The sequence below is a fragment of the Streptomyces sp. SAJ15 genome (assembly GCF_007595705.1).
GTDB lineage: Bacteria > Actinomycetota > Actinomycetes > Streptomycetales > Streptomycetaceae > Streptomyces.
The window spans coordinates 57,225-144,421 of sequence record NZ_NISY01000014.1 but is presented as its reverse complement, the minus strand read 5'-3'; the positions used below and the strand labels follow the sequence as shown (position 1 = coordinate 144,421).

At 72.5% G+C, this 87,197-nt stretch carries 76 protein-coding genes, 1 pseudogene and 1 riboswitch (1 of these 78 only partly in view); of the genes and pseudogenes, 33 read left to right on the top strand and 44 right to left on the bottom strand.

The genetic code is table 11. The features are described from left to right. The 6 genes from CD790_RS28480 to CD790_RS28450 all read right to left on the bottom strand — a co-directional run. The coding region (locus CD790_RS28480; protein ID WP_144386229.1) for a putative PEP-binding protein at nucleotides 1–972 on the bottom strand (972 nt) is incomplete at its 3' end. 62 nt (nucleotides 973–1,034) lie between these two features. Beyond that, a complete protein-coding gene (locus CD790_RS28475; RefSeq protein ID WP_144386228.1) occupies nucleotides 1,035–1,484 on the bottom strand; it encodes a PTS glucose transporter subunit IIA in 450 nt (149 codons plus the stop codon). A gap of 514 nt (nucleotides 1,485–1,998) precedes the next feature. Then, nucleotides 1,999–2,979 (bottom strand): SMP-30/gluconolactonase/LRE family protein, encoded by a 981-nt coding sequence (locus CD790_RS28470; protein ID WP_144386227.1) that lies wholly within the window; start codon nucleotides 2,977–2,979, stop codon nucleotides 1,999–2,001. A 78-nt stretch (nucleotides 2,980–3,057) separates the two neighbouring features. Continuing rightward, a complete protein-coding gene (locus CD790_RS34930) occupies nucleotides 3,058–3,660 on the bottom strand; it encodes a hypothetical protein (RefSeq protein ID WP_186319281.1) in 603 nt (200 codons plus the stop codon). After that, nucleotides 3,661–4,236: a SigE family RNA polymerase sigma factor gene (locus CD790_RS28460; protein ID WP_260867955.1), complete on the bottom strand. Its 576-nt coding sequence runs from the start codon at nucleotides 4,234–4,236 to the stop codon at nucleotides 3,661–3,663. Next, entirely contained in the window at nucleotides 4,223–7,012 is a 2,790-nt protein-coding gene (locus CD790_RS28450) for a dolichyl-phosphate beta-glucosyltransferase (RefSeq protein ID WP_260867956.1), read from the bottom strand. Before CD790_RS28450 ends, CD790_RS28460 begins: the two co-directional genes overlap by 14 nt. 237 nt (nucleotides 7,013–7,249) lie before the next feature. On the opposite strand from CD790_RS28450, the gene CD790_RS28445 reads away from it, so the two are divergent. Continuing rightward, complete coding sequence (locus CD790_RS28445) at nucleotides 7,250–8,479, top strand: cytochrome P450 (RefSeq protein ID WP_144386248.1); 1,230 nt, start codon at nucleotides 7,250–7,252, stop codon at nucleotides 8,477–8,479. 89 nt (nucleotides 8,480–8,568) lie between these two features. On the opposite strand, the gene CD790_RS28440 is transcribed toward CD790_RS28445, so the two are convergent. From CD790_RS28440 to CD790_RS28430, 3 genes are read right to left on the bottom strand one after another with little or no spacing between them, the layout of a single operon-like run. Then, nucleotides 8,569–10,881 (bottom strand): ABC transporter permease, encoded by a 2,313-nt coding sequence (locus CD790_RS28440; RefSeq protein ID WP_144386226.1) that lies wholly within the window; start codon nucleotides 10,879–10,881, stop codon nucleotides 8,569–8,571. 7 nt (nucleotides 10,882–10,888) lie between these two features. After that, nucleotides 10,889–11,650, bottom strand: a complete 762-nt coding sequence (locus CD790_RS28435) for an ABC transporter ATP-binding protein (protein WP_144386225.1) — start codon at nucleotides 11,648–11,650, stop codon at nucleotides 10,889–10,891. Then, on the bottom strand, nucleotides 11,647–12,153 hold the full coding sequence (locus tag CD790_RS28430) for a PadR family transcriptional regulator (protein ID WP_144386224.1): 507 nt from the start codon (nucleotides 12,151–12,153) through the stop codon (nucleotides 11,647–11,649). The genes CD790_RS28435 and CD790_RS28430 overlap by 4 nt, the downstream gene beginning before the upstream one ends. A 168-nt stretch (nucleotides 12,154–12,321) precedes the next feature. On the opposite strand from CD790_RS28430, the gene CD790_RS28425 reads away from it, so the two are divergent. The 5 genes from CD790_RS28425 to CD790_RS28405 all read left to right on the top strand — a co-directional run bounded on the left by CD790_RS28425 (nucleotide 12,322) and on the right by CD790_RS28405 (nucleotide 19,198). Continuing rightward, nucleotides 12,322–13,599: an ABC transporter substrate-binding protein gene (locus tag CD790_RS28425; RefSeq protein WP_144386223.1), complete on the top strand. Its 1,278-nt coding sequence runs from the start codon at nucleotides 12,322–12,324 to the stop codon at nucleotides 13,597–13,599. Nucleotides 13,600–13,816: 217 nt separating this feature from the next. After that, nucleotides 13,817–15,550, top strand: a complete 1,734-nt coding sequence (locus tag CD790_RS28420; protein WP_144386222.1) for a glycoside hydrolase family 13 protein — start codon at nucleotides 13,817–13,819, stop codon at nucleotides 15,548–15,550. Between the two features lie 20 nt (nucleotides 15,551–15,570). Continuing rightward, nucleotides 15,571–16,905, top strand: coding sequence for an ABC transporter substrate-binding protein (locus tag CD790_RS28415; protein ID WP_144386221.1), 1,335 nt, complete (start codon nucleotides 15,571–15,573; stop codon nucleotides 16,903–16,905). Between the two features lie 17 nt (nucleotides 16,906–16,922). Then, nucleotides 16,923–18,317, top strand: a complete 1,395-nt coding sequence (locus tag CD790_RS28410; RefSeq protein WP_144386220.1) for an ABC transporter permease subunit — start codon at nucleotides 16,923–16,925, stop codon at nucleotides 18,315–18,317. Next, nucleotides 18,314–19,198 carry a carbohydrate ABC transporter permease gene (locus CD790_RS28405; RefSeq protein WP_144386219.1) on the top strand — a complete coding sequence of 295 codons (885 nt, stop codon included), beginning with the start codon at nucleotides 18,314–18,316 and terminating at the stop codon, nucleotides 19,196–19,198. The genes CD790_RS28410 and CD790_RS28405 overlap by 4 nt, the downstream gene beginning before the upstream one ends. Nucleotides 19,199–19,359: 161 nt before the next feature. Here the strand turns inward: CD790_RS28405 and CD790_RS28400 are convergent, their stop codons facing one another. The 5 genes from CD790_RS28400 to CD790_RS28380 form a co-directional block, all read right to left on the bottom strand. After that, nucleotides 19,360–20,058: a DUF5825 family protein gene (locus CD790_RS28400; RefSeq protein ID WP_144386218.1), complete on the bottom strand. Its 699-nt coding sequence runs from the start codon at nucleotides 20,056–20,058 to the stop codon at nucleotides 19,360–19,362. 87 nt (nucleotides 20,059–20,145) lie between these two features. Next, nucleotides 20,146–22,065 carry a RiPP maturation radical SAM C-methyltransferase gene (locus tag CD790_RS28395; RefSeq protein ID WP_144386217.1) on the bottom strand — a complete coding sequence of 640 codons (1,920 nt, stop codon included), beginning with the start codon at nucleotides 22,063–22,065 and terminating at the stop codon, nucleotides 20,146–20,148. A gap of 221 nt (nucleotides 22,066–22,286) precedes the next feature. Next, nucleotides 22,287–24,317: an alpha/beta fold hydrolase gene (locus CD790_RS28390; RefSeq protein WP_222108313.1), complete on the bottom strand. Its 2,031-nt coding sequence runs from the start codon at nucleotides 24,315–24,317 to the stop codon at nucleotides 22,287–22,289. Beyond that, nucleotides 24,314–25,681 carry an MFS transporter gene (locus tag CD790_RS28385; RefSeq protein ID WP_144386216.1) on the bottom strand — a complete coding sequence of 456 codons (1,368 nt, stop codon included), beginning with the start codon at nucleotides 25,679–25,681 and terminating at the stop codon, nucleotides 24,314–24,316. Before CD790_RS28385 ends, CD790_RS28390 begins: the two co-directional genes overlap by 4 nt. Before the next feature lie 434 nt (nucleotides 25,682–26,115). Next, complete coding sequence (locus tag CD790_RS28380; protein ID WP_260867954.1) at nucleotides 26,116–26,838, bottom strand: NADPH-dependent F420 reductase; 723 nt, start codon at nucleotides 26,836–26,838, stop codon at nucleotides 26,116–26,118. A 311-nt stretch (nucleotides 26,839–27,149) separates the two neighbouring features. On the opposite strand from CD790_RS28380, the gene CD790_RS28375 reads away from it, so the two are divergent. Next, nucleotides 27,150–27,623 carry a Crp/Fnr family transcriptional regulator gene (locus tag CD790_RS28375; RefSeq protein WP_399218369.1) on the top strand — a complete coding sequence of 158 codons (474 nt, stop codon included), beginning with the start codon at nucleotides 27,150–27,152 and terminating at the stop codon, nucleotides 27,621–27,623. A 136-nt stretch (nucleotides 27,624–27,759) separates the two neighbouring features. Here CD790_RS28375 and CD790_RS28370 read toward each other — a convergent pair whose 3' ends face one another. Then, nucleotides 27,760–28,902: a PP2C family protein-serine/threonine phosphatase gene (locus tag CD790_RS28370; protein WP_144386214.1), complete on the bottom strand. Its 1,143-nt coding sequence runs from the start codon at nucleotides 28,900–28,902 to the stop codon at nucleotides 27,760–27,762. A 248-nt stretch (nucleotides 28,903–29,150) separates the two neighbouring features. Here CD790_RS28370 and CD790_RS28365 point away from each other — a divergent pair, with 248 nt between their 5' ends. The 3 genes from CD790_RS28365 to CD790_RS28355 all read left to right on the top strand — a co-directional run bounded on the left by CD790_RS28365 (nucleotide 29,151) and on the right by CD790_RS28355 (nucleotide 30,609). Further along, entirely contained in the window at nucleotides 29,151–29,330 is a 180-nt protein-coding gene (locus CD790_RS28365) for a CopG family transcriptional regulator (RefSeq protein ID WP_144386213.1), read from the top strand. A gap of 1 nt (nucleotide 29,331) precedes the next feature. Then, entirely contained in the window at nucleotides 29,332–29,676 is a 345-nt protein-coding gene (locus tag CD790_RS28360; protein WP_144386212.1) for a glyoxalase/bleomycin resistance/extradiol dioxygenase family protein, read from the top strand. 75 nt (nucleotides 29,677–29,751) lie between these two features. Next, the gene (locus CD790_RS28355) at nucleotides 29,752–30,609 is read left to right on the top strand and encodes a class I SAM-dependent methyltransferase (protein WP_144386211.1); all 858 of its coding nucleotides are present in this window, start codon (nucleotides 29,752–29,754) and stop codon (nucleotides 30,607–30,609) included. 70 nt (nucleotides 30,610–30,679) lie between these two features. Here CD790_RS28355 and CD790_RS28350 read toward each other — a convergent pair whose 3' ends face one another. Together CD790_RS28350 and CD790_RS28345 are read right to left on the bottom strand one after the other, a co-directional pair. Beyond that, nucleotides 30,680–31,198, bottom strand: a complete 519-nt coding sequence (locus tag CD790_RS28350) for an SMI1/KNR4 family protein (protein WP_144386210.1) — start codon at nucleotides 31,196–31,198, stop codon at nucleotides 30,680–30,682. A gap of 62 nt (nucleotides 31,199–31,260) precedes the next feature. Next, entirely contained in the window at nucleotides 31,261–31,677 is a 417-nt protein-coding gene (locus tag CD790_RS28345) for a helix-turn-helix transcriptional regulator (protein ID WP_144386209.1), read from the bottom strand. A gap of 99 nt (nucleotides 31,678–31,776) precedes the next feature. On the opposite strand from CD790_RS28345, the gene CD790_RS28340 reads away from it, so the two are divergent. Continuing rightward, nucleotides 31,777–33,753, top strand: a complete 1,977-nt coding sequence (locus tag CD790_RS28340; RefSeq protein WP_144386208.1) for a heavy metal translocating P-type ATPase — start codon at nucleotides 31,777–31,779, stop codon at nucleotides 33,751–33,753. A gap of 80 nt (nucleotides 33,754–33,833) precedes the next feature. Here the strand turns inward: CD790_RS28340 and CD790_RS28335 are convergent, their stop codons facing one another. Further along, on the bottom strand, nucleotides 33,834–35,498 hold the full coding sequence (locus CD790_RS28335; protein ID WP_260867953.1) for a glycosyltransferase family 39 protein: 1,665 nt from the start codon (nucleotides 35,496–35,498) through the stop codon (nucleotides 33,834–33,836). 72 nt (nucleotides 35,499–35,570) lie between these two features. On the opposite strand from CD790_RS28335, the gene CD790_RS37020 reads away from it, so the two are divergent. From CD790_RS37020 to CD790_RS28320, 3 genes are read left to right on the top strand one after another with little or no spacing between them, the layout of a single operon-like run. Then, on the top strand, nucleotides 35,571–35,786 hold the full coding sequence (locus CD790_RS37020; RefSeq protein WP_399218360.1) for a hypothetical protein: 216 nt from the start codon (nucleotides 35,571–35,573) through the stop codon (nucleotides 35,784–35,786). Then, the gene (locus CD790_RS28325; RefSeq protein ID WP_222108312.1) at nucleotides 35,783–36,340 is read left to right on the top strand and encodes a DUF6314 family protein; all 558 of its coding nucleotides are present in this window, start codon (nucleotides 35,783–35,785) and stop codon (nucleotides 36,338–36,340) included. Before CD790_RS37020 ends, CD790_RS28325 begins: the two co-directional genes overlap by 4 nt. Nucleotides 36,341–36,370: 30 nt before the next feature. Continuing rightward, nucleotides 36,371–37,405 carry an NAD-dependent epimerase/dehydratase family protein gene (locus CD790_RS28320; protein WP_260867952.1) on the top strand — a complete coding sequence of 345 codons (1,035 nt, stop codon included), beginning with the start codon at nucleotides 36,371–36,373 and terminating at the stop codon, nucleotides 37,403–37,405. Nucleotides 37,406–37,483: 78 nt separating this feature from the next. On the opposite strand, the gene CD790_RS28315 is transcribed toward CD790_RS28320, so the two are convergent. Together CD790_RS28315 and CD790_RS28310 are read right to left on the bottom strand one after the other, a co-directional pair. Further along, nucleotides 37,484–37,921, bottom strand: a complete 438-nt coding sequence (locus tag CD790_RS28315) for a hypothetical protein (RefSeq protein ID WP_144386207.1) — start codon at nucleotides 37,919–37,921, stop codon at nucleotides 37,484–37,486. Between the two features lie 102 nt (nucleotides 37,922–38,023). Beyond that, entirely contained in the window at nucleotides 38,024–38,497 is a 474-nt protein-coding gene (locus CD790_RS28310; protein ID WP_144386206.1) for an HIT family protein, read from the bottom strand. 159 nt (nucleotides 38,498–38,656) lie between these two features. Further along, nucleotides 38,657–38,877, top strand: a riboswitch (cobalamin riboswitch). Nucleotides 38,878–39,040: 163 nt separating this feature from the next. On the opposite strand from CD790_RS28310, the gene metE reads away from it, so the two are divergent. Further along, the gene (gene metE, locus CD790_RS28305) at nucleotides 39,041–41,359 is read left to right on the top strand and encodes a 5-methyltetrahydropteroyltriglutamate--homocysteine S-methyltransferase (RefSeq protein WP_144386205.1); all 2,319 of its coding nucleotides are present in this window, start codon (nucleotides 39,041–39,043) and stop codon (nucleotides 41,357–41,359) included. Nucleotides 41,360–41,578: 219 nt separating this feature from the next. Here the strand turns inward: metE and CD790_RS28300 are convergent, their stop codons facing one another. After that, complete coding sequence (locus CD790_RS28300) at nucleotides 41,579–42,163, bottom strand: TetR/AcrR family transcriptional regulator (protein ID WP_144386204.1); 585 nt, start codon at nucleotides 42,161–42,163, stop codon at nucleotides 41,579–41,581. Nucleotides 42,164–42,226: 63 nt separating this feature from the next. Here CD790_RS28300 and CD790_RS28295 point away from each other — a divergent pair, with 63 nt between their 5' ends. From CD790_RS28295 to CD790_RS28285, 3 genes are all read left to right on the top strand, one after another. Next, nucleotides 42,227–42,793, top strand: a complete 567-nt coding sequence (locus CD790_RS28295) for a DUF3995 domain-containing protein (RefSeq protein WP_186319280.1) — start codon at nucleotides 42,227–42,229, stop codon at nucleotides 42,791–42,793. Between the two features lie 128 nt (nucleotides 42,794–42,921). Then, nucleotides 42,922–43,707 (top strand): cyclopropane-fatty-acyl-phospholipid synthase family protein, encoded by a 786-nt coding sequence (locus CD790_RS28290; RefSeq protein ID WP_144386202.1) that lies wholly within the window; start codon nucleotides 42,922–42,924, stop codon nucleotides 43,705–43,707. 75 nt (nucleotides 43,708–43,782) lie between these two features. Then, nucleotides 43,783–44,397, top strand: a complete 615-nt coding sequence (locus tag CD790_RS28285; protein WP_260867951.1) for a toll/interleukin-1 receptor domain-containing protein — start codon at nucleotides 43,783–43,785, stop codon at nucleotides 44,395–44,397. A gap of 83 nt (nucleotides 44,398–44,480) precedes the next feature. Here CD790_RS28285 and CD790_RS28280 read toward each other — a convergent pair whose 3' ends face one another. The 4 genes from CD790_RS28280 to CD790_RS28260 form a co-directional block, all read right to left on the bottom strand. Continuing rightward, entirely contained in the window at nucleotides 44,481–46,367 is a 1,887-nt protein-coding gene (locus CD790_RS28280; protein WP_260867950.1) for an SPFH domain-containing protein, read from the bottom strand. Beyond that, on the bottom strand, nucleotides 46,364–47,794 hold the full coding sequence (locus CD790_RS28275; RefSeq protein WP_144386200.1) for a TIR domain-containing protein: 1,431 nt from the start codon (nucleotides 47,792–47,794) through the stop codon (nucleotides 46,364–46,366). Before CD790_RS28275 ends, CD790_RS28280 begins: the two co-directional genes overlap by 4 nt. A 228-nt stretch (nucleotides 47,795–48,022) precedes the next feature. Beyond that, nucleotides 48,023–49,036, bottom strand: a complete 1,014-nt coding sequence (locus CD790_RS36280) for a LuxR family transcriptional regulator (RefSeq protein ID WP_260867949.1) — start codon at nucleotides 49,034–49,036, stop codon at nucleotides 48,023–48,025. Between the two features lie 78 nt (nucleotides 49,037–49,114). Continuing rightward, nucleotides 49,115–49,588: a GNAT family N-acetyltransferase gene (locus tag CD790_RS28260; RefSeq protein ID WP_144386199.1), complete on the bottom strand. Its 474-nt coding sequence runs from the start codon at nucleotides 49,586–49,588 to the stop codon at nucleotides 49,115–49,117. 295 nt (nucleotides 49,589–49,883) lie between these two features. Here CD790_RS28260 and CD790_RS28255 point away from each other — a divergent pair, with 295 nt between their 5' ends. Both CD790_RS28255 and CD790_RS28250 read left to right on the top strand, forming a co-directional pair. Further along, nucleotides 49,884–50,891, top strand: coding sequence for an NAD(P)H-dependent glycerol-3-phosphate dehydrogenase (locus CD790_RS28255; protein ID WP_144386198.1), 1,008 nt, complete (start codon nucleotides 49,884–49,886; stop codon nucleotides 50,889–50,891). Nucleotides 50,892–51,354: 463 nt separating this feature from the next. After that, the gene (locus CD790_RS28250) at nucleotides 51,355–51,822 is read left to right on the top strand and encodes a hypothetical protein (protein WP_144386197.1); all 468 of its coding nucleotides are present in this window, start codon (nucleotides 51,355–51,357) and stop codon (nucleotides 51,820–51,822) included. 49 nt (nucleotides 51,823–51,871) lie between these two features. Here the strand turns inward: CD790_RS28250 and CD790_RS36275 are convergent, their stop codons facing one another. The 3 genes from CD790_RS36275 to CD790_RS28235 all read right to left on the bottom strand — a co-directional run bounded on the left by CD790_RS36275 (nucleotide 51,872) and on the right by CD790_RS28235 (nucleotide 56,453). Further along, the gene (locus tag CD790_RS36275; protein ID WP_260867948.1) at nucleotides 51,872–53,131 is read right to left on the bottom strand and encodes a hypothetical protein; all 1,260 of its coding nucleotides are present in this window, start codon (nucleotides 53,129–53,131) and stop codon (nucleotides 51,872–51,874) included. A gap of 495 nt (nucleotides 53,132–53,626) precedes the next feature. Beyond that, complete coding sequence (locus CD790_RS28240; protein ID WP_260867947.1) at nucleotides 53,627–55,333, bottom strand: amidohydrolase; 1,707 nt, start codon at nucleotides 55,331–55,333, stop codon at nucleotides 53,627–53,629. Nucleotides 55,334–55,604: 271 nt separating this feature from the next. Then, nucleotides 55,605–56,453: a helix-turn-helix domain-containing protein gene (locus CD790_RS28235; protein WP_144386195.1), complete on the bottom strand. Its 849-nt coding sequence runs from the start codon at nucleotides 56,451–56,453 to the stop codon at nucleotides 55,605–55,607. Nucleotides 56,454–56,607: 154 nt separating this feature from the next. Here CD790_RS28235 and CD790_RS28230 point away from each other — a divergent pair, with 154 nt between their 5' ends. Next, nucleotides 56,608–57,213 (top strand): NADPH-dependent FMN reductase, encoded by a 606-nt coding sequence (locus tag CD790_RS28230; protein ID WP_144386194.1) that lies wholly within the window; start codon nucleotides 56,608–56,610, stop codon nucleotides 57,211–57,213. A 73-nt stretch (nucleotides 57,214–57,286) separates the two neighbouring features. On the opposite strand, the gene CD790_RS28225 is transcribed toward CD790_RS28230, so the two are convergent. Together CD790_RS28225 and CD790_RS28220 are read right to left on the bottom strand one after the other, a co-directional pair. Continuing rightward, nucleotides 57,287–58,171 (bottom strand): M28 family metallopeptidase, encoded by an 885-nt coding sequence (locus CD790_RS28225; RefSeq protein ID WP_186319279.1) that lies wholly within the window; start codon nucleotides 58,169–58,171, stop codon nucleotides 57,287–57,289. Between the two features lie 151 nt (nucleotides 58,172–58,322). Next, nucleotides 58,323–58,853, bottom strand: a complete 531-nt coding sequence (locus CD790_RS28220; protein ID WP_144386192.1) for a hypothetical protein — start codon at nucleotides 58,851–58,853, stop codon at nucleotides 58,323–58,325. Between the two features lie 399 nt (nucleotides 58,854–59,252). Here CD790_RS28220 and CD790_RS28215 point away from each other — a divergent pair, with 399 nt between their 5' ends. The 4 genes and pseudogenes from CD790_RS28215 (at nucleotide 59,253) to CD790_RS28200 (ending at nucleotide 62,304) form a co-directional block, all read left to right on the top strand. Beyond that, a complete protein-coding gene (locus CD790_RS28215) occupies nucleotides 59,253–60,023 on the top strand; it encodes a DUF998 domain-containing protein (protein ID WP_260867946.1) in 771 nt (256 codons plus the stop codon). A gap of 72 nt (nucleotides 60,024–60,095) precedes the next feature. Further along, nucleotides 60,096–60,953, top strand: a complete 858-nt coding sequence (locus tag CD790_RS28210; RefSeq protein WP_260867945.1) for a DMT family transporter — start codon at nucleotides 60,096–60,098, stop codon at nucleotides 60,951–60,953. 94 nt (nucleotides 60,954–61,047) lie between these two features. Beyond that, nucleotides 61,048–62,024: pseudogene (locus CD790_RS28205) on the top strand (TIGR03557 family F420-dependent LLM class oxidoreductase). 85 nt (nucleotides 62,025–62,109) lie between these two features. Beyond that, the gene (locus CD790_RS28200) at nucleotides 62,110–62,304 is read left to right on the top strand and encodes a CsbD family protein (RefSeq protein ID WP_144386191.1); all 195 of its coding nucleotides are present in this window, start codon (nucleotides 62,110–62,112) and stop codon (nucleotides 62,302–62,304) included. A gap of 293 nt (nucleotides 62,305–62,597) precedes the next feature. Here CD790_RS28200 and CD790_RS28195 read toward each other — a convergent pair whose 3' ends face one another. Then, nucleotides 62,598–63,014 (bottom strand): CBS domain-containing protein, encoded by a 417-nt coding sequence (locus CD790_RS28195; RefSeq protein WP_144386190.1) that lies wholly within the window; start codon nucleotides 63,012–63,014, stop codon nucleotides 62,598–62,600. Nucleotides 63,015–63,294: 280 nt separating this feature from the next. Here CD790_RS28195 and CD790_RS28190 point away from each other — a divergent pair, with 280 nt between their 5' ends. Then, on the top strand, nucleotides 63,295–64,479 hold the full coding sequence (locus CD790_RS28190; RefSeq protein WP_144386189.1) for a zinc-dependent alcohol dehydrogenase: 1,185 nt from the start codon (nucleotides 63,295–63,297) through the stop codon (nucleotides 64,477–64,479). A gap of 303 nt (nucleotides 64,480–64,782) precedes the next feature. Here CD790_RS28190 and CD790_RS28185 read toward each other — a convergent pair whose 3' ends face one another. Beyond that, nucleotides 64,783–65,628, bottom strand: coding sequence for an NAD(P)H-binding protein (locus CD790_RS28185; RefSeq protein ID WP_144386188.1), 846 nt, complete (start codon nucleotides 65,626–65,628; stop codon nucleotides 64,783–64,785). An 84-nt stretch (nucleotides 65,629–65,712) separates the two neighbouring features. On the opposite strand from CD790_RS28185, the gene CD790_RS28180 reads away from it, so the two are divergent. After that, nucleotides 65,713–66,315 carry a TetR/AcrR family transcriptional regulator gene (locus CD790_RS28180; RefSeq protein ID WP_144386187.1) on the top strand — a complete coding sequence of 201 codons (603 nt, stop codon included), beginning with the start codon at nucleotides 65,713–65,715 and terminating at the stop codon, nucleotides 66,313–66,315. A 271-nt stretch (nucleotides 66,316–66,586) separates the two neighbouring features. Beyond that, entirely contained in the window at nucleotides 66,587–67,732 is a 1,146-nt protein-coding gene (locus CD790_RS28175; protein WP_144386186.1) for a mechanosensitive ion channel family protein, read from the top strand. A gap of 37 nt (nucleotides 67,733–67,769) precedes the next feature. On the opposite strand, the gene CD790_RS36270 is transcribed toward CD790_RS28175, so the two are convergent. The 3 genes from CD790_RS36270 to CD790_RS28165 all read right to left on the bottom strand — a co-directional run bounded on the left by CD790_RS36270 (nucleotide 67,770) and on the right by CD790_RS28165 (nucleotide 70,889). Beyond that, nucleotides 67,770–68,642: a peroxidase family protein gene (locus CD790_RS36270; RefSeq protein WP_260867943.1), complete on the bottom strand. Its 873-nt coding sequence runs from the start codon at nucleotides 68,640–68,642 to the stop codon at nucleotides 67,770–67,772. Continuing rightward, on the bottom strand, nucleotides 68,639–69,625 hold the full coding sequence (locus CD790_RS36265; protein ID WP_260867942.1) for a peroxidase family protein: 987 nt from the start codon (nucleotides 69,623–69,625) through the stop codon (nucleotides 68,639–68,641). Before CD790_RS36265 ends, CD790_RS36270 begins: the two co-directional genes overlap by 4 nt. A 298-nt stretch (nucleotides 69,626–69,923) precedes the next feature. Next, nucleotides 69,924–70,889, bottom strand: coding sequence for a DMT family transporter (locus CD790_RS28165; RefSeq protein WP_144386185.1), 966 nt, complete (start codon nucleotides 70,887–70,889; stop codon nucleotides 69,924–69,926). A gap of 68 nt (nucleotides 70,890–70,957) precedes the next feature. On the opposite strand from CD790_RS28165, the gene CD790_RS28160 reads away from it, so the two are divergent. Together CD790_RS28160 and CD790_RS28155 are read left to right on the top strand one after the other, a co-directional pair. Continuing rightward, nucleotides 70,958–71,818, top strand: a complete 861-nt coding sequence (locus tag CD790_RS28160; protein ID WP_144386184.1) for a LysR family transcriptional regulator — start codon at nucleotides 70,958–70,960, stop codon at nucleotides 71,816–71,818. 155 nt (nucleotides 71,819–71,973) lie between these two features. Then, nucleotides 71,974–72,291, top strand: coding sequence for a hypothetical protein (locus CD790_RS28155; protein WP_144386183.1), 318 nt, complete (start codon nucleotides 71,974–71,976; stop codon nucleotides 72,289–72,291). A gap of 55 nt (nucleotides 72,292–72,346) precedes the next feature. Here CD790_RS28155 and CD790_RS28150 read toward each other — a convergent pair whose 3' ends face one another. From CD790_RS28150 to CD790_RS28115, 8 genes are all read right to left on the bottom strand, one after another. Further along, a complete protein-coding gene (locus CD790_RS28150; RefSeq protein ID WP_144386182.1) occupies nucleotides 72,347–72,817 on the bottom strand; it encodes a flavin reductase family protein in 471 nt (156 codons plus the stop codon). A gap of 2 nt (nucleotides 72,818–72,819) precedes the next feature. Next, on the bottom strand, nucleotides 72,820–73,695 hold the full coding sequence (locus CD790_RS28145) for a catechol 1,2-dioxygenase (protein WP_144386181.1): 876 nt from the start codon (nucleotides 73,693–73,695) through the stop codon (nucleotides 72,820–72,822). 38 nt (nucleotides 73,696–73,733) lie between these two features. Continuing rightward, nucleotides 73,734–74,708, bottom strand: coding sequence for a quinone oxidoreductase (locus tag CD790_RS28140; RefSeq protein WP_144386180.1), 975 nt, complete (start codon nucleotides 74,706–74,708; stop codon nucleotides 73,734–73,736). Continuing rightward, entirely contained in the window at nucleotides 74,708–76,585 is a 1,878-nt protein-coding gene (gene asnB / locus CD790_RS28135) for an asparagine synthase (glutamine-hydrolyzing) (protein ID WP_144386179.1), read from the bottom strand. The genes CD790_RS28140 and asnB overlap by 1 nt, the downstream gene beginning before the upstream one ends. 44 nt (nucleotides 76,586–76,629) lie before the next feature. Then, nucleotides 76,630–78,150 (bottom strand): 4-hydroxyphenylacetate 3-hydroxylase family protein, encoded by a 1,521-nt coding sequence (locus CD790_RS28130; protein ID WP_144386178.1) that lies wholly within the window; start codon nucleotides 78,148–78,150, stop codon nucleotides 76,630–76,632. Next, nucleotides 78,147–78,992 (bottom strand): TauD/TfdA family dioxygenase, encoded by an 846-nt coding sequence (locus CD790_RS28125; RefSeq protein ID WP_144386177.1) that lies wholly within the window; start codon nucleotides 78,990–78,992, stop codon nucleotides 78,147–78,149. The genes CD790_RS28130 and CD790_RS28125 overlap by 4 nt, the downstream gene beginning before the upstream one ends. A gap of 77 nt (nucleotides 78,993–79,069) precedes the next feature. After that, nucleotides 79,070–80,065: an L-tyrosine/L-tryptophan isonitrile synthase family protein gene (locus tag CD790_RS28120; protein WP_222108311.1), complete on the bottom strand. Its 996-nt coding sequence runs from the start codon at nucleotides 80,063–80,065 to the stop codon at nucleotides 79,070–79,072. 102 nt (nucleotides 80,066–80,167) lie between these two features. Further along, complete coding sequence (locus CD790_RS28115; protein ID WP_144386176.1) at nucleotides 80,168–83,155, bottom strand: BTAD domain-containing putative transcriptional regulator; 2,988 nt, start codon at nucleotides 83,153–83,155, stop codon at nucleotides 80,168–80,170. Nucleotides 83,156–83,294: 139 nt separating this feature from the next. Here CD790_RS28115 and CD790_RS28110 point away from each other — a divergent pair, with 139 nt between their 5' ends. Continuing rightward, nucleotides 83,295–84,116 carry an NmrA family NAD(P)-binding protein gene (locus CD790_RS28110; RefSeq protein WP_144386175.1) on the top strand — a complete coding sequence of 274 codons (822 nt, stop codon included), beginning with the start codon at nucleotides 83,295–83,297 and terminating at the stop codon, nucleotides 84,114–84,116. Nucleotides 84,117–84,442: 326 nt separating this feature from the next. Here CD790_RS28110 and CD790_RS28105 read toward each other — a convergent pair whose 3' ends face one another. After that, nucleotides 84,443–85,840 (bottom strand): PLP-dependent aminotransferase family protein, encoded by a 1,398-nt coding sequence (locus CD790_RS28105; protein ID WP_144386174.1) that lies wholly within the window; start codon nucleotides 85,838–85,840, stop codon nucleotides 84,443–84,445. On the opposite strand from CD790_RS28105, the gene CD790_RS28100 reads away from it, so the two are divergent. Both CD790_RS28100 and CD790_RS28095 read left to right on the top strand, forming a co-directional pair. Further along, nucleotides 85,839–87,095 carry an aminotransferase class V-fold PLP-dependent enzyme gene (locus tag CD790_RS28100; protein ID WP_144386173.1) on the top strand — a complete coding sequence of 419 codons (1,257 nt, stop codon included), beginning with the start codon at nucleotides 85,839–85,841 and terminating at the stop codon, nucleotides 87,093–87,095. The two genes, CD790_RS28105 and CD790_RS28100, sit on opposite strands and share 2 nt — an antisense overlap. Continuing rightward, nucleotides 87,092–87,197, top strand: the 5' portion of a protein-coding gene (locus CD790_RS28095; RefSeq protein WP_144386172.1) for an MFS transporter. It continues 1,277 nt past the right edge of the window; 106 of the gene's 1,383 nt are visible here — the first part of the coding sequence; the start codon lies at nucleotides 87,092–87,094; the stop codon falls past the right edge of the window. Before CD790_RS28100 ends, CD790_RS28095 begins: the two co-directional genes overlap by 4 nt.

Here is an 87,197-nt window from a genome sequence, read left to right as displayed (position 1 = left end):
GGCCAGGATGTCGGGGTGGTCCAGGAGGGTGCGCAGGCCGCGGACGCCGAGGGCGGGGTTGGGTTCGTCGGCGGGGGTGAGGAAGTCCAGTGGTTTGTCGGCGCCGGCGTCCAGGACGCGTACCACCACGCGGCCCTCGGGGAAGGCTTCCAGGACGCTGCGGTAGGCGTGGATCTGCTTGGCCTCGGAGGGGGCGTTGCGGCTGTCGTCGAGGAAGAGGAACTCGGTGCGGAACAGGCCCACGCCCTCCGCCCCGGCCTCCACGGCGGCCGGCACGTCCCCCGGGCCGCCGATGTTGGCCAGCAACGGCACCTTGTGCCCGTCGGACGTGGCACCGGGACCACTGGAGGCCGCCAACGCCGCCTTACGCTCGGCCTCGGCACGGGCGAGCTGCTCCTGCCGCTCCCGGCTCGGGTCGACGAAGATCTCACCGGTGCCGCCGTCGACCGCGACCACGGTGCCCTCGGTCAACTCCCCGGCCCGCGCGGGCGCCAGATCCCGCGCGATCAGCACATACGGCTCGTCGCTGTCCGGCACACCCGGCATCGGCACACCCAGCAGCCGCGCCACGATTCGGTTCCGCACATCGTCCAGGTCGGCCACGCGCTGCGCCATGTACTCGCCGGCTCCCGCGAGGAGTTCCCGGTATCGCGAGAACGCGTCGTAGACGCTCCGCTCGGCGGTGCCGCCGGCCGCGATCCGACGGTCCACGTCGGCCATCAGCTCGGGGTCCTGCGCGATCAGCGCCTGGGCCTCCAGGACCGCCTGGGCCTCGCCCCCGGCGAGGTTGCCACGGGCGATGAGGTCGGCCGCGACCGCTTCGACGGCCTTACGCGCCCGCCCCTGCTCGCGCGGCGCCTCATCCGCCGGAATCTCCTTGACCGGCGGCTCCAGGACGGCCGTTCCCATGTGCCGTACCTGACCGATCGCCACACCGTGGCTCACGCCGACGCCCCGCAGCGTTGTCTCCATGTCACCTGTCTCCGTGAGAAGCGACGGCACCGGCCGCCGCGATGTGTCGACCGCCGCCGCGGTCATCCCCATGCGAACAGCTTGTCGCCGGCGTGTACGTCGCCGTCCTCGGCCATGTCGCGCAGGGCCTCCGCGGTCGCCTCCAGGGCGATGACCGGGCTGATCGGGGACTTGCCCGCCGCCTCGACCGCGGCCGGGTTCCAGCGGATCACGGGCTGGCCGCGCTCGACGGTGTCGCCCTTCTCCACCAGGACCTCGAACCCCTCGCCCTTGAGCTGGACGGTGTCGATGCCCAGGTGGGTGAGCACGCCGTGCCCCGCGGAGTCGAGGACCACGAAGGCGTGCGGGTGGACGGAGACGATGACGCCGTCCAGGGGTGCGACGGCCTCCGAGGGCTCGCGCAGCGGGTCGACGGCGGTGCCCGGGCCGACCATGGCCCCCGAGAACACGGGGTCGGGCACCGCGGCAAGGCCGACGGCGCGTCCGGTGAGCGGCGACGTCACGGTTGTCATGTGGGGGGCCTTCCTGTGTGAGGCAGGTCAGAGCGAAGGCAGCGTGTCTCGATGACCTTCGCCAGCGCGCGCAGCGCGTCCGGAATCCGCCGTGGGCGTTGTCACCGGGGCATGCCGGAGTGGCAGCGGATCGACTTCTCGACCATCGGAGCTCTCCGACGGGCCGCGTGCGCCGGCCGTCGGATCACCCCTGGGTCACCGGCCGTCGCTGCCGTCGACCGGTGAGGACGTTTGTAGCCGATCGACCGGCAAGAGGTCTACTCCAATCGGTCGGGTACCCCCACCGACCCCCGGCGCCCGCCGCGCGCACCAACCGGCCATCCCACCGTGGAAACCGCTCTGACCTGCGACTTCTCTCGTCTGCGCGGCGCGCCGGGGCGGGCCGCGCAGACGAGCTCATTCTGAAGATTTCTTTCATAAGTCGACCGTGCTACTGTCGGCACACCGCAGGTGGTTTAGACCATTGGTGGCCTCATCGCGGCGTTCCCGGACACCGCGGCGGATGCCATCGGCGTCACCGCGCCGCGCCCCCGGAGTGGATCGTCACCTTGACGATGCGGCCGGACGCCTCGGCGACGAACAGCTCGCGCCGTGGCTCGTGGTCGCCGAAGCCCAGCGGCACGCGCACGCTGCTGGGCATACGCAGGCCGGAGACCAGGACACAGGAACGACCGGTGGCCGGGTCCACCCGGATGAGTTCGCCGTCGCGGAACGACGCGACGACCAGGTCGCCGTCGACATGGGCGAGGTCGTCGAGGAGCTTCGCGTCCAGGGGGTTGGGGCTGAGCTCGGTGACCGTGGTGTGCGCCGCCGGGTCGTTCAACGGGATGCGGACGACCGGTGAGGCGGTGCTGGTGATGACGCTCGCGTACAGGTCGTCGCCGACGATCTCCAGCCCGTTGGCCCCGAAGACGTTCGCCGCCCGCGTCCACCGCTCGTCCTTCGTGCCATCAGGGCGGATCTTCAGCACGCCGGTGCTCAACTCGCGGCTCAGATAGAAGTTTCCGTCGACGTCGATCGCCAGGCCGTTGATGCCGGACAGCCCCGTGACGACCCTCACCGGCTCGGGCCGGGCGGACGTCGGGTCGAAGCGCATGATGCCGGCGCCGAGGCCCGAGGTCAGCGGGTTCACACCGTAGTTGACGTACATCATGCCGTCCGGTCCGCGCCGCAGCCCTCCGGGGCCGTTCACCGGGAACGACGCCCTCAGGGTCCCGTCGGGTGCGTACCCCTCGACCCGGTGTCGGGTGATGTGCGAGACCCAGAGCGTGCCGCGCCCGTCGAACTCCAGGTTCTCGCGCCAGTCCAGGAGCGGCACGCCCCCCTTCCGGAACACCTCGACGCTCGCACGCTCCGCGCACGGTCGCGGCTCCGTGGTCGCGGAGGGATTCGAGCTCCGCGCCTCTGACGCCGCCACCGGCGCGTGCGCGCCGCCTGCCAGCAGCACCGATAACAGCCCCACCGCCGTGGCCGCCGCACGTCTGCGCCTCGTCATGTCACTGCCTCCCCGTCTCTCACTCCTGTCGCGCGCCAAGTATGCGCACGCGACGGGCGGTTGGGGAAAGGGCGACTTCTACGCAGCGTCGGTGGCCGTGGCCTCGGCGAAGGGCGTCGCCGTCTCGGAGGGACCCGTCGTGGGCGGTTTCACCGTGCCGGAGGGTTCACCCCTGTCCGAGGGTTCGACCGTGTCGGAGGGCTCCACCGTGTCGGAGGGTTCCACCGTCCACGAGGGTCGCGCCGCGGTGGAGGGGGTCCACGTCCCCGAGGGTGTCCACGTCCCGGACGGGGCTCCGGAAGGAGTCCAGGTGGTCGGATCGATGCCCGGGGTGGTCGACGACGGGTTCGGCGTGTCGGTGGGTCCCTCGTCCTCCGTGGAGCTCGGACCCGGGGTCTGGGTCACGGCGGGCGGCGGCGCGGGCGTGGGCGGTCCGGCGGGCGGCGTGTCCCGGTCGCCGGGCATCACCTGGACGACCAGGGCCACGGCCCCTCCGACCATCGCGAGGACCGCCGCCGCGGCCGCCGGCACCGCCGCCCGGCGCACCCGGGCCTGCCGCCGCCCCCGCCGCACGGCGTCCGCCACATCCACCCCCGGCGTCCCGGCGCCCGGCTCCAGGCCGCGCAGCGGGGAGAGCAGCCGGAGCGCTTCCTGTTCCAGTTCCTCGTCGTGCACGTCCACTTACCCCTCCCCCAGCGCCGACGCGGATGCCGGCAGCTGGTCGCCGAGCTGCGCGCGCAGCCGTGTGAGACCGCGGGCGGACTGGCTCTTCACGTTTCCCTCCGAACAACCGAGGATCCCGGCCACCTCTGCCACCGGGAGATCGCACAGGAAGCGCAGCACGAGCACGGCGCGCTGTCGCGCCGGGATGCGGGACAGCGCCGTGTGCACGACGGCGCGCGTTTCGATGTCGGGCCCGCCGGCCGCCGGTGGCAGGCCCGGTGTCTCGGACGGGGCCCCCGACAGCCGCACCCGCGCCCAGCCGAGCCGCTGCTCGTTGAGGAAGCACCGGACGAGCATGGTGTGCACATAGCGGTCCAGGTCGTCGGCCGCGCGGGCGCGCCGCCAGTGGACGTACAGCCGGGTGAGCGTGGTCTGCACGATGTCGTCGGCACGATGGGGGTCCTTGCAGAGGAGATGTGCGATGCGACGGAGCGCGGGCAGCCGCGCGGAGACGTACTCCGTGTACGCCCGTTCGTCCTCGGTCCGGTCCGCCGATCCGGTGCCGATCATGTTCCCGCCCTCACGTTCCCCCATGCCCGCCGTTCTCGTCCACATCCGTGTGCACCCCGGGCACCTGCCATATCCACATGCCTCCGATCCACCGCCCCGGCGCCCCCAACAGCCGCTCTACGGTGACACGCAACACCTGGTCACCGGGTTGCGGAGCGAGCACCACCACTCCGGCCCGCCAGAAGCGGAGGTCCTCCCACAGGGCGTGCCGCTGAGCGGGGCCGATCTCCGGGACCTGTCCGGTGCGGAGGGCCTCTTCCAGGAGGTCGGCGGTGGGCCGGTTCACCGGACCGTAGATGCCGATGCGGTCGGGGCCGTACGGACCGTTGAAGTAGCCGCCGGGGATCGGGAAGCCGAGGTCGGCCTCGGCCTGCCAGTGCAGGGCCTCGGCGCGACCGGGGCCGGGCAGCGGGACCGGGACGAGGCTGTAGCCCTTCGGCAGGAAGTCGCGCCAGGTGCCGTCGGCGACGAAGGAGGGGACGGCGCGTCGGTCGACGGTCGTCATCGGCGTGGGCGCGATCGGAAGGAGCGCGGCGACGACCGCCACCCATCCCACGGCCCGCCACACCCGCACACCGGCGATCGTGCGCCCGGTGCCGGTGGGACGTTCGCCGTCGCCGGTGTGTTCCAGGTCGGCGGTGGCATGTTCCGCTTCGCCGGTGTACTCCGCTTCGCCGGTGGGACGTTTCGCGTCGCCGGTGTGTTCCGGGTCGGCGGTGGCACGTCCCGCGGCGGCGGGCTCCGGTGCGGCGGATCCCACCGGCACCGGTACGGCGGATCCCACCGGCGCGGGTCGACGGTCCGGCCCGGTGAGGCGGTCGCAGGCGAGGGCCAGGAGGATGCCCGCCGCGGGCACGGCCACCATCGCCATCCGCGATTCGATCACCGACTCGAACAGCGGCAGGTCGGCCAACAGTCGCCACGGGCCCGGCAGTTCACCCTCGGTTCCCGGCATGGGGATGGTGCGCCCCAGCGACAGCACCGACGCCCCGACGGCGACCACGGCCAGGCCCCGCACCCGCGGGTCCCGCCACAGCCGGACCACCACCACGAGGACGAAGACCACCAGCGGCCAGCCGAAGAAGGCGTTCTGCTCGGTGCGGTTGAGGGCGAGGGCGTCGGCGGTCGCCTCGTCGCCCGCCAGGGAGCGGCCCGCGAACTCCACCAGCGCGCGCGGCGGGTTGCCGTTCGGACCGTGCAACACGCTGGTGTAGCTCTGTTCGCCGAAGAACTGCCAGCCGAGGGGGTAGCAGAGCAGCAGGAGGGCGACGCCCATGGCGAGGGCGAGCCCGCGCGCCAGCGGTCGCAGGACCGCGAGCGCGACGGCCGGGCGCGCGGCCGCGTAGCCCACCGCGAAGAGCGACAGGCCCATGGCGGCCAGCAGCAGCGCCTCCTCGCCGAGGAAGACCTGGTACGTCAGGAGCAGCCCGAGGATCACGCCGTCCCGAAGGGTGCCACGGCGCCCCGCCAGCTCCCGGCCCGCCGCGCCGGGGCGCGGGCCGCACAGCCGGAGCAGCCGGTCGACGATCAGCGGCATCACGAACAGCACCGCGAAGTTCGGGTGTGCGTTGGCGTGCGAGATCATCGGGGGCGCGAAGGCGCAGAGCGCCCCGCCGAGCGCGGCGGCGCGACGTGACCGAACGAACCACTTGACCAACAGCCAGTACCAGGCGGCCGCGGTACCGGCCAGGCCGCCGGTGAGCACCAGCGCCCAGGTGACGCCCGGGCCGAGGAGCGCGGTGACGGGAGCCAGCGGAACCGACAGCCCCAACATGGTGGTGTTCGCCATCAGGTTCACGCCGAGCGGCATGTTCTGCAGCGTGGTGAAGAACGGGTCGTTCAGCTCGAAGACGTTCTTCGCGGTCACCGCGAAGAACCACTCCCACTGGTTCTGGTCGTGCCCGCTGTCGGCGAGGTAGCCGCGGTCGAGGTCCGCCCACAGCCCCTTGTAGAGCCATACGGAGAGCAGCAGGTAGCCGAGCAGCACGGCCCGGTCGGCGGGCCGCACCCGCCGCAGGGCGCCCCCGGCCCGCAGCCGCAGGACCTCGACCAGCACGCGGCCGTAGTCCAACGGCCGCACCTTGGACCCCGTCTGGTGCGCCCAGCGCACCGGCACTTCGGCCACCGGCCACCCGGCCTCGTGGAACATCCGCAGGATCTCCACGTCGATGCTCCAGCCGTCGACCCGGGAACGCCCCAGGGCCGCGCGCGCACGGTCGCCGTCGAAGAGCTTGAAGCCGCACTGCGTGTCCCGTATCCCGGGGACGGCGACGGCCCGGATGACCCGGTTGCCGGCCCGGCCCAGGAGCTGTCGCAGCGGGTGCTGGCGCACCTCGATGTCGGCGCCCGGATGGGCCCGGGAGCCGATGGCGGCGGCCCAGCCGGCGTCGAGCCGGTCGTGCAGCGACGCCAACTCCTCAATGGGGGTGGCCAGGTCGGCGTCGGTCACCAGGACCCGGCGGCCACGGGAGGCGAGCACTCCCATGCGCACCGCGTGCCCCTTGCCGTGGTTGCCCGCGAAGGAGGCCGGCGGCGCGGCGGTCGACGGGGGCCCCAGCAGTCGGATGCGCGGCTCGGACGCGGCCGCCTCGCGGACGGCGGCCGCGGTGGCGTCCGTGGATCCGTCGTCGACGACGACGACCTCCCAGTCGGCGTGGCGACCGGGCGAGGCGCGCAGATAGCGGCAGATCGCGTCGAGGGTCCGGGGCAGCCGGTGCTCCTCGTTGTACGCGGGCACCACGACCGTCAGGTCGACGGTGCCGGACGTCGGCGGACCGTGGCCGGCGGGGGCGGAAGACATGTGCAACACGCATCGGTGACCACCTCGGACCGACGAAGCGTTGCGTGTTCTACGTCACACCCGAGTGACCGGCGTCGGCGGGCCCGGCGGACCGGTGGCCGCACCCGCCGGCTCGGCGGTCGGCGGGGCGGTCTCCTCCGTTCGACGGGAGGGGAGATTTCCCCATACTGAGAGATATGTCAGTAAGTACGGGTGGCGGCACCGACCGTCGTCGCGGCCCGTGCTGTGGGAGGCATGATGAGTCAGCAGCCGGTCCTGCTGCCGTACGCCGACCCGGCCTTCGTGGCGGATCCGTTCCCGTTCTACCGACAGCTGCGTGAGGAGGGCCCCGTTCGGCGCGCCGTCATCGCGGGCGGGCTGGACGCCTGGCTGGTCACGCGCTACGCGGACGGCATCGCGGCCCTCTCCGACCCGAGGCTGAGCAGCGACGTCCGCGACGCCGCGGACCCGCGCCTCATGGAGCGGCTGCCCACGACCGAGCTTCCGTCGCTCATGAGCAACATGTTGCGCTCCGACCCGCCCGACCACACCCGGCTGCGACGCCTGGTCTCGAAGGCGTTCACCGTGCGTCGGATCGCCGATCTGCGGCCTCGCGTCCAGGAGATCGCCGACCGGTTGCTCGACGCGGTGGTGCCGGCCGGCCGGGCCGATCTCGTGGCCGACTTCGCGCTGCCGCTCCCGGTGACCGTGATCAGCGGACTGCTCGGCGTGCCCGTGGAGGACCGGCACGACTTCCAGCGGTGGACCGACGACATGCTGCTGCGCGGGCCGGAGGTACCGGATCCGGCGACGGTGGACGCGGCGTGGCGGCAGATGCGGGGCTATCTGACCGGGCTCCTGGCGGCCAAGCGCGCCCGCCCCCGAGACGACCTGCTCAGCGCGTTGATCGCGGCCCGGGACGAGGAGCAGCGGCTGACCGAGGACGAGCTGATCGCCACGGCGCTGCTGTTGCTGGTGGCCGGATACGTCACCACGGTCGGCCTGATCGGCGGCGGCATCGCCGCGCTGCTGGCCGATCCCCGCCAGCTGGCGCTGTTGCGCGACGATCCGGAGCTGTTGCCGGGGGCCGTCGAGGAGTTGCTCCGCTATGACGGGCCGATCAGTCCGGGCATCGCCCGGTTCGCCCGTGAGGACGTCGAGATCGCGGGCGTGACCATCCCTCGCGGCGCCACCGTGCTGGTGGCCTCCGCGATCGCGGACCGCGACCCGGACCGCTTCTCCGACCCGGAACACCTGGACGTGACGCGGCAGGACTACGGCCACCTCGCCTTCGGGCACGGTGTGCACTACTGCCTGGGGGCGCCGCTGGCCCGACTGGAGGGCCAGATCGCCATCGGGACGGCGCTGCGGCGCCTCCCCGGCCTGGCCCTGGCCGTGCCGCCGAGCGAGCTGCGGTGGCGGGCCGGCGGTCTGCGCAATCCCCTCCGGCTGCCCGTCACCTTCGTCCCGGGCGGGCGCGTCCCCTGACGGCCGCCGGGCCCGGGGCGGAACGGCGAGCCGACGGCCGCCGGCCCGGGGCGTGCGACGGCCACGGTCACACCGCGGCCGGCGGCGACCTACAGCACGTCGCTGGCCGAGTCGGCGATCTTGCGGCGCGCCGTGCGGGCCGCGGGCAGGACCGAGACGGCGCCGGCGGCCACCAGCGCGGCGGCACCGACCAGGAGCAGGGTGCCGAGGGCGGGCGGTTCGGCGATCCCGGCGCCCATGCCGCTGGAACGGCCCTGGAGGTCGATGAGCCACTCGGCGGCGAAGACCCCGAGGACCGTGCCGGTCACGGCGGCGGCCAGGGCGACGAAGACGGTGGCCGCGGCGATCACCGCGGTGATCTGACGCGGGGTCAGCCCGATGGCCTTGAGCGCCAGCAGGTCGCGCCCGTACTCCCGGGCCCCGGCGCTGATCGTCGTCGACAGCTCGGCCAGCCCGATCAGCACCAGGACCGCGATCAGGCCGATGATGACGCCGCGCACGCCGTGCAGCTGGTCGGCGGGGTTGGCGATCTCCCGTAGCTCCAGCCGCCCGTCGGAGGCGTCGGCCAGGGCGTCGCGCACAACCGCCGGGTCGGTGCCGTGGTCCAGGACCAGGTGGTAGAAGTCCGGGCGGAGCGCGTCGCCGCCCTCGCGCAGGGTGTCCAGGCCGGTGGAGATCACCCGGCCGCCCTCGGCCGGCTCGATGGTCCGGCCGACGATGTGGAGGACGTGCGGCTTCCCGGCGACCGTCATCCGGACCCAGTCGCCGACGCGGGCGTCCAGCAGGTCGAACAGCCCCTGACCGGCCACCGCCTCGTTCGGTCCCCGGGCGGTCCGCCCCTCGACCACCGAGAACGGGTAGGGCTGCCGGTCCGTGCCCAGTCCGCGCAGGGTGATCGTCCCGGTCTGGCCGGGGACCAGCGCCTGGACCTCGGACCCCGGGAAGGCGGTGACGTCCTCGCGGGTGGCGAGGACGTCGCGCAGCCGCGCGTCGTCGAGACTGTCGGAGCGCGCGGTCAGCGCGGCGGGCAGGCCCACCGTCTCGGGGTGGGCGGTGAAGCGGTCCAGGGTCGACCAGGTGCCGAGGGCGACCGTGATCAGCAGCAGCGGCACGGCGAGCCGGCCCACCGCGGCGACGGAGCGCAGCGGACGGTGGAAGGCCCCGCGCCAGCCCAGCACCAGCGCGGGCGGGACCCGGAGGCCGAGCGCCCGGCGGGCCGTGCCGGACATCCGACGGCTGCGCGCGACGGCCGCGCGGGCGATCGGCACCGGTGGGACCCGGCCCGCCCGCCAGGCGGCGAGACAGGTCGCCGTGGCGATGAAGACCACCGCGCCGCCGGAGATGGCGAGCGGCGCCCAGGTGTGCGCGGGGTGGTGCTGCCACACGGCCATCGCCTCCCCGATCCGGCCGGGGAGGCGGGCGCCGAGGGCCTCGATGAGCACCGCCCCGGTGGCCACCCCCACGAGCGCGAGGCCGAGGTGCTGGGCCAGGAACATGCGGACCACCTGGCCCGGGGTGAACCCGATGGCCTTGAGCACCGAGATGTCCCGCAGGTGCCCGCGGACGCGGCTGCTGATGGCGCCGCCCACGGCCAGCGCGGCGGCGAGCAGCGCGCCGAGGCCGAACAGGGCGAGCAGCCGGGCCAGCAGCTGGTTGTCTCCGCCGGCCTCGCTCCGGGCCTGCCGCCAGGTGGAGACCCCGGTGATCCGGTCGGCGCCCAGTCCGGTGACCGCCCGTTGCACCACGTAGTCGGTGTCGCCGGCGTCGGCGAGGCGCAGACCGATGGTCTGGCCGCGTTGCTCCTCCGCGGCGTCGGCGGCGGCGAGGGTGGCGGGCAGCACCCAGGCCACCCCCGGTCGGTCGCCCGCGCGGTACTGCACCTCGGCGGTGTTCGCGACGCCCACCACGCGCAGCGGCCGGTCGAAGCCGCGCAGCCGGACCAGGTCCCCGGGGTCGGCCCACAGCGCGCGGGCCGCGGAGCCCTCCAGGACGACCCCGCCGCCACGGCCCGCGTCGCGGCCCGGCTCCAGCCAGCGGCCGGAGCCGAGCTGCGGTCCGGCCGTGGCGGGCCGATCGGCCGTGGCGCGCAGCTCCAGGGCCACCCCGGAGCCGCCACGCTCGGGGCCGGCGACGGTGCGCAGGGTACGGAACGGGCCGGAGGCGCCGCTCACCTCGTCCAGGTCGGCCAGCGTGCCGGCGGGGGCGTCGGACCGCGCGTGGATCCACACGTGCGCTCCGGAGGACTGGGTGAAGACCCGCTGCCAGGGGTCCGCCGCATAGCTGAACAGCGCGCTGGCCAGCAGCAGCGAGACGGCGATCCCGACGTTGGCCAGCACGATGAAGACGGCCGCGCCGCGATGTGCCCTGAGGTCGGCCTGCACCCACCGTGCCGATGCCCGCACGGTCCGGTCAGCCCTTGAGTCGCAGGACGTCGGCCACACCGGCCGGGCGGCGGCCGGCGTCGTCGGCGAGCGCGGCGTCGTCGGCGACCCGGCCGTCGAAGAAGCTGATCACCCGGTCCGCGGCGCTGGCGACCCGGGCGTCGTGCGTGACCAGCAGGATGGTCTGGCCGCGCTGGTGGAAGCGGGAGAGCAGCCGGAGCACCTCCCGGGTGCCCTTGCTGTCGAGGCTGCCGGCCGGCTCGTCGGCCAGCAGCAGGCTGGGGCTGTTGACCAGGGCGCGGGCCAGGGCGACGCGCTGCTGCTCGCCGCCGGAGAGCTCGCCCGGGGTGCTGTGTTCCCTGCCCTCCAGGCCGAGCTCCGCGAGCAGCTCCTCGCGATGCGCCCGGGCCTGCTTCGGGGAGCTCCCGGCCAGCAGCGCGGGCAGCTCGACGTTGTCGGCGACGGTGAGGTTGGAGACCAGGTTGAAGAACTGGAAGACGATGCCGATGTGCCTGCGGCGCAGCATGGCCCAGCGCGCCTCGCTGAAGGAGTCGACCTGGCGGCCGTCGAGCCGGATGGATCCGCTGTCGGGCCGGTCGAGGCCGCCGAGCAGGTGGAGCAGGGTGGACTTGCCCGCGCCGGAGGGGCCGGTGACGGCGACGAACTCGCCGCGCTCGACGCTCAGGTCGACGCCGCGCACCGCATGGACCGGGGCGGCGCCCTCCGGACGGTAGGTCTTGACCAGACCCGTCGCCCGCACTATGGCGCCGGACTGCTCGTCCCGGCTCATTCCAGCTCCTCCTGACAGCGCTCCAACCAGTCGAGGTCCGCCTGCAGGTGCAGCATGGCTCCCTCGATCAGCAGTTGAGCGATCCGGTTGTCCCGGTCCTCGGTCGTCGCGAGCTTCGACAGCTCGCGCATGGTGTTGAGGTAGTGGCGCCGCTGTTTGTTGATCAGAGTGATCGGGTTGGCGGCCCCGGTGTGCGGGGCGAGGGCGAGTTTCATGAAGAACTCGTCCCGTACCCGCGGCTCGGCGGTCGACTCCTCGAACCACGCGTCCACCGCCTCGCGTCCCGCCGCGGTGATCCGGTAGATGCGCTTGTTCGGTCGGTCCGACTGCTCGACGTCCTCGCCCGCGATCAGGCCCGACTTCTCCAGCCTGGAGAGGGTGACATAGATCTGGCCGACGTTCGGCTGAGGGTACGCGGAGCCCAGGAGCTTCTCAAGAGCCTGCTTGAGTTCGTAGCCATGTGCGGGACCGCTCACCAACAGTGCCAGGAGTGGCAGCCGCACGCTCTCCCTCTTCCCCGCCGCGATACTTGTCCGTTATATGAGCTCGTCCGGGTGTGAACCAGATCGCCCTCGTATCTTCCTGCACCATCTAGTATCCCGCATGCCTAACAGGTATACAGGGACAGGACGCCGGGCCAGTCCCGTCTGCGCCGGTGCAAGGAGGAACCTATGCGGTGGAAGCGTGCCGCGGGTGCAGCCCTCCTTGTCTGCCTCCTGTTGTTGGCGGGACATGCGAGCGCGGGCCTGAGGGCCGGAGGCGAGCCGGGCGCCGCCGACGGCCGCGGACCGCTCACCCTGGTGACCGGCGGCGACCTCACCGGCTATCTCCGCGGTGTGCTCGACGGCTGGAACAAGCGGCACCCGCGGGAGAAGGTGACGCTGGTCGAACTGCCGGACGCCGCCGACGAGGTGCGGGCGCAGCTCGTGACCGAACTGCGATCGGGCAGTGACCGCTTCGATGTGCTCAACATCGACGTGGCGTGGACCTCGGAGTTCGCGGCCGCGGGCTGGATCGCCCCGGTGGACGGTCGGCGGTTCCCGCTGGACCGGCTGCTGCCCCCGGTGGTGGACACCGCCACGTTCAAGGGGCGGTTGTACGCGGTCCCCTATGTGACCAACGCCGGGCTGCTCTACTACCGCAAGGACGTCCTCGATCGGGAGGGCGAGCGGCCGCCGCAGACCTGGGCCGAGTTGGAGCGACTGGCGAAGACCGTCGCCCCCCGGTACGGCCTGGACGGCTACGCGGGACAGTTCCTGCCCTACGAGGGGTTGACCGCGAACGTCGTCGAGGCCGTGCAGTCGGCGGGCGGCACGATGCTCGGCGACGAGGGGGCTCGGGTCACCGTCGACTCCCCCGCCGCCCGTGAGGGCCTGGGCTTCCTGCTCGACGGGGTGCGCGAGGGGTGGATCCCCCGACGGGCGCTGACCTTCAAGGAGGAGGAGTCCCGCCGGGCGTTCCAGAACGGCGAGCTGCTGTTCCTGCGGAACTGGCCGTACGCGTACCCGATGGCCAACGCCGACTCGTCGGCGGTGGCGGGGAAGTTCGGCGCGGTGCCGCTACCCGGGCCCGACGGGCCCGGCTCCAGCGTGCTGGGCGGCTCCAATCTGGCGGTGAACGCGCACTCGCGGCACCAGAGGTCGGCCACCGAGCTGATGGCCTACCTGACCAGTGAGCAGGTTCAGCGCCAGGTGCTGACCAAGGGGTCACTTCCGCCTGTTTGGGCGGATTTGTACAACGATCGACATCTCATGCGGACGTTCCCGTACCTGCCGACGCTCAAGCGGAGCCTGTTGACGGCCAAGCCGCGCCCCAAGAGCGCCCGCTACGACCAGGTGAGCCTGGCCACCCAGGCCGTGGTCCATCAGGCGCTGATCGGGCGCCAGGGCCCGCGTGAGGCCGTCGCCCGCCTGACGCGGGAGCTCCAGGCCGTCGTCCGCCGCGGCTGATCGACCGACACCCACCCCCCTCGCTACTTACTTGTTAAGTAGCCCCTGGCGACCTTCAAGCCGCTTTGCGCACCCATAAATCCGTCAAATTCGGACAGCCTGCCGTGATTTTCGGCAGTTTCGTTGACACTCAAATGACACGCCTACTTAACATGCATGCATAACAGCGAACTGCATGCCCCGCAGGTGTGCTCAAGCAAGAACAGGTTCAGGGCAGATGCTCACAGCCACGGTGGGGAACGGCTCTTCCGCCGACCCCTCGCCGGTCGCCACGACCGGTGTCCCGCACAGCACGGCGCAGCGCTGGTGGCGCGATGCGGTGATCTACCAGGTGTACGTCCGCAGCTTCCTCGACAGCACGGGCGACGGCATCGGCGATCTGGCCGGGGTCCGCACCGGACTCCCGTATCTGAAGAAGCTCGGGGTCGACGGCGTCTGGCTCAGCCCCTTCTACCCGTCCCCGCAGCACGACCACGGCTACGACGTCGCCGACTACTGCGACGTGGACCCGGTCTACGGAGACCTCGCCGAGTTCGACGGGCTGGTGGTCGACGCCCACCGGCTGGGGCTGAAGGTCCTCCTGGACATCGTCCCCAACCACTGCTCCAGCGAGCACCCGTGGTTCCGGGCCGCGCTGGCGGAGGGGTCGGGCGGCACGTCCCGGTCGCTCTTCCACTTCGCCGACGGCCGCGGGACCGACGGCGAACTGCCCCCGAACAACTGGCGGGCCATGTTCGGCGGCCCGGCGTGGAGTCGGGTCACCGAGCCGGACGGCACCCCGGGCCAGTGGTACCTGCACATGTTCACCCCGGAACAGCCCGACCTGAACTGGCGCAACCCGGTCGTGGGCGACATGTTCGAGAAGGTCCTGCGGTTCTGGCTGGACCGCGGCGTGGACGGCTTCCGGATCGACGTGGCCGCGGGGCTGTACAAGCACCCCGAGCTGCCGGACTCCCCCGACCCGGAGGCCGACGAGCGCACCCGCGACTCCGTCAACCCGCTCGCCTGGAACCAGCCCGAGGTCCACCAGGTGTGGCGCGACTGGCGCGCGCTGTGCGAGGAGTACACCGCCCGGGACGGCCACGACCGGCTGCTGGTCGGCGAGGTGTCCGTGCGCACCCCGCGCGAGCAGGCCGCCTACGTCCGGCCCGACGAGCTCCACCAGGCGTTCTTCTTCCACCTGCTGACCGCCCGCTGGGACATCGAGGTCTTCCGCACGGTCATCTCCGAGGCGCTGACCGACATCGCGGAGACCGGCTCCACCGTCACCTGGGTGCTCAACAACCACGACCAGGTGCGGACCGTCACCCGGTACGCGACCGAGCCGGGCGGCGGGCCCGGGGCCGTCTCCGAGGCGACGTCCGGGGGAGAGCACGGCCCGGCCCGCGCCCGCGCCGCCGCCCTGCTGATGCTGGCCCTCCCCGGTGCCGCCTATGTCTACCAGGGCGAGGAGCTGGGCCTGCCCGAGGTGGTGGACCTGCCGGACGACGTCCTCACCGATCCGATCTTCCACCGGACGGGCAGCCGCCGGGGCGTCCGGGACGGCTGCCGGGTGCCGCTGCCCTGGTCCGGCCACGCCTCCCCGTTCGGTTTCACCAAGGACGCCGAGGCCGCCAGGCCGTGGCTGCCGCAGCCCGAGTGGTTCGCCGAGCACTCGACCGAGCGCGCCGTCGCGGACACCCGCTCCTTCTGGCATCTGTACCGCGAGGGGCTGCACCTGCGCCGCAGCCTCCCGCAGCTCGGCGAGGGCACCCTGCGCTGGTTGGACTCCCCGCCGCAGGTCCTGGCCTTCGTCCGCGGCGACGGGCTGGTGTGCGCGATCAACTTCGGCACCGACCCGGTCCCGGCCCCCGTCCCCGGCGCCCCGCTGCTGGCCAGCGGCGACTGTCCGGAAGGCACCCTCCCCGGCTCCACCGCCGCCTGGTGGATCACCGCCTCCGACCCCCGATAGCCCCACCGAAGGGAACCACCATGAGACACACCGCGGCACGACGCATACGCATCGCCACCTCCGGCGCGGCCGTCCTGGGCCTGGCCCTCACCGCGACCGCCTGCGGCGGCGGGGACTCCTCGGGGGGCGGCAAGAAGGCGCTGTCCGGACAGTCGGTCACCGTCGCCGGCGTCTGGACCGGCGTGGAGCAGGAGAACTTCAAGAAGGTCCTGGCGGGCTTCACCGAGAAGACCGGCGCGAAGGTCACCTTCGTCTCCACCGGCGACAACGTCTCCACCGTCATCGGCAGCAAGATCGAGGGTGGCAACGCCCCCGACGTGGTGATGGTGCCGCAGGTCGGCGTGCTCCAGCAGTTCGCCGAGAAGGACTGGCTGGTCCCGCTCTCCAAGGAGATCGCCACCGACGCCGGCGTCAACTTCGCACCGGTCTGGAAGGAGTACGGCACGGTCGACGACACCTACTACGGCCTGTACTTCAAGGCTTCGCACAAGTCGACGGTCTGGTACAACCCGGAGGCGTTCGCCCAGGCCGGGGTCGAGCCCGCCAAGAGCTACGACGCGATGCTGAAGGCGGGCCGGACCCTGTCCGACTCCGGCGTGCCCGCGTTCTCCGTCGCGGGCGAGGCCGGCTGGCCGCTCACCGACTGGTTCGAGAACGTCTACCTCTCCCAGGCGGGCCCCGAGAACTACGACAAGCTCGCCGCCCACAAGATCCCGTGGACCGACCCCACCGTCGTCAAGGCGCTCACCACGCTCGGCGAGCTCTTCGGTGACAAGGACCTGGTCGCCGGGGGCGGAGCGGGGGCGCTGCGCACCGACTTCCCCGAGTCCGTGGAGCAGGTCTTCGGACCGGACCCCAAGGCGGGCATGGTCTACGAGGGCGACTTCGTCGGCGGCCTGGTCAAGGACCAGCTGAAGAAGAAGGTCGGCGAGGACGCCAAGTTCTTCCCCTTCCCGGCGGTCGACGGGGGCAAGCCGCCGGTCGTCAGCGGTGGTGACGCCGCCGTGGTACTCAAGGCCGGAAAGCACCAGAAGGCCGCGATGGAGCTGGTGAAGTACCTGGCCTCCGCGGAGGCGGCCGGGATCTGGGCCAAGGCGGGCGGCTTCATCTCCCCCAACATGAGCGTCCACATGGGCAACTACCAGGACGAGACCACCCGGGCCACCGCCCAGTCGCTGGTCGACGCCGGTGACTCCGTGCGGTTCGACATGTCCGACCAGGCCCCCGCGGCCTTCGGCGGCACCCAGGGTGCGGGCGAGTGGAAGCTGCTGCAGGACTTCCTGCGCGACCCGTCCGACCCCGAGGCCACGGCCCGCAAGCTCGAGGCCGCCGCGGCCAAGGCGTACCGGAAGTAAGGCCGAGGTCCCTAGCCATGTCTGTGACGACCTCTGAGGTGCGGCCCGTGAAGGCGGGCCGCACCCCGCCCGACCCCCCGCCGGCCTCCCGCCGCACCACCCCCGCCCGGCGCGCCGTCCGGCGGCGGCGGCTCATCGCCGGGGTCTTCCTGCTCCCGGCGCTGCTGCTGCTGGGCGCGCTGGTCCTCTACCCGATCGTCTTCTCGGTCATCCGCAGCCTGTTCGACGCGTCCGGCGACACCTTCGTCGGCACCGACAACTACCGCGAGATCTTCCAGGATCCGGCGACGCTGCGGGCCATCCGCAACAGCGCCATCTGGGTCGTCTTCGCCCCCGCGCTGCTGACCGGCCTGGGCCTGATCCTCGCCGTGCTCACCGAGAAGGTGCGCTGGAAGACCGCCTTCAAGCTGCTGATGTTCATGCCGATGGCGATCTCCTTCCTCGCCGCGGGCATCATCTTCCGGCTCGCCTACGAGCAGGACCCGGAGCGCGGTGTGCTCAACGCCGTGGCCGTCGGCATCCACGACAGCTTCGAGGACGTGTCCGGCTATCCGACCGCCAAGGCCCGCCTCGGCGACAAGGCTCTGGACAAGAGCGAGGACGGCGGGTACCGCACGGCCGACCGCACCAACCCCGGCCACACGGTCAACCTCGGCCTGGTGGGCGTCCCGCCGAAGGAGCTGCCCGGCGACGCCGTACCCGCCGCCAAGGCGGCCGCGGCCCGCGTCGGCGCCGACCAGCTGGGGGGCGTGGTCTACCTCGACTTCACCCTCGGCGGCGGCGGCAAGCCCGGCACGGTGGACGCGACCGAGCGCGGGCTGCCGAAGATGGCGGTCGAGGCGGTCGACTCCCGGGGCGAGGTGGTGGCCACGACCACCACCGGCCCGGACGGTTCCTACCGCTTCGACGGTCTGGAGTCCGGCTCCTACGCCGTGCACCTGCCCGCGAAGAACTTCGCGCCGCCGTACGAGGGCATCGCCTGGCTGGGGCCCGCGCTGATCACCCCCGCCATCATCGGCGCCTACACCTGGATCTGGACCGGCTTCGCCATGGTCCTCATCGGGGCAGGGCTCGCGGCCATGCCCCGGGACGTCCTGGAGGCGGCCCGGATGGACGGCGCCAACGAGTGGCAGATCTTCCGGAAGATCACCGTGCCCCTGCTCGCCCCCGTCCTCGGTGTGGTCTTCGTGACCATGGTGATCAACGTGATGAAGGTCTTCGACCTCGTCTACATCATCGCCCCGGGGCCGGTGCAGCAGGACGCCAACGTCCTGGCCATGCAGATGTGGCTGGTCTCCTTCGGCGGCGGCAACAACCAGGGCCTCGGCAGCGCCCTCGGCGTCCTGCTGCTGCTCCTGGTGGTCCCCGCCATGGCCCTCAACATCCGACGTTTCCGCAGGAGCCAGTCATGACGAGCACCACCCAGGGCGCCGCCCCGCGGCGCGGCCGGCCCGGGAGCCGGCTGGTGCGGCGACTCAACAACAGTCTGGTGCAGGCGTTTCTGCTCCTCATCGGACTGATCTGGGTCACCCCGGTCGCCGGACTGTTCCTCTCCTCGCTGCGCTCCGAGGAGGCGAACGCCGGCAGCGGCTGGTGGAAGGCGCTCAGCGCGCCGAGCCAGCTGTCGTTCGACAACTACACGGCGCTCCTGGAGAACTCGGGCATCACCGCGGCCTTCTGGAACACCGTGCTGATCTCGGTCCCCACCACGGTGGCGGTGGTGGCGATCGCGGCGCTGGCCGGATACGCCTTCGCCTGGCTGGAGTTCCCCGGCCGCGACTGGATCTTCCTGCTGGTGGTCGCCATGCTGGTGGTGCCCATCCAGATCGGTCTGCTGCCGGTGGCGAAGATGTTCGGCGCCCTCGGGCTCTTCGGCTCCATCCCCGGAGTGGTGCTCTTCCACGTCGCCTACGGACTGCCGTTCGCCATCTTCCTGCTCCGCAACTACTTCGCGGAGATCCCCAAGGAGATGCTGGAGGCGGCCCGGATGGACGGCGGCGGGGAGTGGCGGATCTTCTCGCGACTGGTCCTTCCGCTCGGCAAGCCCGCCATCGCCAGCCTGGCCATCTTCCAGTTCCTGTGGGTGTGGAACGACATGCTGGTCGCGCTGATCTTCGCGGACAGCGAGTCGCAGCCGCTGACGGTGGCCCTCCAGTCGGAGATGCGGCAGTTCGGCAGCAACATCGGGGTGCTCGCGCCGGGCGCGTTCCTCTCGCTGGTGGTGCCGCTGGTCGTGTTCTTCGCCTTCCAGCGCCACTTCGTCCAGGGTGTGATGGCCGGCTCGGTGAAGTGACACGCCGATCCGATGACGAGACATCGGGAGTGAGATCGGCAGACGGGTGTGCCGGCAGGCGCCGCCGAGGCGGTGTGTGCCGGCACACCCGTCGGTGTGCCGTGCGCTCATCGCGCTCGCTCCGGCTCCACCACGGCGCGTGCCGCGCGTCGCGCCGGGGCTCAGACCGTCATGGCCTCCTGGATCCAGCGCCGCACCCGGTACGGCAGCCACCAGACCAGCTCGCCGACCTCGCCGACCAGGCGCTCCGAGCGCAGGTCGGCGAGGATCTCCGGGTCCACCCGGCGGGCGGGCACGCCGTCCTCCAGGAGGGCGATCGCCTCCTGGTACTCGGGTTCCGCGACCGTGAACCGGCGGAGGTCGCCCCAGCGGCGGTCGCGGATCTGGACGAAGCCCGGCCCCTGACGCCACAGGCACTTGCACAGGTAGTGGCGGTGGCGCCACTCCGCGAGGGCCTCGGTCGCGCCGGTCGGACCGGCCAGGTCCTGGGGTGGTTGCAGATGGTTCAGCGCCCGCCACCCGTCCGGGTCCGCGTCGGCGAGCGTCAGCCGCCACTCGACCAGCACCGCCCGGGCCGTCAGGTCGCGGACCAGACACAGGGCGCGCACCGCACGGGCGGCGGCGACCGGGTCGGCCGCGGCGACCGCCAGATCCACGGTCTTCGGGAGCCGCACCCTGCGGGCGCCCAGCTCCCACAGCCGGGTGACCTCCTCGGCGGACCGACCGCCGATCGCGAGCTCGCCCAGGTCCATGCCCGGCAGGCGGCAGGCGTCGATGTCGTAGTCGCGCCAGGCGAGTACCGACACGGGACGGTCCGGGGCGTCGGCCTCCGCCGTCGGCGGGGTGGTGGTGCTGCTCATCCGGGGTCGCTCCTCCTGCTTCCGACGGGGTGACGATCAGGGTGGCCTTCCGGCCGTCACGAACGGGGGAAGACGGCGGTCGGGCGGTCAGGCCCGGCCGGCCGGCTCGGGTGTCCGGGGCGCGGGGTCGGCGTGCGCATGGCGCATGAAGTAGAGCCGCAGCAGGTCCTCGTTGACCGCGGCGGGCGCGATGTGCACGTACTGACCGGCGTCGGTGAACACCAGCCCGAGGGCCAGCCACTCCTCCAACAGGGCGGCCACCTCCGGCTCCTCGACGTCCCGTCCGGGCAGCCGGTCGCGCAGCTTGCGGGTCAGCGGGGTGAGCGCGTGCGGCTGGTCCAGCAGCCGGAACGCCGCCAGGTGCAGCGGCTCGGTCAGCTCCCGCACCCCCCAGTCGAACTTCCGCCGGCGGCTCACCAGGACGACCCGGTCGCCGAGGTCGGAGTGGGTGAGCCGGCTGTCGACGTTGTGCTTCTTCCACTCCGTCAGCGCGTCGCTGAGCGCGTTCGCGGTGCCCTCGCCGATGCCGCGATCCGGCGCCTCGAAGACGTACGCGAGGTCGTACAGCTCCTCCTCCGGCAGGTCGTAGGTGAAGCGGTAGTGCTTCTCGGGCCGCAGGTCGGAGAAGCCGAGTTCGGGCCGGTCGAAGTACGGGCTGAAGCGTTCGATGGCGATCCGCGCGGACCGGTCGACCGGTGGGTTCAGATGCTCCAGGGCGGGGATCTGGGCGATGACCGGCTCGTAGTCGGCGTCCGTCTCTCCCGGGAAGCCGTGCAGGTAGTTCCAGGCGACGGACAGGCCCGTCTCCGCGCCGTCGCGCAGCATCCGCACGTTCTGGCAGCCGCTGACGCCCTTGTCCATCAGGCCCAGGACACGGCTGTTGAGGCTCTCGATGCCGGGCTGGACGTAGATCAGGCCGGCCTCGGCGAGGGTGCGCAGTTGGGCGCGGCGCATGTTCGCCTTGATCTCGATGTGCAGCCGCAGGTCGTGGCCGCTGTCGATGATCCGCGGCAGGACCGTGGTCAGGTAGCCCATGTCGAGGATGTTGTCGACGACGTACATGTCCAGGACCCGGTGTCGCCGGGAGAGCTCCATGATCTCTTCGTAGAAGGTGTCCGGGCTCTTGCTGCGGAACTGCATGAACGAGCCGTTGAGACCGCAGAAGGTGCAGTGGTGCTTCTCCCCCCACCAGCAGCCGCGGGCGCCCTCCACCACCAGCTTCGGCTCCACCCAGGCGCGGGCCGTGGAGGCGGCGAGCCGCTCGAAGTAGCCGGTGTAGTCGGGCGGCAGGATGGCGGCGGGCGGCAGCGGTCTGGTGCTCATCGGGTTGACGACGCTGGCGCCGTCGGGGCCGCGGTGGCACAGCCCCGGCACGGCGTCGAGCGCGCCGCCGTCGCGGAGCGCGGTGAGCAGCGCGGGGAACGCGGCCTCGCCCTCGCCGCGGATCACATGGTCCACGAAGGGGAAGTTGCGGTGTGCGGCGGCCCCCTGCTCCGCGTCGCAGTTGGCACCGCCGAAGACCGTCACGATGTGCGGGGCCAGCCGCTTGATCTCCTTGGCCGCGGCCAACGCGGCGGTGTTCTGCTGGAAGGTGGAGGTGAACCCGACGACGTCCGGGGCGGCGGCGACGATCCGTTCGGCCGCCTCCCGCACGAAGCGCGGCACCGTCCGATGCAGTTGGAGTGTCTTCTCCAGCCGTGACGGGCGCAGCTTGTCCGACATCGCCGCCGTGAACTCCGCCACCCGCCACTCCGGGTCGTCGTACAGCGCGGAGGAGAAGACCCAGTCCCCGCAGCCCAGGAAGTAGGAGGAGAGCGCGTAGTACTCGTAGTCCGCGCTGGTGAAGGGGGTACGGGCGGTGATCCAGTCGGTGAACTCCAGATTGGCGTGCAGCACGTCGGCGTGCGCGCCGGGCACGCGTTCGTCGACGCTGCGCTTGAGGATGCCGAGCGCCAGGGACGGCAGATCGATGGGAGACCAGGGCATGTTGACCAGCAGGACGCGCATGACGGCTCCTCGGCGGGAGGTACGGAGAGGGCGGGAGGGCGGCGCGGGGTGGAGACCGGTCGGCCCGGTGGTCGGACCGGGCCGACCGGAGAGGAGTCACTCCTCCTCGCTGTCCTCCGCGTTACGGAACGGGACGGTGACGCTGATCATCACGCCCGGCTTCCGGTTCTCCTCGTCACCCATCAGCGGGTCGTTCTGGATGATGTCCTTCTGCACGGCTGCTACCCCCTCTCCACAGGTCGGCCGGCGGTGCCGGCGTCGGTGGTGCGTTCGTCGGGAGGGCCGTCGGTGCGGCCACCGGGCTCGCCGGTGGCACGGTCACCGGTGACGCCGGTGGCATGGCCGCTCCCGTCGCCCCCGCGCCCTCGGCCGCGGGTGGTCGGGTGCTCCTCTCGCCGTGGGCCGCGCAGCCCTCGGCCGAGGAAGGTCATCGCGCGGCGCAGCACCGCGATGTGCTCGCCGCCGAGGTAGCCGTCGTGGCCGGTGTCCAGCCACATCGCCTCGTGCGGGACGCCGGCCGCGGTGAGCGCCGACAGATAGCTCCGGATCTGTCCGGGTGGGCACTTGGCGTCCCGGGTGCCCGCCACCACCAGCAGGGGCGCGCGGACGCGGGCCGCGTACCGGAGGGGCGAGCTGCGGGCGTAGCGCTCGGGCACCTCCTCGGGCGTGCCCCCGAACAGCGCCTCGTCCAGGGCGCGCAGGGCGGGGGTGCCGAGGCGGTGGGCCAGCGCGCAGTCGGCCACCGGCTTGACCGCCACCCCGGCCTGCCAGAGCTCCGGGCGGGTGCCCAGGGCGAGCAGCACCAGGTAGCCGCCCCAGGAGGTGCCCCACAGTCCCACCGCGTCGGGTCGGACCAGCCCGCGGCGGAGCAGCTCGGCGCGGACCGCGGCGAGGTCGGCGACCTGGGTGAGCCCCACGCCTTCCCGGTAGGCGTCGCGCCAGCGCGGCCCGTAGCCGGTGGACCCCCGGTAGTTGACGCGCGCGACCGCGTATCCGGACGCGACCAGCGAGTGCGCCATCGGGTCGTAGGCGTCCCGGTCGTGGTCGGCGGGCCCGCCGTGCACCAGGAAGACCAGGGGCGGCCGCGTCCCGTCGGTGTCGGGCAGACCGAGCAGGGTGTGCATCGGCCCGTCGGCGCCCTCGGTCCACAGCTCGGTGTGCCGGCCCGGCACCCGGCCGGCCGGGGTGCCGACGGTCGGCAGCCGGGTCCGGCCCGTGGAGCGGAGCCGGGGCGGGGTGGCCGAGTCGGTCCAGAGGTAGTGGACCTCGTCATCGCCGCGCGGTGCGGCGTCCAGCACGGTGCCGGCCGGCACCGGGATCGGCACCCGGGTACGCCGTAGGAGGTCGACGGCGAACAGGCGGCTGCGGCCCCATCGGTCCTGCCGGACCAGCACCCGTCCGCCGCCCGGGTACCAGCGGGCGGTGATCTCGGTGTCGAACGCGCACCACGCGTGTGTCTCCGGGCCGGCGCCGGGACTCCAGGTGGCGAGGGCGTAACCGTCGCCGTGCTCACGGACGAGCAGCAGTTCGGACGTGGCCCGGCGGGTCGGCGGGGAGGTGGCGTGGTGGGGCGAGGACGCGGAGACGGGACGGCCATCGGGGGGCGGGTCGCCCGACGGCCGAGCGTCGGCCGGGGCGAAGCCGAGTGACCAGATCCGGCCGCGCCGGCCGGAGAGCCGCGCCAGCGGGGTGCCGTCGGTCCGGTACACCGTGACCGCCCGCGGTCCGGCCGCGGTGGTGGTGACGGCGATCAGCTCGCCGTTCGCGGAGAGACCGGCGAGGACGGCGGGGCCGGCGACCCGCAGCACCCGGCGGGCGGAGCGGCCCGGTACGCCCAGGTACACGCTCAGGCCCTCGGCGTCGCCCAGGCCGACGGCGACCGTGCCGTCGGCGGCCGAGGCCAGGCCGCGCGGGGTGCCCGGGGGTACGCCCGGCAGGGCCGGCCGGTCCGGTCCGCCCAGGAACGGCTGGCGGCGCCAGCCGCCGACGCCGTCGCGGTCCTCGTCGAACCACCAGATGGCGGCGTCGGCTCCGATGGCGCAGTGCAGCGTGCCGTACGGCCGGTCGGTGACCTGGCGGGCGCGGCCGGTCCGGCCGTTCCAGGCGAAGATCTCGCACCGTCCGCCCGCGTCGCCGGTAAGGGCCATGAGCGCCGGATCGGTGGGACAGACCTCGGGGAGCTCGGCCCGGTAGATCGCGAACCGGGGCCCGTCGCCGCCGGTCGGCTCCGCGGTGGAGGCCGGGGCGCTCATGCGGCCCTGCCCGGTAGGGAGCCGGCGAGGGCCGCCCGGGTGGTCCGCGCGGCGACCGCGGCCAGCAGCACCGCGCAGCCGGCGCTGGTCGCGGCCGGGCCGAAGCCGTCGGCGCACGCCCCGGCCACGATGGGCGCGAGCGCCGCCGCGGCACCGGCGGCGGTGGCGAGGGCCGTGCCGGTGCGGGCCTGAAGGTGCGGCGGTGTCACCGCCACGGCGTGCGCCTGGAGCACCACGGTGACGACCGCGGTCAGCAGCGACAGCGCGCCGAACAGCACCCCGTACGCCCAGAGTCGGTCGGTCAGGGCGAGGCCCGCCGCGATCGGCACCATGAGCCAGGACACCGTCACCAGGCCGGCGGCCGGGGAGAGTCCGCGCGCCAGCCGGGGAGCGGCCAGCGACCCGACCAGCCCGGCGCCGCCCGCGCAGGAGAGCGCCAGTCCCAGGGCCGAGGCGTGTGTCCCGTCGCCGCCGACGCGGAAGACGACGCTGTAGTAGAGGCCGCCCAGGGCGCCGCCCACGGCCGTGGTCCACAGCAACACCAGCCGGAGGAACGGGGTGTCGAGGGCCAGCCGCAGCCCCGCGCCGACCTCGGTCGCGGTGGCGCGCCAGGCGGTCCGGGGTGGCCCCGCCGACGCCTCCGTCCCGCCGTCCGGACTCGGGTCGGGGCTCGGGTCGGGGCCGGAGACGGGGGCGGGTGCGGGGGTCAGCTTGGATCGCATGCGGCGTACGCACACCGCGGCGACGAGATACGAGACGGCGTCCGCCAGGAACGGCAGCCAGCGGAACCACTGGTAGAGCCAGCCGCCGAGGACCGGGCCGGCCACCAGGGCACCCTGTTCGCCGGCCTGGAGTCGGGAGACCACCCGGGGGTAGTCGGCCCGGGGGGCGACGGCCGCCACCGTCCCACTGGCGGCGGCCTCCTGACAGGAGGTCGCGAAGCGCTCCACCACGAGCGCGGTGAGCACATGGGCCCAGACGACGTGCCCCAACGCTGCCGCCGCGGCGACCGATCCCATCGCCATGGCGGACACGGTGGCCGACCAGACCATCACCCGCTTGCGGGCGCCGCGGTCCGCCAGCACCGCGGCGTAGGGGGCCAGGAGGAGTCCGGCCCCCAGGGAGGCGCCGGTGATCAGTCCGATCGCGGCCGGTGACTGCCCGAGCGACAGCAGGAAGACGGGCAGCACCAGCCCGGAGATCTGCGTGCCCAGGGCGTCGGTGGTGTTCGCCCACCAGTACAGCCGCACGTCCCCGCCGGAGGCGGGCCGCGACGGCGTCGCCGCGGCGGAACCGTCCTCGCCCACCGTGGAGAGGGCCGCGGAGTCGCCGGACTCCCCCTGCCCTCCCGCAGCGGCCGCCATCACCGGCCCCGGCGCGACACCCGCTTCTCAGGACGTGTGGGTGGTGGACCAGCCGCCGTACTCCGCGGCGGGCACATCGGGGATAAGGCTCCGCGTCTGCGTGCGTCGCTTCTTCGTTCCACTCCGGCCCCCTGTCGAGCGCATCCCCTGTGAGAGTCCCGAAGATCGGCGATCGTCGGTGATACAGCAGTGAAGGAAATGTGCGTCAAGTGAAACTCCGGCGGAGTCTAGCCAGGGGGTAACCCGCCGACAAGACTCCGCGCACACGCCGCGCGGAGACCGTGCGCAGCCGACCGCACACGCCGCGGCGGGGACCGCGCACAGCCGGCCGCACACACCGCGCGGGGACCGTGCGCAGCCGACCGCCACCCGCACCCGTCACCTCCGTGCCCCCGACCCATCAGCGGCTCGGGGGCGCGGCCGGTGCTCCTCCGCTAGGCCCGGAACGCCTCCGGGCGCTCCGGCGACGCGGCGGCCAGGGCCTCGGTGACGCCCTCGACTCCGGCCCGCAGGCCGTAGACGGGGGTGTCGGGCTGCTGGCGCCAGGACTCGTCGATGCCGCCGGAGTCCACCGAGTCGAAGCCGAGTTCGTCGATGAGGTCGCGGACCGCCTGCTTGGCCGTCTCGTCGTCTCCGGCGACCGGCAGCGCGATGCGCTCCGGGTCCCCCTTGGGGCGCGGCCTCTCCAGGATGTCCTGGGCGTAGGTCCCGTTGAACGCCTTGACGACGGGGTGGCCGAGGTGCCGCTCGGTCCAGCGACTCTCCGTCAGCCCCTCCTCGATCGCGGCGATCCTGCCGTCGCGCTCCTTGGGGTAGTAGTTGCCGGTGTCGATGACGGCGACGCCGTCCGCGGCCCCGTCGAGCAGGCCCTTCGGAAGGTCGGGGATGTTCTTCAGCGGGATCGTGACCACCACGATCCGCGCCCCGCGCGCCGCCTCGGCCACGGTGACGGGGGTGGCGCCGGTCTCCTCGGCGAGCGCGCTCAGGGTCTGCGGGCCCCGCGAGTTGGCCACGGACACGTCGTGGCCGAGCGCGGTGAGTCGCCGGGTCAGATTGCCGCCGATGTTGCCTGCGCCGATGATGCCGATCTTCATGAGGTGTCGGTCCTTCCCGAGCTCTCGGTGATGTCGCGTCCGGGGGCGCGCCGTCCCGGCCACGTGATCGACAACCCCCCGGTCCGGCTCCTTGTTCCCGCCGCTGCCCTCTTCCTTCGGCCGCCCTCGGGCAGGCAACGGGCAGACCGGCTCGTCGCCGGCGACCGGTCGGCCCGGAGGGCCTGGCGACACCCGGGCCGGTCGGCCCCTCTCGATGCCCCTTCCGGCCCTGGGGCCGGGACGCCCCGGGGTGGATGCTGAGGGAGAGGCGGATCGGGAACCCCCCGACCACGGCGGGCGATCGCCCCGGACGGCTGCCGTCCGGCGCGGTCCACGACCTGCCGGGCGGGCCCAGACCGAGGAGGCGACGCGTGATCACAAGGTCCGGAGTCTTCGGCGCGATGTCGGAGGAGTACTACGGGCGGCTGACGGCTCTGGCCCACGAGGTGTCGTTCCCCGGGGGAGAGCGGATCTTCGAGGAGGGCGGCGACGCCGACCGCTTCTGGATCGTCCGCACCGGAACGGTCGCGCTCGACCTGCGCATCCCCGGCCGACGCGCCGCGGTCGTCGAGACCGTCGGGCCGGGCGAGCTGCTGGGCTGGTCCTGGCTGATCCCGCCCCGCCGCTGGCATCTCGGGGCGGAGGCGGGCACGCCGGTACGCGCCTACGCGTTCGACGCGGCGGAGGTCCGCGCCCTGTGTGCGAAGGATCCCGGATTGGACCACGCGGTGTGCACCCACGCGGCCGCGGTGGTCGCGCGCCGACTCAGGGCCTCCCGGACCCGGCTGCTGGACCTGCTCACCGAGCACGGCGGTCCGGGCGGGATGCCGCGATGGGTGGTGCCGTGAGCCGCGCCGCGGCACCGCCGTGGTCTCCGGCCGACCGATGAGCGGTCTCGCCCCTCGATGAGGGGTTCTTCGATACCAATGGGGGGAAGCAGGTCCGCCTGACCACCCATCAGCCCTTGCCGGCCCTGACCACGCGTCAGCCCTTGTGGTCGGAGCCCGGGGTGTCCCCTTCCGGATCCCCTTGCGGGCCGGCTGGGCCGTCGGCGCACCGGGTGATCGCCAGAACGGCCATGTCGTCGTCGCGCGGCCCGCCGGTCCAGTGCTCCACGTCGCTCACCAGGGTCCCGATCAGCTCCTCCGGCCGCTGGAACGGGCCCCGGCCGGAGAGCCGGGACGCCGGATCGTAGAAGTTCCCGGTGCGGTCACGGGCCTCCGTCACGCCGTCGGTGACCAGGAGGAGCGTGGCCTCGACCGGGAACGGCCAGGTCTGGGGGGCCGCCTGCGGCACGCCCAGGACGCTCATGCCCAGCGGAAGGCCCGGCTCGTGCGGCTCCAGGGTCGACAGGGCGCGCCCCGCCAGGAGATAGGGCGAGGGATGGCCGCAGTTCAGCAGGGACACCCGATCGGCGCCGGCTGGGATCTCACCGAGCAGCGCCGTGACGAAGCCCTCCATCTGGATGAGGTGCTCGCTCCGTGCGGCCTCCCGTACGAGTGCGCGCTCCAGGTGTTCCGCCAGCACCGTCAGTTCGGGCGCCCGCTCCGCGGCCTCCCGGAAGGTGCCGAGCAGCACCGAGACCACGCTGACCGCGCCCAGGCCCTTCCCCCGCACGTCCGCGATCATCAACCGGGTGCCGTACGGCGTGTCGTGCACGGCGTACGCGTCGCCACCGATCAACGCCTCGATCTGCGCGGCCTTGTAGACGGCCGCGACGGCCAGCGGGCCGACCCGCGCCGGCGGCACCGGCAGCAGCGCCCGCTGGGCGGCCTCCGCGACGGAGCGCACCACCTCCAGGCGGCGCCCATGGCGGGCGATCACCCGGTTCACGCCGATGCCCACGAGTGCGGTGAACACCGCGTTGGCCAGGGTGAGCGTGCCGACGATGTGGCCGACGTAGCCGTCCTTGACCGCGAGGGCCAGCTCGATGAGGACGACGGCGACTCCCGTCAGGATCGTGTGTCGGAGCGAGAGCAGCGCCCCCGCCAGCACGACGGCGGCGGCCAGCATCGGGTCGCCCCAGTACTCCCGCGGCGACAGCGCGTTCCAGACGGTCCCGCACACGATCAGCGCGGCGGGCGCGAACGAGACGTATCGGGGCCACCGCGTGACGAGTGGATCCATCCGCACCCCGCTCTACCGTGTGGGCCGTCGTCTGCGACCGATGCCGAATCCGCCGAACAGCGATCATATGCACCCATACCGGGGAGCTCGGGGAGCGCACCGCCCGACCCCGACATCCACCCTGAATCGCACGAGGCAGCACCGCCACGACCGCCCGTCCGGACCTCACTCCCGAATTCCTACGACCGGTTTTCACGAAACACTGGCGCCGTCAGCGATCTAGCTTGCTAGGATGCTAGCATCGCCTCATGGGCGATGAGGAAGTCAAACAGTTCAACGTGTACCTGCCGATCGGGCTGATCAAGCAGGTCAAGTACCGCGCCATCGAGTCGGGCATGTCGTTGTCGGCGTTGGTCGCCGAAGCACTGCGGGCCTACCTCGACGACGCCCATGGCGAAGAGCAGCAGTCGACCGAGAAGGAGAACTGACATGGCAACCGCGGGGATCGAGGCCGTATTCCTGACCACCCACAACTGGGGCAAGGCGGCGAAGTTCTTCCAGACGCTGGGCTACGAGTTGGAGTTCTCGACCGACCACAACTCCGGCCAGCTCCGCAACGGCGACGGGCCGTACGTCTTCATCGCCGAGGTCCCCGAGGACCAGGAGCCCCAGACGCGGCTCGTGATGAAGGTGCCGGACGCGGAGGTGTTCGGTCCCGACCCGGCCGTCGAGGTGGTCACGCCGTTCGAGGAGACGCATTACGGGACCAGGGAGATGACCGTCCGCGACCCCGACGGGCGACTGTGGAGCCTTCAGGCGCCCGCCGGAAACTGACCACGACACACAAAGACGCAACAGACAACACAGCACGACACATAAGACGCAACAGACCACACAGGGGGAAACACCATGGCACACGAGCAGACCGAGGCGCCGGACAACACCGCGGTGCGGACCGCCCTCTGGCGGGCCACGCACGTCCAGGTCGACTCGCCGCCGCATGTGCTCGAAGACGAGATCGGCCTGCGGCTGGCGGCTCCCGAGGGGGACTGGCGCCGCCGCCCCGACACGGACCCGCGAACCACCGGGGGATTCCGGGCGGCCATCGTGGCCCGCGCCCGTCTCATCGAGGACCTGATCGCCGAGCAGGCGGACCGCGGCGTCACCCAGTACGTCATCCTCGGGGCCGGCCTGGACACCTTCGCCCAGCGCAGGCCGGAGATCGCCTCCCGCCTCCGGGTCTTCGAGATCGACCAGCCCGGCCCGCAGGCGTGGAAGCGCAGGCGTCTGGTCGAACTCGGCTACGGCGTCCCCGACTGGCTGCACCTGGTGCCGGTCGACTTCGAGGCGAGCGAGGACTGGCTGAAGCAGTTGACCGCCGCCGGCTTCGACGCCGACCAGCCGGCGGTCATCGTCTCCACCGGCGTCACCATGTACCTCACCAAGGACGCCACCGCGGCCACCCTGCGCCAGATCGCCGGGCTGGCGCCCGGCTCGACGCTCGCCATGACCTATCTGCTGCCGATCGAACTCGTCGACGAGGCCGATCGCCCCGGCCTTCGGGCGAGCGCGGCCGGCGCGCGGGCCTCCGGAACGCCGTTCATCAGCTTCTACACCCCGCCCGAGATGCTGGCACTGGCCCGCGAAGCCGGCTTCGACGACGTTCGACATGTGTCGGGGACGTCGCTCGCCGACCGCTACTTCGCCGACCGCACCGACGGCCTCCGTCCCTCAAGCGGAGAGGACCTGCTGCTCGCCACCACCTGACCGCTCCCCCGCCGGCACGGCGATGCCGGCGGGTCCGGTCGACGGGGGGGGCGACACGACCGGCGTGGCCTCAGCCGATGGACCGGTAGAAGGGGCCGTCGGGCGCGAAGTTGCGTGAGCACACCGTGACGTCACGGCCCTGGAGATAGGCCAGCATCCAGGCGCCGAACGTCATGTCGTGTTCCTCGTAGGTCCCTTCGTCATGCTCGACGACACCCACGCGCCAGTCCCCACCCTCGGTGGCGGGTATCCGGAAGAACACCGTCTCACCCGAGGAACCGCTCCCCCACGGGAGCAGTTCCCCCGGGGCGGATCCCACCGGGTGCGGCGGCGCGAGCTCTTCGGGGACGTCGGCCCATGCCTCGATGTCCGCCTTGATGGCGCGTCCGAGGTCGCCGTGCTGGGCGCCCGGATGCCCGAACCACAGCTGGTCGTTGACGAGGACGGGCCCGTAGGCGTCCACGAAGGCGCGGTAGTCCGCGGGGAACCGCACGCCGAGCTCGGCCTCCAGCGCGCGCCACGGCTCGGGGTCCGACCAGTGGAACCGGGGCTCGCCGAGCAGTGCGGTGATCTCGGCCAAGACGGTCATACGCCCCCCATGATCGTTGGTGTGGTCCGCGCCGAGGGTACAGGCCGACACGCCGCAGGCGATCACCGTGGCCCGGTGGTTCGGTCCCCCGGGACCGCCGCGGGCCGACCCGCCTCCGCCGGTGCGTCCGCGAGGCCGAGGCGGAGGTGCTCGACGTGGTGGACGGCCTGGTCGAGCAGTTCCGCGACGTGGTCGTCGTAGAGGGCGTAGATCACCGAGCGGCCCTGGCGGGTGCCGGTGACCAGCCCCAGGTTGCGCAGCAGCCGCAGTTGGTGGGAGCAGGCGGACTGCTCCATGCCGACCTCGGCGGCCAGCTCGGTGGCGGCGAGGGGCCCCTCGCGCAGGCGCGCCAGGATCAGCAGCCGGGACGGGGTGGACAGGGCCTGGAGCGTGGTGGCGACCTGTTGCGCGGTGTGCGGCGTCAGGTGGGTGCGCGGCGTTGCGCTGTCCGCGGTCTTGGGTTTCGCTCCATGGCCCATGCCGCCATCCTACGGAGCCCTAATACATGAATAGATGTTCATGTGGTCCTGTATGGTGCCGTCATCGGATCCCGCCGTGCGCGAAGGGCTGCTCTCACCATGGCCACCACCCCGTTCACCCGCACCCGGCCGACGGTCGCGCGGCGCGTCGCCCTCCGTCGGCGGACGCGGGTCTTCGACCTGCCGGAGGCCAGATGGGCCGCGGCGGCGACCGCCCTGTTCCTGACCGCCCTACCGCCGCACCTGCTCGGCGCGCCCGCCTGGGTATGGGCCCCGCTCTACGCGCTCACCTACCTCGCGGGCGGCTGGGAGCCAGGCTGGGAGGGCCTGAAGGCCCTCCGGGACAGGACCCTCGACGTGGACCTGTTGATGGTCGTGGCCGCCCTGGGCGCGGCGGCGATCGGGCAGGTGCTGGACGGCGCCCTGCTGATCGTCATCTTCGCCACCTCCGGCGCGCTGGAGGCGGTCGCCACCGCCCGCACCGCGGACTCCGTCCGCGGGCTGCTCGATCTGGCGCCCGCCACCGCGACCCGGCTGGCGGACGACGGCAGCGAGGAGGTGGTCCCCACCGGGCGGCTACGGATCGGCGACACGGTGCTCGTGCGGCCGGGCGAGCGGATCGGTGCCGACGGCCGCGTCCTGGACGGCGGCAGCGACGTCGACCAGGCGACCATCACCGGCGAACCGCTGCCGGTGGCCAAGCGGTCCGGGGACGAGGTCTTCGCCGGAACCGTGAACGGCGCCGGAGCCCTGTGGATCAAGGTGGAGCGCGACCCCGCCGACTCGGTGCTCGCCCGGATCGTGGCCTTGGTCGAGGAGGCGTCCGCGACCAAGGCCCCCACGCAGTTGTTCATCGAGAAGGTCGAACAGCGCTACAGCCTCGGCATGGTGGCCGCGACCCTCGCCCTGTTCATCGTGCCCCTGCTGTACGGCGCCGACCTCCACTCCACGCTGCTGCGGGCGATGACCTTCATGATCGTCGCCTCGCCGTGCGCGGTGGTGCTCGCCACCATGCCCCCGCTGCTGTCGGCGATGGCGAACGCCGGCCGCCACGGCGTGCTGGTCAAGTCCGCCGTGGTCATGGAGCGCCTCGCGCAGGTGAACCATGTGGCCCTGGACAAGACCGGCACGCTCACCGAGGGCGCCCCGCAGGTCACCGAGGTCCGCCCGCTGACCGTCCCCGGCCTCTCGGAGGACGAGCTGCTGGCGCTGGCCGCGGCCGCCGAGCACCCCAGCGAACACCCGCTCGCCCGGGCCGTGGTGGACGCCGCCCGCGCCCGCGGCCTGGACGTCCCGGTCGCCTCCGACTTCGTCTCGACCCCCGGCAGCGGGGTGACCGCCACCGTCATGGGCCGCACGGTGGCGGTCGGCAGCCCCGCCACGCTGCTGCCGGACCGCGCCGACCACCGCGCCGCCGCCCGGGCGGTGGCCCGCCTGGAGGACGAGGGTCGCACCGCCGTCCTGGTCACGGTGGACGGTGCCCCGGCCGGCGTGGTCGGCGTCGCCGACCGGCTGCGGGGCGAGGCCGCCGCCGCGGTCGGCGCCCTGACCGAACTGACCGGTGCCAGCCCGCTGCTGGTCACCGGCGACAATCCGCGGGCGGCCTCCCGCCTCGCCGGCGAGGTCGGCATCACGGAGGTGCGCGCCGGACTGCTGCCCCAGGACAAGGTCGCCGCCGTACGCGAACTGGAGGCTGACGGCCGCAGGGTCCTCATGGTCGGCGACGGCGTCAACGACGCCCCCGCGCTGGCCGCCGCGCACACCGGCATCGCCATGGGCCGCGTCGGGTCCGACCTCGCCCTGGAGACCGCCGACGCCGTGGTGGTGCGCGACGAACTCGCCGCCATCCCCGCCGTCGTCCGACTGTCCCGCCGCGCCCGCACGCTGGTGGTGCAGAACCTCGTCATCGCCGGCGCGTTCATCACCGGTCTGGTCGTCTGGGACCTGGCCGGCACCCTGCCGCTGCCGCTCGGCGTCGCCGGGCACGAGGGCTCCACCGTCATCGTGGGACTCAACGGACTGCGCCTGCTCACCGAGTCCGCGTGGCGCGGCTCCGGACCCCGCTCGGAGCCGTAGACCCCGAGGGCCTTCGCGGCCGAGGACGCGGACGCGGGCTCACGCCCCGGCCTTCTGCGTCGGCTTCGCCAGGGGTCGTGTCAGGCCCCGGACTCCCGTTCCGCGCAGCGGCCCGGGCGGGCGTAGACGATCACCGTGATGCCGTGCGCCCGTCCGCTGGCGCACTCCTCGTAGTGCGCCGCCAGCACCGCGCGCTTCGCCCGGCCCTCGGCCGTGTCGTCCGTGGACCGGTAGCGGACGTCGCGCAGCACGACGATCCGGTCGGCGGACAGCATCCGGGCGGGTAGGCGCGCGGCGGTGAGCTCGATCCCGTGCAGGGTGCCGGAGGCGGTCGGGGTCTGATCGAGCGCCAGGTCGTTCAGTCCCCGGTAGTGGTCGGGGTGGGACAGCAGCGACTCGCGGCGGTCGGCCGGCATGAAGAGCACGCCGTCGCCGGGCGCGGCCAGTTCCCGTACGACGCGGGCGGCGCCGGCCGGGTCGTCGAGATGGCCCTGTGGGCCGCGCAGTTGCGACCAGGTGGGCAGCAGCGCGGCGAGCACCGCCACGGCCACGGCGCACGCGCAGACCACGGCCGGCCGGCCGCGGCGCCTCGCGGTACGGGCCAGCCAGTCGACGCCGGCGCCCAGCGCCAGGGCGAGCCCGAGGTAGGAGTAGACGACGTAGCGGTGCGCGTAGAGCGGGTGGACCACCGCCGAGAGCATCAGCAGGGTCGACGGCAGGACCAGCAGCGGCAGCGCCACGGTCCACAGTCGGACCGGGCCGCGGCGGGCGGGTCCGGGCGCGGCGGCACATCCGGCGGCCACCACCGTCAGGACGGCCAACCGCACCATCTCGAACGGCTCCGCGGGCTTGATCCACGACACCGCGTCGGACTGGTGCTCGCTGATGACCACCAGCGGGACCAACGGGACCAGCACGCAGCCGGCCGCCACCGCCCACGCCCGCCGGACCGCGCCCGGCACCCGGGCCAGCGACAGCGTGACGCCATGGGCGACGACGGCGAGCACCGCGAACTCGTGCAGCAGACAGGCGACCACGGCGACCGCCGCGTAGCCCGCCCAGGCCCGCTTGTCCCGCCGGTCGACCGCGCGGAGCAGCAGGTACGTGGACCAGGCGACGGTCGCGCAGACCAGCGCGTACGACCGCCCCTCCTGCGCGAACTGCTGTGTGGTGGGGATCAGCGGGAAGACCAGCCCGGCCGCCAGGCCGACCCCCGGGCCGGCCAGCCGCCGGCCGATCAGCGCGACCGCTCCGGCCGCCGCCGTCATCGCCAGCACCGAGGGCAGCCGCAGGGCCGCGAGCCCGCCGTCCCAGACCGCGTACACGGCGTGCATCAGCAGGTAGTACAGGCCGTGCACCGCGTCGATGTTTCCCAGCACCTGCCAGATCTCGGCCAGGTCGCGATGGGCCATCTGGTAGGTCGTCGACTCGTCGCGCCCCATGCTCCCCTGGTGGCGGACGCCCCACAGCCCGAGGGCGAGCATCAGCGCCATGGGGGCCAGGACGACGGCCGCCGCGCGGATCGACCGGCCGGGTGGGCGCGCGGCCGACCGGAACGGGAGCGGTCCCGGGGTGCGGGTCGCGGCGGCGGGGCCGGCCGGGGGCTCGCCGGTCGTGGTGCGGGCGGCCGTCACTCGACGGGCCGTGACGGCAGCCGTGGCCGAGTGGCCCCTGTCGTCGCGCGGCGCCCAGCCGCCCCGGTAGGTGGCGTCACCGCCGCGGCGGTCGATGCGGTACTCGACCACCACATCACCCTTTCACTAATTAGATAGTGGAATGATGATCTGAGCCAACAAGGCGCTATGTCAAGGAGAATGATGTTTCGCCAGTTAGCGGACTGGATCACCACCGCCATCGAGCCCTGGATCCTGCGCGGCGCACTCGACCTGGAGCGCACCGCGCACGGCGTGCTGCCGCACCGACTGCCGGCAGCGGCCCGCGAACAGATCCCCGACCCGTCCCTCGGTACGGCGAACGGGCGCGGCGACGGAGCCGCGGGACGGTGCGCGCGGTACCGGATACTGGAGGCATGAACCGCACCACCTCCGCTCCACCACCGGCCGCGGCCTCGTCCGCGTATCCGGTGTCCGACGTCGCCGCCTATCTGAGCGGGTGGTGGACGGTGGAGCGCGCCGTGGTCGATCTGGCCTCGGGCGCGAGCGGTCGCTTCCACGGCACGGCGGAGTTCCGCCCGGCCGACGACGGCTCGTGTGTGCTGCACATCGAGGAGGGCGAGCTGACGTGGGCGGGGACGACGCGCCGGGCGAGCCGGACCCTCCGACTGATCCCCCACCCGGACGGCACCGCGGAGGTGGCCTTCGCCGACGGTCGCCCCTTCCACGTGCTCGACCTGCGGGGCGGCCACTGGGCCGCCCGGCACCTGTGCTCGGCCGATCGGTACGACGGCGACTTCACCGCCGTCTCGCCCGACGAGTGGCGTCTGCGCTGGCATGCCGTCGGCCCCTCCAAGGACCAGCGGATGGAGTCCACCTACCGCCGCGGAGGCCCGGGGTGCCCGCCCGACCGCGCCGCCGACGGGGCGCGCGGTTGCGACGCCCGCGGTTCGGTCACAGGGTGGAACGTGTAGCCTCCGACCGAGGAAAGCGAGGCGACGACCGTGCCTCGATCGTCAGACGGGCTCCGGGTGGTGGTCGTCGGGGCCACGGGCAACGTGGGTACCAGCGTCGTCCGCGAGCTGGGCCGGGACCCGGCCGTCGGGTCGATCGTGGGCATCGCCCGCCGGCGACCCCGCTGGCACCCGCCGAAGACCACCTGGGTGAGCGCGGACATCGGGTCCGACCCCGGCGTCGACTTCGTCGCCCACTTCCGCGGCGCCGACGCCGTCGTCCACCTCGCCTGGCTGCTCCAGCCCAGCCGCGACCCCCTGGTGACCTGGCGAACCAATGTGCTCGGCAGCTACGAGGTGTTCGCGGCCGTCGCCGCGGCCGGGGTGAGCACCCTCGTCTACGCCTCCTCCGTGGGCGCCTACTCCCCGGGACCCAAGAGCCGTACGGTCGACGAGTCGTGGCCCACCCACGGCTGGCCCGAGGCGTCCTACTGCCGGGAGAAGTCCTATCTGGAGCGGGCCCTGGACACCTACGAGTTGCACCACCCCGGGATCCGCGTCGTACGGATGCGTCCCGCGTTCCTGTTCAAGAAGGAGTCCGCGACCGAACAGTGCCGGCTCTTCGCGGGCCCCCTGGTGCCCGGACGTCTGGTCCGTCCCGGCCTGCTGCCCGTCGTCCCGGACCTGCCCGGACTCGTCTTCCAGGCCCTGCACACGGACGACGCCGCCCGCGCCTACCGGCTCGCCGTCACCCGCCCCGTCCAGGGCGCGTTCAACCTGGCCGCCGACCCTCCCGTGACCGCGGACGTCCTGGCCGAGGTGCTCGCGGCGCGTCCGGTACGGCTGCCGGCCCGACCGGTGCGCGCCGCGCTCTCCGCGGCCTGGCGGCTCCGCGCCGTCCCCACCTCGCCGTACCTCTTCGACGCCGTGCTGCGGCTGCCTCTCATGGACACCCGGCGGGCCCGGGACGAGCTGGGCTGGCAGCCCGAACACTCCTCCGTGGAAGCCCTCCAGGATCTGCTGGCCGGTCTGCGGGAGAGTGCCGCCGTCGACACCCCACCGCTGGTCGCCGGCCCCCGGTACTGACGACGATCCGCGGCGGCCCAGCCCGGCCAGGGCCGCCGACGCGCTCCCCCGTCTGGAGGGGTTCGCGGCGCGGCCGGCTCACCCGGCGGCTCCGCCGCCGCCTCCCTGGCCGGGGAGGGCCTGGTGCACGATGACGTTCCCGCCCTGGACCGCGAAGACCTGTCCGCCGTCCTTGGCCACGTTGTTCTGCACCCAGGTGCGCTCCGCGGCGGGCAGTCGCTCCCGGATCTCCTCGACCAGCTCGCGTAGTTCGTCGGCGGCGTCCGGGTGCTGGTCCAGCAGCGACTCCAGCTCCAGCAACCACAGCGGGAGCAGGGTCTGGCGTACCCGCTCGGCGTCGTCCGCCCGTGCGACCAGTGCCGCGTTGTTGTCCAACTGGGCCTCGATGGCGGACTGTCCGTCCTCGCCCCGGCGGCGGAACAGCCGCGTCACCCCACCGCGCGCGGCCAGCCAGGAGTCGGTGGCCATGGCCCCGACCACCGTGGTGCCGCCGGCCAGTATCAGTTCCTCCAGCATCGTCTCCCCCGCCCTACGCTCTCTCGACGCTCTCCGGTACGGACATGGTCCCTCGCAAGATCGAATTCTTTCACCAACGGCCCTCGGTGCGGCGCGATCGGGTCAGGGCGCGAGGCGGTCCAGCTCCTCGCCGATCGCCTCGCGCACGGCGCGGTGCCGGGGGCCGAACGCATACCGCTCGTCGGTCCAGTTCTCGCGCGGATAGAGCCACACCGGCCGGCCGACGAGTTCGGCCGGCTCCCAGGCGAACCGCGGCCACACGTGCGCGTGCAGGAACGGGTCGGTGTTGCCCAGGATCTCCAGGTTGACCCGCCGGAAGTCGGGGTCCAGCCGGGTGCAGGCACGCTCGACGGCCTCGCCCAGCCGGTCCATGTCGGCGAGGAAGGCCAGCCGCTTCCGTCGGGGAAGCTCCGACAGTCGGTGGACGGTGGGGTCGTCGACCAGCAGCACCGAGTATCCGGGGAGGAACTGGACGTCCCCGATCACCGCGAATCCCGCTTCCAACCTCCGCAGCACCGAGGGGTTCTCACCCCGGAGCGCGCTGCCGATCCGGTCCTTCCGCCAGTCTTCCGTCATGGTGGGGGACTGTACACACCGACGTGAGACGACTTCCCTTCGCACGCGTCGGGCCCACCGAGGAGGGGCGGCTCCGCCGCACCGCGCGTTCGGTCGTCGCGTGTCCCAACTCACCATCGCAATGGTGAACTCGGCTCTCCGCGGCCCGCGTCGCCCTCTACGCTGATCCCTGCAGCTGGTTCGCCCCGTCCGCCAGGCGGGACGCGTCGTAAGAGGGAACCCGGTGGAAGTCCGGGACTGCCCCGCAGCGGTGAGCGGGAACGACCGCCGTCATACGCACTGGGCCCGGCCGGGCCTGGGAAGCGACGGCCAGTAGGAGCCTCGTACGACACGAGGCGCGCCCGCGAGTCCGAAGACCTGCCACTGCCCGCGCGCGAACGGTCGTGCGTGGACACCCCGGTGACCTCGAGGGCGGGTCGGCGTACACACCAGGCGGATGATCGCGCCGCGCCGCGCGGGGTCGATCCGTCCGGTTCCGTCACCCCTTCGCGTCCTCGTCCCGTCGCCGGGATCTCAGGGAAGCATCTCGCGAAGGAGATTTCCGTGACAGCGAAGCCCGCAGCCGCGGCAGCACGGGCCACCGTGTACGGCTACCCCCGGCAGGGCCGGAACCGGGAGCTGAAGAGGGCCGTCGAGGGCTACTGGAAGGGTCGCGTCACCGCCGACGCCCTCCGGGCCACCGCCGCCGAACTGCGCCGCTCCCACTGGCGGGAGCTGGCCGCGACCGGCATCCACGAGGTTCCGACCGGCGACTTCTCGTACTACGACCACGTCCTGGACACCAGCGTCATGGTCGGCGCCATCCCCGACCGCCACCGCGCCGCCGTGGCGGCGGACCACCTGGACGGCTACTTCGCCATGGCTCGCGGCACCCAGAACGTGGCGCCGCTGGAGATGACCAAGTGGTTCGACACCAACTACCACTATCTGGTCCCGGAGTTGGGCCCCGACACGGTGTTCGCGGCGGACGCCTCCCGGCAGGTCGCCGAGCTTCGGGAGGCGCTCGCCCTGGGCCTCACCCCCCGGCCCGTGCTCGTCGGTCCGGTGACCTATCTGCTGCTCGCCAAGCCGGCGCCGGGCGTGGCCGCGGACTTCGAGCCGCTGACGCTCCTCGACCGACTGCTCCCGGTCTACGCCGAGGTCCTCGCCGAACTGCGGGCGGCGGGAGCCGAGTGGGCGCAGCTCGACGAGCCCGCCCTGGTCCAGGACCGCACACCGGCCGAGCTGAACGCCGCCGCACGCGCCTACCGCGACCTCGGTGCGCTCCCCGACCGACCGAAGCTGCTGGTCGCCTCGTACTTCGACCGGCTCGGGGAGGCGCTGCCGGTGCTGGCCAAGGCCCCCGTGGAGGGGCTCGCCCTCGACTTCACGGAGGCCGCGGCCGGCAACCTGGACGCGCTCGCCGCCGTCGGCGGGCTGCCCGGGAAGCGGCTGGTCGCCGGCGTCGTCAACGGCCGCAACGTCTGGGTCGACGACCTGGGGAAGTCGCTCGCCACCCTCGGCACCCTGCTCGGCCTGGCCGACCGGGTCGACGTGGCCGCCTCCTGCTCGCTGCTCCATGTGCCCCTGGACGCGGCCGTGGAACGGGACATCGATCCGCAGATCCTGCGCTGGCTCGCCTTCGCCCGTCAGAAGAGCGCCGAGGTCGTCACCCTGGCCAAGGGCCTGGCACACGGCGTGGGCGCCGTCTCCGCCGAACTGGCCGCCAACCGGGCGGACCTGGCGTCGCGCGCCGGCTCGCCCATCACCCGGGACCCCGTCGTCCGGGCCCGCACCGGCGCCGTCGAGGACGCCGACGCCCGCCGGTCCCAGCCGTACGCCGAGCGGGCGGCCGCACAGCGCGCCCACCTCCGGCTGCCGCTGCTGCCGACCACCACCATCGGCTCCTTCCCGCAGACGGACGACGTGCGCACCGCGCGGGCGGCCCTGCGGGCGGCCCGGATCGACACGGCCGAGTACGAGGAGCGCGTCAAGGCCGAGATCCGGGAGGTGATCTCCTTCCAGGAGAAGGCGGGCCTGGACGTCCTGGTGCACGGCGAGACCGAACGCAACGACATGGTGCAGTACTTCGCCGAGCGGCTCACCGGCTACCTCGCCACGCAGCACGGCTGGGTCCAGTCCTACGGCACCCGGTACGTCCGCCCGCCGATCCTCGCCGGTGACATCTCGCGGCCCGAACCGATGACGGTGCGCTGGACGACGTACGCCCAGTCCCTCACCGACCGGCCGGTCAAGGGCATGCTGACCGGCCCGGTGACCATGCTCGCCTGGTCCTTCGTCCGCGACGACCAGCCACGCGCCGAGACCGCGCGGCAGGTCGCCCTCGCCCTGCGCGACGAGGTCGACGCCCTGGAGGCCGCCGGGACGTCGGTGATCCAGGTGGACGAACCGGCGCTGCGCGAGACCCTGCCGCTGCGCGCCGCCGACCGCCCGGCGTACCTGGCGTGGGCGACGGAGGCGTTCCGGCTGACGACCGGCGGGGTGCGCCCGGACACCCAGATCCACACCCATATGTGCTACGCCGAGTTCGGCGACATCGTCCAGGCCATCGACGACCTCGACGCGGACGTCATCAGCCTGGAGGCCGCCCGTTCCCGTATGCAGGTCGCCCGCGAGCTGGCCGCCCACGGCTACCCGCGCGAGGCCGGACCCGGCGTGTACGACATCCACTCGCCACGCGTGCCGAGCGCGGAGGAGGCCGCGGCCCTGCTGCGCACCGGGCTGCGGGCCATCCCGGCCGAGCGGCTGTGGGTGAACCCCGACTGCGGCCTGAAGACCCGCGGCTGGTCGGAGACCCGTACGTCCCTGGAGAACCTGGTCGCCGCGGCCCGCACGGTCCGTACGGAGCTGTCCGGGACCTGACGGCACCGCGCGGAACGGGACCGGCGGCCGCGGAGAAGCCGGGAGGTTCGTAGCCGCCGGGGCACCGTGGGGGTCGGGAGGTTCGTCGCCGCCCGGGGCACCGTGGGGGTCGGGAGGGCGCGCCGCGCGCCCTCCCGGCTCACCTCCGCCACGCCGGCCGTATACCGACGAGGCGTAGCGCCGGGGACCGCGCGCGGCCGGGGGTGTCGACGCGGCGGGCTACGGCCGGGTGGTCGGCGCCAGGATCATGCCCACCAGGTGGTCCAGCGCCCCGCCCGCGCGGGGGTCCTCCAACCGCGCCTCGGGGGCGACCTCGGGCGAGGTCCGGCGCAGTTCGAGCCAGCCGAGGTAGGCGGCGTAGGAGGCCAGGGCCCGGTGACGGGCGTCCGGGGAGGCGAAGCCCAGGTCGCCGAAGATCTCGGTCAGGAAGTCGAGGCGGGTGCGGTTGACCCGGGCCACCACGGCGGCGATGGCCGGGTGGGACGCCTGGGCGACCAGCGCCGGTTCGAGGCCGGCGATCTCCTCGCTGCCCAGCGCCTCGGCGAAGAGCGCGCGGGCCCGCACCTGGGGGTCGGTCACGTCGCGGAGGGCGGCGATGACGTCGGTCGTCGCGCGGCGCTCCCAGGTCTCCAACGCGGCCACGAGCAGGGCGTCGCGGTTCTCGAAGTGCCAGTAGAAGCTGCCGCGGGTGACGTCGAGCTCCCGGGCGAGCGCGTCCACCGCCACCGCGGCGACCCCGCCCCGGGCCAGCGCGCCGAGCGCCGCCATCGTCCAGTCGTCCCGGCTGACTCTCCCCTTGGCCATGTTCCATACAGTACTGTACGGAACATCCATACAGGCATGTACGGAAAGCGGGGAGGCAACGCGATGAACGTCAGGTCGATCGCAGACGGCGGCGAGGCGGTCGGTGCGAGCACGGCGGACACGGCCGACGCGCCGGACACGGCGGACACGGGGTCCGGGGTCGCCCCGGACTGGACCGTGCGCGTCGCCACGACGGCGGCCACCGGGGCACTGCTCGCGGCGGGGGTGCTGCACGTGGTGTGGGTGTTCTCGCCGTGGCCGCTGAAGTCGTGGGCCGAGTTCGCGGCGACGATCGGAGGAGTCGACGAGTCACAACGCCCGTCCGGTCCTGAGACGTTCGCGGTGGCGGGGCTGCTGGGCACCGCCGCGGGGTTGGTCCTGACCGGCTCCCGCCCGACGTCGAACCGGTGGGCCCGCTCCTGGCCGGTGCGCGCCGGGATGTGGACGGTCGCCGGTGCCCTCAGCGCCCGCGGCCTCGGCGGCCTCGCCGTCTCGGGCCTCCGCCTGGGCGATGTGCCCGCCGTGTTCCGGCACTGGGACCTGCGCGTCTACTCCCCGATCTGTGTCACCCTCGGCGGGCTCACCGGATACGTGGCGCTGCGCACCCGACGCCGCCGCCGCGCCGTCTGACCGGCGAGGGGCCGAGGGGCCGAGGGGCCGAGGGCATCATCCCCCTGGCCCCCTCAGCCGAGGAAGGAGCGGTCGCCGCGGCGGAACGAGCTTGCCCGAGCGCCCGTGATCCGCTTGGGTCGGGGTCTGTGACTTCCCTGGATGACCTCATACGTCCGGACCGGTATCCGCGTTCGTCCCGCTACGACCCGGCCTGGCTGCTCGAACTGGACATGGGGCCGAACCCTTTGTGGCTGTTGGAGGACCTCGCTCAGGACCTCGATCTGCGCCCGGGCATGCGGGTGCTCGACCTCGGCTCCGGCAAGGGCGCCACCTCGGTGTTCCTGGCCCGCGAGTTCGGCGTTCAGGTCGTCGCCGCCGACTGGTGGATCACCGCGGAGGAGGCGGCTGCCGTCTTCACCGAGGCCGGCGTGGGCGACCGGGTGGAGGCGGTACGAACGGAGGCGCACGTCCTGCCGTTCGAAGCGGAGAGCTTCGACGCCGTCGTGAGCATCGACGCGTTCGAGTACTTCGGCACGGCGGACGGCTACCTGCCCTACCTCGCACGGTTCCTGCGCCCGGGTGGCCGACTGGGCATCGCGACCCCCGCGATGACCCACGAGGTACGCGAGCTCGGGGCGATCCCCTCGCACGTCAAGGCGGTCGTCGGCTGGGAGGCTCTCGCCTGGCACACGGCGGAGTGGTGGCGCTTCCAATGGGAGATCACCGAGCTGGTGACGGTCACCTCCGCCCGACTGCAGGAGGACGGCTGGCGGGACTGGCTGCTGTGGAGCCGGACCTGCGCCGACCACCGGCCGGACGGCCGGGCATCGAACCAACCCGTGATCGACATGCTCACCGCGGACGGCGGCGAGTTCCTCGGCTTCGCGCTGGTGACCGCGCGCAAGAACCAAGCCGTGGGACGCACACCCTGACACCGAGGACGCCCGCCCTCACGTCCGGTGCGCGCACCCTCACATCGGGGACAGCTGGGAACTAACCTGCTGTCCGTGGATACGGCGGGCTTGGTCCTCAGCATGGTCGGCACGGTCGCCGGGGTCGTCGGCGCGTACTTCGCGTATGTGGCGGTGCGCCATCAGCTGTCGCGGCGTCGGCACCGGCCGACGCCGCCCACGTCCGCCCCACCGGCGCCGCCCGCGCCGGCACCGAACCCGCCGCCCGCCTCCACCTCCGCGCCGACCGGCGACGACACCCCGCGCTATGACGTGTTCGTCTCCTACGACCGCGAGGATGCCGACTGGGTGCGCCCCTTCGCGGAGCGGCTCCGCGAGAAGGGGCTCGACGTCGCCTACGACGAGGTCGTGAGCCGGCCGGGCGGGGTCCGGGTGCACACCGTCGAGACCGCGATCCGTGAGGCGGCCCACGGACTGCTGGTGTTCAGCCCGGCGTCGATGGCGAGCGGCTGGGTGCGGCAGGAGTACGCCGCCCTGATGCAGCCGTCGATCGAGACCGGTCGGCTGTTCATCCCCGTGGTGATCGGGGAAGTCGAGCTGCCCGGGTTCGCCGCCACCCGCTACTGCGCGGACTTCCGCGGCGTGAGCGAGGACGTCCAGGCGCGGCGGATCGACGAGATCGCGTCGGCGCTGCGCGGCGACCGTCGATGAGCCGGACGGTGACGACCGTCGATGATCCGGACGGCTCCGAGGAGAGCCGCACGCCGCGCGCACCACACCCACGGACGCCACTCCTACGCCACGCCCGCCGGACCCGCCACATCGGGCTGCGAGCCGGGCTTCTCCAGCGCGGCCTGCTCGGCACGCTGCTTCGCCCCGTCGATCAGCTCCAGGGCCCGCTGCATCGGCAGGTACTGGAGCAGGGACTCCGCGTCACCGCTGACGATCTGCGGCACCTTCATGTGCCGTAGTTCCGCGAGGAACATCTGCATGGCGATGGCGTCCCGGCCGAGGACCTCGATCCTGCGCTCGAGCTCCGCGACGTTCAGCAGCCGGCGCTGCCGCTCGGCTTCCAGCTCGATACGGTGGATATCCGCCTTGATCATGGCGTTCTTCTTCTGCTCCACCAGCTCCTGGGTGCGGATCTGTTCCGCGGACACCCTCTTGCGCGCCTGGTCCAGGTCCCCGTCGAGGGACTCGAACTCGCCCAGGTTGGTGCTGGCCGCCTCCACTCCCCACGCGGCGAGGGCGTTGCGGACCTGCGCCGCGAGGTCCGTGCGGATGCTGGCGTACAGGGTGAGGAACTCCTCCACCGTGGACTCGGCGGCGATGCCGTTGAAGTACGTGTCGACGGCGCCGCCCAGCACCCGCTCCACGAACCGCTGCACCGGAGCGGGGTTGTTCACCAGGCCCCCCACCCCGGACGTCGAGGAGTCGCCGAACTCGCTGACGAGTCGGGGAGCGGCCGCCTCCGGGATGTTGAGCGTCTGCCTGAGCTCCACCTGGAGCCGGTGGCCCTGCACGTTGACGACGATGCGGTCGAGCGCGGCGTCGTAGTTGTCCGCCTGGCCGCCGACCTTGTTGCTCCAGTCCAGGATGAGCAGCCGGGTCGGGATGAGCACGACCCGGACGAACCAGGGGTTGAGCGCGCACACGGAGCCCTCGCCGAGCGTCTCCTCCTGCACGCCCCGCCAGCCTCCGTTCTCCAGGAAGGCCCAGGGCAGCCGGAAGCTGCTGTGCCCTTTCACCAGCGGGCCGACCCGGCGCTGCCCCCGTTCGGGCTCGGCGCCGTCGAGGGTGATCACGACTCCGGCGTGGCCGACGGGGATCGCGATCTCCTTGAGGTGTCCGGCGCGGAGGCCGCCCTCGCTGTGGTCGGCACTGCCCACGTTCTGTCTGGTGATGACCTGGAAGAGGTGGGGGTTGATGTCGTAGGAGGTGCCGCCGGCGAGGATCGCCAGCTGCCGGCCCTGCTCGCCGCCGCCCTCCAGGAACGCCGCGCCGTCCTGGAAGTTGTCGCACTCCACATACCGCCCGAAGGGGCGGTCGGGCGGCCGGATGGCGCCGTCCTTGGCGATGACCAGTCCGATCGTCCCCGGCTCGATGTAGGTCCGGGGCACGATGTCGATCTGGAACAGGGCGGTGTTGATGTAGTACGAGGCGTCGCCGGACAGGACGGCCAGTTGCCGGCCCTGCTCGCCGCCGCCCAGGAGGAAGGCCGCGCCGTCCTGGAAGTTGTCGCACTCCACGTACTGGCCGAGCGTCCGACGGCGGCCGCGCTTGGCTCCGTCGGTGGCGATGACCAGTCCGATCTTTCCGGCCGGGATGTGGGTCCGCGGCTCGAACCGGACGCCGTGCAGGAAGGGCATGAGCCAGTAGGGGCGGCCCGGGAGGAGGGTGCGCGCCTGGATGCCGCGGGACGCGTACGGGGTGATGCGTTTGAACCGCTGGTCCGCCCGGGCGAACCCGAACCTTCGGTAGACGATGCCGACGTGTTCGGCGGGCACCACGCACAGCCCCGTCCAGGAGCCCAGTTTGCCGGCGCCGTATCCGACGAGGGCGCCGGTCCGCTGCGTTCGACGCCCGGACGGGCCCCGCTTCGCCTGACCCGCCCCGTAGCCGACGAGAGCGACCAGCGCCGCCACCCCGACGACCAGTAAGAACCACAGAATCCACGTCACCGGACGCGTCCCTCCTCCCGAAGCCGGAGATGGACGGCGAGCACCGTCTCCGTCCATTGGTCGTACCAGTCCACATACCGTTCGCTCTGCGGGTTGCGCAGCGTCGGGAAGAACCCGTGGCCCTTGGCCCGACGGACGAAGTCCTGGTACGTGGGCACGGCGTCAGCCGCCGAACCGCGCCATCCGTACGCCACGGACAGGGCCAGGAAGTCGGCGTGGCGGCCGCCTCCGAGCAGGGCGCGCCGTGCCTGCGCGCGGAATCCGTGGGTCTCGCCCGAGAAGCGCGTCCAGAGGCCGTCGATCTCGGACAGCAGGGCGTCGGGCAGCCGTCTTCCGTCGGCTCGACGCAGCCAGCCGGTGTCGAGTCTGTCGACCGACTCCAGGAGCAGCGTCGTCGTCAGCAGGTCGGCGTGCTCGAACTCCCGCTCCGCGAGGAGGGCTTCCAGCCTGCTCAGCGACGTGCGGGCGCGCACGGCCGGCGTCAGGGCCGCCCGGGCCGGCCCGCGGGCCCGCGCCGGTGGCGGCGGCATGACCGGCGCGCCGGCGGGCGACCGGTCGACGCCGGCGCTCCGCGGGTGGAGGCGGCGCAGCAGGCGTAACTCCTCGGGCCCGGGGAGTTCGCCGTTCCTGGCGTCGAAGTACCAGCTGCTGGCGAGCAGATAGTTGCGTTCCCCGCGCAGCAGGATGGGGAAGAACTCCCGGCTGTGGCGCTGGCCTTCGAGGATCTCTCGGGTGACGTCCTCGGACTCCTCGGCCTCCGGCGACATCAGGACGACCACCGCGAGGGCGTGCCGGAGCCGCTGTCTGATCGTCCAGAGATAGTCGTCACCCCAGGTGAGGTCGCCCAGGGACCACACGGGCAGATCAGCTCGGGCCAGGTGGTCCACCAGCCCTTCACCGTAACCGGCGTCGGCACGGGCGTAGCAGACGACGAACGAGGCGGGCGTCGGCTCGGTCGGGCTCCGAGGGCTCCGCGGTCGTACGAGATCGAGGAGTTCCCGCTCCGGGTGGCCGGTGCGGACCCGCTCTTCGCCGCGCAGCACCCGGGCCAGTTCGGCCGCCTTCTCGTTGAACGCGTCTCCGCTGAGCTTGCGGAAGTCCATCCACACGCGGGTCGCGGCGAACGGCGGGATGTCGGCGTCGCCGCACAGCACGGGGATCAGCCGCATGCCGTGTCCGGTCGACGCCTGCACCAGCGCCGCGTACTCCTGACGCGCCCAGGCTTCGGTCATGGTGAGCGGGCCCACGATCTGGATCCCGTGCCGGGACCCGCGCATCGCCGCCTCCAGCTGGTGCACCACGACGTCGCCCGGCCGCAGGCTGCATCGGTCGAAGAAGACGCGCACTCCGTCGGACCGGAGTCGATCGGCGAGCAGGGCAGCCCAGTCGGCGTCGGCTTCCGCGTAGGAGATGAAGACGTCGTACACCGCGTTGCCCCCGTAAGTAACGCTCGGCCGATGCGCCGTAGCGCAAGGATACGAGCGGGGGGCGCGCGAGTCAGGGGGGCGTACGGCATCGACATCGACGGCGGCCGGTCGTCGGGGCCGGACGCGCCCCGCGCTCGACCGCGCGGCGGCCCGCCGGACGCCTCGGACGGACCGCGACGGCACGCCGCCGGGAGCCGCCGACGTGTGGCGGCTGGAGACGTCGCGGGATCAGGGCGCCGGCTCGAGGCCCCAGGCGACGGCCCGTCCCGCGGCGGCCGCACGGTTGGGGACGTCGAGTTTGGCGAGAATGTGCTCGATGTGGGTGGCGACCGTGCGCGGGCTGAGGAAGAGACGGTCGGCGATCTCCCGGTTGGTCCGCCCCTGGGTGAGCTCCGCCAGCACCTCCAGTTCGCGCGGGGAGAGGGCCGAGGGGCGGGCCACGGCGCGGCACACCACGACGGTCCCGGCGCCCTGGCGGGTGAGGCGCAGTTCGAGGGGCCGCTGTCGGTACGGCACCAGGACGGTGGTCGGGAGCGCCTGCCGGGCTGCGGTGCGCCGCACCAGGGCCACCAGCGGGGAGCCGGCGTCGGTGAGTCCGGGCAGCGGCTCGCCGCTCACCGCGACCGGGGTGGCGTCCTCGTCGTCCGGCACGAGCACGGCGCAGGAGCCGGCCCCGGCGTCCTCGGGCCCGCCGGCACCGCCGCTGTCGCCGGCGGAACCGGCCCCGAGCAGCGGGTCGGTGACGGCCGCGAGACACTCGCCCAGCAAGGTCATCACGGCCCGGACGGCCGGCTGGTCGCACCGGGCCCGTGTGGTGCTGACGTTGAGGATGCCCACGTATCTGCCGTCCGCGGCGAACAGACACTGCGCCACTCCGTCCTCCACACCCAGAGGTTCGAGGACGGAGTGGAACCCCGTGGAGGTCCGCCGCACCGGGCCGGGCACGTCGTGCCACCAGCGGGCGGTGTCCGCCGAGTGCCGGATGAGCGTGAAGCCGGGGTCGTCGTGCAGCCGGTTCTCGATGTACCGGGTGGCCTCGGCCGGGTAGCTGCCGGCGAGGGTGAGGTGCCGCCGCCGCAGCGGATCCCAGCGGGACAGCGACGCGTGGTCGTAGTCGATCACCGCGGAGAGCGCCGTGAGCACGGTGTCCGCGCCGCCGCGCCCCCTGACGGCGTGGCGCGCTGCCTCACGCACGTGCAGGGCCGCGCCCAGCACATCCGTCGTGCTCTGCTTCACTGTCACCCGTTCAGCATGACCATCCGATATCCGCAGGTCAAACGGCGAGCGCGGCGGGCACGACGTCGCCGACGACTGCGGTCATCACCTGTCGAAGGGAAGTTCCAGCAGTTCCTCCGAAGGCTGGAAACCGAAGCGCTGGTAGAGCGGGGTGCTGCGCTCCGACGGCCAGACGATCAGGCCCTCCAGGCCGGCGCCGCGCGAATGCCGCCTCAGCGCCTCGAGGAGCGCCGAGCCGGCTCCCTTGTTCCGTTGTGACGGCATGACGAAGAAGTTCGTGACGTAGCCGATCGGGTTGTTGTCCTCATAGGGCTCCGGCATCCGCTCCACCAGACAGAGGAAGACGTGACCGCGGATCTCGCCGTCGGTCTCCGCGACCCAGGCCGACCAGCGGCCGTCGCCGAGCCGGTCACGGATCCAGTGCTCAGCCTCTTCCAGGTGCCGAGCGGGAGCTGGCAGTGGCCCTTCGTGGTCCTCCTGCTTGAAGGTCCAACGCAGTTCGGCCAAGGCCCGGGAATCGGCGGGCCGGGCCGGACGCACGATGAAATCGGTGGTCATGGGGGCGAGCCTCGCTCCCGCAGCACGGTGAGGCAAGCCGATTTCCGCGCCGGTCACCGCCATTCGCCGACCGCCGCCATGAAGAACGGTCGCCAGCGCTGTCGACTCGCGGATCTTCGCGGTGCCTTCACCACGAGCTGGACCGCGCCCAGGCGGAGACCATGGTGCGGAAGGAGAACCGCATTCTCCCTCTACTCAGCGAACGTGGCGCGTTCGCGCTGACGTTACGGCGCCCGCCCGAGCCCGGCGCCGATAAGGTCGCGTGATGGTCAGCGCTCAGGGGAGAGGGTTACGGATGAACCGGGTCGCGGTGTTCTCGGCCGGCTCATGGGGAACGACGTTCGCGGCGGTGCTCACCGACGCCGGCAACGACGTCGTCCTCCACGGACGCCGCCAGGAGGTCGTCGACGAGATCAACACCCGACACCGGAACTCGCCCTATCTACCAGCCGTTTCCCTTCCCAACTCGCTCCGCGCGACCACCGAGGTCGGCGAGGCACTGGACGGCGCGGACTACATGGTGGTGTCGATCCCCGCTCAGTCGCTGCGCGACAACCTCGCCAGGTGGGCGCCCCTGATCGGCGAGCGCACGGTGGTCGTCGGTCTGATGAAGGGCATCGAGACCCACAGCGGCCTGCGGATGAGCGAGGTCATCACCGAGGTCACCGGAGTTCCCGCCGACCGTGTCGCGGTGGTCTCGGGTCCGAACCTGGCCCGGGAGATCGCCGCCCGCAGCCCCGCCGCCTCCGTGGTCGCCTCGCACGACGCGACCACCGCCAAAGCCCTGCAGAAAGCCTGTCTCACCCCGTACTTCCGCCCCTACACCAACACCGACGTGGTGGGCTGCGAGCTCGGCGGTGCGGTGAAGAACGTCATCGCCCTCGCCGTCGGACTCGCCGCCGGCATGGGACTGGGCAACAACGCCCGAGCGATGCTGATCACCCGCGGCCTCGCGGAGACCGCCAGGCTCGGCGAAGCCCTGGGCGCCAACCCGCTCACCCTCTCCGGACTCGCCGGCGTCGGCGATCTGATCGCCACCTGCACCTCACCGCTCTCCCGCAACCGCACCTTCGGCGAACACCTCGGCCAGGGCATGACCGTCACGGAAGCGGCCGCCGCCACCCGCCAGACCGCCGAAGGCGTGAAGTCGTCCCGGTCCATCCTGGAACTCGCCCAGCGGCACGGAGTGGAGATGCCCATCACCGAAGTCGTCGTCGCGGTACTCGGCGGCACCGTCGATCTCCGCGAGGCCGCCGCCATGCTGATGGCACGAGCCCCCAAACCGGAACGCTACAGCCACTGACGACCACCGAGCCGAACACCCACAACGGAGGCGTGTGGGCTCTCGGCGTCCCACTGGACGCCGACGGGCCTTCGGCTTTCCGGGGGCCAGCGCATCGCGCCCGCGCGCACGAGCCGTTCTGCGGGCGCGAGTTCCCCACCGCCGGCCGTCGCTCGCCGTCCATCGCCGCGATGCATGCGCGCCTCGCCGCGAGCGCTGCGACCGGTACTCCTCGCAGGCCGACAAGGACGTCAGGGGCCGGGTGACGTGCGCTCTTACGCGGTCTGGCAGCCGGATCGCAGCACTGGTCGGTCTCGCTGCCCTGGCGCTGGCCTTGGTGCAGATGCCGACTCGTTGAATTCCCATGGGCTTCCCTTCCTGATCCGACCAGGAAGGGAAGCATTTCACTTTTCGTCGCACATGCACCTTGTGGAGCGGATACGATCAACTGACCCAGCCGCACCAGACGAGTCTAGGAGTCCGCATGGCCACCCTAATTCGACAGCAAGAGTGTGACGTCTTAATCGATTACAACGGTTTTGCACTTCAAGACGAGGAAGACACAGACCTGCCGTTGCCCTACCCAGAGGAGCGCGCCGAGCTGGGTTCCGGCTTCCTCAATGCGTTCGAGAGCCGCCTCGACATTGAGAGCGCAGGGCATACTCACGAAGCTAAGCTGGTCGTAGAGGTTTGGGATGGCGAACCGCCTGCAGATGCGCGTGAAGATTGGGAAGAGAGCGGCGAGTCGGAAATCTTTTCGCCTTCAGGGATCCTGGCTGTCTGGGTGATGGCGGGCGCAGGCGAGGAGAGAATTGAACTAGGCCGGGCAGATAGCCTGTGGAAGGTTCGTGTTCATTCGGTAGGTCGTGCGGAGGTCGCTCGGCTGGCAGACTTCGAGGTTCCAGAAGGGGTGGAACGTTACCTCGTGCAGGCCTGGCCTTCTCTAAAGTGAGAGGGATTGCAGCGGCCCGCATGCTGATGCTGCGGGCCGCTGCGGAGCTCTAATCAATCCACACCTTGAAGCTGTCTATCTCCTCATCTCCGATCCGGCCATCGAGCACGCGGTTCTTGGTGAGAAACTGCGCCAGAATCGACCCTGCTTTCTCGTTATCTCTTGCGGCGAGCGGCATCGCTGAGAAGTTTTTCTTTTTCGCCTTCTTGTCATACTTTGCCTGTGCGCTTCCTTCATATGTGACAGCGAAGGGGCATTCGTCGCACTGGTACTTCTTTCCCTGAGGGTATCCCTTTCCCCAGTATTGCTCACAGACCGCTATGGCCGCATCCCGGTTTGCCTTACGACGCTTAGTGTCGTGGTACAGGCGATGCAGCTTGTGATCGTTATCAAATCCGGGGACCTTCTTGGACTGATTGACAGGCTTGGTCTTTCCGGGCCGGTTATAGGCAAGCTTTATATGGTCAGCGACCGCTTTTTCTGGAGCGCGTGGCTTCGAGCTGTAGACCAAGTATGTGGACACGGGGAAGGCGACGCTGCCCTTCTTCTTAGCGCTGCCCCCGCCGCCTGAGTTGTTGAGGTACTTGGCCGCGTCCCACTGCGCCGCCAGGAAACCAACGCGCACCCTCCCAGTGTTGGGGGAAGTGTACGGGGGCGGGAATTTCAGTTGGATATACGGCTCGTAAGCCATGGATATGACGTCATCCTTGCCTCGCCCTTGCCCTGCGTCATAGTGCACTGTGTGCAGGTATTTATTGGCTTTCTTGAGTTTATCGAAGCTCAAGGTTGGAGGAATCTTCCCTCCTTCCACTCTTCGGGCGCGTCCCGGCCAGGCTGTCATGTCGACGTCGGTGTTGATTTTCAGGCCGCTAGTTTTCGTCTTCTTGAACTTGTAAAAGTCCGTGAAAAGGTACTGATAGCGGACCGTGCGATCCTTTTTCCCGGGAACCGTGGAGAGGATCCACACAGTGAAGGAACTCTCCCCCACGGGAACCCCCTTCCTCGCCCAGACCTGTACCATTTGCATCCCTGTACACATCGCGAAACGCGACTTGATGTAGAAGAGCTGGCCACCCTGAAGCCCCTTTTTGCACTCCTTCTGGTTCATGGAGCGCGGAGGGTCGGGGTAGGTTGCACTCTTTCCCGCGAGAGGCATCTTGAGGTCTGGGGACATAGCCGACGGTACATCGGCTACAGGGAGATGGGTCGCCGCAGGTCCCACCATCTCCATTGGCAGGCGACCGCCCGGAGATTTTTTCGCCAGCCGGGCAACCTCTTTAATCCCTGCGCGTGATTTCAGCTCCTCCAAGGACGGCCTGGGAGTGCCTACGGGCAGCGCGTACGAATACACCGTCAGATCTTGAGATTCACCCTGTGCTGTAGCTCCGGGGGCCGCCAGGGGAATCAGTGCTGCAGCCCCTAAGAGTGCAAGTAGTCGACGGGGGTGCCGCAGCACCTGATGCCTTCGAGTCATGTTGCCTTCCTGTGGTTCCAGAACCCGACAATCTGTTCGGGAAACAGGAGTACATGACTTCATCCGGCGTGCGGGCCAGGTGGCTTGAACGCTGCGAATTCTTGGCTGATACATCGACAGTCAGCGGTCCTGCCCAGGATCTCCGGCAGCCGCACCATCGCGTGACCTTCCGAGTGATCTCCGGCGTCGGCATGCCCGGACAGCCCGACGCCCCCCGTGCGATTGCTACAGGGGCCGTTCGGCCTTGCCCCGGGCTGAGCCAGGGGCACCGCCTCAGGTGCCGACCTGAGACCAGGAGTGAGAACTCCCGCGGGCTTCAACGATCAACATTCAGGCGGTCAGTTCATCGTGCACGACGTCGCCGCCGACGGCCGTGAAGACCACGGGCATGGTGGGGATGTCGTGCGGGTCGGCGGTCAGCAGGTCGCCGGCGAGGACGCACAGGTCGGCGGCCTTGCCCACCTCCAGGGTGCCCTTCCACTCCTCGGCGAAGTCCTGCCAGGCGGCGTCGGAGGTGTAGGTGCGCAGGGCCTCGGCGAGGCGGATGCGCTGGTCGGGGCCGCTGACGCGGCCGCTGGCCTTGGACTCGCGGAGCAGCATGGTGGAGAGTCCCTGCCGCCAGTCGGGGAGGGTGACGGGGGCGTCGGAGCCGCTGGTGACGGTGACGCCGGCGTCGATCGCGTCGCGGTACGGCCACTCGTAGCCGGCTCGCTCCGGGCCGACGAACTCCTCCTCCAGGTCGGCGACCGTCCACTTGATGGTGGGGTTCATGTTGACGCCGAAGCCGTGCGCGGCCAGCTTGCGCATGCTGTCGGCGCTGAGGAAGTCGCCGTGGATGACGTAGTGCCGGGGGTCGGTCCGGGGGTGTGCCGCGGCCGCGGCGGCGAAGGCGTCGACCACCGTGTCGATGGCCCGGTCCCCGGTGACGTGGACGCCGGCCTGGTAGCCGGCGGCATGCGTGAAGCGGATCATCTCGCTGATCTGGGCGACGCGCTCCTCGTCGGTGTCTCCGCCGACGCACAGGGCACCGCAGCCGCCGCCGATGTACGGCTCGTGCATCCAGGCGGTCTTGTTGACCGGGATGCCGTCGGCGAACAGCTTGACGCCGAGGATGGCGAGGCGACGGGGGTCGGGGGACGCGGGCTCGTCCAGGGCGGTCAGCGTCTTGACGAACTCCTCGGCCGTCCCCGTCATCCCGCTCGGAAGCAGTAGCACGCCGACCCGTGCGGTCAACTCGCCGGCGGCCAGCAGCCGCCGGTAGACGTCGAGGGTGCTGTGGGCGAGGGCGCCGCGCATCAGGGTGTCGCCGCCGGGCCCGAGGCCGGGCTCGGTGTAGCTGGTGACGCCCAGCTTGGCCAGGGTGCGCAGCGTGGCCCGGATGGCGTCGGCCCGCACCTCCGGGGAGAGGGCGGGCAGCGCCCCGTGGACGAGGTCCTGGGCGCCCTCCTGGAACAGGCCGGTGGGCTCGCCCGCCGCGTCGGTGACGATGACCCCGCCGGGCGGCACGGGGGTGTTCCGGTCGACTCCGGCCCGTTCCAGCGCCGCGGAGTTGACCCAGGTGGCGTGGCCGGTGGCGGAGTAGAGGAGGACGGGGTGGTGCGGGCTGACGGCGTCGAGGTCCTGGCGGGTGGGCAGCCGGGAGGAGTCGGCGACGCATTCGGCGAGGTACCCCGCGTCCCACCCGTGTCCGCTGATCCACTCCCCCGCCGGGGTCGTCTCCGCCGCCTTGCGCACGGCCTCGGCCACGTCGGCTATGGACCGTACGGTGGGGTAGGCGACGTCGACGGAGAGCGGGGGCTGGGTCAGCCCGAACGCGCAGCCGTGCAGGTGCGAGTCGTTGATGCCGGGCAGGAGGGTGCCGCCCTGGAGGTCGACGACCCGGGTCGCGGGGCCGGCGTGCGCCATGACCTCCGCCCGGTCGCCGACCGCGCTCACGAGGCCGTCGCTGACCGCCAGGGCGGAGGCCACGGAGAAGCGGGAGTCGACGGTCAGGACCGAGCCGTTGACGAAGACGATGTCTGCTGGGGTGGCGGGCAAGGCGGTGTCCTTCCTCGAAGCGTCACTGCGGCCGCCGCGGCGTATCCACGGGAGCCGCAGCCACCTTGCGCCCTCCCGGGAACCGTGCGCATCGGTCATCCAACCGATGGGGCTCCGGCGGCGTCCGGCACCGGCCCGAGCTGCCCGTCGACGACGCCGACGGGCCTGGTCCGATCGCCCGGACGTCACCGTGCCCAGGCGCCGAGAAAGCGCCCGGGCAGGAGCCGGCGGCCGCCTTGGGCGGCCCGCGCCGGCCGTCGTGTCAGACCGCTCAGACCGCTCGGAGCGCGCCGGGGCGCCGGCCGGTGAGGCGGTCGAGCGCCGCGGCGGCCGCGTCGTCGGCGGGCAGATGGACCACGAGCCGCTGGTCGTCGTCGGTGGGCAGGTCGAGTGTCTCGTACGCCAGGCGCAGTTCACCCGTCTCCGGGTGGACCAGCCGCATGAGCCCGCTCGACGTCGGCAGCCCCGGGAGCGTCTCAAGCCGCCCGACGAACTCCGCTCCGCACGAGACGATCAACTCGTCCATGAGCGCCCCCACATGGACGTCGGTCCGGCCCGGCCCCTGCTTGAGGATCGCGACCTGCTCGTCTGCGACGCGGTCCCAGTCCGGGTAGGCCGTGCGCGCCCGCGGATCGGTGAAGACGTAGCGAGCGAGGTTCGGTCGGCTGCCGTCCAGTGCTCCCAGCGGTCCGACCAGCCGCCGGTAGCCGTCCGTGTAGGCCAGGATCTCGCTCAGCCGGTTCAGCAGGACGGCGGGCGCCGGTTCCAACCGGTCGAGGAGCGCCCGTACGGTGGGCCTGACGTCCCGGTTCGGCTCGGTCCCGCCGGTGCAGCTGAAGCTCGCGTCGGCGCCTTTGGACAGGCGGTGCAGATGGACCCGCTCGCCGCTGGTGAGGCGCAGCGCGTCCGCCAGGGCGGACAGCACCTGAGTCGACGGCCGCCGGTCACGCCCCTGTTCCAGCCGGGTGAGGTACTCGACGCTGACCCCGGCGAGCGTCGCCAGCTCCGAGCGGCGCAGTCCGGGCGTGCGGCGGCGCGCCCCGGCGGGCAGTCCCACCTCGGCCGGCGTGACGGCCTCACGGCGGAGTCGCAGGAAAAGCCCCAGCTCGTTGTCGCTCACGCGCCGAACGTAGCACCCCCGTCGGGCGGGAGGGTGGCCCTGCCACTACCACTCTCCGCCCGGCCTCCCCACCACCTCCGCCCGCCCGGCAGGGTGAGTGCACGGCCCCGCCTCGGGGCCGGCAACCCCTCCCTTCCGTATGAGGAGCACTTTGATGTCCCGTGAGCAGCTGAGCCTCGCCGTGATCGTCGGCAGTGTCCGAGAGGGCCGCTTCGGGCCCGTGGTCGCGAAGTGGTTCGTCGAACAGGCCGAGCGGCACGGCGAGTTCGTGGTGGATCTGATCGATCTGGCGGACCTCGACATCCCGCTGGAACTGCCGTCCGTGCCCCCGGCGATGCAGCCGGACCTGCCGCGCCCGGACGGGATGTCCGCGCTGACCCGCCGCCTTGAGGCCGCCGACGCGGTCGTCGTCGTGACGCCCGACTACAACCGCAGCTTCCCGGCCTCGTTGAAGGCCGCCATCGACTGGCACTACACGGAGTGGCAGGCCAAGCCGATCGGCTTCGTCGGGTACAGCGGTGCCAGCGGCGGCCTGCTGGCCATCGAGCAGTTGCGGCAGGTCTTCAACGAGTTGCAGGCCCACACCGTCCGCGACTACGTCTCCTTCCCCCGCTACTACCTGCTCTTCTCCCCCGACGGCACGCTCCTCGACCCGGAAGGCCCGGAGGGCGCCGCCAAGGAGATGCTCGACCAGCTGCTGTGGTGGGGCTCGGTGCTGCATGACGCCCGCCGCGACCGCCCCTACGCCGCGAGCCGGTGACGCGCCGCCGAAGCAGGCGTGGCGGCTGAAGCGGGCGTGGCGGCCGCCGGGCGGCGTCCGTCGCGGAGACCGGCTACGGGGCTCCGGTCGAGCGGGCCGCGTCGACGCCGTCCAGCGCTTCGGTGAGCAGGGTCGCCAGCACCGTCTTGGTGACGGCGGCGAGGTAGCCGTAGTCCAGTGTCGACGGCGCGTCGGACGTCCGGTGGTAGTGCGGGTTCCCCTCTCCCTCGTAGGCGCCGACCGTGATGTCGCTGTGCGCCTCGAAGGGCATGTAGTCGCTGGCGTAGATGGGGCCGAGTTTGACCGGCAGCGATGTGTAGGCCGCGGCGGACTGCGCCATCACCGCGCCGAGGGCGTGCGAGGCGGCGTCGTTGCCCGGCACGGCGTTGCCGATGTCGCGCTCCACCGTCACCGAGCCGTCCGCCGGCGGCCGGCCGACCATGTCCAGATTGATGACCCGGTAGACGTCGGAGTCCGCGGCGTGGAGCTCGGCGGCGTAGGCCGCGGACCCCCACAGCCCCTGTTCCTCTCCGGAGAAGGCCACGAAGCGGACCGTGGTGGAGAGGTCGACCGGGGCGAGCAGCCGGGCGACTTCGAGGACGGCCGCGACGCCGCTTCCGTTGTCGTCGGCTCCGGGGGCCCGTGCGGTCGCGTCGGCCAGGTCCTCCATCCGGCAGTCGTAGTGGGCACACACGATGATCTCGGGTTCGCCGTCTCCGGTCCCCGGCTTGGTGCAGACGATGTTGTGCGCGCTGTGCCCGGCGTGGGACCAGGGGCGTCGGTCCACGTCCGGATATCCCACCGCCGTGAACCGGTCCGATATCAGCGTGGCGGCCGCCTTGAGGTGGGGCGAGTAGGTGTGCCTCGTGTAGAAGGACGCGAGTGCCTCGACCGTGTCCCGCAGGGCCACCGGGGAGACCGCTTCGACATGTGTCGCCGTGAACTCGTCCGTCGGCACGCCGGCCCCCGTGCGTTCCCGCGGCGCGACCGGTACGGCCGCGCTCGGCGGTCGACGCTTGTCGGGGACGGGGAACGACCGCCCCTCGTGGCTGTCGGGTCGCCGTGACGGCCGCCCGTCGCCGTCGTGCGCGTCGTTCCGGTCGGTCCGGTCACGGGGCCACATCGCGCAGCCCCACATTGTTGTCGAACCGCACGAGCCGGTCGGCGGGGACCGGTCCGCCAACCTCTTCGAAGGGTGCGAGGGCGACCTCTCCGAGGGCGTCGACGGAGCGGGCGGCACCCGGATCGGGCGCGCCCGTCATATCGAGCTCCCCGCCGTGGTCGACCTCGATGACACCGGCCTGCCGCACGTCGGCCACCGCCTGCACGGTGGCTCCCGACACGGGGAGGTCGTGGGGGAACTGCTGGTAGCGAATCCGCAGCGTCGCCGCACCCTCACTCGTGTCCACCTCGCGCAGATCGATGCGGTCGGACCTCAGCTGGCCCGTGCGCTCCGCCATGAACCGCTCGATGGCCTCCCGGGCACTCGATGCGCGGGCCAGCGTGGCTCCGGGATCGACATACCTTCGGAGCACACCGTCGTCATCGGTGTGCTCCCCCGCGTCGGGAACGATCCGCAGCGGCTTGTCGGCTTCGGGGCCCGGCTGGTTCCGCTGCTGTACGCCGTGATCCTGGGCCATGGTGACGCCCTCCTCAACCCGCGTGGAGGGGAGATTCTCTTCATGGGCGCGGCTGGGGCGGCTGGGGCGGCTAGAGTGCGGGCCGTCCCGCGGCCGCCCGAGCGCCCCCGAGGTGGGGTCCGCCCGCCTTGGGCGCCGCTGATGTCGACGGGGGTGAGTGCCCGATGCGCTCCGAAGAAAGCGCTCAAAGAAGCGCAATACGCCCATAAGCATGGTAACTCGACCCGGGTCAACTGGCGCTCCAGGCGCGCCGGGTCGAGTGGTCCGTACGTCGATGGAGTGACCTCGCGGCGCTGTCGACGCCCTGTCGTGGGCTCGGCTTGACGACAATGCCGCGTCGGACAGCACACGACGGCCGGAGGGGTACCGGTGACACGACGAGCCAGGGGATCAGGCGGTGTGCCTCCCCAGCGCGGTCGGCGTGACCGCTGGCGGGAGGCGCGCCAGCGCGGGGCGGTGTGGATACTGGCGGCCGCGGCGGTGCTGTACAACGCCTGGATCCTGGAGGTCGTCGTGCCGACCTACCTGGACTCCCGACACTCGTACGTCAGTGAGCTGTACGCGGCCGATCAGCCCTACCGGTGGCTGTTCGGCAACCTGGAGCTGGTGTGCGCGGCGCTGATCTCCGTCGCGGCACTCGTCTGCCGCGGCCTCTTCGGCCGCCATACGGCCGCCGGCGCCGGGTGGTGGGCGCTGGCCGGCTTCGGGGCGGCCTCGGTCGCCGACGTGCTCCTCCCGATGTCCTGCGCCCCCTCCGTGCGGCCCGACTGCCAGCCGCTGCACCCCTGGCACACCCTCACCAGCGCGCTGGTGCACCTCTGCCTGTTCGCGTCGCTGGCCCTGCTCAGCTGGTGGTCGCCGCGGCACGCGAGCCGGCCCGGGGCCGCGCGCATCGCCTGGTGGGGACCGCGACTGCTGGTCTGTGCGCTGGTGTCGTCGCTGCTCACCGTCGGCCCGCTGCTGGGCCACCCCGGCTGGCACGGCGTCCCGCAGCGCGCCCATCTGCTGGTGGTCGGCGCCTGGCTGCTGCTGTTGGCCTGCGCCGCTCACACCGCGCTCCAGACCCCGGCCCCGGCCGTACGCACCCCCGTCCCGGCCCATGGCACCCTGCCCCGGGTCCACGCCCCGCCACGATCGGCGCACGATCGAACCGCCACCCGCAACCGCTGACCCGAGCCGTGGGCGGCCCGGGTGAGTCCGGGCCGCCCGGGGTGAGCCGGGGTCTACGGTGAGAGGAGCGTCGTGGCAGCCGTCGCCCTGTCCGCCCTGCTGGCCGTCCTGACCGCGGCGGCGAACGCGACCGCCACCGTGCTGCAGCGGGTCGCCGCCCTGACGGTTCCTCCGGGCCAGACGTTCAGCCTCCGCGGCGTCCGGCGCCTGCTGCGCAGCCCGGCCTGGAGCGCCAGCATCGCGGTGATCGTGCTGGCCGCCGGCGGGCAGGCGACGGCCCTCGCCCTGGGCTCCCTCACCCTCGTCCAGCCCATCCTCGTCGCCGAACTGCCCCTCACCCTGATCATCGCCCGTGTCTTCATCGGCACTCCGATGCCCCGCGGCGGCTGGCGGGCCTGCGCTCTCACCGCTGTGGGGCTGGCCCTCGCCCTCACCGCGGCCGCGCCGGCCGAGGGGAACCGCCCCGTCACCGCCGCCACTTGGACGATCACCCTCGTCGGCACAGGCGCGGCCGTCGCCCTCTGCACGGCCGGCGCGCTGCGCCGACGCCACGGCCCGACCCGCGCCGCCCTCTTCGCCACGGCCTCCGCCATCAGCTACGCCCTGACGGCCGCCCTGATGAAGGAGTCCACCCACCGCTTCGGCGAGGCCGGCGCCCCGGGGCTGCTGACGGCCTGGCAGACGTACGGCTGTGTCCTGGCGGGCGCCGCGGCGCTGTTCCTGCTCGCCAACGCGATGGGCTCCGGCCCGCTCATCGCCGCGCAACCCGCGCTGACCCTGGGCGAGGCCGGATTCAGCCTCCTGCTCGGCGCGGCCCTCTTCGGAGACCGCGTCCGCACCGGATGGTGGCTCCTGCCGGAGGCCGCGGGCACCGCCCTCACCGCCGTCGGCGTCCTCCTCCTGGCACGCCTCGGCGACGAGCAGCCCTGACCGCCGGGCGGAGCGCTTCGCCCCGGGGGTCGGTCGCCTGCCGCGCGCGCCGGCGGCTGATAGACGATGCGACTCCTGGGGTAGGCCACACCATATGACCCAATTCGGATACACCATGATGACCGAGCAGGCGGGTCCGGTCGAGCTGGTGGCCCACGCCGTCCGGGCCGAGGAGAGCGGTTTCGACTTCGCCGTGGCCTCGGACCACTACTTCCCCTGGCTCGACACCCAGGGCCACTCGCCCTATGTGTGGGCCGTGCTGGGAGCGGTCGCCCAGGCGACCTCGCGGCTGCCGCTGATGACCTATGTGACCTGCCCGACCTTCCGCTACCACCCGGCGGTCGTGGCGCAGAAGGCCGCCACCGTCCAGTTGTTGTCCGGTGGACGCTTCCGACTGGGCCTCGGGTCGGGGGAGAACCTGAACGAGCACATCGTGGGCGGCGGCTGGCCACCCGCCGACGTGCGCCTGGACCGGCTCGACGAGGCCGTCCGGATCATCCGCGCGTTGTTCCAGGGCGGCCACGTCAACCACCGCGGCGAACACTTCCAGGTGGAGTCGGCGAAGCTGTGGGACCTGCCGGACCCGCCGCCCCCGATCGGGATCGCGGTCTCCGGCGAGAGCTCCTGCGCGCTCGCCGGCCGCCTGGCCGATCTGGTGATCGCGGTGGAGCCGGAGGCCGAGCTGCTCCACGCGTTCGACCGGCACGGCGGCACCGGCAAGCCACGCGTCGGGCAGCTCCCCGTGTGCTACGACCGCGACCGCGAGGCGGCGGTGCGGCGGCGGTGCGGCGGGCGCACGAGCAGTTCCGCTGGTTCGGCGGCGGCTGGAAGGTCAACGCGGAGCTGCCAGGACCGCCCGCCTTCGCCGCCGCCACCGAGTACGTCCGCGAGCAGGACGTGGCGGAGTCCATCCCCTGCGGGAACGACGTCGGCCGCTTCGTGGACGCGGTCAGGCCCTACCTGGAGGCCGGCTTCACCGAGATCGCCCTGGTGCAGATCGGTGGCGCCTCCCAGCTGTCCTACCTGGAGTGGGCGGAGAAGGAGCTGCTCCCGGCGCTGCGCGCGCTGTGACATACGGGCACCTTGCGACGAGAACGCCGGGAGCAGAGGGTGGAGACGTGACAGACACCCCCGTGTTCCTGGAAGGGGATGCGACATGATCAGGCTGAAGGGGCGCGCCAGGCGGGGGAAGGGCAAGCCCGAGGAGAGCGTCGGCAAGGCCGCGCGCGACGAGTCCCCGGAGGAACGGGGCCGCGAGGAGCAGGCGCGCGAGGGGGCGAACGTGGCGGCCGAGGAGGCGGCGAAGCTCGCCCGCGGTGAGCGTCCGGACCAGAGCTCCGGACACATGTAGCGCATACGACGGGAAGAGCGGCGCGGCCGGCATGTGCGCGCCCGTGTGGAGGACGGGCTCCGGCGCACGACGCCCGACCGCCGAGGGCCGACGACCACGGGACGAGCGGGCCGCGCCGGCCGTGCGGCCCGCGCGGACACCGGGCGGCTCCTGCGGCCCGCGCGGACACGGTGGTGCCGCGCCAACCAGGGCACGCCGCCCAGCTGCCCGCTGCCCGGATCGTGTACCGGAGCGCCTGATCGCCTGATCGCCTGATCGCCTACCGGTACGCTACCGACCTCGCCGACGGGGGCTCAGTGGGCGTAGACCTTCTCCACGAACTCGGCGATCTGCTCTTCGCTGAGGTTCTGTGCCAGGTCCGCCTCGGTGATGATGCCGACGAGGCGCTTGTTCTCGATGACCGGCAGTCGTTTGATGCGGTGGCTCTCCATCTCGTTCAGGACTTCTTCGACGTCGGCGTTGGCGTCGATCCAGCGGGGGGTGCCCTCGCAGAGGTCGCCCGCGGTGATCTCGGAGGGCGACCGTCCGTCCGCCACGCACTTCACGACGATGTCGCGATCGGTGACGATGCCGCACAGCCGCTCGTTCTCGTCGGCCACCGGCAGGGCGCCCACGTCCAGGTCCCGCATCTTCTGAGCCGCGTCGGCGAGCGTGGTGTCGCGGGGTATCCACGCCGCGCCCGAGTGCATGATGTCCTTCGCCATGGTCATGAATCTGCCTCCCTCACAGTGAGGTCGCGTGTGGTGGCACTCTTCATCGTCACCTTCCCGACGGCTTCCCGCGATCGGAACCACCTCCCCTGCCTTCGACGTCCGTCTCGCCGCGCGCCGGCCACCCATGGGCATACGGCCGCCGACATACGCGGCCGACCACGGGGAGCGCGTTTGCGACCGGTGCCGGGGAACGTGAAACTGGAAGCCCGTGCGGGGAGTTGCCCCTCATGACGCCCCTGCGGGCACAAGCCGCCTACCGGCTCCGGAAGGAGGCATCATGAGGGCTCTGACATGGCACGGACGCCGCGATGTGCGCGTGGACACCGTGCCGGATCCATCGATCGAGGAGCCGACGGACGCCATCGTGAGGATCACCTCCAGTGGCATCTGCGGCTCCGATCTGCATCTCTACGAGGTGCTCGGCCCGTTCCTCGAAGAGGGCGACATCCTCGGGCACGAGCCGATGGGCGTCGTGGAGACCGTGGGCTCCCAGGTGACCGAGCTGAGCGCCGGCGACCGCGTCGTGGTCCCGTTCAACATCTCCTGCGGCACCTGCTACATGTGCGAGGCCGGCCTGCAATCCCAGTGCGAGACCACCCAGGTCCGACAGCGCGGCATGGGCGCGTCCCTGTTCGGCTACACCAAGCTCTACGGCGAGGTGCCCGGCGGGCAGGCCGAGTACCTGCGGGTGCCCTTCGCGAACACCCTGCCGATCAAGGTGCCGGACGGCCCGCCGGACGAGCGGTTCGTCTACCTCTCCGATGTGCTGCCCACCGCCTGGCAGGCCGTGGAGTACGCGGCCGTCCCGCCCGGCGGCAGCCTGGCCGTGCTCGGCCTCGGGCCCATCGGCGACATGGCGTGCCGGGTGGCGCTGCACCGCGGCGCCGGGCAGGTTTTCGGGGTCGACCTCGTCCCCGAGCGGCTGGAGCGGGCCGCCGCACGCGGTGTGCGGGTGGTCGACCTCCGCGAGCACGAGTCCGACGTGGGCGACGTCATCCGCGAGATGACGGACGGCCGCGGCCCGGACTCGGTCATCGACGCGGTGGGCCTGGAGGCCCATGGCGCGCCGGCGGCGGCGCTCGCCCAGCGGCTGGCCGGCATGCTGCCGGGCACGATGGCCGAGAAGATCATGAGCCGGGCCGGCGTGGACCGTCTGGCGGCGCTCCTGACCGCCATCGACGTGGTGCGCCGCGGCGGCACCATCTCGCTGAGCGGGGTCTATGGCGGCATGACCGACCCGCTTCCGCTGATGACCATGTTCGACAAGCAGATCCAACTGCGCATGGGCCAGGCCAACGTCCGACACTGGGTGGACGACATCATGCCGCTGCTGGCCGACGGCGACCCGCTGGGCGTGGAGGGCTTCGCGACCCACAAGGTGCCCCTGGAGGACGCGCCCTGGGCGTACCGGGCCTTCCAGGCCAAGGAGGACGGCATGGTGAAGGTCCTCCTCACGCCCTGAGGCGCGCCCCTCGTCGGGTTCGCGGCCGGGATCACGGCCAGGTTCCCAGCCCGCCCCCGCGGAGCCGGTTGACACGCCCCTCCCCCAGCACGGCCCGGCGCCGAGCCGCGCGTGACGCGCACGGCCCGGCGCCGTGCGCGTCCGCGCCGCGCCCCGGCGCCCCGGCGCTCCGTCACGGGCCGGGCCGGCCTGTGGTCGCTCGACACAGTTGGTCGCGCGCACCACCCGTGAGCCGCCGTCAGTTCCGCCGCTCTCTCGGGGCGGTGGTGTGCCGGGCACTGTCCTCGGTGCCCGGGACGGGCGCTATCGGAAGGCCGGCAGGTTGCGCGCGACCCACTCTTCGAAGGGCCTGGCCGGGCGGCGCAGGACGCGCTCCACGTCGGGGCTGATCTCCCGCTCGGCGGGGAGCGGGAGGCCGAGGACGTCCAGGGTGCCGTCGATGACCTCCTCCGGCATGAACCGCGCCATGTGGGCGTGGGCCTCCTCGCGGGACAGTTCCACGAAGGTCACCTTCTCGCCCAGGGCGTCGGAGACCACCGCGGCCTGCCCGCGCGGGCTGATCGCCTCGGGTCCGGTCAGCTCGTACGTACGGCCCGCGTGGCCGTCCTCGCGCAGCGCGGCCGCGGCGACCGCCGCGATGTCCGCGGGATCGACGACGGGCAGCGCCACATCGCCGAACGGGGCGAAGATCATGCGCCGGGTGCGGACCGACTCGGCCCAGGCGAAGGCGTTGGAGGCGAAGCCGCCCGGGCGCAGGATGGTGACGTCCAGCCCGGACGCCCGCACGGCCGCCTCGTACGCGCGCAGACGGGCGTGGGAGAGAGCCTCGGGACGGGTGGAGTTGAGCTGCGAGGAGAGCAGCACGAGCCGCTTGACCCCGGCGTCCACGACCGCGTCCACCAGGGCGGTGGGGCTCTCCCCGTGGCTGTTGAGCTCGCCGCCCAGCAGGATGAAGACGGCGTCGGCGCCTTCGAGGACCGGCCGCATGCTCAGCGAGTCCCCGACGTCGGCCCGGGCGTGTCGGACGCCGGTCGGAAGCCCCGTGCGGCCCGGACGCCGCGAGACGGCGACGACCTCCTCGCCCGCCTCGGCCAGCAGCGGCACCAGCGTCTGCCCGACATTGCCGGTCGCACCCGTCACCACGATCATCGCGAATCGATCCCCTGAATTAGTTAGTTGACTGACTTAGAACGACCGTAGCACGCCCCGAGGGCGCTGCCTATAGTTGGTTGGGTGACTGACTCACCGAAGCCACGGGCGCGAGCGGCCGACAAGCGCCGACGGCTCACCACCGCGGCCGCCCGGGTCCTCCATGAGCAGGGCGTCGAACGGACCACCCTCGCCGACATCGCGCGCGTGGCCGAGGTCCCCGTGGGAAACGTCTACTACTACTTCAAGACGAAGGACGAGTTGGTCCAGGCCGCCCTCTCCGAGCACCGTGCCCACCTGGACGAACTCACCCGCGAGCTGGACCGGTTGGCTGACCCGCGGGACCGCCTCAGGGCCCTGATCGCGGCCTGGGTCGACCAGCGGGACATCGCCGCCCGCTACGGCTGCCCCACCGGCACCCTGGCCGTCGAACTCGACAAGCGCGCCGACGGGGCCCTCGACGCCGAGGTCGGCACGGTGATCCGGCGGCTGCTGGACTGGGCCGCGGACCAGTTCCGCGCCCTGGGCCTGCCCGATCCCGAGGACCTCGCCGTCACCCTCGTCTCCGCCTACCAGGGCATGTCGCTCCTGGCCAACGCCCTGCGCGACCCGAGCATCATGATCCGCGAGGGAGCCCGCCTGGACCGCTGGCTCGACTCCCTGGGAGCCCCTGAGCCGACCCCGTGACCCGGCTCTTCCGCGCCGCCCGGCCGCTGCCCCGGATGGGTCGGGCGTAGGCACACGTAGGTACTGGCGTAGGCACAGGCGTAGGCATTCGTCCTCTTCTCCTCCCCCTCCATGCGGCGCGTTCCCCGGTGCGGCGAAGGTCACCCGGTGTCCCGCGCGTGGATCGGGTACGCGCATCTCCTGCCGTACCAGCTCTCCCGCCGCATCAGCGGACGGCACGGAGCAGGGCCCCACCGTGCCGGGTGGGCTGACAGGAAGGATGGACCCGCTCATGGAGGACGTGCTGCGTCCGCTCATCGTCGGCGGCGCCTCGGTCGCGATCACCCTGATCGTCGGCTGGGCGGCCGACCGGCTGCTGCTCCGGGCCGACGCCCGACACCCCGAGACCCCGCTGTGGGGGCTGCTGCGCCGCTGCGGGCCGCCGCTGCGGGCCGTGGTCTGCTCGGCGGTGCTGCGCGGCTCGTACGACACGGCGCGCGTCGCCCAGGACCACGCCGTGGGCATCAGCCGGGTCCTGACCCTGACGCTGATCGCCGCCACCGCCTGGCTCGCGGTGCGTGTCTCGGCGGCCGTGGTGGAGTCCACGTACTCGCGCTACGCGGCCGGTGCCCGTGATCCGGCCCGGGTGCGTCGGGTGCGGACGCAGGTGACCCTGATCCAGCGGGTGGTGACCGCCGTGGTCGGGGTGGTGGCCGGGTCGGCCATGCTGCTGACCTTCCCCCCGATGCGCGCCATGGGCACGTCCATGCTGGCCTCCGCCGGGATCGTCGGCATCGTCGCCGGAATCGCCGCCCAGACCACGCTCGGCAACATGTTCGCCGGGCTGTCGATCGCGTTCGGCGACATGGTGCGGATCGGCGACACGGTGGTGGTGGACGGCGAGTGGGGCACCGTCGAGGAGATCACCCTGACCTTCCTGTCCGTACGGACCTGGGACGAGCGGCGGATCACCATGCCGGTGTCGTACTTCACCAGCAAGCCCTTCGAGAACTGGTCGCGGGGCGGCACGCGCAAGACCGGCACGGTCTTCCTCCACCTCGACCACGCCGCGCCCGTCGAGGCGATGCGCGAGAAGCTCCACGAGATCGTCCGTGCCTCCGAGTCCTGGGACGGCCGCGACTGGGGACTCGCCGTCACCGACACCACGCCCAGCACCATCCAGGTGCGTGCGCTGGTCACGGCGAGGGACGCCGACGACGCCTGGAACCTGCGCTGTGAGGTGCGGGAAGAGCTGATCCGCTGGCTGCGCCGGGAGCACCCGTACGCCCTGCCACGCCTCGCCACGGCCCCCGCTCCCCGCCGGGCGGCGGTGGAGCCCGCTTCCCGGCGCGCCGACGCTTCCCCGCGGGCCGACGCGAAGGCCGCGCCCGCTCCCCGGCGGGCCGAGGCGGAGTCCGCACCCGCCGAACCGGCGTAGTCACCGGGCCCGCGCCGGAAGCACCGGGTCCCCGGCCTCAGGCCACCGCCCTTCCGGCGGTGTGCCAGGGCACGAAGGCGTTCGTCAGCCCGGCGAGGGCGGTGCGCAGCTCGGGGTGGTGGCGCAGCAGCACGGTGACCATGGTGTTGTCGTCGATCCAGGCCATGCCAGCCGTGGAGTACACCTCGGGGGTGTAGTACTCGGTGAAGAAGCGGTCGCTGTTCAGCCGGCGTGAGGCCATCAGGACGAAGATGCGGAACGCGGTGTCGCTGAAGGCGAATCCGGCGGGGAGTGTCTCCGCGTACATCCCCACCGTCAGGTCGACCTTCTCGATGTCGCCGTCGTAGAGCCGCTCGATCTCCTCGGCCCACGCCGGATTGTCCGTCAGTTCCGCGAAGGTCTCGGCCGGCTTCAGCCTCAGCAGCCTCCGGAACTCGTTGTAGCGGAGGACGCCCAGCTCCCTGGTGCGCAGGATGTCGGTGGCGGCGAGGTCCTGTAGATGCCCGTCCGGACGCTCGAACTCCTGGAGGAACCTGGGGAAGTTGTGCAGGGTGACCAGTCCGGGGTGGAGCGTGCCGAAGCTGTAGAGCAGGTCGGCCGTGGACGTGGACTCCAGGACCTTCAGCGCCGAGGGGCCGGCGAGGTCGCGGAGGGTGCAGTGGCGCAGCGTGGAGTCGTCGGAGACGGAGCGCAGGTGCCACTCGTCGCGGATGAGCGGATGCATGCGGTAGACGGCCACGAACTCCTCGGTGAGGGAGTACGGGACGCCGTAGTGGTCCGTCCCGCCGCCGGCGATGCCGCTGACGACCTCACTCCCGCTGATCCGTCCGAAGAGCTTGTGGACGCGCTCGCCGGCGAGGCCCCACCAGTTGGCGCGCAGGGCCGTGACGGTGGTGGGGTGGCTGATCACGCCGGGGTCCACTCCACGGTGTGAATCATGGCGAGGAGCGCGGCGTTGACGAGCCGGGCGCGCTGGAACAGCTCCTCGTCGCCCCAGGAGGGGTACGTGGCGTGCAGGTGGTCGCAGATCGCGTTGTGCTCCCGGGCGAACAGGTCCTGCATCATGGCGAGGCCCAGCCAGAAGCCGGGAACCCGCGAGGGGTCGCGGGAGGGGTCCGAGGGGCCCGGGGTCCGCTCGCCGTCCCTCAGGTGCAGCCTGCCCAGCTCGCCGGTGCGCGTCCGGCGCTGCTCCGCCTCGTTCGTCCCGTAGATCTGGGACGCGTCCCACCAGTGGGAGGAGACGTTGACACGGGTGTCGGGCGTCCCGGCGGGCGCCTGCGGGTCCCGGGTCGGGTCGTCCGGGGTCCGCATGATCCGCATCGGGCGCTCCGGCCAGGGGTCGTCCTCCACGAGGGGCACCTCCCAGGGCCGCTCCGTGGGGCTCGTCCCGTGGCTGAACCAGTCGCGAATCATGAACTGCAACCAGGCGGCGACCAGCGAGTTGACCGATTCGGCGGGGATCAGCTCGCCGCGGGTGAGCAGGGCCCGGCTGACCTCTCGGGGGTTCGGGCTGGAGAGCACGGCCTCGGGGGTGGTCGGCGCGACCCGGTCCAGCGGGATGTTCCGTCCGAAGCGGGTGCCCGCCATGCCCATGCGCGGCTCGTCGAGATCGTTGTGGCTGCCGTCGGCGGTCCGGTTGACCTTGTGGCTCTGGGCCGGCGGCGCGGGATCGGGCAGGTCGACGGACGGCAGCAGGCCGGTGTCGTGGAGGTTCTTCTGCCGGAGTCTGACCCGCAGGCCGAGGAGCGTCAGCAGGCCGAGAACGACCGGCAGTCGGTCCCAGCCGACGCGCCGGTCGACGAGGGCGGCGGCCTCGGTGACGATCCGCCAGGGCGGGGAGGTCCGGTATCCGGATCCGGTGCGTCGTGTGACGCCTCGTCGCGTGCTGCTCATCGCGGTACTCCTTTACCTCACTCCTTCTCCGACGAGTTCGGGCGTGGCCGACGCCGAACGTGGGGAGCACGAGCGGAGACGGGAACCATGTGGGCGGAGAGCGCGACGGGAACCCTCGCGGATCGCCTGACAGAAAAGCGAACCCCCGACAAACTCCCCCGAACAGCACACTAGGCCGATGGCTGCCCGCTCGCACATCGAGGCCGTGACCTGGGCTCCAACGCGCATCGAGCCGCGGGCCGCGAGCCGGAGGCCCCGCGGCGGACCGCGGGGCTCGCTTCACGCGACGGTCGGTACGTCAGCTCCGGTTCGCCCTCCCCGTCCGTACCGCACCCGCGCTGGCCGCCACCACCAGGGCGATCGCCAGGCACTGCGAGACCGACAGCGTCTGTCCCAGCACCAGGAAGCCGGCCAGCGCCGCGACGGCCGGGGCCAGGCTCATCAGGACCGCGAAGGTCGACGCGGGCAGGCGGCGCAGGGCCAGCAGCTCCAGCGTGTACGGCAGCCCCGACGACAGCAGCGCCACGGCCAGCCCGAGACCCAGCACCTCCGGCTCCAGCAGCGTGGTGCCCGCGGAGCCGACACCCAGCGGCAGGCTCACCAGCGCCGCCACACCCATGGCCAGGGCCAGCCCGTCCAGCCGCGGAAAGCGGGCCCCGGCCCGGGAGTTGCAGACGATGTACGCCGCGCACATGACGCCCGCGCCCAGTGCGAAGCCGGCGCCCGCCGGGTTGAGCTGGTCGAAGCCGTCCCGCCCGAGCAGGAAGACGCCGCCGAGCGCCAGCCCGGCCCAGGCCAGGCTCACCGCCCGGCGCGCGGTGGCGACGGACAACAGGAGCGGCCCGAGCACTTCCAGGGTCACCGCCGGGCCGAGCGGGATCCGGTCGATCGCCTGATAGAAGAGGATGTTCATGCCGCCGAGGGCCAGCCCGAAGGCACCGACGACGGCCCAGTCGGCACGGCTGTGGCCGCGCAGCCGGGGACGGCACACGACCAGCAGCAGCACGGCCGCGATCGTCACCCGCAGCGCCACCACTCCGAGGGCCTCGACGCGCGGGAAGAGCAGCGCGGCGACCGCCGAGCCGAACTGCACCGACAGGGTGCCGGCCAGCATCAGCCCGATGCCGGCGAGGCTGCCGACGCTGGCGGGCGCGGTCGACTTCTGGATACGAACGGCCGTCGACGTGCCCCGCGCCGCCGGTGCGCCCTGCGCGGTCGCGGTCGCCGCTCCCGCGGGCGCCGCCTGGGTCCTCATCTGTGTCATGCCTCCACGCTAGGAAGCCGCCGACTCCGCGTGAAATGCCGACTGACGCGCGATTATGCTTCACAGGCATGACCATGGAGCTGCGTCATCTGCGGGCCTTCCTCGCCATCGCCGAGGAGGGCACGATCACGCACGCCGCGGCTCGACTGCACACCGGTCAGCCCGCCCTCTCCCGTACGCTGCGCCAGTTGGAGAGCCATCTCGGCGTACGGCTGGTCGACCGTTCCACGCACCACCTGGAGCTGACGGCGGCGGGCCGGACGTTCCGCGACAAGGCCGTCGCGGCGCTGGCCGCCGTGGACGCGGCCCTCGACCCCCGCTCGCTGACGGCCGTGCCGCTGCGCCTCGGGCACCCCTGGGCCGCGCTCGGGGAGCACACCATCCCGCTGCTGCGCCGCTGGGACGAGGAGCACCCCAACGTGCCGTTGGAGCTGCGCCGCATCGACGACCGGGCGGCCGGGCTCACCCAGGGCAAGGTCGACGTGGCGCTGCTGCGCGGAGAGGTGACGGCGCCGGGTCTGGTCACGGAGCCGCTGCTGGAGGAGGAGCGGGTGGCCGTGGTGCCCGCGGGGAGCGAGCTCGCCGACCGCGCGACCCTCACGCTGGCGGACCTCGCCGCGTGGCCCCTCGCCCTGAACACGGTGGCGGGCACGACCACGTTGGACCTGTGGCCCACCGCCGCACGCCCCACCACGACGCTGGAGGTCACCAACACGGACGAGTGGCTGACGGCCATCGCCGTGGGACGGGCGGTGGGCATCTCCACCTCGGCGACGCCCCGTCTGCACACCCACCCCTCGATCGCCTACCGCCCGCTGACCGACGCCCCACCGGTGCCGGTGCTCCTGGCCTGGCGGCGCGGCACCCCGACCCACCCGGCGATCCCCGCCCTGGTCCGCCTGGCCCGCGAGATCGTGGCGGGCCGGTAGCGAGCACGGCCGGCCGGCTGTCCGGCTGAGGGGGCGGCCCGCGCAAGGGGAGGCTTCCCTCCTCTTACGGCGCAAGGCCGCGTGACGTGCGGGGCCGAGCTTCGTTCACGGCGTGGAAGATCACTGACTGGCCATCTGTGCCCAGGGAAGGAACGATGATGCGTCTTCGCCATCCTCTTGCCGCCGCTCTCGGCGGACTGACCCTCGCCGTCACACTGGCGGGTTCGGCCGTCGCCGCGACCGGGACGTTCCACTGGTTCGGCCCCGAGGGGCAGCCGTACTACGTCGAGAACCTGCCGGACAACCGATGCCTCGACATGTCTCAGGAGGCCCGCGGCGCGCAGAACCGGACGAGCGGGCCGGTGGTCGTCTACGCGCAGAAGAAGTGCAAGGGCCAGGCGACCCGGCTCGCCCCCGGAAAGTCGGCACCGGCCGACGCGCCCTTCGCCAGCCTCCGTCTGAGCCCGCGTTAGCCCGTCCACGGCGGTCGCCGGCCCTGCCCGCACATCGGGCCGCGGGCCGCGGCCCTCACGCCAACGCGCGGAAGCCGCCCTGGTGGAAGACGAGGGGGTCGGCGTCCGCGCGGTGGGCGAACTCCTCGACGCGGCCGAGGAAGAGCACGTGGTCTCCCCCGTCGTACTCCGCCCACGGCGAGCAGGCGAGGGTGGCCAGCGAGCCGGCGAGGCGGGGGGCGAGTCCGGGGGCCGAGGACTCCCAGTGGGGGGTGGCCGGGGTGGGGGCGCGGCCGGCGAAGTGGAGGGCGAGGTCGTGCTGCGCCTCGTGGAGCACGTTCACCGTGAAGGGTCGGCCGCCGAGGTGGCGGGCCGCCTTGCTGTCCCGGTGGAGGGAGACGAGTACCAGCGCCGGGTCCAGCGACACCGCGGTGAAGGCGTTGACGGTGGCGCCGTGCGGGACGCCACCGGCGTCACAGGTGACGACCGTGACACCGGTGGCGAAGTGCCCGAGGCACGTCCGCAGGCGGCGCGGATCGACCGACACGGTCACGTCCAGCCCCGGGCGGGCCGGTCGAACCAGACATGGGCCTGGCCGGTGCCGATGCCGTTCTCGTAGGCGCCGTAGCTGCGGCCGGGAGCGGCGCACCTGGGCCCGCCGACCGCGCCGGCCAGCATCAGGTAGTGCCCGAACCGCGCCTCGGGGGCGAAGAGTCGGTACTCGGGCATCGTCTCGATCACCCGGTCGTGCCGCCCCGCCTCCAGCCAGGCGATCCGCTGCTCGTCGGCCTCCCGTGCCTCGGGGGTGACGATGTGCGCGGGGTCGCCCGCCATCCGGTTCCGCAGCTCGGTCAGCGGCCAGAAGCGGTGCGAGAGGCCGCCGGAGGCGAGCAGCAGCACCTTGCGGTCGAGGCCGTCGATCGCCTCGCCGAGGATCTCGCCGATGCGGAGGAAGTCCTCGGTGGTGGCCGTCTGGCAGACGGAGACCGAGACCCAGGGCGTGTCCGCCCACCCGAGGTGGGTCCAGAGGTTGAGCGTCGCGTAGTGCATCGGCAGATACGGATCGTCGTTCGCCTGGAACCACACCTCTCGTTCCGCCGCCAGGCCGGCGACCGCCTGGGCCAGTTCGGGGTCCCCGGCGAGGTCGTACGGCAGCCGGCTGATCGCGGCCGGCATCTCGTCGGAGGTGAACAGGCCCTCGCGGCGCGGATGGGCGGTGATCACCGCCTCGGTCGTCGTCGCCCAGTGCGAGTCGAACACCACCACCGTGTCGTGGTCGACGGTGTCGATCACTTCGTGCCGGAGCCGCTTCAGCCCGGTCACGAGCGTGAAGTCACGGCCGCCGTTCGCCTCGATCCGGGCCGGCTCGGGGAACATGATGACCGGCGCGTGCGAGACCAGGCCCGCGCCCACGATCTCACCCATGGACAAACCTCCTTTGCGGTCCGGGCGGTTACCGGGGACTACGGGACGAGCAGCAGCTTTCCGGTGGTGCGCCGGGACGCCAGGTCCGTGTGCGCGCGGTACGCCTCGGCGAGGGGGTAGACACCGCCGATGGTGGCCTTGAGCGTGCCGTCGAGGATGCCCTGGAACACCTCGCCCGCCCGCCACTCGAACTCCTCGACCGTGGACCGGAAGTGCTCCAGGTACGGGCGTGTCAGGGTGAGCGAACCGCCCCACAGCAGCCGCATCACGTCGACGGGCGGCACCGCGCCGCTGGCGCCGCCGTAGAGGACGAGCGTGCCGCGGGTGCGCAGCGCTTCCAGGCTGGCGTCGAAGGTGGCGGCGCCCACGCCGTCGTACACGGCGTGCATGCCCTCGCCGTCGGTGAGGCGGCGGGCCTCGGCGGCCAGAGCGTCGGTCTCGGTGTAGCGGATGACCGCGTCCACGCCGTTGGCGCGGGCGAGTTTCTCCTTCTCCTCGGTGGAGACGGTGCCGATGACGCGCACGCCGCGCCGCTTGAGCATCTGGGTGAGCAGCAGCCCGACCCCGCCGGCGGCGGCGTGCACCAGCACGGTGTCGCCCTCCCTCGCCCGGTACGAGTCGTTGGCCAGGTAGTGGGCGGTCATGCCCTGGACGAGCACGCCGCCGGCGGTCACCAGGTCGATGCCGTCGGGGACGAGGATCGCCTTCTCCTCGGGGACGAGCACCCGGGTGGCGTAGCTGCCGAGGACGGTGGTCCAGGCGACGCGGTCGCCGACCGTGAAGCGGGTGACGCCGGGGCCGACGGCCAGGACGGTGCCGGAGCCCTCCTCCCCGGGGATCGACGGGAGGGGCAGCGGATAGCGGCCCTCGCGGCGGTAGAGGTCGATGAAGTTGACGCCGGCGGCGGCGAGCGCGACGAGGATCCGACCTTCGCCGGGCTGCCCGGGGTCGGGCTTCTCGACGTGGATCTGGACCTCGGGTCCGCCGGTCTCCCGGATCTCGATGGCGTGCATCAGTGGGCTCCGTTCAGGGGGGTGAGGTCGACGTCGTAGGCGCGCGTCCAGTCGTCGAGCCGGACGGTGGACTCGACGAGGATCCGCTCGAATTCGGACAGGCTGCCGGTGGTGGTCTTGTCGGCGAGCCGGCGCACCGCGGCCGCGTCGAGGTACGCGCTCAGGGGTGCCGCGTCGTCGCCCGCCGCGGCGGTGAGGCCGGTGATGAGGGCGCGGTCGTAGGCGGAGTCCTGGATCGACGGGTAGGCGGCCTTCTTTCGGCGCAGGACCGACTCCGGCAGCAGGTCGGCGGCGGCCGCGCGGAGCAGGGCCTTCTCCTCGCCGCTGTAGGTCTTCATCTCCCAGGGGATGTTGAAGACGTACTCGACCAGGCGGTGGTCGCAGAACGGCACCCGGCCCTCCAGTCCGCTGGCCATGCCCATGCGGTCCTTCTTGTCGAGGAGGATGGGCAGCCAGCGGGTGAGGGTGAGGTAGCCGAGCTCGCGGGTGCGACGGTCCGCGGCGTTCTCGGTGTCCGCGCCGTCCAGGTGGGGGACTTCGGCGAGCGCGGTGCGGTAGAGGTCGGCCTCGTACTCCGCGAGGTCGATCCCGTCCACGAACCACGGGTGGAACAGGGACCGCGGGTCCAGGCCGCGGTGGGCGCCCAGTTTGAGCCAGGGGAAGGTCTCGGCCTTGCGCGCCTCCGGGTCGGAGAACCACAGGTAGCCGCCGAAGACCTCGTCGGCGCCCTCGCCGGACAGCGCCACCGTCGCGTGTTCCCGCACCGCGGCGAACAGCAGGTACAGCGACACGTCCAGGTCGGCGAAGTTGAACGGCAGGTCCCAGGCGCCGAGGACGGACTTGCGCACGGCCGGGTCGAGGAGCCGGGCCCGGTCCAGGGTGATCATGTGGTGGTCGCTGCCGACGTGTCGGGCGACCTCTCGGGCGTACGGACCGTCCGGGGTGGGCCGGATGGCGTCGGCCTTGAAGTTCTCGGTGTGGCCGGTGAAGTCCACGGAGAAGGTGGCGAGCCGGCCGCCGTCGGCGGCGCGGGCACGGGCGGCGAGGGCGGTGACGGTGCTGGAGTCGAGGCCGCCGGAGAGCAGCGAGACCAGCGGCACGTCCGCGATCATCTGCCGGGGGACGATGTCGTCGAGCAGTGCGCGGACGGTGGCGACGGTCGTCTTCAGGTCGTCGGTGTGCGGGCGGGACTCCAGCGCCCAGTAGCGCCGCTCGACGATCCCGTCGCGGCCGACCCGCACCAGGTGGCCGGGCTTGACCTCGCGCATGCCGCGGAACGGCACCCGGCCGGGGGTGCGCAGGAAGAGCAGCGCGTCGCACAGCTCCTCGGGGCCGGCGGCGGCCTCGGCCAGCGGGTTGGCGAGGATCGCCTTGGGTTCGGAGCCGAAGAGGACTCCGTCGGGGGTGGGCTGGTAGAAGAGCGGCTTGACGCCCAGCCGGTCCCGGACGAGCAGCAGTTCCTCGCGGGCGGTGTCCCAGATGGCGAGGGAGTACATGCCGTTGAGGCGGTGGACGAAGTCCGCGCCCCACTCCAGGTAGGCGCGCAGGGCCACCTCCGTGTCGCTGCGGGTGGCGAACCGGTGCCCCAGGAGGGCGAGTTCCTCGCGCAGCTCGCGGCAGTTGTAGATCTCGCCGCCGTACGAGACGACGGCGCGCGGCCGGTCCCCGGGGCCGCGCTCCGGGGTGCGCATCGGCTGCGTGCCGTGCTCCAGGTCGATGATGGACAGCCGACGGTGGCCCAGGGCCGCGTGGTCGTCCAGCCAGACGCCGGCCGCGTCCGGTCCGCGGGCGGCCAGGGTGTCGGCCATGGCCGCGACGGTCTGGTGTTCGTCGGTGAGGTCGCGGGTGAAGGCGACCCATCCGGTGATGCCGCACATGGTGTGTGCTCCGTTCTCGGAAGGTGCGGTCGAGTCGCGGGCGCTCAGTCGGCGCGGTCGAGGTCCTGCCAGGGGCCGCGGCGCCAGCCGTCGATGTCGTAGTCGTCGAGGCAGTCCTGGACCAGCGACTCGTAGCGGGCGAGGCTGCCGCGCCTGGTCGCCCAGCGGAGCGCGTCGAGTCGGACCTGCTCGCCGTTGCCCGAGTAGTTGCGCTCGTACAGCTCGTGGCGGCCGCCGAACTCGGTGCCGATGGCGTCCCACACCAGCTTGAGCAGCTTGATCCGGTCGTGGGCGCTGGTGTCGGCGCCCCGGTAGAAGCGGTCGATGAGCGGCCGGAGTTCGGGGTTGGCCAGGTCGCGGCCGCTGGACGGCACCGCGAGGGGCGCCCCGCCGAGGGTCGTCTCGAAGAGCTCGTGGACACGGTCCCAGATCTGCGCGTTGTACATGCGCATCGCGGAGGCGTGTTCCAGCCGGGGGACGACCGTGCCGCCGCTGCCCGGTTCCGGGTCGTACGCCATGGCCGAGGTGAGCGCCCACACCATGTCGCGCATGGTGATGATCTCGCCGACGGCGGCCTGCACCCCGCGGAACTCGTCGGTGCCGTTCGCCCGGGTGCCTCGGGACAGCAGCCCGGCCATGAGCTCCAGCTTCACGCTCAGCCGGGTCCCGGACTGGAAGTTGTAGAGGTTCGGGAAGCCGGAGGTGGCGTAGAAGCCGGTGGCCCGCTCGATGTCGCGGTAGACGAGGACGTCCTCCCAGGGGATCAGCGCCTCGTCGAGCAGCAGCACACTGTCGTTCTCGTCGAAGCGACTGCTGAGCGGCGCGTCGAACGGGGTGGTGGCATGGCTCCCGTAGGGGGTGCGGCAGATCAGCTTGACGCCCGGGTTGTCCATGCGGACGAAGAAGACCAGGGCGAACGCCTCGGCCTTGCCGGGGGCGAGGGCGGCGGAGCCGACGGGTGCGACGAATCCGGCGTTGGTGAGGGCGGAGCCCGTCGCGAGCATCTTCGCGCCGCTGACCACCACGCCGGCGTCCGTCTCGCGCACCGCGTGCACGAAGACGTCCTCCATGTCGTGGATGGCCCGCTTGCGGTCGACGGGCGGGTTGATGATGACGTGGTTGAGGTAGAGCGCCCTGCTCGCGAACTCCCGGTACCAGGCGGTGGCGTTGTCCGCGTACGGCCCGTAGTAGTCGGCGTTGACGCCGAGGCCGGCCATGAAGGACGCCTTGTACTCGGGCGTACGGCCGAGGAATCCATAGCTCATCCGCGCCCAGGTGGCGATGGCCTCCCGGGCCTCGACCAGTTCGGCGGCGGACCGGCTCGGCTTGAAGAACCGGTGGGTACGGATGCCGGTCGCCTCGTCGGTGCCGGTGAGGACGTCGGCGGTGGCGGGGTCGTGCAGCGCGTCGTAGAGGCGGGCCACGGACAGGGCGGAGTTCCGGAAGGCGGGGTGACGGGTGACGTCCTTGATCCGCTCGCCGCCCAGATAGACCTGACGGCCGTCGCGGAGGCTCTCCAGATAGTCGTCGCCCGTCATCAGCCGACCGGTGGGGGTGTCGGTCATCGGACCAGCCCCGGGTTGTCCAGCGCCGGGGTGCCGAGCACCTGCACGCGGCGCAGATGCCGGGGGGCGCCGCTGGTGAAGGCGTTGCGGCCGTGCAGCAGCGTGTAGTTGTCGGTGACGACCAGATCGCCGGTGCGCCAGCTGTGCGCGTAGAGGTGGGCGGGGTCGTACAGCGCGGCGCGCAGCGTCCGGTGCGCCTCCGCCATCTCGTCGTCGGGCAGGCCGGTGAACCGCAGGTCCGGGTGGTTGACGAAGTCGGCGTCGTCGGCGGCCGTGGGCTCGTTGTAGCGGATCACGGGGGTGCCGGTGACGGGGTGGGTGGTGACGAGGGGGGAGGTGGTGACGCTGTCGTAGAAGTCTGTCTCGCGGTGGTACGTTCCGGTCACCGCGGACCACTTGGCGACGGTCTCCGGGTCGGTGTCGCGGAGTACGGCGGGCGTGTTCGAGAACGTCGTCTCGCCACCGTTGTCGACGCCGGGCGCCCGCACACACTGGAAGACCTGGAACTCGGGTATCTGCTCGCGGTACATGCCGTCCCAGTGCATCGGCATATAGCTGGAGTCGAAGATGTGGTCCTCCGGTCGTTCCTTCTCGATCAGGTCGAGGACGGTGCCGAAGGGCCAGACGCTGAGCTCGCCCCACTGCTCGCTGTACGCGGCGAGCTCCTGCGGGGTGTCGAAGCCGTCGAAGCCGCGGAGCAGCAGGATGTGGTGCTCGCGGACGAGGTCGCGCAGGGTGGCGACGGGGAGTTCGCCCACCCGCGCGCCGGGGCGCGGGGCGTGGACGGCCACGCCGAAGGGCTCGATGGGGGTGATCTCGATGTCGTGGGGGGTGTCGGTCATGGTGCTTCCTGTCGTGGGGAGGTGGTGAGAGGTGGGGCGAGGGTGGGGTGGGTGGACCGGCCCGACCCGTCGGGCTCCTATGGGCGGGACCTGTTCCCCGCCTCGCTCCGCGCCGGGGCGTCGTCGGCCCGCTCCAGGACGTAGTGGGTGGCCCGGCCCGCCGTGTACACCGGCTGGGCGCCCGCCTCCTCGGCCTCGGCGCGCTTCATCAGGGTGTAGCCGCCGGGGGTCTGCACCGCGACGCCGTGCCAGGGCGTCAGCCAGGCGTCGGGGGTGTCGGCGAGGAGGACGCCTATCTTGTCCGTGGCGCACGGCTGGGGGTGGATCGACAGCCGGACGGCGGTGGGGAAGAGCTCGTCGAGCAGCCGGCCCCAGGCGCGGCTGCGCTGGATGACCTGGTAGGCGAGGTCCCGGCACCTGCGTTGGAGGGCGGACCGGGTGCCGGTCCAGGACGGCCCGGAGAGGTCCTCCACCATGAACCGGGTGATACCCCGGTACATGCTGAGGGGCGCGCCCCCGGCCCGTACCTCCTCGCGCAGCTCCTCGATGCTCGGGGCGTGGCCGGCGGACAGCATGGCCCGCATGTCCTGGTGCCCGGCGCCCCGGTAGACGTCGTCGAGGGTGAACTGCTCGAGGTGGGTCGCGCCGATCCGCCCGATGAGGGCGTTGATGCCCTCGGCGTACCCGGAGACGTCCTCGTCGCGGACGCCGAGCAGGTCGTTGAAGACCCGCCCGTCGGAGCAGATCCTGATGACCGCGCCGGGCGGGTAGATCTCGGCGATGCGCTCGCAGAGCGTGTTGAGGAACCGCAGCGCGAGTTCCTCGGCCAGGTCGGGCAGGGTGCCGAGGACCTTGGCCGGGTTCGGGGACTTGGTCGGAAAGGCCGGCAGGACGAACTCGACGCGTCGGCCGCTCTCCATGGTGCCGCGCACCGCGTCCAGGTGGTACCTGACGCAGCGCAGGCACACCCTGCCCGTGCAGCCGCCGTCCCGCAGCCTGCGCTGGTGGGTCAGGACCTCCCGGATCACCTCGACGGCGGCCAGTTCGATATCGGGTGCGGTCAGATCGGACACCGCGCCTCCCCTCGTGGACTGGGATCCACGGTCGTCGGCGCGCGCATACGAAACGCACAATCGGCTTCCGGCGGAGGCTGTGCGCGAGGGCGACAGCCCGGGTCAGCACCTTGCCGCGGGAGCCCCCTCGGCCGTCCTGGGGGCCGGCACCCCCACCGCGCTCAGTTCCACCTCCGCGCGTTCCGCCCAGAAGGGCATGCCCAGGGCCCGGAACCCGGCCAACGCCTCCCGCACATGTCCGGCGCCCCTCCCCTCATCGCCCATCGCCCTGTACGCCCTGCCGAGCCAGTAGGCCGCGAGCGTCTCGCCTCGCCTCTCCCCCAGCTCCGCGAAGATCGTCGCCGCCTCTCCGAGCGACGCCAGCGCGCGGGGCGCCTGGTCCGGCCCCAGGTCCACGTGCATGCGGCCCAGCGTCAGCAGCGCATAGGCCTCGCCGGGCCGGTGCCGCACCATCCGGTACTCGGCCAGCGCCCGGTGCAGATGGCGCGCCGCCCGGCCGAACCGGCCGTGTCCGAGCTCCGCGACGGCCAGCAGTTGCAGCACGTCCGCGAGGGCGAGCGGATGGGCGAGCCGCTCGACCGTCTCCAGGACCGGCCCCAGTGCCTCGATCGCCTCGGCCTGCCGGTCCTGGCAGACGAGCGCGTACCCGAGGCTGCGCATCGCGAGCACCCACCCGTGCCGGTCGCCGAGGGCGTCGAGCGCGGCGGCGGCCGACGCGGCGTCCGCGTGGGCGAGTTCGGCCATGCCCCGGTCGCTGATGGCGAAGGCGCGGTGGGTGCGCAGCCGGGCCGCGTGGTGCGCCTCACCCAGCTCGTCCAGCTGCTCGATGGCGAACGCCCACTGGTTCGCGGCCTCGTGCACCCGTCCGCGGACGGCGGACGCCCGGGCCAGGGAGCCCTGCGCGACGGCGACGGCGACGGCGTCACCGGCGGTCGCGGCCCGCTCGTGCTCGGCCCGGACCACGCGCTCCCACTCGTCCCACCAGTTTCGCAGGTGGCAGACCTCCTCCAGGGCGAGGGCCAGGGCGAACGACTCCGGCCCGTACCCGGCGTCCGCCGCCCACTCGGCCGCCGTGACGAGGCCGGCGCGCTCGCCCTCCAGCCAGCCGACGGGGTCGGTCGTTCCGCCGCGTACGACGTCGACCGGGACCCCACGGATGAGCTGGTCGGCGGCGGCCCGGATGCGGGAGAGCCAGCCGTCGAGGACGCGGGCGACCGCCGCGCGCCGCCAGGGCGCGGGCTCCTCTGCCGCGGCGCGCCGCCCCGCGTGGGCGTGCAGCAGGTCGTGCAGGCGGTAGCGGGGCCGGCCCTGCACGTCGGTGCCGACGATCTGCACGAGGTGGGCGTCGAGCAGCGCGTCGATCGAGCGGTCGGCCTCGGGGGCGTCCAGCAGCGCGGACAGTACCCAGCCCGGGAACTCCGGTGACGGGAGCATCCCGAGAGCGCGGAAGGCGCGGGCGGCGGCGGGCGCCAGGCCGCGGTAGCCGGCGGCGAGGCAGGCCGCGACGGCGTTCTCCCCGTCGCGCGGTCCGTCGAGTCGGTCCGCGAGCCGTTCGAGGGTCAGGTCCGGGCTGCCGGCGAGCCGGGCCGCGGCGACCCGCAGAGCCAGGGGGAGCCCGGCGCAGGCGGCCAGGACTCGTGCGGCGGCTTCCGGTTCCGCGTCGAGTCGCGGGCAGTCGTCCACGATCCGGCGCAGCAGCGTGCGGGCCTCCTCCTCGCCGAGCGGTCCGACGGCGACGACCCGCGCGCCGTGGAACCGGTCCGGGCGGGCTCGGCTGGTGATCAGGACCGCGCAGCCGGGGATGCCCGGCAGCAGCGGGCGGACCTGTTCCTCGTCCGCCGCGTCGTCGAGCAGCACCAGCACCTTGCGGTCGCCCAGCAGGGAACGGAACATCCCGGCCCGGTCCACCGTCGCCTCCGGTATGGACGACCCGGCGACGCCCAGGCTGGTCAGCAGGTCGGCGAGCACCTCGCCGGGGGTACGCCGGGGGCCGCGCGCGCCGTCCAGGCGGAGGAACAGCCGGCCGTCGGGGAAGGTGTGCCGCAGCAGATGGGCGACGCGGGTGGCCAGGGTGGTCTTGCCGACGCCGGGCGGTCCGGTGAGAACCACGACGGGGCCGGCCGGGGGCGGCGGTTCGGCGGCAGCTGTCGGGGACGGGGAGTCGGCAGCGGGCTCCAGCAGGGCGGCGGCCCGGGAGGTCAGCAGGTCACGGCCGACGAAGTCGGCGATGTCGGGAGGGAGTTGGTCGACGGTCCGCCAGACGGCGGCGGGTCTCGCGGGGTGTACGGGCTCGGGCGGACCGCCGAGGGCGGGGTCGCGGGTGAGGACCGCGCGGTGCAGTCGGCGGAGCTCCTCCCCTGGTTCGAGTCCCAGCTCGTCGCGCAGGGCGGCGCGGGCGAGGGCGTACGACTTGAGCGCGTCGCCGGGACGACGACAGCGGTACTGAGCGAGCATCAGCTTGGCCCACAGGGACTCGCGCAACGGATGCCGGGCGGTCTGCTCGCGCAACAGCCCTGTCGCCTCCCGGTGCTCCCCGAGCGCGAGGCGCGCCTCGGCGTACTCCTCGAACGCGACCATCCGCGCCTCCTCCAGGCGGGCGGCCTCGATGCGCAGGGCGTCGTGGTGCGTCACCCGGTCGAAGGCGCCGCCGCGCCACAGCTCCAGCGCCTCGCGCAGTCGGGCGGCGGAGGTGCGGTGCTCGCCCTCGGTCAGCGCGGCGCGGCCCTGGGCGACGAGTTCCTCGAAGCGGTGGGCGTCCAGTTCGCCCTGCCGCACGAGCAGCCGGTAGCCGCCGTGGCCGAGGCTCAAGCGGCCCTCGTCTGCGACCGTGTTGAGCGCCCGGCGGAGGCCGGCGACGTAGCTGCGGAGGTTGGCCTGGGCGGATGCGGGCGGGGTCTCTCCCCAGATGGCGTCGCAGAGGCGCTCCCCGGACACGGCGGCGTTGGCGTTGAGGATCAGCGTGGCGAGCAGGGTCCGCTGCTTGGGCCCACCGAGCGGTAGCACACGGCCGTCCGCGACCGCCTCGACAGGGCCCAGCACCTTGAACTCGATGCGCGGAAGGTCCACCCGCGCCACCCCTCTGTCGTACACCTTCGAAACATGGTCAGGCGGACCACCCTATGGGTCGACGGCCGCCCCTTGCGCGGCCCGCTTCCCGAGCCCCGACCCACGGTTTGACTTCAAGTGCGGTTCAACTTTTAGCGTCGTCGGCGACGAAAGGAACTCGACTGTGACGACACTGGTTACGGGCGCCACCGGGAACACCGGCCGGCATGTTGTGGCGGAGCTGCTTCGCCGAGGAGAGCACGTTCGGGCGCTGACGCGGAATCCGGCCGCGGCCGCGGGAAGGCTTCCCGCCGAGGTGGAGCTGGTGGCCGGCACACACACCGCGCCGGAGGAGTTGGACGCCGCCCTCAAGGGCGTCGGCCGGTTGCACATCACGGTGACGGCGGGGCTCGCCGAGGTGGGGCCCGAACTGGTGCGGCGGGCGGTCGACGCGGGGGTGCGGCGCATCGCCGTGGTGTGGGGTGGCTGGGTGGGACCGGTCGAGCAGGCCGTGGCGGAGTCGGGCGTGGAGTGGACCCGCCTGGAACCGCAGGAGTTCATGTCCAACACCCTGACCTGGACCGAATCGGTGCGCACGGAGGGGGTCGTGCGCGAGCCGTACGACTTTCCCAGCGCCCTCGTGCACGAGGCCGACATAGGCGAGGTGGCGGCGGTCGCGCTGCTCGACGACGGCCATGCGGGGCGTGCCTACAACCTCACCGGGCCCGAGTCGCTGACCCCGAGTGAGCGGATCGCCATCCTGTCTCAGGCGATCGGCCGCGATGTCACCCTCGTCCCGATCACCCACGAACAGGCCGTGGACAGGCTGATGGCGACCGGCGTGTCCCGGGCGGACGCCGACTATGTCGTCGGCTGGTACGCCACGCCCACCGAGGACGCCACGACCGTCGTCGACACCGTCGAGCGGGTGACCGGCCACCCGGCGCGCACGTTCGCACAGTGGGTGGCCGCCCACACGGACCGCTTCCAGGCGCCCGCGGGTTAAGGCGGGCCCCTACCGCGACGGTGCCCGCGGTGACAGCAGGCACCGTCGCGCCCCTCGGTCTTGTGGCCGTCGGCGCACGCTGGTGTCGCCCGTGTCACCGGTCGGCTGCCCGCACAGCTCGGTTGGTATCTGGTGGCCCTCGGCATCCCGCTGTGCGTCGTCTCCTTCCCGGTCACCGGCGGTTGGCCGCTCCTCGCCATCGGATACTCAGCCTCGTCGCCAACCGCCGCACCGGCGCGCGACGCGCCTGAGACACTCCCCCTGAGCGGCCTGCCCCGGCCGTCGGTTGACGGGTCGTCACAGGCCGCGCTCCCGGGGCCGCGCGCCTACCGCCCGCGGAGTACCTCCCCCAGGCGGCGCGCGCCCTCGGTCAGTTCGGCGTGGTCGGGGGTGGCCGCGAAGGAGAGCCGCAGGTGTGCCGCGGGGGGTTCGGTGGCGTGGTAGCGGAGACCGGCGCTGACGGCGACGCCGTGGTTCCGGGCGGCGTCGACGAGTGCCGAGTCGTCCCAGCCGGCCGGGAGCCGGAGCCACAGGTGCAGCCCGCCCGCGGGCGGGGTGACGGAGGCACCGGGGATCTCGCGGTTCAGCGCGGCGGCCAGTCGGCCGCACCGCTCCCGCAGCGCCGTGCCGAGGGTGCGCACATGCCGCTCCCACGAGGGGGAGCTGAGCATCTCCAACGCCGCTTCCTGGAGTGGCCGCGAGACGAAGAAGTCGTCGACCAGCCGGATCGCACGCATCCGTTCCATCACCGGGCCGCGGGCCACCAGCGCCCCGATCCGCAGGCTGGGGGCCGCGGGCTTGGTGAGCGAGGTCAGGTAGACCACCGCGCCGTCGCGGTCGTCGGCCATCAGCGGGCGCGGCACGGGGCCGCCGTGTCCCAGGTGCCGGGCGAAGTCGTCCTCGATCACGAAGGCGCCCGAGGCCCGGGCCACGTCCAGCACCTGACGGCGGCGTTCGGGGGCCAGCACGGTGCCGGTCGGGTTGTGGAAGGTGGGCTGGCAGTACAGCAGCCGGGCGCCGGTCATCGCGAACGCGTCGGCCAGCAGGTCCGGACGCAGCCCGTCGGCGTCGAGCGGCACCGGCACCGGGCGCAGTCCCGCGGCCCGTGCGGCGGCGAGGGCGCCCGGGTAGCCGGGTGACTCCACCAGGACCGGGCTACCCGGCGCGGCGATGGCCCGGAACGCGATCGACAGGGCGCTCTGTCCGCCCGCCGTGATGAGCACGTCGTCCGGTGTCGCGCCGCCGCCGGCGATTCCGGCGAACACCGCCCGCAGCGCCGGCAGGCCGCCGGCCGGGGCGCGGTCCCAGGCGTCCGGGCGCCGTGCCGCCCGCGCGAGCGCGGCGCTCAGGGCGCGGGTCGGCTGCAGCGACGCGTGCACATAGCCGCCGTCCAGTCGGATAGCCCCCTCGGGCAGGGGGCTGGGAGTCTCCGCGATCGGCTGGGTGTCGACCGCGCGGTCGGTGAGCGCGACGGTCTGCCAGGCGGTGTCGACGACATCGTTCTCCGGCCGGGCGCGCGGCGCCACGTAGGTGCCGCTGCCCGGACGGGTCACCACGGCTCCCTCCGCGGCCAGCACGGCGATCGCGCGCGCCACGGTCACCGGGCTGACCCGGTACTGCTGGACCAACTCCCGGCTGCTCGGCAGCCGGTCACCGGGCGAGAGCCGATCGAGGAGCGCGCGCAGACTGTTCGTCAGTTCCACAGAAGTGCTACTGTCAGACATGAAGAATGAGAATAGCGCTACTGAGTTCATCGGGGAAGCACTTCACCGGAACCTCGCCGACCTGCGCGCCGACACACCCGGGTGTGAGCACGTCGTGCACTTCAACAACGCCGGCTGCGGGCTGATGGCCCGTCCCGTCCTCGACACCGTGCTGGACCATCTGAAGCTGGAGGCCCGGATCGGCGGTTACGAGGCCGCGGCCGCCCAGGCCGAGCAGGTGCGCGGGTTCTACACGGAGATCGCCGCGCTGATCAACACCACGCCGGACAACATCGCCTTCGCCGGCAGCGCCACCCACGCCTATGCCAACGCCCTGTCCGCGATTCCCTTCGAGGCCGGCGACACCATCCTCACCACCCGCGACGACTTCATCTCCAACCAGATCGCCTTCCTGTCCCTGCGCAAGCGGTTCGGGGTGCGCATCGTGCACGCGCCGGACGCTCCGGAGGGCGGGGTGGACGTGGCCGCGATGGCCGCCCTCATGCGGTCACACCGGCCGCGCCTGGTGACCGCGACCCATGTGCCCACCAACTCCGGCCTCATCCAGCCGATCTCCGAGATCGGCCGGCACTGCCGCGAGCTGGGTCTGCTCTACCTCGTCGACGCCTGTCAGTCGGTGGGCCAACTCCCCCTCGACGTCGAGGAGATCGGCTGCGACATGCTCACCGCGACCTGCCGGAAGTTCCTCCGCGGCCCCCGCGCCTCGGGCTTCCTCTATGTCTCCGACCGGGTGCTGCGGGCCGGCTACGAACCGCTGTTCATCGACATGCACGGCGCGCGGTGGACGGCACCCGACCAGTACCAACCCGTCGCCTCCGCGGCCCGTTTCGAGGAGTGGGAGTTCCCGTACGCCACCGTGCTCGGCTGCGCGGCGGCGGTCCGCTACGCCCGGAGGGTGGGCATCGACGCCATCGCGCAGCGCACCCCGGCGCTCGCGCGGCGACTCCGCGACCGGCTCCAGACCGTGCCCGGCGTGCGGCTCCTCGACCGGGGCCCCCGCCTCGCGGCGCTGGTCACCTTCGGAGTCGAGGGCTGGCGGCCCCAGGAGTTCAAGGCGGCCGTGGACGCCTTCGGCATCAACTCGGCCCTGAGCTTCCGGGAGTTCGCCCAGTACGACTTCGGTGACAAGGACGTGGACTGGTGCCTGCGGCTGTCGCCGCACTACTACAACACCGAGGACGAGGTGGACCGGGTCGCCGACGCCGTCGCGGAGCTGGTGCGGCGCTCGCCGGGCACCCGACAGGCGGTGCGATGACGACCACGCGAGGCCGCGCCGGGGAACCGGGCCCCGGCGCGTCCGCGGTGGCCGGACCGCCCACCGCGGACCCCACGACGACCCCGGTCGTCGAACCGCACG

What these genes read in the sequence shown, in the direction of transcription:
- CD790_RS28475 (WP_144386228.1), bottom strand. Translation starts at nt 1,484, where the DNA reads ATGACAACCGTGACGTCGCCGCTCACCGGACGCGCCGTCGGCCTTGCC.
- CD790_RS28470 (WP_144386227.1), bottom strand. Translation starts at nt 2,979, where the DNA reads ATGACGAGGCGCAGACGTGCGGCGGCCACGGCGGTGGGGCTGTTATCG.
- CD790_RS28460 (WP_260867955.1), bottom strand. Translation starts at nt 4,236, where the DNA reads ATGGGGGAACGTGAGGGCGGGAACATGATCGGCACCGGATCGGCGGAC.
- CD790_RS28450 (WP_260867956.1), bottom strand. Translation starts at nt 7,012, where the DNA reads ATGTCTTCCGCCCCCGCCGGCCACGGTCCGCCGACGTCCGGCACCGTC.
- CD790_RS28445 (WP_144386248.1), top strand. Translation starts at nt 7,250, where the DNA reads ATGAGTCAGCAGCCGGTCCTGCTGCCGTACGCCGACCCGGCCTTCGTG.
- CD790_RS28435 (WP_144386225.1), bottom strand. Translation starts at nt 11,650, where the DNA reads ATGAGCCGGGACGAGCAGTCCGGCGCCATAGTGCGGGCGACGGGTCTG.
- CD790_RS28425 (WP_144386223.1), top strand. Translation starts at nt 12,322, where the DNA reads ATGCGGTGGAAGCGTGCCGCGGGTGCAGCCCTCCTTGTCTGCCTCCTG.
- CD790_RS28420 (WP_144386222.1), top strand. Translation starts at nt 13,817, where the DNA reads ATGCTCACAGCCACGGTGGGGAACGGCTCTTCCGCCGACCCCTCGCCG.
- CD790_RS28415 (WP_144386221.1), top strand. Translation starts at nt 15,571, where the DNA reads ATGAGACACACCGCGGCACGACGCATACGCATCGCCACCTCCGGCGCG.
- CD790_RS28410 (WP_144386220.1), top strand. Translation starts at nt 16,923, where the DNA reads ATGTCTGTGACGACCTCTGAGGTGCGGCCCGTGAAGGCGGGCCGCACC.
- CD790_RS28405 (WP_144386219.1), top strand. Translation starts at nt 18,314, where the DNA reads ATGACGAGCACCACCCAGGGCGCCGCCCCGCGGCGCGGCCGGCCCGGG.
- CD790_RS28400 (WP_144386218.1), bottom strand. Translation starts at nt 20,058, where the DNA reads ATGAGCAGCACCACCACCCCGCCGACGGCGGAGGCCGACGCCCCGGAC.
- CD790_RS28395 (WP_144386217.1), bottom strand. Translation starts at nt 22,065, where the DNA reads ATGCGCGTCCTGCTGGTCAACATGCCCTGGTCTCCCATCGATCTGCCG.
- CD790_RS28390 (WP_222108313.1), bottom strand. Translation starts at nt 24,317, where the DNA reads ATGAGCGCCCCGGCCTCCACCGCGGAGCCGACCGGCGGCGACGGGCCC.
- CD790_RS28385 (WP_144386216.1), bottom strand. Translation starts at nt 25,681, where the DNA reads ATGGCGGCCGCTGCGGGAGGGCAGGGGGAGTCCGGCGACTCCGCGGCC.
- CD790_RS28370 (WP_144386214.1), bottom strand. Translation starts at nt 28,902, where the DNA reads ATGGATCCACTCGTCACGCGGTGGCCCCGATACGTCTCGTTCGCGCCC.
- CD790_RS28365 (WP_144386213.1), top strand. Translation starts at nt 29,151, where the DNA reads ATGGGCGATGAGGAAGTCAAACAGTTCAACGTGTACCTGCCGATCGGG.
- CD790_RS28360 (WP_144386212.1), top strand. Translation starts at nt 29,332, where the DNA reads ATGGCAACCGCGGGGATCGAGGCCGTATTCCTGACCACCCACAACTGG.
- CD790_RS28355 (WP_144386211.1), top strand. Translation starts at nt 29,752, where the DNA reads ATGGCACACGAGCAGACCGAGGCGCCGGACAACACCGCGGTGCGGACC.
- CD790_RS28350 (WP_144386210.1), bottom strand. Translation starts at nt 31,198, where the DNA reads ATGACCGTCTTGGCCGAGATCACCGCACTGCTCGGCGAGCCCCGGTTC.
- CD790_RS28345 (WP_144386209.1), bottom strand. Translation starts at nt 31,677, where the DNA reads ATGGGCCATGGAGCGAAACCCAAGACCGCGGACAGCGCAACGCCGCGC.
- CD790_RS28340 (WP_144386208.1), top strand. Translation starts at nt 31,777, where the DNA reads ATGGCCACCACCCCGTTCACCCGCACCCGGCCGACGGTCGCGCGGCGC.
- CD790_RS37020 (WP_399218360.1), top strand. Translation starts at nt 35,571, where the DNA reads ATGTTTCGCCAGTTAGCGGACTGGATCACCACCGCCATCGAGCCCTGG.
- CD790_RS28325 (WP_222108312.1), top strand. Translation starts at nt 35,783, where the DNA reads ATGAACCGCACCACCTCCGCTCCACCACCGGCCGCGGCCTCGTCCGCG.
- CD790_RS28315 (WP_144386207.1), bottom strand. Translation starts at nt 37,921, where the DNA reads ATGCTGGAGGAACTGATACTGGCCGGCGGCACCACGGTGGTCGGGGCC.
- CD790_RS28310 (WP_144386206.1), bottom strand. Translation starts at nt 38,497, where the DNA reads ATGACGGAAGACTGGCGGAAGGACCGGATCGGCAGCGCGCTCCGGGGT.
- CD790_RS28300 (WP_144386204.1), bottom strand. Translation starts at nt 42,163, where the DNA reads ATGGCCAAGGGGAGAGTCAGCCGGGACGACTGGACGATGGCGGCGCTC.
- CD790_RS28295 (WP_186319280.1), top strand. Translation starts at nt 42,227, where the DNA reads ATGAACGTCAGGTCGATCGCAGACGGCGGCGAGGCGGTCGGTGCGAGC.
- CD790_RS28260 (WP_144386199.1), bottom strand. Translation starts at nt 49,588, where the DNA reads ATGACCACCGATTTCATCGTGCGTCCGGCCCGGCCCGCCGATTCCCGG.
- CD790_RS28255 (WP_144386198.1), top strand. Translation starts at nt 49,884, where the DNA reads ATGAACCGGGTCGCGGTGTTCTCGGCCGGCTCATGGGGAACGACGTTC.
- CD790_RS28250 (WP_144386197.1), top strand. Translation starts at nt 51,355, where the DNA reads ATGGCCACCCTAATTCGACAGCAAGAGTGTGACGTCTTAATCGATTAC.
- CD790_RS28230 (WP_144386194.1), top strand. Translation starts at nt 56,608, where the DNA reads ATGTCCCGTGAGCAGCTGAGCCTCGCCGTGATCGTCGGCAGTGTCCGA.
- CD790_RS28220 (WP_144386192.1), bottom strand. Translation starts at nt 58,853, where the DNA reads ATGGCCCAGGATCACGGCGTACAGCAGCGGAACCAGCCGGGCCCCGAA.
- CD790_RS28200 (WP_144386191.1), top strand. Translation starts at nt 62,110, where the DNA reads ATGATCAGGCTGAAGGGGCGCGCCAGGCGGGGGAAGGGCAAGCCCGAG.
- CD790_RS28195 (WP_144386190.1), bottom strand. Translation starts at nt 63,014, where the DNA reads ATGACCATGGCGAAGGACATCATGCACTCGGGCGCGGCGTGGATACCC.
- CD790_RS28190 (WP_144386189.1), top strand. Translation starts at nt 63,295, where the DNA reads ATGAGGGCTCTGACATGGCACGGACGCCGCGATGTGCGCGTGGACACC.
- CD790_RS28185 (WP_144386188.1), bottom strand. Translation starts at nt 65,628, where the DNA reads ATGATCGTGGTGACGGGTGCGACCGGCAATGTCGGGCAGACGCTGGTG.
- CD790_RS28175 (WP_144386186.1), top strand. Translation starts at nt 66,587, where the DNA reads ATGGAGGACGTGCTGCGTCCGCTCATCGTCGGCGGCGCCTCGGTCGCG.
- CD790_RS36265 (WP_260867942.1), bottom strand. Translation starts at nt 69,625, where the DNA reads ATGAGCAGCACGCGACGAGGCGTCACACGACGCACCGGATCCGGATAC.
- CD790_RS28165 (WP_144386185.1), bottom strand. Translation starts at nt 70,889, where the DNA reads ATGACACAGATGAGGACCCAGGCGGCGCCCGCGGGAGCGGCGACCGCG.
- CD790_RS28160 (WP_144386184.1), top strand. Translation starts at nt 70,958, where the DNA reads ATGACCATGGAGCTGCGTCATCTGCGGGCCTTCCTCGCCATCGCCGAG.
- CD790_RS28155 (WP_144386183.1), top strand. Translation starts at nt 71,974, where the DNA reads ATGATGCGTCTTCGCCATCCTCTTGCCGCCGCTCTCGGCGGACTGACC.
- CD790_RS28145 (WP_144386181.1), bottom strand. Translation starts at nt 73,695, where the DNA reads ATGGGTGAGATCGTGGGCGCGGGCCTGGTCTCGCACGCGCCGGTCATC.
- CD790_RS28140 (WP_144386180.1), bottom strand. Translation starts at nt 74,708, where the DNA reads ATGCACGCCATCGAGATCCGGGAGACCGGCGGACCCGAGGTCCAGATC.
- asnB (WP_144386179.1), bottom strand. Translation starts at nt 76,585, where the DNA reads ATGTGCGGCATCACCGGATGGGTCGCCTTCACCCGCGACCTCACCGAC.
- CD790_RS28130 (WP_144386178.1), bottom strand. Translation starts at nt 78,150, where the DNA reads ATGACCGACACCCCCACCGGTCGGCTGATGACGGGCGACGACTATCTG.
- CD790_RS28125 (WP_144386177.1), bottom strand. Translation starts at nt 78,992, where the DNA reads ATGACCGACACCCCCCACGACATCGAGATCACCCCCATCGAGCCCTTC.
- CD790_RS28100 (WP_144386173.1), top strand. Translation starts at nt 85,839, where the DNA reads ATGAAGAATGAGAATAGCGCTACTGAGTTCATCGGGGAAGCACTTCAC.
- CD790_RS28105 (WP_144386174.1), bottom strand. Translation starts at nt 85,840, where the DNA reads ATGTCTGACAGTAGCACTTCTGTGGAACTGACGAACAGTCTGCGCGCG.